Origin of the sequence: Pseudoduganella rhizocola (assembly GCF_045984285.3) — a bacterium.
Lineage (GTDB): Bacteria > Pseudomonadota > Gammaproteobacteria > Burkholderiales > Burkholderiaceae_D > Rugamonas.
Window position 1 is genome coordinate 1 of the sequence record NZ_JBJQIK030000004.1, and the last position, 114,556, is coordinate 114,556.

Consider the following 114,556-nt stretch of genomic DNA (forward strand, 5'->3'; position numbering starts at 1 on the left):
GTACTTGGACAGCAGCTCGCGCACTTCCATTTCCACCAGTTCCAGCAGTTCTGCGTCGTCGACCAGGTCGCACTTGTTCAGGAACACGATGATGTAAGGCACGCCAACCTGACGGGCCAGCAGGATGTGCTCGCGGGTCTGCGGCATTGGGCCGTCAGCTGCGGAGCACACCAGGATTGCGCCGTCCATCTGCGCAGCGCCGGTAATCATGTTCTTGATGTAGTCGGCGTGGCCTGGGCAGTCAACGTGGGCGTAGTGGCGGCCGGCGGTTTCGTACTCAACGTGGGCGGTGTTGATGGTGATGCCGCGTGCTTTTTCTTCTGGAGCAGCGTCGATCTGGTCGTAGGCTTTCGCTTCGCCGCCGAACTTCTTCGACAGAACGGTTGCGATTGCAGCGGTCAGGGTGGTCTTGCCATGGTCAACGTGACCGATGGTGCCAACGTTCACGTGCGGCTTAGTCCGCTCGAACTTTTCTTTTGCCATTTTAGACTCCTAACAATTTGATAAGTGTGCAGGGCACGTGCCCGAAGACAGATGATGCTGAAACAGGTACTGCGAATTCTGGTGCCCTTGACGTGGATTGAACACGTGGCCTCTCCCTTACCAAGGGAGTGCTCTACCACTGAGCTACAAGGGCTTGTATTTACTGCTGCGCTGCTGCGGAAGCTGGAGCGGGTGAAGGGAATCGAACCCTCGTCTTAAGCTTGGAAGGCTTCAGCTCTACCATTGAGCTACACCCGCGAGGTTCCGTTTCACTTCTTCTTTACTCAGTTTCCTGGCAACTTTGGTGGAGGGGACTGGATTCGAACCAGTGTACTCATAAGAGGGCAGATTTACAGTCTGCTGCCTTTAACCACTCGGCCACCCCTCCGCGAAGGAACCGCAGAGTATGAAGCACTTACAAAAAACTGTCAACACTCCAAGTTTAAATAAACACCCGGTGTGCGACCGTTCGCTTCGGGGCGAGATTGTAAGGGCTGCGTGCAGAAAAGTGCAAGTGTTGTTTTTAGGTTGCATCAAATATCACGGAAGTGCTCGACAATAGGCTGGACGCTGTCGCCCTTCACCGCTGGATTCCCGATGACCGAAACGAGCAGTTGGCAACACTGGCGCAGCCTGCTGCTCGCCAATTCCCTCCTGGTGGCCGCCTATGTCCTGACCGGCCAGCTCGGCCTGCAGCTGGCGCTCGCGCCCGGCTACGCAACTCCCCTCTTCCTGCCCGCCGGCATTGCGCTGGCCGCCCTGGTCAGCTTCGGCCCCCGCCTGCTGCCGGGCGTCGCGCTCGGCGCGCTGCTGCTGAACCTGCTGCCCCTGCCCAACGGCAGTGCCGCTGCATCCGGCCTGGCGCACGTGCTCGCTGCCTGCTCCGCCGCCTGCGGCGCCACCTTGCAGGCCTATGTCGCCATGCACGTCTTCCACCGCTGGATCGACCCTGCGCTCGACTCGGGCCGCGACGTGCTGCGCTTCCTCGCGCTGGCGCCCCTGCTGTCGATCACCAGCAGCACGCTGTCGCTGAGCGGCATTGCGCTGGCCGGCGTGATGCCGGCCGCCGACCTGCCGGCGAACTGGCTGGCCTGGTGGCTCGGCGATTCCATCGGCATCCTGCTGGCCGCGCCCCTGGTGTGGATCGCGGCCGGCAAGCCGCGCCGCCTGTGGCAGCGCCGGCGCTGGGTGGTCGGCCTGCCGCTGGCCCTTCTGATGGCGGTGTTCGTCGGCATCTTCCTGCAGGTCGAACAGTGGGAATCGGCCGAGCAGATGCAGACCTTCCATCTCAAGTCGCAACAGGCCAGCGACCTGCTGCAGGCCCGGCTGAGTGAACATGAGCGCTTCGTCTACGCCATGTCGCGCGCGATCAGCGGCCACGCGGCCAACGTCACGGCGCGCGACTTCGCCAATATTGCAGGCGGCTACATCAGCCAGCGTGACGAACTGCTGTCGCTGAGCTGGCTGCGCCCCGTGGCGGGCAGCGAGCGCCCTGCCTTCGAGGCCTGGGCGCGCGCCACGCTGCAGCCCAATTTCCAGTTGCGCCAGATCACGCCGGACCGCGCGCTGCTGCCGGCCGACGAACGTGCGCAGTACATGGTGGCCACCTTCGTCGAGCCGCCGGAGCGCCGCCAGCACCAGGGCCTGGACCTGCTCAGCGAGCCGGCCCGCGCCGCCATGATCGAGACGGCCATCCGTAGCGGCAAGCCGACGGCCAGCGCCCCGCTGCGCATGCTGAGCAGTGCGCCGGGCCCGGGCGTGCTGCTGGCGCAAACCGTTTCCAGCGCGCCGGGCGAGCCGGTGCTGGGCGTGCTGCTGATCGCACTGCAGAACGATACCTACCTGCTGCGCATCATCCGCCAGATCGGCTTCCCCCATATGCAGGCGCGGCTGGTGGATCTCGATGCGGCGGGCCGCCCCGCCCTGCTCGACCAGATCGGCGACGCGCCCGGCGAGCGCAGCTTCCAGCAGGACCTGCAATTCGGCGGCCGCAGCTATGAACTGACCCTGGAGCCGACCGCGGCCTACCTGGCCCAGCACCGCGGCTGGCAAAGCTGGACCGTGCTGACCTCAGGCCTGCTGCTGACCGGCCTGCTGGGCGGCCTGCTGCTGCTGATCAGCGGCGAACGCGCCAAGGTGCAGGCCCAGGTGGAGGATGCCACCGCCCAATTGCAGGAACGCGAGGCGCGCCTGCAGGCCATCCTGGACAAGGCGGCGGACGCCATCCTCACCATCGACGCGGAAGGCTACCTGATCTCCGGCAATGCGGCGGCGGGGCGGCTGTTCGGCTACGACGCGGCGCAGCTGGCCGGCCTGCCGATGATCGACCTGCTGCCGGTGGCGCATGGCGAAACGCCGTTTGAACAGCTGCGCAAGATCGCCAACGGCGAGCACCGCGAACACGAGGCAACGGGCTGGCGCAGCGACGGTTCGCCCTTCCCGCTCTCGGTCTCGGTCAGCGAGGTGGAGCTGCCGCAGGAGCACCTGTTCGTGGCCATCCTGCACGACCTGACGGAACAGCACCGCTCGCAGGAACGCATCTACCGCCTGGCCCACCACGACCCGCTCACCGGGCTGGACAACCGCCTGTCGCTCGGCCTGCGCCTGGAACAGCTGCTGGCGCAGACGCGGCGCGCCAAGGGCACGGCGGCCGTGATGTTCCTCGACCTGGACCACTTCAAGAAAATCAACGACACCCACGGCCACCAGACCGGCGACCTGCTGCTGGTGGCGGTGGCCAACCGCCTGCGCGAACTGCTGCGCGAAGTGGACACCATCGCCCGCCTCGGCGGCGACGAGTTCATCGTCGTCACCAACGGCAGCGTAAGCCCGGACGCCGCCGGCGCCATCGCGGTGCGCATCGTGGAGGCGCTGAGCGCGCCCTACCAGCTGCAGGGCAAGACCGTGCACAGCGGCGCCAGCGTGGGCGTGGCCATGTTCCCCGGCGACGGCGAAGACGGCGCCGCCCTGCTGCGCAATGCGGACACCGCGATGTATGCCGCCAAGAGCCGCGGCCGCAACAACTTCCAGTTCTTCTCGGCCGCCATGAATACCGCCACGCACGAGCGCCTGATGCTGGAGAACCGGCTGTGGCAGGCGCTGGAGAAAGAGGAATTCGAGCTTTACCTGCAGGCGCAGATCGACCTCACCACGCAGGCCGTGATCGGCGCCGAGGTGCTGCTGCGCTGGCACCATCCTGAGCTGGGCATGGTAAGCCCCGACCGCTTCATCCCGATCGCCGAGGAGTCGGGCCTGATCCTGCCGCTGGGCGACTGGGTGCTGCACCGCGCTGTCGGCCTGCTGGACCGCTGGCGCGGCATGGGCCTGGGCCACCTGCGGCTGGCGGTCAACCTGTCCGCGCGCCAGTGCCATGGCAGCTCGCTGCTGCCGCACCTGGACCGGCTGGTGGAAGACAGCGGCATCGATCCCACCTTGCTGGAACTGGAGATTACGGAATCGGCCGCGATGCAGGATCCGGAGCGCAGCCGCGTCCTGCTCAGGGAACTGCGTACGCGCGGCATCAAGGTCGCCATCGACGACTTCGGCACCGGCTATTCCTCGCTGAGCTATCTGAAGCTGTTCGAAATCGACCGCATCAAGATCGACCGCGGCTTCGTGAAGGACATCGAAAGCGACCCGAACGACGCCGTCATCGTCGCCGCCACCATCGGCCTGGCGCATTCGCTGGGCCTGGAAGTGATTGCCGAGGGCGTGGAGACGGAAGCCCAGTCGGACTTCCTGCGCACCAAGCTGTGCAAGGAAGCCCAGGGCTATCTGTTCGCCCGCCCCGTGCCCATTGCAGATTTCGAACGCCTCGCGCAGGCGATTCCGCCTGCCGAGGCGGAGCTGGCTTAACGCGGCGCGGCGCCCAGCGCCTTCAGGTGCTTCTCGGCGTTGCTGTTGCCGGGATCGAGCTGCAGCGAGCGCTGGTAGTTTTCTACGGCTTGCACCTTGTCCTGGTTTGCTTCATGGGCTTCGGCCAGGCTGTCGAAGGCGTTGCCGCTGTCCGGATACAGCACGGTGGCGAGCTTGAGGATCTCGACGGCCGCCTTGCCGTTGCCGCCGCGCAGGAGCTTGTAACCCCAGTCATTCAGCACAGGCTCGGAGATAGTGAATTTGGGCTCGCGCTTGCGCATTGCCGTGAACACTTCCTGCACGTTGGCGAAATTCGTCTTGCCGGCTTCGGCGGCCAGCATCTCCAGCGTCGGCGCCGCGCCTTGCGACATCGTCTTCACCATGGACGCCATATGTGGCGGCACGCCGTTCTGTTTCGGGGTGTTGTTCAGGAAAGCTTTGCCCTGCTCCTGCCCCAGCAGGTAGGCATTGAGGAAGTTCAGCACGTAGCGCGCCATCCAGCCATAGGCCTGGCCCGCTTCAGCACGCGAGTATTCCTCGAAGCGCTTGTCCGACAGCATGTGCAGCGAGTCCGAGGCGAAGGCATGGTGCTCCATGGGATGCAGCGTCACCGTGTACAGGTCGGAATACTTCATCTCATTGAGGAAACTGGTAACAGGTTTGCCGCGCCGCGCCAGGTCCTCCAGCGAGCGCGGGCGCTGCGCCAGGAACAGCATCGGGATCGCCACGCGCGCGGGCTGCACATATTTCGCCTGCTCGATCATCTCCGGCCAGTAGCGCACGGAACCATCCAGGTTGACCAGCGCCTTCACACGGCTGTCGCGCGCCGCCACGAAGACATTCGAGATGCCGCCCCAGCTGAAGCCCGCCACCGCCAGCTTGCCCAGGTCGGCCTGCGGCAGCGTATGCGCATAGCCGATCAGGAAGGCGATATCGGCCGCCTGCGCCTCGATGCCTTCCAGGTTATCGGTCATGCTGCGCGTGGCGGCGCCCATGCTCGGGCTGGCAATCACCACATAGCCATGGCTGGCCAGGTATTCGCACAATTCCGCGTTTTCCGCTGCCCCGGCGCTGAAGCTCGGCGCATAGATCACGACGGGGAACTTGCCGGCCACAGGCTTTGCGTCGCGTACAGCCAGCATGGGGGCCGCCAGTTCGGCGGACGCCACGGCGGCGCTGGTCTGGCCGGCCACATCCTGCAAGCGCACTTCGGCGGCCTTGCGGATCTCGGCCGCCGGCATGCCGAACTGATCGGCCGTGATATTCAGGTTGAAATAGTCGCCATAGCTCACGCGCTTGCCGCTCTTCTGCGCCGGGTACCAGACCACGGTCTGCACCGGCCGCGCAGTTTCACCCGTGACCGGCTTGCCGGTGACGACGTCGTAACGGCCCCGGTAGTTGCGCGTGTAGTCGTACTGCTCGACCACACGCACGCCCACACCGTGCGGCCCCGGCGCCGGATCGAAGGTAAAGTTGGGGGCAGCCTGGCTCAGGCCGGCGAATGACAGGATGACAGCGGCAAACAGTATACGCACGAACAAGTTCTCCCAGGCAAAAAAGTCAGTGTATAACGGAGGAGCACGGTATGGAAACCCAGGAATTGCATCGCGGACGGCTGATCGACCATATCCAGCTGGTGGTGCGCGACCTGCCTGCATCGCAGGCTTTCTACTCGGCGGTATTCGAGGTGCTGAAGGTGCCGATGGGCGGCACCGGCGACGGCTATTTCTGGGCCGATGAGCTGTTCGTGTCCGCCAAGGAGAGCGAGGCCGCGCAAGGCGTGCTGACCGGCCGCCACCACCTGGCCTTCCAGGCCCAGGACCGCGCCATGGTGGACGCCTTCTACCAGGCCGCGCTGGCGCACGGCGGCAAGGACAACGGCGCCCCGGGCGAGCGCGAATACCATCCCGGCTACTACGCCGCCTTCGTGCTGGACCCGGACGGCAACAATATCGAGGCCGTCTTCCACGGCGAGGCCAAACGCAGCGCGGCCTCGGTGAAGATTACCTTCTGAAGCGGCTCAGCTGCTGCCCAGCGCCAGTAGCACCTGGCCCTTGAGGGCGCGGATCAGCGCGGCTTCGTCCGGCGGCACGCCTTCCGGCGCCATCACGTCGCGGTCGGCGTAGAACAGGCCGAGCTGGCGGCCCTGCACCACCAGCGGCAGCACGATGAAGCTGCGCGCGTCCGGCAGGATCTTGCGGTGCCAGTCGGGCAGCAGGCCCTGGATCTTGGCGGCGCCCGCATCGGAGATCATCAGGTCGGCGTCGTTCGACATGGCCAGGTGGAACAGGTCGTCGCCATGTTCCTCGAAGCAGAAGCCGATCTGGCGCCGCACGTGCTGCTCGCCGAAGGCGATGCGGGCGCGGAACTGCCCGCTTTTCGCATCCTTGAGGCAGACCGTGGCGAAGCGGAAGCCCATGCTGTGGTACAGCGTTTCCAGCACCAGGTGTATCAGCTCGTTGACCCGGGCGCGGCCCGCGGCGCGCATCATGGTCACGTCCTGCACGCCGGACAGCAGGCGGTCGCGCGCATTGAAGGGCTTGCCGCTCGGGTAAGCGCCGCTGTTCTGGCCGATGCCGCTATCCATCGTTGCGGCCGCCAGCGCATCGGGCAGGCCCGGCGGCGCGGACGGCTCCGGCGCGGTATCGGGCGCCAGCTGCATGCTGTCCTGCAGGCTGGCCATGCTCTTGCGCACGGTGAGGAACATCGCATCCATCTGCGCATGGTCCAGGTTCAGCGCGGCGCCGTAGCGCTGGCGCAGCGCCATCAGCTCGTCGGCACGCGCGCCACCCTTGCGCAGCAGGGGCCGCGCTGCGTCGTGGCCGAAGGAGACGACCTGGCGCGTCCATTCGTCCTTGTCGCGCGGCGGCTTGAGCACGCCCGGCGGCAGCGGCGCCAGCGAGCGCACGATGACTTCGGGAATGCGCCATTCGCGCAGCACGGCGGCGGACAGGGTGTCGTAGCTGCTGCCGAGGATCAGCTGCGAGGCCTGGGCCGGCGTGTAGCCGCCGCCCGCCATCAATTCCTCGATCTCGCGGAAGCGCTCGTGCTCGCGCGAGGCCACCAGCAGCGGGCCGATATTGCGGAACAGGGCGCCGATCGAGGCTTCTTCCGCGCTGCCGAAGGGGCCGCTGCGCGCCGCTTCCCGCCCCAGCAGGCTGGCGCACAGCGACGCTTCCAGCTCCACGCGCACGCTGTGCGCGTGGGTGCTGTTGTCCAGCTGGTCGACCAGCAGCATCGCCAGCGCCGTCGTTTTCACGGTGTCGAAGCCGAGCAGGGAGATGGCGCGGGAAATGGTGGTGACGGTGGCGCCCGCCATGGTGCGGTATTGCGGCGTGTTCGCCAGGCGCAGCACTTTCTGGGTCAGGGCCACGTCGGACAGCACGTAATAGGCCAGGCTGTTGGTGCCCTGGTCGTCCGAATCCACCAGCTCCACCACGCGCGCAACGGCGCCGCCAAGGGCGAACAGGCCCTCGTCTGCCGTCAGCTTCCTGAGCAGGTTTCCCCGCACCGGCCGGGGCTCCAGATGTATTGCCATTTATCAACAACCGTTAAAATATTTATAGGCAATCCATTGTAGCCCGTGCCGGGCCGGCCTTGCGCTATATTCGGCGTTTGCGCTGCGGCGGCAGGCGCCGGCCGGGCCGGATGTTGTATTTGCGGAGCAGTTCTTCGTAGAGGGTGCTCAGGGCATTGAGCTTGGGGTTGACCGGGTCGAGCCGGCGCACATTGGCAATCAGCTCCAGCGCGCTGGCGCCGAGGTGGTCTTCCCAGCCGGTGTGCTCCAGGCACTTGAGCACGGCCACCGCCGCATTGAATACTACCTGGGGATTGTCCGGCAGGCGCTGCACGGCTTCCAGCATGATCTCGACCGCGCCGGCGAAGTCGCCCTCCTTCGCTTTCTGGGCGCCGGCGGCCACCATGCGCGCCACGTCCATGCGGCTTTCGGTGGCGAGCCGCTGCGCCATGTCGCCGTGGCCGGCGCCTTCCAGCATGGAGACGGCGCGCGTGAGGGCGTGGCTGCCGCCCGCATTGCGCATCACCTCGCGCATCACTTCTTCCGCCATCTCTTCCTTGCCCGCATTCAGGGCGGCCAGCGCCAGCGCCATCTTGAGGTCGTCCGATACGGCGGCCGAGGCGCGCACGCCGTTCATGGCGGCCTGCACGGCCTGCTCCAGGCGCGCCGTCTCGCCCGTATAGTCGTGCAGCATGGCGGAGGAAATCGCACTGCACACTTCGCGGTTGGGAGCGCTGGCCAGGGCCTTGTCCAGGTCGCGGATCACGGAGGCGGCCTGCACCGGGTCGCCCTTGCGCACCAGCGCCTGCACCAGCCGGGCATGGTCTTCCGGATCGCGGAATTCGGAGAAGCGAGCGCGGTTAACCACCTGGCGCAGCGCTTTCTCGGCGGTTTCGGTATCGCCCGCTTCGAACGCCACTTCGCCCAGCTTGCGCAGGCGGCGGATGGCATGCGGCGACAGGCCCACCGCATCGCTCAGCACGGCCTGCGCCTGTTCCATCCGGCCCTCATGTTCATGGGTACGCGCCAGCCAGTCATAGGCATCGAGGAAGCGGCGGTTCTGGCCCAGCAGTTCTTCCAGCATTTCCCGCGCCGGCTGCACTTCGCCGCGCATGAACAGGGTTTTCGCCTGGCCCAGGCGGGCCCAGTGAATGGCCTTGGTTTCCCACAGCTCGGCGTAGATCGGTTCCGCTTCCCAGGGCTCGCCCAGCAGCAGGTAGGTTTCGGCGCGCAGGCGCATGAAGTCGGGCGCAAAGCGCGGCTGCTTGAACTCCTGTTCCTTGCAGGCCTCGATGGCGGCGCGGTGGTCGCCCAGCTCGATCAGCTCGTACACCGGCAGCAGCGCGTCGCGTTTCTCCAGCGAGCGCGCGATGCGCTCCAGCATGCTCTCGGCGGTGAAGGGCTTGAGGATGTAGTCGTTCGGCTGCAGCTCGGCCACGCTGATCACCTTGCTGAACTGGCCCTCGCCCGTCACCATGAAGAACATGGCGGACGGCTGCATCAGGCGGTGGTGGCGCAGGTCTTCCAGCAGCTGCTGGCCGTCCTGCCCGCCATCCAGTTCATATTCGCACAGGATCAGGTCGTAATTGCGCGTGTTCAGGGCGCGGATGGCCTGGGTGGAATTGGCGACGTCGTCAATCTTGCTGAGCCCGAACAGGGTCAGCATATTGTGCAGGCTGGCCCGCATTCCTGCGTGGGGTTCGACTACCAGTGCGGTAAGGCTCTTGAGATCGGTCATGGCGAACGGCGGGATGCAGGTGCTCAGCTGGCTCCGTAGCTGGAGTCGCGCGCCACCACATCCTCCAGCGCCCGCACCACTTCGGGATCGAACTGGGTGCCGCTGCGGTCACGGATGTATTGCATGACCTCCGGATGCGGCCACGGATCCTTGTAGGTGCGCTCGTGCAGCAGGGAGTCGAATACATCCACCACCGAAACGATGCGGGCCGACAGCGGGATCGCCCTGCCCTTCAGGCCGTTGGGATAGCCGCGGCCGTCGAAGTGCTCGTGGTGGGCGCCCGCGATTTCGGCGCCGAAGGTCAGGTAGCTCGGGCCATCGACCATATTCGCGGCCCGTTCCAGCACCGTGCGGCCGACATTGGCATGGTTCTGCATCACGGCTTTTTCCTCCGGCGTGTGCGGTCCCGGTTTCAGCAGGATGGCGTCCGGCGTGGCGACCTTGCCCACGTCGTGCAGGATGCTGGCCAGGCCGATCATGTCCAGCAGCTGCGGGCTCAGTTCATCGCCGTACACGCCGCGTTCCTTCAGGCGCTCGGCAATCGCGCTGGACAGGCGCTGCACGCGGCGCACATGGCCGCCCACGCCGCCATCGCGGAATTCGGCCAGGTCGGCCAGCGCGACCACCGTCGCTTCCTGCGCCTTGCGCAGCTGGCCGAACATATACAGGTTGTCGAAGGCGGCGGCGATGCGCTCGCAGAACACCTCCAGCAGGTCGCGCTGGATCTGGGCCAGCGGCCAGGGCGGCGTGACGCTGATGGCCACGTCGCGCTTTTCCTGGGTGTGGATGAACAGCACATTGGCCGGGTGCTCGAACTGGCTTTTCTTTTCGGCGAAGGCCTTGGCGATGGTGGGCCACAGCGCATGGTCGGCCGGCATATGCTCGCCTTCGGCCAGCGGGGCATAGTTGCCGGTGGCCGCCACCACGGTGGTGTCGCCGGTATCCTGCTGCATCAGGCACAGCACGCCGTCCGCGCCCACGTCGAGGATGGCGGAGACCTGGTTCAGCACGCCGGACGCGAATTCGCGCAGGGAATGGATCTGGTACAGGTTGGTGGCGCCGGCCAGGATCTTGCCCAGCCCCACGCGGCTGCGCTCCAGCATGTTCAGGCTCTCGTAAGCGCGCAGCGCCGAGATGACGGTGGTGAACAGCTTCTGCGTGGTGAGCTCGGTCTTGGCCTTGTAGTCGTTGATGTCGTATTCGATGATGACGCGCTGCTCCGGCGCCTGGCCCGGCTGGCCGGTGCGCAGCACCACGCGCACGATGGCGTTGTGCAGCTCCTCGCGGATGCGGCGCGCCAGCAGCAGGCCGGCGTCGTCGGTTTCCATCACCACGTCCAGCAGCACCAGGGCGATGTCCGGGGTTTCGCTGAGGATCTTGAAGCCTTCCTTCGCGCTGTAGGCCGAGAACAGCTCCAGCTCGCGCCCCTTGAAGGACACGTTGCGCAGGGCGAGGCGGGTGACGGCGTGCACGTCCTGGTCGTCATCGACGATCAGCACGCGCCACAGGCGCTGCTCGGGAGGCGTGACGCCTGCCGATTGTTCTTCCTCTTCTTCCAGCAGCCAATCGTCCTCGCCGCCATGCGATTCCGTCATACACTCTCCTCTTGCGAAGGGGGTCACAGGTGGTTCCCAGCATAATCAGTATTTAATATGCTGACAACCATAAATTGCCATCTCGCAAATGGCCTGCAACTCTGGTACGCTTTGACAACAAGTCATTCACGAGGATAGCTCACCATGCAAGACACGCAAGTGCAGGACGGCGGCGCAGACGGTCTCGGCCGCGAGTTTCTCGCCTTCACACTGGGCAAGGAAGAATACGGCATCGATATCCTGAAAGTGCAGGAGATCCGCGGCTACGAGGCGGTGACGCGCATCGCCAACGCGCCGGAATTCATCAAGGGCGTGATCAACCTGCGCGGCATCATCATCCCGGTGGTGGACATGCGCATCAAGTTCCGCCTCGGCGAGCCGGTCTACGACCAGTTCACCGTGGTCATCATCCTGAACATCAAGGGCCGCGTGGTGGGCATGGTGGTGGACAGCGTGTCCGACGTGACCACGCTGACGCCGGACCAGATCAAGCCGGCGCCGGAAATGGGCACGGCCTTCAGCACCGAGTACATGATCGGCCTCGGCACGGTGGGCGAACGCATGCTGATCCTGATGGACATCGACAAGCTGATGTCCAGCTCGGAAATGGGCCTGATGGAGTCGATTGCCGGCTAAGAAGCGTCGGCGCGGTTGCGGCGGGCGGCGCAGCCGCCCAGGTCGATGTTCTGGTAGCGGATTTCGTACTTGCCGTTCACCAGGTTGTTGACCACCAGCTTGTCGTGCGGCTGCACGAAGGCGTAGCGCACATTCGAGCGGCGGTCCATGTCGTAGACCTTGATGAAGACCGGCGAGGCGTTGCTGCTGTTATCCAGCGTGAGCGACATGTCCTCGCCCTTGTTCCCCACCGGATAGCCATCCACATAGCCTGAGCGGGCCGGCCACGGTTCCCCGTTCGGCGCCACCAGGGCTGGCGTTTCGTTTTCGCAATCGGCGCCGCCGGCGCCGGAGCTGGGCAGGATGACCTGCGACAGGGCCAGCACCTTGATCGGCGCCGGGCGCGCCGTATCGGCTTCCGCCGCCAGCGCCTTGCCGCCGGCCCAGCCATCCTGCGCCTCGCCCGCCTCGCGCTCCACGCGCGGATAACTGCGGGTGGCGGCGCTGGCCGTCAGTTCGCCGGCCGGCGGCTTGCCGCCCCAGGCGGCGGCCAGCACCGTCGATACCTGGCGCGGTTCCGTCACCGTCATCACGCCGGCCACCCAGCCTGCGGCCAGGCAGCTGCTGGTGGTGGCCCACCAGCGCCAGTTGCGCAGCATGGGGCGGCGGCGCCGCATCGGCTCCACCGGCTCGGGCCAGGCCTGGGCCGGGGTGTCCACATGGTGGTTGCGGTGGTCGTCATGGCGGGTGCTTTCCAGCCATTCGATCTCGAATTCTTCCTGGGCGATCCACTCATCGTGCTCCTTGCGGCGCTGCGGGTCGGACAGCGTGCCGTAAGCAGTGTTGACAATGGCCATGATGCGCGCAGCCTTCTCATCACCCGGATTCTTGTCAGGGTGGTATTTCTGGCTGAGCGCCTTGTAGGCGGCACGCACGACCTCCTGCGGAGCGCCGCGCGACACCTTCAGGTTGTCATAGTGAGTGTGTATCTTTCCCATCGTTCCAATATTGTCAGCGGCGCGCCACGACGGGGTTACGCGCCAGATCAATCATGATAGCCGAAGTTTGGCGAAGATTCGCGTCCGAAATGTCAGGAAAAGTGGCTTCTTTTCTACAAACGGTGGCTGCGGTCGGCCGCCAGCACGGCCGGCGGCAGCTCCACGCCCTTTCCGACCACCAGAACCTTGAACAATTCCCCCATTTCGGCCGGCGATACCAGCTTTTGCAGGGCATTCGCTTGCGGCATGTAAGCCAGTACGTCCGAGGGATCGGTGCGCAGCAGCAGTTCACCGATGCCCGCCGCCAGCAGGAAATGGGCCTGGCTCATATAGGCCAGTACCTCGGCGCCCGCGTCCTGCGCCGCCAGCGCCATGGCCGTGAAGTCCACGTGGGCCGTGATGTCCTGCAGGCCGGGCAGGTAGAAGGGATCCGGGTGGGCGTGGTGGCGGTAATGGCACATCAGCGTCCCCTGGTCGCGGTCCGGGAAATAGTATTCGTGGGCCGGGAAGCCGTAATCGAACAGGATGGCGGCGCCCGCCCGGCTGCGCGCCAGCATGGCGCCCAGCGTGGCCATGAAGCCGCAGGCCGTGCCGTGCAGCTCGGTCAGGTAGCCTTCGTGCAGCTGGTCCGCCTCCGGAATCTGCTTTGCGATCCGGGCCTGCAGGGCCGGATCCGGCGCCCCGTCTTCCCAGGCGAAGGCGCCATCGCGGATCGTCACCAGCTGTTCGCGCCAGCCTCCGGCGCGCTTTGCCGCCAGCTGCACCGGCATGGCGTCCAGCACTTCGTTGCCCAGCACGACGCCGTCCCAGGTATCGGGGAAGCCGTCCAGCCACTGCACCTGCGGAAAATCGCGCAGCGCCTCCTGCTGCCGGGCGCGCAGTTCGCCGGACAGCTCCACGATGGCGTAGCGCTCCAGCGCGACGCCCTGGGCCGCCAGTTCGGTGAGGATATCGCGCGCCAGCTTGCCGGTGCCGGCCCCGAATTCGAGGATGCGCGGCCCGGTTTGGGGGATAATAGCGGCGGCAACCCGCGCCAGCGCAGCACCGAACAGGGAACTCAGTTCGGGCGCAGTTGTAAAATCGCCATCCCTGCCCAGTTTGGCGGCGCCGCCGCTGTAGTAGCCGAGCTGCGGCGCATACAGCGCCAGCTCCATGAAACGGGCAAAGGACATCGGACCGCGTTCGATTTCGGCGGCAATCTGCTGCTGCAGGGCGTGGGACGCGGCCAGGGCGTCGCTGGAAGGTGCTGGGAGAGACATCCCGGCATTGTAGCGGTTCGGCGCCCCGGCCAACACTAAGGCACACCATGACAAGCACGCAAGCACCCGGCGCCAGTGCGCCCCCTCTCTCCGGCCGCGCCCCCGTGGCGCTCGTGACCGGCGCCGGCCGCCGCCTGGGCCGCGCCATTGCGCTCGGCATGGCGCGCGCGGGCTGGGATATCGCCGTGCATTACCGAGCGTCGGAAGCGGAAGCGCAAGAGGTGGCGGAACAAATCCGCGCCCTCGGCCGCCGCGCCGTCACCCTGCATGCGGAACTGGCCGACGAAGCGGCCGTGCGCCGCCTGCTGCCGGCCGCCGTGCAAGCGCTGGGCGCGGTGGACTGCGTGGTGAACAACGCCTCGCTGTTCGACTACGACAGCGCCGCCGACTTCTCCATGCAGAAACTGGACGCCCATATGCACGCCAATGTGGCCGCGCCCCTGCTGCTGGCGCAAGCCCTGCACGCCGCCACGCCGGACGGCGCCCAGGCCGTGGTGGTGAACCTGCTGGACCAGAAGCTTTATAATCTCAATCCCGATTTCCTGTCCTATACCCTGTCCAAGGCGGCGCTGCATACGGCAACGACGATGCTGGCGCAGGCGCTGGCCCCGAAAGTCAGGGTAGTCGGCGTGGCGCCGGGCATCACGCTGGTGTCCGGCGAGCAGAGCGAGGCGGGCTTCGAGAAAGCCCACACGCAAACGCCGCTGGGCCGTTCCAGTACTCCGGAAGATATTGTGCAGGCCGTACTGTATGCCGCGACCGCGCGCGCCGTCACCGGCGCCACGCTGCTGGTCGATGGCGGCCAGCACCTGCTGCCGCTGCCGCGCGACGTGATGTTCGTCGCCCAATAAACGTATTCATTAAAGGTTTCTCAACATGCTGTCCGCCCTGCTCCACCCGCGCCTGCAAGACTGCCGCCGCCTCTTCCTGCGCGATTACGAAGTGCTGATCAATATCGGCGTCCATGATTTCGAGAAGAAGGGCGAGCAGCGCGTGCTGATCAATGTGGACCTGTACATCCCGCTGGCCGTTTCCACGCCGCGCGAGGACGAACTGGAAGAAGTGGTGGATTACGACTTCATGCGCGAGACCATCGCGCGCCGCATGGCGCAGGGCCACGTGCACCTGCAGGAAACCCTGTGCGACGACGTGGTGGCCGCCATGCTGGCCCACCCGAAGGTGCGCGCGGCGCGTGTATCGACGATGAAACCCGATGTGTACCCCGACTGCGAAGGCGTGGGCGTGGAAGTGTTCCGTATCAAGGATGAAGCATGAATGCAGTGATCGACAAAGTGAGCGACAAGGCCGCCGACAAGCAGGCCTTCGAAAACAACAAGCTGCACAAGCGCCTGTGCCGCCTGGTGGGCCAGGCCATCGGCGACTTCAATATGATAGAGGAAGGCGACAAGGTCATGGTTTGCCTGTCCGGCGGCAAGGACAGCTACGCCCTGCTCGACATCCTGATGACGCTGCGCGAGCGCGCGCCGATCAACTTCGACATCGTGGCCGTGAACCTGGACCAGAAGCAGCCCAACTTCCCGGCCGACGTGCTGCCCGCCTATCTCGACAAGCTGGGCGTGCCTTACCACATCGAGAACCAGGACACCTACAGCATCGTCAAGCGCCTGATCCCGGAAGGGAAAACCACCTGTTCGCTGTGCTCGCGCCTGCGCCGCGGCATCCTGTACCGCGTGGCCGATGAACTGGGCGCCACCAAGATCGCGCTGGGCCACCACCGCGACGATATCCTGGAAACCTTCTTCCTCAATATGTTCTTCGGCGGGAAGATCAAGGGCATGCCGGCCAAGCTGCAGTCGGATGACGGCAAGCATGTGGTGATCCGCCCGCTGGCCTATGTGAAGGAAGAGGACACCGAACGCTACGCCGAAGTGAAGGGCTTCCCCATCATTCCTTGCGACCTGTGCGGCTCGCAGGAGAACCTGCAGCGCAAACAGATCAAGGCCATGCTGCGCGAATGGGAGAAGAAGCACCCGGGCCGCGTGGAGAACACCTTCTCGGCCCTGTCCACCGTGGTGCCTTCACACCTGATGGACCGCGATCTGTTCGGCTTCGCCGACCTGAAAGCGGACGGCGTGGCCAGCCCGCTGGGCGATATCGCCTTCGACGAGGAGCCCTGCGCGCCGCCGGCGCAAACCGTCCAGCTGCAGCTGCACCGGGACTGAGGCCCTAAAAATTTAACAATTTGCGTTGCGATTTTGCAACTTACATATTGTTACAAACCCCGTTCTGGCTGAGCATAGTGGTTCTCGAATCTGAACATGGGGAACCACTGTGGACTTGTCGCAACAGCGCTTTGACGCAATCATCGAGCGCATCTACGCGACGCTGGACGACGCGGCCAACTGGCGCGGCGTGCTCGAAGAGATCAACGACGCCTTCGGCACGCGCGCCGTGCACCTGCTGGCCTTCGACGGCCGCAACGGCTCGCTGTCCTATAGCGAAGGCGCCGACATGGCGCCGCAGATCGATATGGAATACATCCAGAAATTCCAGTTTACCGATCCGCGCGTGCAGCTGCTGCGCGAGCAGAAGGAGAGCGAATGGGTGCATTGCCATGAATGGTTCGACGAGGACTTCGTCGCCGCCAGCCCCTTCTACCAGGAATTCCTGATTCCCCACGGCGCGCGCTACCTGTCGGCCTGCAAGCTGCTGGAAAACGAACGCGCCACCGTCCTCATGGCCTGGCTGTGCCGCCCCGAAGACGGGCCGCTGTCGGCCGAGGCGCTGGCCTTTGCCGAACGCCTGCGGCCCCATATCAGCCGCGCCTGCCGGGTGGGGTTGGACCATTTCGTTTACTCCACGCAGGCGCTGGTGGGCAGCGCCCTGGTCAACAAGCTGCACCAGCCTGTGATGCTGCTCACGACGACCGGCGAAATCATGCAGATGAACCAGGCCGCGTCCGGCCTGCTGCAGCGCACGCCGCTGGTGCAGGTGGCCGATGGGCGCCTGGTGCTGCCGGAGCGCTACCGGCAGGTTTTCGCCGACCATTGCGTTGCGCTGGAAAACCACGTGCGCTTCGGCAGCGGCGAGGGCGCCCCCGATGCCAACCTGCAGTCGCTGCGCATCGAAAGCGAGGGCGAAGCGCAGGACACGGTCTACGCCTTCTACTCCATGCTGCTGCCGGAGCGGGTGATGGGCTCCTTCGGCCTGCGCCCGCTGGTCATGCTCTTCCTCTACCACCCCGGATCGGCGCAGGTGATCGATTCCAGCCTGCTCACCGCAGCCTTCGGGCTGTCGCATGCGGAATGCCGCATCGCCACCATGCTGGCCGACGGCATGCACCTGAAAACCATCGCCGATACGCTGGGCGTGCAGTACGACACGGTGCGCAAGCAGCTGCTGTCGATCTACCAGAAAACGTCCACCAACCGCCAGCCGGAACTGGTGCGCCTGCTGCTGCACATGCCGGCTGCCACGGTGCAGCGCGCCATCGAACCATTGCAGAAGGCCCTGCCGTGAGCCAGAAGATCTTCATCAGCGTTGCCGCCTACCTGGACCCGATGCTGTTCTTCACGCTGAACGACGCGCTGACGAAGGCGGCGCAGCCGCTGCTGCTTTCCTTCGGCGTGGTGGACCAGCATGTGGAAGACCAGCGCGCATCGATCTCCTCGCTGCCCTATGCGCGCCAGGTGCGCTATGTGCACGTGCATCCGGAAGATACGCTGGGCGTGAGCTGGGCGCGCAGCACGGCCTTCAGCCTGTACGACAACGAGGCCTTCCTGCTGCAGGTGGATTCGCACACGCTGTTCGAGAAGGGCTGGGACAAGCAGCTGCGCGCGCAGCATGCGGCCCTGCGCGAGCGCTCGGCCAAGCCTATCGTCAGCACTTATCCCTACCGCTTCGATATGGTGGATGGTGTGCCGCAGTACACGCCGGGCGAAGGCAAGACGGCGCTGGTGCTGCGTCCGCATCCCGAAAAAATGCCGACGGCCGACGATGCGGTCATGCGCTTCCAGGGCCGCCACCTGTTCACCGACCAGCCAGTGATGGGCTGCCATATCTCGGCGGGCTTCCTGTTCGCGGCAGGGCAGTTCGTGGAAGAAGTGCCCTACGATCCCTACCTGTATTTCCATGGCGAGGAACAGAGCCTGGCGGTGCGGGCATTCACCCGCGGCTGGGACATCTTCCATCCGCTGGTGGTGCCGCTGTACCACCTGTACAAGACGGAAGGAACGCCCTACTCCACCCACCACTGGTATGGCGAAACGGACGCGAAGCGCGCCTTCCAGTCGTCCTACCTGACCGAGCGCGCCAGGCAGCGCCTGAACCGCCTGCTGATGGGCGACGGCCTGCCGGGCGCCTATGGCCTGGGCACGGTGCGCAGCATGGACCAGTACCGGGAACTGAGCGGGATCGATTACCGCACGCAGACGGTCATCGATCCCTTCAACGGCCAGCTCTGCTGACCGCTACCCTTATGGCACGGGAATCTGTGCCACAAAGGTCACTTCGTTGCTCGCGTCGCCCGCGTAGTCGCGCTGGCCGTCGTGATCCAGGTCGTTCCAGATCTGCACCGTGACACGCTCCACGTTTACCAGGTAATCCACCTCGTCCACGCTGTTCACGCGGAAGCGGTAGCCCGCATCGTACGCAGCGCCGTCCGCGCCGGACATGCCCGTGGTCAGTGCGGTCAAGGACACGGCGCTGGCTTCCGATGAGTTGCTGACATAAACCTCCAGCACATCCTGCGCCGGATTGCCCTGCGGGTCGCTGCCCGCGTTGGCGCCGCCATCGTAATAGTTGGTGCCGGTGCCCAGTGTGACATTGTCGCCAAAGCCGCTGGCGGTGATGGTGTCGTTGCCCGCGCCGAGGTCCGCGAACACGCCGCGGCCCACCGTGCCCAGCAGCGCCAGCCCGGAAGTGCTCAGCTGCGAGCTGACGACCACGGTGTCGTTGCCAAGGCTGCCGTTGAACCAGGCCAGGTGCATATAGGTGGACAGCAGGTTGCCGGACGGGTCTTTCGTTGCATCCGACGCATTCACCTGCTGCTCGTTGACCATGACCGACAGCGGAATCTGGCGCAGGAACTGCGACTCGCCCGGGTCGCGCTGGCCGTTGCCGTTGCTGTCCGCATAGGTGAAGATATTGACCGCTTCGATATTCTTCACATAGTCGGTCTCGCCGCCTGCCACGATCTTGAACTGGTAGCCTTCGCTGAACGCCACCTGGTCGGCGCCCGTGCCGCCTGCGTCCAGTACCGTGGCCGTGGCCGCGTTGCCGTCAGCCGTGGTGGCGACATAGATCTCCAGCGTATCTGAAGGGCGCTGGCCATCCGGCGTGGTGCCGCCATTGGCGCCGCCGTCCACCCGGTTGATACCGGCGCCGGCCACGATATTGTCCGACCAGGCGGAGCCAGTCACCGTATCGTTGCCCGCCCCCATGTCGAAGTACATGCCGCGGCCATTCGCCTGCATCAGGTCGCGCAAGGACTGCGGCAGCACGGCGGCATCGGCCACGTCATTGCCTAAGCCGCCATTGGCCCAGGCGAAGTGGCGGATGTCCGCCAGCGGCCTGCCGTCCGATGCCTTGGTCGGGTCGCCGTCCTTCAGCGTGATGCTGCCGTACTGGGTGGCCAGCACGATATCGCGCGCCCACGCGGCCTGCGGCCCCGGCTGCCCAATGCTCACCGTCACCAGCTCGATATTCTTCACATAATCGATCTCGCTGCCGTTGACGATCTTCAGGGTGTACCCGGCGCTGTAGGCCGTGGCGTCGGCGCCGGTCGAAGAGCCGTCGAGCTGGATCGCCTGCACCGCATTCGCCCCCGCCTGGTCGTTGACGAAGATTTCGAGGATGTCCTTCGCATTGCCGTACCACGGATGGGTGCCGGCATTGGCGCCGCCGTCGATACGGTTGGTGCCGGCGCCGGCATAAATCAGGTCGCTGTAGCCGGTGCCGGTGATCGTGTCGTCGCCGCCCGCGAAGGCGAACTGGGCGCCCCGGCCATAGGTGCTCATCAGCGCCTGCACGGCGGAGGAGAAGCCGGTGGCCGCATTGAAGCTGTCGTTGCCGTTGGTGCCATATGCCTCGGCGAAGAAGTGCAGCTCCTCCATGGGCACCGCGGCGCCATCCGGCAGCGCCGCCTTGCTGCTGTCGAGGTTGGAAGGCTTCGCTTCCCAGGTCCGGGTCTGGAACTGCACCGTGGTGCTGCCGCTGGCCGCCAGCGCGCCGCCAAAGCCCTGGCTGCCGTCATTGCCGTCGTTGAAGACCCAGTCAATGGTCACGCTCGACGGCGGCGTGCCGCTGCTGTTGGCGTAGCCGATGCCGTGCAGTACGCGCGTGACCATGCCCTGCACCGCGATGTCGTTGAAGTGGATGGTCAGCGTGCCGGCACTGCTGTTGGCCCAGCCCACCTGGATGCCGTTCACACGCAGTTCGCCGTTCTGGAAGCTCACCTCGCCCACGCCGACGAAGATATCGCTCGCATCGGCGCCGCCCTGCCGGCTCAGCGTGAGGCTGGCGCCTGCGTAGTTGCCGCGTGCTGCCAGCTGCGCATCGAAGATGGCCGCATTCTCGTTCAGCGCTTCCGCAAACACGCCGTTCATCACCACCGTATTGCCCAGCGTGGAAGCAGGCGAAGGATTGAAGCTGGCGTCGCGCGAGCCGTCGGCGTTCAGGCGGATCAGCACATTGCTCTGGTTGAAGTTCATGTCATTCTGGGTGCTGCCGAAAATGACAATCTTGCCGTTCACGAGCTGCAGCGAATACGCCTGGTCGCCGATGCCCAGCACCGGCAGGTAGACCGAGCCGTTATTGCCGAAGCCGGCGTCGATGCTGCCGTCCGGATTCAGGCGGCCGAGCAGGAAGGCCGCGCCTATGCCCTGCGAATTGCCGTTCACGGTGGCCAGGGTGAGGATCTTGCCATCCGCCAGCAACTCGGTAGCGGCCGTACGGTCCGAGCCGTCGCCGATGTGCAGCTTGACCAGGCCGTTGGTGCCGAAGCCGGTATCGCGCGAGCCGTCCGCATTCAGGCGCAGCCACGCGTTATCGAGGTCGCTCGCGGTGGTGGTGCCGGTGCGGAACTGGCCGGACAGCAGCAGCTTGCCGTCGGCCTGCACCTTGATGCTGGTGGCCACGTCGGAGCCCACGCCGACCGGCACCAGCACCTTGCCGCCGGCGCCGAAACCGCTATCCAGCGTGCCATCGGTGTTGACGCGCACCGCCATGAAGTCGGGATTGGCGCCCACGCCCGAGCCGGCGATGACCAGCTTGCCATCGGCCTGCAGCGCCGCCGATGCCGCGTTATCGCTAGCGCTCAGGTCCAGCACCAGCTTGCCATCGCCATCGAAGCTCGTGTCCAGGCTGCCGTTGGCATTCAGGCGCAGCACCGCCAGGTCGGCGCCGCCGCCGGCCGAACCGACCACGGTGATCTTGCCGCTGGCCGGATCGGCCAGCAGCTTGCTGACCGTATCGCGGCCGGCCGAGAAGGACACGGTCTGGTAGCCGCCGCTGCCGAAGCTGGTATCCAGCGAGCCATCGGCGTTCAGGCGCATCACGCGCACGTCCGCGCTCTCGCGCGGCTGGGTGCCAACGGCCACCAGGAGCTTGCCGTCGCTGAGCTCAAGCGGACCGGCCACCGTATCGTAGCTGGTCGGCAGCGTGACGCGGCCGCTGCTGCCGAAGGTGTTGTCCTGGCTGCCGTCCGCATTCGAACGGTTCAGCACCAGCACATAATTTGAATCGTCCGGCGATGCACGGTAATAGGAAACGGCGAGCAGCTTGCCGCTGGCCAGCACGGTGCCGCCCAGCACGCCGAAATCGATGCCAGCATTGTCCAGGGCCACACCGGGCGCCACGCCGGTGAAGCTTGGCGCCGTATTCGTGGTCAGCGCCACGCCGCGCGAGTATGTCACCTCATTGATGGCGGAATCGCTGCTGTAGTCGCGCTGGCCATCGCCGTCCTTGTCGTTCCATACCTGCACATTGACCTGTTCGATGTTCTTCACATAGTCGGTTTCCGTGGCGCCATTGACCACCTTGAAGCGGTAGCCGGCGGCATAGGCGGCGCCGTCGGCGCCGCTCATGCTGCTGGTGAGCGCCGTGACCGCCACGGCGTCGGCTTCCGCGGTGCTGGCCGTATAGACCTGCAGCATGTCGATGGCCGCGCCGCCGTTGGCCATGGTGCCGGCATTGGCGCCGCCGTCGATGTAGTTGGTGCCGGCGCCGCCAGTGAAATCGTCGCCGAAACCGCTGCCGGTAATGGTATCGTCGCCGCCGCGGCCATCCACCCACACGCCGCGGCCATAGCTGGCCATCAGCGCCTGCGTGGCCGAACTCACGTCACTGGCGGCATTGAAGGTGTCGGCATTCATCGAGCCCTCGCCCCAGGCCATGCTGAAGGACGAGGCCAGGGGCTGGCCGTCGGCCGTTTTGGTCGGATCCGTCGTGCTGACCCGTACCTCGTTGACCAGCATTGCAAGCGGAATGTCGCGCACCCAGCTCACTTCACCGTTATCGCGCACGCCGTTGCCGTTCGCATCGTTCCAGACCTGCACCGAGACCAGCTCGATGTTCCTGACGTAGTTGATTTCGCTGCCGTTGACGACCTTGACGTCGTAGCCTGCATTGAAAGCGGCGAGGTCCTCGCCCGTGGCGCTGCCCGTCAGCTTGGTCGCCGCCACGGCCGCCGCCGCAGAGGCATTCGGCGCGTAGACCACCAGCATGTCGCGGCCGGAACCGGAACCGCCGGGCGCCGGCCCCGCGTTGGCGCCGCCGTCCGCGCAGTTCACGCCGCCGCCCAGCACGAAGACATCGCTGTAGCCGGTGCCGCCGACGGTGTCGTTGCCCGCCCCCATGAGGAAGGTGGCGCCGCGCTGGAACTCCGCCATCAGCGCCAGCGTGGCGGAGCTGAAGGAAGCCTGGCTGACCGTATCGGCGCCTGCCGTGCCCTCCACCGTCGCCATGGCGCTGAGAGAGCTCAGCGGCACAGGCACGTTATTGTTGAGGAGCGTACTCAGGGCCGGATCGATCTTGCTGCGTTCAACGGCATCGATGGTGGCCGCAATCTGCACCGTGGTGCTGGCGGTGGCGGTATAGGCCGCGCCCAGGCCCTGCGCACCGGTATTGCCGTCGCTGAAGGTCCAGTCGATGACGAGGGAAGACGGCGGCGTGGCGCTGCCGTTGCTGTAGGCGATGCCGTGCATGGCGCGGTTCACCATGCCCTGGCTGGACTGGGCATTGAAGGTCAGCGTCAGCGTACCGCCAGACTGAGCGACGGTGCCGATGACGATGCCGCCCACACTCACGTTACCGTTGGCGAAGCTCACGTCGCCGCTGGCGGAGAACAGGTCTTCCGCCGCGGCGCCGCCCTGGCGCGACAGCGTCAGCGTGGCGCCGGCATAACTGCCTTTCGCATTCAGGTCGGCATCGTAGATCGCGGCATTCGTGTCCAGTACTTTCGGGCGCAAGCCGTTCGCGGTAACGGTGCCGCCGACGCTGCTGGCCTGGCCGGTGGCGAAGCTGTCGTCCAGCGTGCCGTCCGCGTTCAGGCGGGCGATCACGTTGCTGACGTTGGCCTGCAGGTCATTGAAGGTGGAGCCGAACAGCACGATCTTGCCGTTGGCCAGCCCCAGCGAGGCGGCCTGGTCGCCCATGCCGTGGCCCGGCACGGTGGCGATGCCGCCGTTGCCGAAGCTGGTGTCGAGCGTGCCGTTCGCGTTGTAGCGGGTGATGGCGAACTGGCCGCTCATCACACTGCTCAGTTGCACATTCATCGTGCCCGCCGTGACGATTTTGCCGTCCGGCTGCACCTGGATCGCAAAGATGCGGTCGTTCAGGTTGCCCACATGGGTGACGACCTTGCCGCCGGTGCCGAAGCTGCTGTCCAGCGAGCCGTCGGCGTTCAGGCGCACCAGCGACATATCCCAGTCGCTGGTGTCGGCCGAACCGCTGCGGCTATAGCCCGCCGCGATCAGCTTGCCGTCCGCCTGCAGCGTGAGCACATAGGCGGCGTCGCCGCCCGGCCCGACCGCCAATACCTGCTTGCCGCCGGTGCCGAAGCTGCTGTCCAGCGTGCCGTCCGCATTGATGCGCACCAGGCCGTAGTCGGCCGCACTGCCGCTGCCGACGGTGCCGGCAACGACAATTTTTCCGTCGGCCTGCAGCACGGCGGCATTGGCGCTATCGGGGCCGGTCCCTACCGGCACCACCAGCTTGCCGCTGCCGTTGAAGCTGGTGTCCAGCGTGCCGTCCGCGTTCAGGCGCAGCAGCGCGAAGTCGTTCGTGCTGCTGGCGCCGCCATTGCCGGTGCCAGCGACAACAATCTTGCCGTCAGCCTGCAGCAGGATCTGGCGCGGCGTGTCGTTGGCCGATGCGACGCCTACCACCACCGAGCCGCCGCTGCCGAAGGCCGTGTCGAGCGTACCGTCCGCATTCAGGCGCAGCACCTTGATGTCCGAGGGCGAGCCGGGAGTGCTGACCGAGACCAGTACCTTGCCATCGGCCTGCACCACCGGCGCAGTCACCGCAGCGTAAGCGGTCGGAATCTCGACGCGGCCCGTGCCGCCGCCGAAGCTGGTGTCCACCGAGCCGTCGGCATTGTTGCGGGTGAGGTAGATCGAATAGTTGTCGCCGTTGATGGCACTGTCGATATAGGAGACGGTCAGCAGTTTGCCGCCCGGCAGCACCACGCCGCCCACAGCGCCGAAGTCCTGTCCCGCGTCGGTGATGCTGACGCCGGGCGCCGTGCCCTTGAAAGTGGGCGCCGTATTCGCGGTCAGCGAAATGGTGCGGCCCAGCGTGACTTCGTTGACGGAGGCGTTTGTCGAGTAATCGCGCACACCATCGCCGTCCTTGTCATTCCAGATCCGGACATTGACGCTGCTGAGGTTCTTGACGTAATCGACCTCGGTGCTGCCGTTGCTGATCCTGAACTTATACCCTGCGGCGAAGGCCGCTGCATCGGCGCCGGTCATGCCGGCGTCCAGCAGCTGCACCTGTACCGCATTGGCCTGCGTCTGGTTCGCGACGAACATGTCCAGCATGTCCACCGGCTTCTGGCCGTTCGGCATGCGGCCGGCGCTGCCCGCGCCGTCGATATAGTTGGTGCCTGCGCCGCCCGCCAGCACGTCACCGTAGGCCGAGCCCACGATGGTGTCGTTGCCCGCACCGAGGTCGGCGGACACACCACGGCCGTTCTGCGCCATCAGCGCGCGCATATCGGACGAGATGTCCGTCGCCGCGTTGAAGCTCTCGTCCTTTGCCGTGCCCTCGACCCAGGCGTAGTAAGGCGAATTGCTGAGGTTATTGCTGGTGGGCTGGATTTCGTCGATGCGCATCGCCAGCGAAATATAGCGGCCGGTGCTGGTGCCGTTGACGCTGACCGACACCGCTTCGATATTCTTCAGGTAGTCCTTCTGACCGGTGGCGCCGTACGTCACCATCCAGCTGTAGGCAGGATCGTCGGAGAGCGCAACCTGGATGGCCGACAGCTCCGTGGTGCTGGCCACCGTAATCTCGAACACGTCGCGGCCCTGCAGGCCGTTGGCGCCAATATTGTCGCCGCCGTCGATCTTCGAATTGCCCGCGCCGTTCACGAAGTTATCGGAATAGCTGGTGCCGGTGATGGTGTCGTCGCCCGCGCCGCCGTTGACCCAGAGGCCGCGCGAACTGGACGCCATCTCGGCACGGATGCCGCCCGACAGCAATGCCGTGCTGCCGGAGAGGTCGATGGTATCGCCCGCACCGGTGCCGTTCACCCAGGCCAGGTGGTAGAAACCGGCGCTGTTGGTATCGGCCAGGTTTGCCTCATCCACCACCACCGCCAGTGGAATGTCGCGTACGAAGGTACTGGTGCTGCCGCTCACCAGCTCGATCGACACGCGCTCGATGCCCTTGATGTAATCCGTCTCGCCGTTGGCTGTTACCTTGTGCGTATAGCCGAGGCCGAGGGCCGCGGCGTCGGCACCCGTGGTGGCGCCGGCCAGCGCGGTGACGCTGACGGCTGCAGCGGCAGCCTGCGTGGCCACCGACACGTGCAGCACATCGCGCGCCTGGCCGCCCCATGGCGGACTGCCGCCGTTGGCGCCGCCGTCGATATAGTTGGTGCCGGCGCCCGCGTTGATGTCGTCGCCGTAGGCGGAGCCCACCACAGTGTCATCGCCGGCGCCCATGTCCATGTATATACCGCGCCCGTTCGTGGCCATCAGCGTGTGCGTGGCAGAAGAGATGCCGCTGGCCGCGTCGAAGCTGTCGCCCAGCCCGGTGCCCTGCACCCAGGCGTGGTGCATTGATTCGGACGGATTGCCCGTCGCTGCATCGATCTCGTTGACGTTGACGGCGAGCGGAATCCACTTGCCGGTGCTGGTGCCGTTGACGTTGACTGTCACCGCCTCGATGTTTTTCAGGTAGTCTTTCTGGCCGGTGCTGCCATAAACCACCATCCAGGTATAGCCCGCATCGTCGGAGGCTTCCACCCGTACCTCGTTCATCGCGGCCGTGGTGGCGACGGTGATTTCGAAGACGTCGCGCGCCTGCTGGCCTGCCGGCCCCGCATTGGCGCCGCCATCAATATAGGAGTTGCCGCTGCCGTTGCGGAAGTTGTCGCCATAGGCAGTGCCGGTGATCGTGTCGTTGCCTGCGCCGCCGTCCACCCACACGCCGTGGCTGTATGTGCCCAGCGCCGTGCGCAGCGGCGCGGACAGCAGTGCGGTGGCGCCCGACAGGTCGATGGTATCGGCATTCTGCGTGCCTTCCACCCACGCCAGGTGGAAGGACTGGGCGACGCCGGCATCCGCCAGGTTGGCTTCGCGCGCTACGACAACGAGCGGAATATCGCGCACGAAAGTGTTCGTGCTGCCGTCGGAAATTTCAATGCTGACGCGCTCGATGCCTTTGGCATACGTCACGTCGCTGCCTGCGCTCACCTTGTATTCGTAGCCGTCATTGAAGGCGGCCAGTTCGGCGCCGGTGCTGGAGGCGGAGAGCTTCGTCACCGTCACCGCGCCGGCTGCGGCCTGGCTGGCCACGGTCACATGCAGCACGTCCTGCGCCTTGCCGCCCCATGGCGGGGAGCCTGCATTGGCGCCGCCGTCAACATAGTTGCTGCCCTTGCCTGCATTGATATCGTCGCCGAAACCGCTGGCCACCACGGTATCGTTGCCGTCACCCGTGTTTACCCAGATGCCGCGCCCGTTGTTGCTCATCAGCGTCTGCGTCGCGGCCGAGACGGCGCTGGCGGCATCGAAATTATCGCCCTGCGCCGTGCCTTCGGCCCAGGCGTAGTGCATGGAATTCGCCAGGTCGCCACCGGCGCCGATTTCGTGCACGCTGACTTCGAGCGGAATCCATTTGCCCGTCGCCGTGCCTGCAACGTTGACCGCAATGGCTTCCACGTTCTTCAGGTAGTCCTTCTCGCCGGTGCCGTAAGTCACCATCCAGGTGTAGGCAGGGTCGTCGGATGCCGCTACGGTGACGGCAGCCATGGCGGCCGTGGAGGCGACCGTCACTTCGAACACATCGCGCGACAATTCGCCGGCCGGGCCGTCATTGGCGCCGCCGTCGATCTTGCTGTTGCCGGCGCCGTTGCGGAAGTTGTCCGCATAGCCGGTGCCGGTAATGGTGTCATTGCCTGCACCGCCGTCGACCCACACGCCGCGCTCGCGCGTATCCAGCGCGGTCCGCAGGGCGGACGACAGCAATGCCGTACTGCCCGACATATCGATGGAATCCGCGCCTGCGGTGCCGTTGGCCCACGCCAGGTGGTAGTAATTGCCGATGGAGGGATCGCTCAGGTTCGCCTCGTTCACCACCACCGCCAGCGGGATGTCGCGCGCGAAGGTATTGGTGCCGCCGTTGACGATCTCGATGCTGACACGCTCAATGCCCTTGATGTAGCTGACGTCCGTGCCCGACACGACCTTGTGCGTGTAATTGGCCGCGGCCGCCGCCTGGTCGGCGGCGCTGCCGGCGCCGGCTGCGAGCTGCGTGACCGTGACCGCATTGGCGGCTGCCTGGCTGGCCACGGTAACGTGCAGCACGTCCTGCGCCTTGCCGCCCCATGGGGGGCTGCCGCCGTTGGCGCCGCCGTCCACGTAGTTGGTGCCGGCGCCGGCATTGATGTCGTCGCCGTAGATGCTGCCTGCGACGGTATCGTCGCCGGCGCCCATGTCGGCCCATACGCCGCGCCCGTGCGTGGCCATCATGGCGGCGGTGCCGGACGAGATATCGGCCGAGGCGTCGAAGCTGTCGTTGAATGCGCTGCCCTGCACCCATGCCAGGTGCATCATCGTTGCCGGATCCTGCGAACCGCCGACCTCCGATACGTTCGTGACCAGCGCAATGCTGCGCTGGTAGCTGTTGTTCATGAATACGTTGACCTGCTCAACGCCTTTCAGGTAGCCCGTCTCGGCGCCGTTCACCACCTTGATGCGGTAGCCCGCCGCATATTGCGCGGCATCGGCGCCGCTGCTGCTGATTGCCGTCACGCTGAGCGCCGCATCCGCCGCGCTGCTGGTAACGAAGATGTTCAGCGTATCCATGGCCTTGTAGCCGCCCGGATCCGTGCCGAGGTTGGCGCCGCCGTCGATCAGGTTGGTGCCGGCGCCGGCACTGATCACATCACCGTATGCGGAGCCGATGACGGTATCGTCGCCGTCACCCATCACGATGGAGGCGCCGCGCGTGTAAGTGGCCATGCGGGCCAGCGTGGCGCTTGAGATATCGGCGGCGTCGAAGGTCTCGGCCGCGCTGGTGCCGTTGGCCAGCACAAAGAAGTACTGCGCGCTGAGCGGCGGCCCCCAGGCGGTCAGGGTATTGTCAGTGGTGCTGACCGGAATTTCGTTGATGACGACGGTGTTCGTAGTTGGCATGATCTTGATCCTTGGTGCGTCCGATTAGTGAGGCGGTAACGTTAGGTTCCCGGATAAGCACCAGGCGGCAGCGTAGGCGTGGCCGTTGGCGGCGGCGTCGGCGCAGGCGGCGGCGGAGGAGGCGGAACCGGCACTGGCGCAGCTGTCGGCGGCGCGGTCGGTGAGGCGGTCGGGGCAGGGGTCGGTGCAGGCGCGGGCACAGTCGTCGCTGGCGGCGAGGGCAAAGCCGGTGGCGGCGGCGGCGGCGACGGCGTCACCGAAGGCGGTGTTGGCCCGGCCGGTGGCGGTGGAGGTGGTGGTGGTGGCGGCGGTGGCGGCGACGTCGGTGGTGAAGTCGGCCCGGAAGTTGGCGGCGGCGAGGTGGGCGCGGAGGTTGGCGGCGCGGTGGGCGGCGACGTTGGCGCCGGGGTCGGCAAGGTCGGCGTTGGCAGCTGGTTCACTGCCGACTGCACGTTTTCCAGTCCGGCCGGAACCGTGGCGGCGGCGGCCGGCATGGTATTCAGCGCGCTGGTAAGGTCCACCAGGTCGCGCAGCGCCTGCGATGCGCCGCTGGAGGCGGCCACCGCGTTGAGGCGTACCGGAACGCTGGTGGTAATGACGCTGGCGCTCTGCACCGCGTTATCCAGCAGGCCTTCGATCACCTTCAGCCTTGCATCCACCCACACCGCGATCCCTGCCGGCACCGCAGCGCCGCTGGCATCGGGACTGGTGCGCAGGAACTGGCTGAGCGCCACCGCGATGGTGGCCTCGGTCAGCCTGGCCACGTCCGCTGCCAGCGGCGCAGTGCCCTGGGCTGCGGCCTTGTTGCTCAGGAAGCGGTCCTGGTTGGCCGCGGCGCCCGTCACCAGCTGCGCCACAGGCGGCAGCGTCGCGCCGGCCGGCATGCTGCCTGCGAGGCGCACGATCTCCGCGCCCACAGCGGCCGAAACGCGCGACATGGCCGCCACGCTGCCGGCCTCCCCTGCCGTGCGTTCGGCCATGGCCATCACTTCCAGCGCCTTCTGCATGGCCACCATTTTCTGCAGCAGCGTCTTCTCGGCGGCGGCCTGGGCCAGCGGATCCTTGTCCAGCACCGAGGCCGACGACAGGCCCATCACCTTTACCAGCGCTTCGCGTGCCTGCGCCAGCGTGGCGCCGGAAGCGACCATGCCGTCGATGACGGAACTGAGCGGCGTGACCGCGTTGAAAGGCTTGCTGGCCGCGTCTTCCACCACCGCGCTCATGCTGTGCGTGAAAGCCTGGCCGGTGGACAGGTCGGTGCCGCCCGTCATGCGCAGGCGCTGTCCGTTGATCTGGGCCACGGGGGCAGTGGTGCTCAGCGTGAACTGGCCGTTGGCGCCGGTGGTGGTGGCGGGTTCGCCGGTATCCTGGCTGTTGTTGTTATTGAGGTCGAGATAAACGGTGGCGCCGCTTACATAGCCGTCAACCACCACGCCGGACAGGGTTGTCGTCGTTGGCTGGGGGGCTGGTGGATTGACAACGGGAGGCGGAGCGCTGTCGCCGCCACCGCCGCCGCCGCAACCGGCGAGGGCGAGGGCAACGGCGAAGGCCAGCGTATTGCGCTGTGGCGAGCGGTCTTTGGTACTCATGGAGTGTTCTTTCGTAGCGCGGTTGACAGAAAAACCGGCGCACGGAACAAACCGACGAGCACTGCGGAAATAGAAGGACACGGCGAGGCAGTGATGCCCGCAGCCCTGTTGAACACAGCTTCCCCCTACCCCCGCGCAGTACTTGTTATGTGATCAGTGCGCGTGTTGCGGAGACTAAAGGACCACTTGAACCCCGGCAATTCACCAAATGGGGAAGCTGTTGTTTTGTTTCCTTACTGCAAGTTGACAGATGCGGTACGCAGTACCGGATAAAGCTGGAAACGCTCATCCCAGGACGCGTGGCGGCGTGCGAAGAAGTCGAGGCGGGCATGCGCGCTCTTCGCAAAGGCGGGATCGCTGTCCAGCTTCGCCTTGAAGGCCGCGGCCAGCGCCGGATCGGCGGCCAGCTGTTCGCGCGCCACTTCCTCGGCCACGTATTCCTCCATGTATTCCTTGCGCTCGAAGGCATTGTTGAACATGCCCCAGGCCAGCAGCGAGTCGGCGCTGCGCGGCTCCAGCATCGTCATCACGAGGCGCGCCTTGGGCTGGGCGATGGGCACGAAGAGCGCGCCCTTCACCAGCTCGCGCTGCTCCGGCTTCCAGCTGCCCTCCACGGCCAGCATCTGGTGGCCTTCGAAGGAATTCGGCGTCAGCCTGGCCTTGTCGGCGCGGAAGCTCTCCACATCCACCTTGCCGGGCGCCGCCTGCAGCACGCGGTAGCTCACGCCATGCTGCTTCAGTTTCGGCGCGACGATGCCGGCCCATGCCGCAGGCACGATGTAGCCGCCGGCCGGCGCCTTGACCTGGAAGTCCGGCACCACTTCATCGCGCAGCGGAACGGTCCACTTCTGCGGTTTGCTTTCATCGTAGCGCGTCCACAGTGCGCCGGAGATGTCGGACGGCGTGCGCGTGTACTCGTAGCCCGCGAACTCGATCATGGTGGTCTTGTCGGTGGTGCGGTAGCTGAGCGGGAAATCCTTGCCGGCCAGCGCGGCCGAGCGGGCATCGGCCTCCGCCGCCGCCTTCGTCCATGCGGCGCCATGCTGCGCCACCTGGTCCAGCAGCGAAACGATGGTGTTGCGGGTGATGCGCACGCGGGTCGGGTAGTCCTTCCACGAATGCGTTTCCACCAGCATGGCAAAGCGGTTGCGCAGCTGGAAATAGCCGGTGGAGAAACGCGGCGTCGACACCTCGTCGACGAAACCGGATTGCGGATCGTCGGTCTTGTCGAAGGAGATGTAGAAGTGCTTCGGGTCGGAGCCCTGCTTGCGCAGGTCGGCCATCACGTTATCGCGCAGCGCCGTGCCGGCCGCCTTCAGGGCTTCATCGCCAGCGTGCACCGGCTCCACCTGGATCGACACATCGGGCTGGAATTTCGCGCCGTCGGTCACGTGCAGGTCCACATAGGCCAGGGGATCCCACTGGTTCACCAGGGCCAGCATGGCCTGCATCTCGGGCGCATCGGCCTTCACGTAATCGCGGTTCAGGTTGTAGTTCTGCGCGGTGACGCGCCAGCCCATCTCCACCGGGCCGCGCTGGTTGGGGCGGTTCCACTGGCCGAAGCGCTCGTGGCCATCCACATTGAACACGGGCACGAAGAGCAGCACCTGCTTGTCGAGCGCGCCCTTGGCGGCCTTGCCCTCGAGCGCTTCGCGCAGCGCGAGGAAGCCCGCATCCTTGCCATCGATTTCGCCGGCATGGATGCCGCCCTGCACCAGCAGCACCGGCAGCTTGCGCTGCTTCGCCTGTTCCGCGGTCAGCGCGCCGCTACGCGACACGGCCAGCGCCAGCATGGGCCGGCCTTCCGGCGTGCGGCCGAATTCGAAGCAGCGCACGGCTTTCGGGTAGGCCTTCTGGAAGTCCGCACACAGCTTGACGACTTCGTCATAGCGTCCCGTCTTCAGGAAGCCGGAGCGTTCGGAGATGGTGGTGAGATCGGGAGCAGCGTGGGCAAGGGGAAAGGCGGCGAGCAAGGCAAGCAGCAAGGCGGAACGGATCATCGGCACGGGACTCCGGCTACGTTAGGGAAGCAGGCATTATATTCCCCACAGCCGAGCCCGTGTCCACCTTGGGGTCAGACCCCAAGGTGGACACGGGCTCGGCTGTGTGCAGCAATCAGGGGCGATCGTGGATCGCGATTTCGCTGCCGATGGGGCGTACCGGGACCAGGCCGGGAGCCGGTGCGGCGGCGCGGGCGCCCGCAGCCGGGACACAGCGCGCCGGACCGGCCAGCGCCGCGGCGAGCACGGCTTCATTCTCGCTGCCGAGCGGATGTTCGAGGTCGTCCGCCACCCGGCAGCTGGGCGCGAAGCCGTCGCCGTAGTCGCCGAAGCCCTTGTCGTTCACGCCCTGGTACTGGATGGTGAAATAGGTGTTTTCGCAGTTGCGGGTGGGGACGAAGGCATAGGGCTTGCCGCAGGTCTGGCTGCCGTACAGGCGCACCTCCACGTCCACGCCGCGCAGGCCGTTGATGATGGATTCGCTGGCCGAACAGGTGCCCGGGCCGGTCAGGATATTCACGCGCTTCAGGCCCAGGTAAGGCAAGGCCTTGCCACTGCCCGCCGTGGGCGTGAACAGCAGGGGCGCACCGGGTTTGGCCGGGTCATTGGTGAGCGTACGTTCGAATACCTTGCCTTTCGTAGGCTCAGGCCCCGCAATCATGTAGGCAACCTGGCTGGCCAGGGACAGCAGGCCGCCGCCGTTATAGCGCAGGTCGAGCACCAGTTCGGTCACGCCTTCGTCGCGGAAGCGTGTAAAGGCATCCACCAGCGGCTTTTCAGCCAGCGCATTATGGTTGCCGAAGGTGAGATAGCCGAACCTGCCGTCCGCCGTGTCGATCACCGCTACGTTCTGCACCGGGGCAATGACGGCTGGTACGGAATTCAGCGCCACCTTGACCGTTTCCTGGCCGCGCCGGAATTCGAACCGGTGCGGCTCATCCGCATTCTTCGGGTAGATCGCGGCATTCAGCTTGCCGATGCTGGCGGAATCGGTGCTGTTGATGAAGTCGACGCCGTCCGCCAGCACCAGCTGGTCGCCGCGCCGCAGGCCAGCCAGCGCCGCCGGCGCGTCGGGCTGCAGCTGGGCGATGCGCCAGGTGCGCGGCACCGTCCCGTCCGCATTGCGCACCCAGGTGATGCCATAGCCCATCTCCACGCCGCGCGACAATTCTTCCCAGGTCTGGTTCGGGTAGCTGAAATGGAAGCGGTCTTTCGGCCGACCCGATGCCGTGAGCAGCGGCGTTTTCAGGACATTGAAATAGCCGACGGCGCTGCTGTATTTCGACGCGTCGATGTCCGGCACTTCCTTGTTCCACAAATAGGTCAGGTCGGTCCACCGGCGCAGGAAGTTGAATTCGTCCTTCAGCGTGCCGGAACGCTGCGAGCCTTCCGGCTTCACGCAGCGGTTCTGGTAGTAGAGCACCGCCGACAGCTGGTCGGGGAACTCGGGTTCCACCGGGGGCGGGTCGACCGGCGGAGGGTCGACGGGAGGCGGATTGGCTGGCGGCGGATCCACCGGCGGCGGGCTGCCAACGGGCGGCCCATCTCCTCCCGGCGGCGGAGCCGGGTTATCGCCGCCACAGGCAGCCAGGGAGAGAGCCAACGCCAGAGCGGCGGACAGACGTTTCATCCGGGCATTATAACAATGGCGCCCTCAGGCGCCATTGTTGCCGCTTTTACGCGGTGGCCGCACGCGGAACGCCGCCCGGCTCGTGGTAGGCCGTCAGCAGCGCCGCCTCCTTCTGCTTCGCAGCTTTCAGGTGGCGCTCCTTCACGTGGCCGTAACCGCGGATATCCTCCGGAATGCGCGCGATGGCAACCGCCGTCAGCAGGTTTTCGGCGGCGAGTTTGGGCAGCAGCGCCTCCACCGTTTCACGGTATTCGCGAATCAGCCCGCGTTCCATGCGGCGCTCGGCGGTGTAGCCAAAGATGTCCAGCGCGGTGCCGCGCAGGCCCTTGAAGCGCGCCAGCACGCGGAAGGCGGCCATCATCCAGGGGCCGAACTCCTGCTTGATCAGGTGGCCGTCCTTGTCATGCTTCGCCAGCAGCGGCGGCGCCAGGTGGAACTTGAGCTTGTAATCGCCTTCGAACATGCCGGCGATCTTCTCGCGGAATGCCGGGTCGGTATGCAGGCGGGCTACTTCGTACTCGTCCTTGTAGGCCATCAGTTTGTACAGGTAGCGCGCCACGGCCTCGGTCAGCTTGAGCTGCGGCTGGCCAAGACGGCTTTCGGCCGCGCGCACCTTCTCCACGAACTCCTTGTACTGCTGGGCATAGCCTACGTTCTGGTAGGCCGTCAGCAGGTCGATGCGACGGGCCACGATTTCGTCCAGCGTCTGCGCGCGCTTGAATTCGATGACCTGCGCCGGCGTCACCATCTTCGTTACCGCAGCCAGGTCGTACGCTGCATAGCGGCCCCAGTTGAAGGCTGCCTTGTTGAAGTTGACCGACACATTATTCAGTTCGATGGCCTTCATCAGCGCGGCCTCGCCCAGCGGCACGTGGCCTTTCTGGAAGCAGTAGCCCAGCATGAACATATTGGTGGCAATGGAATCGCCCATCAACGCGGTGGCGATGCGGCCTGCATCGACGAAGTCCACCTGCTCCTTGCCGCATGCGCGCACGATTTCGTTCTGCGACGAAGCGCCCGGGAACTGCCAGTCCGGGTTCTTCACGAATGCCGCCGTGGTGGCGCCGGTGGAGTTGATGGCAGCCCAGGTGCGGCCCTCGCCCATGCGCGACAGCGCGTCGCGGCTGGCGGTCACGATCTGGTCGCAGCCGATCACGAGGTCGGCATTGCCGGTGCCCACGCGGGTGGAGTGCAGGTCGGACTGCTTGTCCGCCAGGCGCACGTGCGACATCACGGGGCCGCCCTTCTGCGCCAGGCCGCTCATGTCCAGCACCACCGCGCCCTTGCCTTCCACGTGCGCGGCCACGGCCAGGATCTGGCCCACCGTCACCACGCCGGTACCGCCGATGCCGGTGATCAGGATGCCGAAGGGCTGTTCGGTCGATGGCAGCTGCGGCGCAGGCAGCGCCGGCATGTCGCCGCCGGCCTGCGCAGCCTTCTTCGGCTTCTTCAGCGCGCCGCCTTCCACCGTCACGAAACTCGGGCAGAAACCGGTGGTGCAGGAGAAGTCCTTGTTGCAGGAGGACTGATTGATCTGGCGCTTGCGGCCCAGTTCCGTTTCCAGCGGCTCCACCGACAGGCAGTTCGACTGCACGGAGCAGTCGCCGCAGCCTTCGCATACGGCTTCGTTGATCACGGCGCGCTTGGCCGGATCGGGATACTCATTGCGCTTGCGGCGGCGGCGCTTCTCGGAAGCGCAGGTCTGGTCGTAGATCATGGCCGACACGCCCGGCTTGTCGCGCAGCTCGCGCTGCACGTCCATCAGCTCGGCGCGGTGGCGCACGGTCACGCCCGGCGCCCAGGCGTAATCGTCCGGATATTTCTCGGGATCGTCGGTGACGACGATGATGGGCGTAACGCCTTCCGCTGCGATCTGGCGCGAGATCATGCCGGGATCCAGCGGTCCGTCCACGTTCTGGCCGCCCGTCATGGCGACAGCGTCGTTGTACAGGATCTTGTAGGTGATGTTGACCTTCGCCGCAACGGCGGCGCGGATCGCCAGGATGCCGGAGTGGAAATAGGTACCGTCCCCCAGGTTGGTGAACACGTGCTTTTCGTTGGTGAACGGCGCCTGGCCGACCCAGGTCACACCCTCCGCACCCATATGGGTGAAGGTGGAGGTTTCGCGGTCCATCCACAGCACCATGTAATGGCAACCGATGCCCGCCAGCGCGCGCGAGCCTTCCGGCACCTTGGTCGAGGTATTGTGCGGGCAGCCGGAGCAGAAGAAGGGCGTGCGGTCGGTCTGCGGATTCGCCTTGGCCGGCACATTGCTCAACACCAGCTCCTTCGCTTCCAGGTAGGCGATACGCTCCTTCACGCGCGCCGCCACCGGATGGCCGTCGCAGTAGTGCGAAATGCGGCTGGCGATGGCGCGCGCGATCTGCGCGGGATTCAGCTCATAGGTTGCAGGCAGCAGCCAGTCGCCGTGGCCGCTGCGGTGCTTGTTGGACCATTCGCCGGTGTCGTCGAACTTGCCCACCACGCGCGGACGCTCGCTGTCCGGCAGGTTGTACAGTTCTTCCTTCAGCGCGTATTCGAGGATCTGGCGCTTTTCCTCCACCACGATGATCTCGTCCAGGCCGCGCGCGAATTCGTGCACGCCGTCCGCTTCCAGCGGCCAGGTCATGCCGATCTTGTACAGGCGGATGCCGATGTCGGCGGCGGCCTGCTCGTCGATGCCGAGGTCGGCCAGCGCCTGGCGCGTGTCGAGGTAGGATTTACCGGCGGTGATGATGCCGATCTTCGGCTTCGGGCTGTCCCAGATAATCTTGTTCAGCTTATTGGCGCGCACATAGGCCAGTGCGGCGTACCATTTGTAGCTGTTCATGCGCACTTCCTGGTCCAGCACCGTATCGGGCCAGCGGATATTCAGGCCGCCCGCGGGCAGCTCGAAGTCGTCCGGCATGGCGATCTGCACACGGTCCGGATCGAAGTCCACCACGGCGCCGGATTCGATGATGTCGGTCACGCACTTCATCGATACCCACAGGCCCGTGTAACGGCTCATGGCCCAGGCGTGCAGGCCGTAGTCGATGTATTCCTGCACCGAGGATGGATACAGCACCGGAATGCCGCAGGCGGTGAGGATGTGGTCGGACTGGTGCGCGGTGGAGGAGGATTTGGCCGCGTGGTCGTCGCCGGCCAGCACCAGCACGCCGCCATGGCGCGCGGTACCGGCATTGTTGGCGTGCTTGAACACATCGCCGCAGCGGTCCACGCCGGGGCCCTTGCCGTACCACATGGAGAACACGCCGTCGTATTTCGCATCCGGGAACAGGTTGGTCTGCTGCGTGCCCCATACGGCGGTCGCAGCCAGGTCTTCGTTCATACCGGGATGGAATTTGACATGGTGGGCGTCGAGGTACTTCTTCGCCTTCATCGCCGTCATGTCGATGCTGGTGACAGGGGAGCCGCGGTAGCCGGTGATGTAGCCGGCGGTGTTGAGGCCCGCTTTCAGGTCGCGTTCGCGCTGCATCATCGGCAGGCGGATCAGCGCCTGGGTGCCGGTCATGAAGGCGCGGCCGCGCTCCAGCGTCCATTTGTCATCCAGCGAAAATTCCTGTGCCGTGGCGGATAGCTCCGTCCCTTTCACGGGTGCGTTCATACGATTTGTCTCCAATATTCTTCAAGTGCCAAAGCCGGCGCCCCGTCTTGTCGCAGGGCTGCCGGCTTATGTGTGCTGCTTTGCCGCCGAAATCAGGCTGCTGTCTTGCTCGGGTCTTCCAGCACGCCGCGGCGGATCTGGTCCAGCTCAATCGATTCGAACAGCGCGCGGAAGTTGCCTTCGCCGAAGCCCTGGTCGCCCTTGCGCTGGATGATTTCGAAGAAGATCGGGCCTATCACGTTCTGCGTGAAGATCTGCAGCAGCAGTTCGCGTTCGGTTTCCGACTTCGCCTTGCCGTCGATCAGGATGCGCAGGCGGCGCAGTTCGTCCAGGTTCTCGCCATGGTTTGCCACGCGGCGGTTCACCAGTTCGTAATAGGTTTCGATGGTGTCCTGGAACGCCACGCCCTGGTCCTTCATGCCCTGCACCGAGTTGTAGATATTGTCGGTGCCCAGCGCGATGTGCTGGATGCCTTCGCCGTGGTATTCGTTCAGGTATTCCGCGATCTGCGACTTGTCGTCCGACGATTCGTTGATCGGAATGCGCACCTTGCCGCAAGGGGAAGTCATGGCCTTCGACTTCAGGCCGGTCAGCTTGCCTTCGATGTCGAAGTAGCGGATCTCACGGAAGTTGAACAGGCGCTCGTAGAAGTCCGCCCATTCCTTCATGCGGCCGCGGTGCACATTGTGGGTGAGGTGGTCGATGTAGGTCAGGCCGTTGCCCACCGGGTTCGCTTCCGCGCCCGGGATCGCCACGAAATCCGCATCGTAGATGCTGATGTCGCCGATGCCGCCCGGCGTCACGCCCGGCTTGCCGCGCCAGCGGTCCACCAGATACAGCAGGGAGTCGCCCACGCCCTTGATGGCGGGGATGTTCAGCTCCATCGGGCCGGTCTTGTTATCGAAGCCCCAGGCGCCCAGTTCCAGCGCGCGCTTGTAGGCATAGGCGGCATCCTTCACGCGGATCGCGATGGCGCACACGGAGGGGCCGTGCTGGCGTGCGAAACGCTGGGCGAAGGAGTCCTGCTCGGCGTTGATGATGAAGTTGATGTCGCCCTGGCGGTACAGGGTCACGTCCTTGGTGCGGTGGCGGGCGATGGCGGTAAAGCCCATCTTTTCGAACAGCGCGCCGAGTGCTTTTGGATCCGGGGCGGCGTACTCGACGAACTCGAAGCCGTCGGTACCCATCGGGTTTTCCCATGGGGTGAATTGCATGTGCGTCTCCTGGCAGAATAGCCGTCAGTATAGTCCCGCCCCCGAGGTATTAAATTGCGAACATCTCGCGCTCTCACAGTTTTTACGCAATAATATTTCGTATACACACCAATAAAGGGGGAAAAATGTCCAAAATCTCGCTGGATAAGACCGACCGCAAAATTCTTTCCATTCTGCAAAGCGACGGCCGCCTGTCCAACCAGGACGTGGCGGAGCAGGTCAGCCTGTCGCCCTCCCCCTGCCTGCGCCGCATCAAAAGGCTGGAAGAGGAAGGCGTGATCCGCCAGTATGTGGCCCTGCTCGACCCGGACAAGATCGGCCTCGGCCTGCTGGCTTATGTGAACGTGCGGCTGGAAAAGCACAGTGACGCGACGGCGCACAGCAATGCCCGCGCGCTGGGCGTGGCCGGGGGCGTGGGTTCGCCGCGCGCCGACTTCGCGGTGGCGGTGGAGCAGTGGCCGGAAGTGGTGGCCTGCTATGCGATGACCGGCGAAATGGACTACCTGCTGCGCGTGCACGTGGAAGACATGGACCACTTCTCGCGCTTCATGATGGCGACGCTGCTGCGCCACCCCGCAGTGCTGGACGTGAAATCCAGCTTCGCCCTGCAGCGCATCAAGGATACGACGGCGCTGCCGCTAATCTGATTTCTTCCTCCGTCCCGGCATGCGCTCCCACAATTTGGCGGCGCGCCGCACATTGGCTTTCAGCGCGTAGTCCAAGGTGGCCAGCTGCTCCTGCATGGCTTCCTGCAGCACGCTGGCAGGGTCGGCCGGGCCGAGTTTGAGGTAGGCGTCCGCTTCGCCGTAGTCGCGGTGGATTTCCATGCCGGCTTTTTTTGCGATGTGCATCATGGTCTGGTTGGACGACAGGCAGTGCATGTAGAGCGTATCGATGTCCTTGTTGCGGCAGACGATGTTGGCGCGTTCGAACAGCCTGGAGCCGATGCCCAGGCCGCGCGCCGACTTCAGCACCGAGACGCCGAATTCGGCTACCCAGTCCTTTTCCGTACTGCTGTCCGCCGGCTTGGGCGCGAATGCCAGGTGGCCCACGGCAGCCAGGCGGAAGGTGCGGTTATACACTCCGAACACGATGTCGCGCTCGAAATCGATACCCATGACGTATTTCGTTACCTGCTCGTCGCTGAGGTAAGAACCGAAGCGCAGCACACGGTCCTGCTTTTCCAGCGCGAGGAAATGTTTCAGCATGCGGCGGCGGTCGCGCTCGCGCAGCTCCTTCACCGGCACCGTGGGACGGTTGGGCGATTCGCCCAGCCAGCGGAAGAAGTTGAGCTTCATGCCGCACCGTCCCCGTCGTCACCATCGTCCGCATCGTCCGCGCCGTCCGGACCGATGCCGGAGGCGGCAATGGCGGCCTTGACGGCGCGCACGCGCGCGGCGCGCACCATTTCCGGAATGCGCTCCGGCCTGTCGGCGGTGCGCTGCGCGATCTCGCCCGCGTTCACGGCGCGTGCAGCGGCAAGCGCGTTCTCAAGATAGGGCCGCTGGGGATAAGGCGCTTCGCGGAAGCTGACGTCAGCGCTTTCCCTTCCCCGTGCATCGCATTCGGAGGCCATCAGCATCTGGCTGAACCGCGCAGGCTTGCGGAAGGCATCGCAGCGCTCGAACAGCGTGACGACCGTGCGGGCGCGCAGCTCCAGTGCACGCGATACGTTGCCGTGGTCGCGCGCCGTCATCACCGCCAGGTCGCGGCATTCGGTCGGCACCTTGAGGCGCTTGCATACTTCGTTCACCAGATCGACGCCGAGGCCTTCGTGACCATGGTGGGCGGGCCATTTGTGCTCCGGCGTAATGCCCTTGCCAAGGTCATGCATCAGCGCCGCGAAGCGCACCGGCAGTTCGAAATCCTGCGAGGCCGCGTAGTCGATGACCTGCTGCATGTGGATGCCGGTATCGACTTCCGGATGCCACTTCTCCGGCTGCGGCACGCCCCACAGGCGGTCCAGTTCGGGAATGATGCGCGCCAGCGCGCCGCAGCGGCGCAGCACTTCCAGCATGCGGGACGGCTTCTGTTCCATCAGGCCGCGCGCCAGCTCCTGCCACACACGCTCGGGCACCAGCGCATCCACCTCGCCCTGCTCCACCATGTGCTGCATCAGCAGATTGGTTTCCGGTGCAACGCGAAACTCGGGGAAGCGCGCGGCAAAGCGCGCCACGCGCAGGATGCGCACGGGATCTTCGGCAAAGGCGTCCGAGACGTGGCGGAAGATGCGGTTGGCAATATCCTGCCTGCCGTTGAAAGGATCGGTGATGGCGCCGTCCTCGTCGCGCGCCATCGCATTGATGGTGAGGTCGCGCCGCACCAGGTCATCTTCCAGCGTCACATCCGGCGAAGTGTGGAAGACGAAGCCTTTGTAGCCGGGCGCCGTCTTGCGCTCGGTGCGGGCCAGCGCATACTCCTCCTGCGTTTTTGGGTGCAGGAAGACCGGGAAGTCCTTGCCTACAGGGCGGAAGCCCTGCTTCACCATCTCCTCGGGTGTGGCGCCGACCACCACATGGTCGTGGTCCTTCACCGGCAGCCCAAGGAGCTCGTCGCGCACTGCCCCGCCGACGACATAGGTTTTCATGGCTTCATTCCTCGGCCAGCGCTTCCTCGATCCAGCGTGCGACGGCGGGATGGCTGCGGATACGCTCGCAATAGGCGTTCAGCACAGGCGGCAGCACCACGCCATAGGTCTTGAAGCGCGTGACGACAGGCGCATAGAAGGCATCGGCGATCGAGAAATCGCCGAACAGGTATTCATTGCGGCCGAAGCGGCTCAGGCATTCTTCCCAGATCTCGCTGATGCGGCCGATATCGGCCTGGGTTTCCGCCGCCCGGCCCTGGCCGGGGAAGCTGCCCTTGATATTCATCGGCATCGTGCTGCGCAGGCTGGCGAAGCTGGAATGCATCTCGGCGCAGATGGAACGCGCCATCGCGCGCGCCGCCACGTCGCGCGGCCACAGGTGTTCGTCCGGGAACTGCTCGGCGAGGTATTCGCAGATGGCCAGGCTGTCCCAGATGGTGGTTTCACCGGCCAGCAGCACCGGCACGCGGCCGCTGGCCGAGTAGCGCGAAATATTGTTGGAGGTGTCCGGCTTGTCCAGCGCCACGCGCACTTCCTGGAAGGGAATCTGGAACGCGTTCAGCACCACCCAGGGCCGCATCGACCAGGAAGACAGGTTCTTGTTGCCGATAACGAGCGTGAGGCCGGGTGCGCGGGCAGCGGCCAGGGTCTGGCTCAGGGTGGGATCAAGTTGTGTGGTGTGCATGGACATGGTCTAGCGGCTGCTGAAGGAGGTTTGCTGCTGTTCCTGTTCGGTATAGCCTTTCGGCGTCACGGTGCCGAGGCGCGCCTTGAGCGACTGCGGTTTGCCTTCGAACAGGGCAGCGTAATAGGTCGCGTTGGTCATCACGTTTTTCACGTAAGAGCGCGTTTCATAGTAAGGCATGGTTTCGATGAAGACCGTGGCGTCCATCGGCTTGGTCAGCGTCGAGCGCCAGGAACGCAGGCGTCCCGGCCCTGCATTGTAGGCAGCCGTGGCCAATACCTGCGAGCCGTCCATGCTGCCGAGCACCATGTTCATGTAGTTCGCGCCGAGCAGGATATTGGTGCGCACGTCGGTCAGCATGTCCTGCACGAAGTCCGTCAGGCCGATTTTCTTGGCGACCCAGCGGCCGGTGGAAGGCATCACCTGCATCAGGCCCGATGCGCCCGCACTGGACTGCGCGTTCATGATGAAGCGCGACTCCTGGCGGATCAGGCCATAGACCCAGGCGCGGTCCAGGCCAAGGGTGCTGGTGGTGGGCTGCATGATGTCGTCATGCGGCGCCGGATAGCGGTGGCTGTAATCGGCCTGCACGCGGGTGCGTTCCGAGGTGTAGACCATGCGGTCGAGGATATGCTTTTCACGCGCATATTCGGCGGCTGCGATCAGTTCGCGCTCGCTCAGGCGGCGCACTTCCCAATTCCATTCGCGCGTCCCTTCGAAGCGCAGGCGCAGGTCGAAGAATTTGAGCGCACGCTGGATGCCGGGATTGGCGGCAATGGCAGCCATTTCGGCCGGCGTGGGCGGTGCGCCCGGCGCAGGGATCGATACCGTGCGGCCCAGCTCCTCGGCCGCCAGCAGGCCATAGTAGTCGGAGCGGTCCGCGATGCTGCGGTACAGCGCCAGCACCTCCGGCGTGTTGCTGCGTGCTTCCGCGGCCAGCGCGCGTGCATTCCAGTAAATCCAGGTGGGGTCGGCGCGCAGGCTGGCCGGCATGGCGGCAATGGTCTGGCGCAGCAGGCGCCAGTCGCCCTCGCGCATCGCGTAGCGCGCCTTCCACTGGAACTGGTCGATCGACAGCGGTGCGCCGTTCGATTTGCGCCAGTAGTCCATGGTGTCGCCATCGATCACATAGGACGCCTGGAGCGCGATATTGGCCCAGCCGATGGCCTGTTCCTGCGGCGTGAGCTTCGGCATGGCCTTTTTCAGCGCCAGCACGGACAGCTTCACGCTGGTCTTGGCGGCGCGGCCCACGGCGACCAGGAAGGTTTCGTGATCGGCCTTTGTGCTGCCTGCGCCTTTGGTCAGGGCGATGGCGGGCAGGTCGATGGCCTGGGCGATTTTCTTGTCCGAGCCGTTCAGCAGCATGATGGTGCGGCGCGCGGGGCCGGTCGCATTGCGCTCGCCCGCCAGGCGCACCTGCGCCCACAGGTCTTCGGCGCTGAACTGGCTGGTCTGCGCGAGCGACGCGATCAGCGCGCCGCACGCCTCGCCGTAATTCGGCGGATCCACCAGCAGCGCGCGCGCCTCGGCAGCCACGTTCTGGCCCTTGCTCAGGCGCGACAGCAGCGCATAGCACTTCACCTGCAGGTCGTCATCCAGCACGAACAGGGGGCGCTGCTGGTCGAACATGGCCCAGTCGCGCTTGCGGCCCAGCTCCAGCAGCCAGTCGTTGCGCATGCGGTCGGCGATGGCGCTGCCTTCGTATTTTTTCAGGAAGTCGAGCACTTCCATCGCGCCGGCATCGCGCAGGTGCGATTTCAGCCGATAATAATCAACATACGATGGAATGGCATAGCTGGTGAGGCGGGCTGCGTAGAACTCGGCTTTGGAAGCATCGTCGCGGCGCACCGAGTCGCGCAGGAGCAGGAAGGCGTCATCTTCCTTTTTGCTGTCGCTGTCCTGTGCGATGGCCGGTGCGGCGGCGAGGCAGGCCGTTGCGAACAGTGCGCCGGCTATCCATTTCGACTTGGAAATCAATGTACGACTCTCTCTGTAATTCAGCATTATGACCAGCGATTCAAGAATACCACGCAACAACAGTGCGCTACCAGCCTCCAACGCACAGACAGGCGCAGATGCGAAGGCCGTTTTGCGCAAGGAACTGCTGGCCGCGCGGCGCGCCATTCCGCCCGAAACGCGGGCGCAATGGGATGCGGATATCTGCCGCCACATCGTGGAATGGTGGCGGCAGAGCCGTGTGCAGGCGCTGGGCGTGTACTGGCCGCTGCGCGACGAACCGGACCTGAGCGCCGCCTATGCAGAGCTGGCGCGGCTCGGCGCGCGGCTGCTGCTGCCGGTGGTGGTGCAGCGCGATGCGCCGCTGGAGTTCGCGGACTGGGAGATCGGCGAAGCGATGGTGAAGGACGCGATGGGCATCGCCGTGCCCGCGCAGCTGCGCATGGATGCGCCGCCGGCTGCGCTGCTGGTGCCTTGCCTCGGCTACAACCGCGACGGCTTCCGGCTGGGGTATGGGGGGGGATTTTATGACCGGACGCTGGCAAAAGCGCCGCGTCCGGCCACGGTGGGGATTGCCTATTCCTGCCTGATGGCGGATTTCGGCAGCGATGCGCACGACATCGCGCTTGACCGCATCATTACTGAGGCGCTTTAACCAGCCGTTCCCACAGCGCCGTGGTTGGCGCCGCCTGGTTCATGCTGTAGAAGTGCAGGCCCGGCGCACCGCCCGCCAGCAGGCGTTCGCACAGCTGCGTGACCACATCGAGGCCGAAAGCCTTGATCGATGCGGTATCGTCGCCGAAGCTGGCCAGTTTGAGGCGCACCCAACGCGGGATCTCCGCGCCGCACATATCCGAGAAACGCATCAGCTGCGTGTAGTTCGTGATCGGCATGATGCCGGCCACGATCGGCACGTTCACGCCCGCCTTCTGCGCCGCGTCAACGAACTGGAAATATGCATCGGCGTTGTAGAAGTACTGGGTAATGGCGGCGTTGGCGCCGGCGTTCACCTTGCGCACGAAGGCCTGCAGGTCATCCTGCGGCGATTTCGCCTGAGGGTGCACTTCGGGATAGGCCGCCACTTCGATATGGAACCAGTCGCCCGTTTCGGCGCGCACGAATTCCACCAGCTCGTTCGCGTAGCGGAACTCGCCGCCGGCGCCATAGCCGCTTGGCAGGTCGCCGCGCAGCGCCACCAGACGCTTGATGCCGTGCGATTTGTACTGCTGCAGGATGGCCCGGATGGATTCGCGCGTGCCGCCCACGCAAGACAGGTGCGGCGCGGCGTCTTCACCGGCGGCCAGGATTTCCAGCACGGTGTCCAGCGTGCCTTGCTGGGTGGTGCCGCCCGCGCCAAAGGTCACGGAAAAATATTTGGGATGCAGTTCGGAGAGCTTGCCGCGCGTGGCGCGCAGCTTCTCGGCGCCTTCCGCCGTCTTGGGCGGAAAGAACTCGATACTGAAATTATGACTTGCCATCGGCGTCTTTCAACAGAAGAGTGGAAAGGGCCCAGGAGATCACGCTGTACAGCAGCGCCCCGCCGATCGCCGCCCAGAAGCTGTCCACATGGAAGCCGTCCACCACTTTCGCCACCATCCAGAACATGAAGCCGTTGATGACGAAGATGAAGAGGCCCAGCGACAGCACGGTCACAGGCAGCGTAAGCAGCAGGAGCAGCGGGCGGATCAAGGTATTCACCAGGCCCAGGATGAGCGCCGCAATCAGGGCCGTGCCAACGCTTGTGACGTCGACGGAATGCATCAGGTAAGGCACTGCGAACAGCGCCGCGGCGTTGATAAACCAGGTCAGGACCAAACGCATAGTAGAACCTCAGACGAAGCATGGGCTCCCGCCTGCGCGGGAGCGACGGCGTCGTCCCCGCGCAGGCGGGGACCCAGGGGTTAATAGCGGTAGTGCTCGGGCTTGTACGGGCCTTCGACCTTCACGTTGATGTAAGCGGCCTGCTCTTCGGTCAGCGTGGTCAGTTGCGCATTCAGCTTCTTCAGCTGCAGGCGCGCCACTTTCTCGTCCAGGTGCTTCGGCAGCGTGTACACGCCCACCGGGTAAGCCTTGGTGTTCGAGAACAGCTCGATCTGCGCGATGGTCTGGTTCGCGAACGAGGACGACATCACGTACGAAGGGTGGCCGGTGCCGCAGCCCAGGTTCACCAGGCGGCCTTCGGCCAGCAGGATGATGCGCTTACCGTCCGGGAAGATCACATGGTCCACCTGCGGCTTGATGTTCTCCCACTTGTACTTCTTCAGCGCAGCGACGTCGATCTCGTTGTCGAAGTGGCCGATGTTGCAGACGATGGCCTGGTCCTTCATCTTCAGCATGTGCTGTTCGGTGAGGATGTGGTAGTTGCCGGTGCAGGTCACGAAGATGTCGCCGTGTTCGGCGGCGTAATCCATGGTGACAACGCGGTAGCCTTCCATCGCGGCCTGCAGGGCGCAGATCGGATCGATCTCCGTTACCCACACTTGTGCCGACAGGGCGCGCATGGCTTGCGCCGAGCCCTTGCCCACGTCGCCGTAGCCGGCGATGACGGCGATTTTACCGGCGATCATGACGTCGGTCGCGCGCTTGATACCGTCCACCAGCGATTCGCGGCAGCCGTACAGGTTGTCGAACTTGGACTTGGTGACGGAGTCGTTCACGTTAATCGCCGGGAAGGCCAGCTTGCCTTCCTTGTGCATCTGGTACAGGCGATGCACGCCGGTGGTGGTTTCCTCGGTCACGCCCAGGATGTGCGGCAGGCGCTTGGAGTACCAGTTCGCGTCCTTGGCCAGGTGGGCCTTGATGGAGTTGAACAGGCAGATTTCTTCTTCCGAACCCGGCTTGTCCAGCACCGAGATATCCTTCTCGGCGCGCGCGCCCAGGTGCAGCAGCAGGGTTGCGTCGCCGCCGTCGTCCAGGATCATGTTCGAGTACACGCCTTCGCCCGGCCATTCGAAGATGCGGTGGGTGTAGTCCCAGTAGTCGTCCAGGGTTTCGCCCTTGATGGCGAACACCGGGGTGCCGTTGGCGGCGATGGCGGCGGCGGCGTGGTCCTGGGTCGAGTAGATATTGCACGAAGCCCAGCGCACCTGCGCGCCCAGCGCTTCCAGGGTCTGGATCAGCACTGCGGTCTGGATGGTCATGTGCAGGGAACCGGTGATGCGGGCGCCTTTCAGCGGCTGCTTGGCGGCGAATTCCTCGCGGATCGCCATCAGGCCCGGCATTTCGGTTTCAGCGATCTTGATTTCTTTATTGCCCCAGTCAGCCAGGCTGATATCGGCAACGATGTAGTCTTGTTTGAGTCCGGCGTTCATCACGCCCTCCTTTCAGTAAGTTGAAAAAAGTTCGTGAGCGCGGTTGCAGAAGATTCCGAGCCTGGCAAATCAGTTGATTTGTCGCAACGCTCCTCGGAGAGCGGCCATTTTACACCCATCTGTCTGCCGAATCCAACAAGGAGCAGCACACAATTGAAACGCACCCGCCATGAAGTTATCATTTTTTTATCACTCCGCGCGACAGGCTGACCGATGAAAAAACTTCCCCTCTTTCTCGCGTTCCTGCTCATGGTCTGCGCTTGGGGCGCTCGCGCCGAGGTCAAAATCCTCAGCTATACCGCCGTCATCGCCCAGGTGTTCGAGAACACGGATACCGGACAGCCTGCGCCCGGCCTGTTCGTCATCGGCACCACCATCACCAGCCGCTGGATTCTGGAAAGCGGAGCGCCGGACACGCCGATCAGGGTGCATGCCACCGACACGATGATCGGGGGCCAGCATTTATGGTCGCAGGGCGGCATTGGCGGCCTTTCCGGCAACTCTCTCTACCTCACCAGCGGCCCTTTCATGAATCCGGACAGCAGCGCGGAGTGGGACTATGCCGGATGGAGCATCGTGGAGTTTGCCACCGTCTTCCGAGGGCCTTCGATGAACGGCTTGCCTCCGCACCGCATACCGACACTCGCACAGCTACTGGCGACCCCTCCGGATATGCGCACGTTCGGCCTCACTGTGCAGCGGCCGGAGGGGCCCGATGATGTGTGGTACACGGCAGTCGCCCATCTCAGCGCATTCACGCTTGAAACGGTGCCGCCGGTGCCCGAGCCGGATGCCTGGCTCCTGATGCTGGGCGGGGCAGTGGCGTTCGGCCTGCTGCGCGTGGTCAGGAAGTCTGGTTTACGTTCTGCCGGATCCAGCTGAGCATGTCGGCCCAGATGCGCTGCTGCTCGGCGGGCGCGGGCAGGTTCTGGGCGTGCGACAGTTCCAGCGTGATGACCGGCGTGTTGCGGTACAGGCCGAGGTAGTTGCCCAGCGAGCCGGGATAGACGCCGACGCGGTTGAAGCGCAGGCGGCCGAAGCGCTGCGGCACCGGGGCCGGGCCGTCGAAATCGAGCACGCCGTAGGGCGCATGCACGGAAATGATGATGTCCGGCTTGAAGCGCTCGATCTCTTCGCTCAGCCAGCGGCTTTCCGGCTCCGACAGCGGCGCCTTGCCGGGGAAGCGGCGCGGGTCGCTGCCGGTGCGCTTGGCCCAGTACACGGGCGCTTCGCGCTCCCAGCCGGGCGTGGGGAAATTGCGGTTCAGGTCCACGCCGCTCGCGTTGGTGCGGGTGGGCTTGGGCGCCAGCAGGCCGTCCGGATTGACGGCGGGCGCCACCCGCCAGTGGAAGCTGCGGGCGATGGGCCGCGTCATCCAGTTCATCCAGCGGAACACGATGGCGGACGAGGTCAGTTCGTCGCCGTGGATGCCGCCCAGCAGCAGCACGCGCAGCGGCTCCTGCGTGCCCGGCGCCGGGGGAATCTCGCGCACCAGGATGGGCATGCCCTTGCGCGACTGGGCGCCGGTCGGTTTCAGCCCGCTGGACACGCATTCGGCGCGCGAGACGCCAGGCAAGCGGGCGCCCAGGCGGCCGCACAGCTCGTCAGCGGTGGCGGCCGAAGCAATATCCGCGATGGCGAAGGAGAACAGGGCCGCGCCAACTATCCGGCCAAAACGATTTGCAGCGATAGCAACACCTCTGGAAAGAAAAACGCCCGGAGGATCCGGGCGCTTATCACTTTAGCACTTACAGGCCGGCTGAGGCGCGCAGCGCGGCAACCTTGTCGGTACGCTCCCAGCTGAACTCCGGCTCTTCGCGGCCGAAGTGGCCGTAGGCGGCGGTCTTCTGGTAGATAGGACGCAGCAGGTCCAGCATCTGCACGATGCCTTTCGGACGCAGGTCGAAGTGCTCATGCACCAGCTGGGCGATTTTCTCGTCCGCGATCACGCCCGTACCTTCGGTGTACACGGTGATGTTGATCGGACGCGCCACGCCGATGGCGTAGGACACCTGCACCTGGCACTGGCGCGCCAGGCCGGCGGCCACGATGTTCTTCGCCACGTAGCGGGCCGCGTAGGCTGCGGAACGGTCCACTTTCGACGGATCCTTGCCGGAGAAGGCGCCGCCGCCGTGCGGGGCTGCGCCGCCGTAGGTATCGACAATGATCTTGCGGCCGGTCAGGCCGCAGTCGCCCTGCGGACCGCCGATGACGAAACGGCCGGTCGGGTTGACCAGGAATTTGGTGTCCTTCAGCCATTCCTTCGGCAGCACCGGACGGATGATCTCTTCGATCACGGCCTCTTCGATCTGCTTGTGCTGCATTTCCGGCGCGTGCTGGGTGGACAGCACCACGGTGTCCACGGCCACAGGGCGGCCGTCCACGTAGCGCAGTGTGACCTGCGATTTCGCGTCCGGACGCAGCCATGGCAGGCGGCCGTCCTTGCGCAGCTGCGACTGGCGTTCCACCAGGCGGTGCGAGTAGTAAATCGCGGCCGGCATCAGTTCCGGGGTTTCGTCGCAGGCATAGCCGAACATCAGGCCCTGGTCGCCCGCGCCCTGGTCGAGGTCGATGCCGGCGCCTTCGTCCACGCCCTGGGCGATGTCCGGCGACTGCTTGTCGTAGGCCACCAGCACGGCGCAGCCCTTGTAGTCGATGCCGTAGTCGGTGTTGTCGTAGCCGATGCGCTTGATGGTTTCGCGCGCGACCTGGATGTAGTCGACGTTGGCGTGGGTGGTGATTTCGCCCGCCAGCACCACCAGGCCGGTGTTGCACAGCGTTTCAGCGGCCACGCGCGCCTTCGGGTCCTGGGCCAGGATGGCGTCCAGGATGGCATCGGAAATCTGGTCGGCGACTTTGTCGGGATGGCCTTCCGAGACGGATTCGGAAGTGAAGAGGTAATCGTTAGACATCGCAAGCTCCTGTGTGTCTGGTTGATAATACGGTCGCAACCACCACAAGGGTCCTGCGACGCTTTAGCGATATTTATATTCCGCCTCGCAAGTTGTCTGTTAACTCGGCGGTTACTGCTTGTCGTGGTATTTTACGCTTCTTCAAAAATTTTTGGGTAGAGCAACGCTAAAAATCGTTGCCGGTGACTCCTCAATGCTTCTAGCCATTTTCCGTTTCTTTTCAGTTTTTCCATTGCCAGTTTTGCATGCCCTCGGTTCGGCGCTGGGCTGGCTGGTATACCTGCTATCCCCTTCCGTGCGCCGCCGCATGCGGGAAAACATGACGCGCGCCGGCGTGGCGCAGCACTTGCCGCAGGCCGTTTCCGAGGCGGGCAAGGCCATTTCGGAGCTGCCCTTCATCTGGTGCGCCGACCCGGCCCGCGTGTCGCGCTGCGCCACCATCGACAACTGGGAACTGGTGCAGAACGCGCTGGATAACAAGCAGGGCATCGTGTTCCTGACGCCACACCTGGGCTGTTTCGAGATCGTGGCCCAGGAGATCGCGCTGCGCCAGGAACTGATGGTGATGTACCGCCCGCCCAAGAAAGAGGCAATGAAGCCCCTGATCGAAGGCGCCCGGGCACGCAAGAACCTGCTGCTGGCCCCGGCCAATATGGGCGGCGTGCGCCAGCTGGCCAAGTTCCTCAAGAGCGGCAAGCCGATCGGCCTGCTGCCGGACCAGGTGCCGCAGGAAGGCGAAGGCGTGTGGGCCGAATTCTTCGGCAAGCAGGCCTACACCATGACCCTGCCGGCCAAGCTGGCGCAGCTGGGCGACGCGCTGGTGATCGTGACCTATGCCGAACGGCTGCCGATGGGACGAGGCTATGTGATCCGTTTCGTGCCCTTTACCGGTTCGCTGGAAGGCGACAGCGCCCAGCAGGCGCGCGCCATCAATGCGGCGATGGAGCAGCTGATTGCCCGCAATCCGGCGCAGTACTACTGGAGCTATAACCGCTACAAGGTACCGGCCGGCGTGGCAGCCCCTGCGGAGGCGGCATGAAGATCCTGCTGGGCTTTATGTGGCTGCTGCACTGGCTGCCGCTGCCGGTGCTGGGCCGCTTCGGCGACCTGGTGGGCAGCCTGCTGTTCGTGATCATGGGGCCGCGCCGCGAAATCGCGCTGACCAACCTGCGCCTGTGCATGCCGGAGCTGTCGGAAGACGAGCGCCGGGCGCTGGCGCGCAAGCACTTCCAGGCCTATTCGCGCAGCGTGTTCGAGCGCGCCATCCTGTGGTGGGCGTCGGAGGCGCGGCTGAAGCGGCTGATCGTCATCGAAACCAGCGCAGGCATGCCGCCGGGGCAGATTCCGGTGGCCGCCATGACGGAAAAGCCGACCATCCTGCTGTGCCCGCATTTTGTCTGCCTGGACGTGGGCGGCGCCTCGATCGCGATGCAGGCCAGCGCCTCCTCCATGTATGTGCAGCAGAAGAACGCTGCCTTCGACAAGGTGCTGCGCGACGGCCGCGCGCGCTTCAAGCCGGTGAAGCTGTTCACTCGCCAGGACGGCATCAAGCCCATTCTGCGCGCACTGCGCGACCACCTGCCCTACTTCATGCTGCCGGACATGGATTTCGGCGAGAAGGACGCGGAATTCGTGCCCTTCTTCGGCATCCAGGCCGCCACGCTGACGGCTACGGCGCGCATTGCGGCCACCACCGGCGCCCAGGTCATGCCGGTGATCGCCACCTTCCTGCCCGATTACCGTGGCTGGCGCGTCAAGTTTTATCCAGTGTGGGACAATTACCCCGGTCCGGACATGGTTGCCGCCACCCGCCGCATGAACGAGTTCATCGAGGAGCGCGTGCGCGAAGCGCCGGCCGAATACTTCTGGACGCACAAGCGCTTCAAGACCCGTCCCGAGGGCGAACCTTCCTTCTATTCGAACAAGCGATGAAACTCAAATTCACCAAGATGCACGGCGCGGGCAACGACTTCGTAGTGATCGACGCCATCAACCAGCAGCTGGACTTCACCCCGGTGCAGTGGAAGGCGCTGGCCGACCGCCGTTTCGGCGTGGGCGCGGACCAGATGCTGGTGGTGGAGAGATCCTCGCTGCCAGGCTGCGATTTCCGCTACCGCATCTTCAACCAGGACGGCGGCGAAGTGGAACAGTGCGGCAATGGCGCGCGCGCCTTCGTCAAATTCGTGTCGGAGAAAGGGCTGACCGACCGCCGCAGCATTTCGGTGGAGACCATGTCCGGCGTGATCTCGCCGCGCCTGGAAGACGACGGCAGCGTGACGGTGGACATGGGCGCGCCGGTGCTCGAGCCCGGGAAAGTGCCGTTCGACACCGAAGGCCTGGAAGGCGTAGCCGAAGGCCGCGACACGCTGTGGCCGCTGGTGCTGGAGCTGGGCGGGCAGAAGGAAACCGTGCTGGTATCGGCGGTCTCGATGGGCAATCCGCATGCGGTGCAGGTGGTGGCCGACGTGGACACGGCGCCGGTGGAGCTGACCGGGCCGCTGATCGAGCACCACCCGCACTTCCCCAAGCGCGTGAACGCGGGCTTCATGCAGCTGGTGAACCGCCACCACATCCGCCTGCGCGTGTTCGAGCGCGGCGTGGGTGAAACGCTGGCCTGCGGCACGGGCGCCTGCGCCGCCGCAGTGGCCGGCATCCGGCGCGGCCTGCTGGACTCCCCGGTGCGGGTGGACGCGCGCGGCGGCCAGCTCTCGATCGCCTGGGCCGGCGAAGGCCAGCCCGTCTACCTCACCGGCCCCGCCGTCACCGTCTTCGAAGGCGAAATCACCCTCTGATCAGCCCGCCACTGACACCATGGGGCCAGGCCCCCTGTGTCAGTGACATGCGGTGCCTGACCCCATGGTGTCAGTCTGCGCTAGGCGGCGAGGGCTTCGGTGCCGCGGGCGGTGCTGAGGAGCCAGGTCTTGAAGCGGTAGAGGCGCTGGCGGTAGTTGCCTTCGGGGCCGGCCAGGCTGCAGTCGACCTGCTCGAACAGCCGCGCGATGCGGTCCAGCGCCTGGCGCTGCTGGGCGTTGCGCACCAGCACCAGCCGCCGCTTGCTGCGCCCGTATGCGGCGCGGATGTCCACCACCAGGCAATGCCCCTGGTCGGCCGATTTCACATCCAGCAGCAGCGCTTCGGCACGCGTGAGGTTGAAGGTGCAGGCCAGCTCGATGCGGGCTGCCAGCAGCGGCTGGCTGCTGAACAGCTCGCGCGTCAGCAGGGGCAGCAGTTGCTCGGCCCAGCCGGCTTCCGGCGGCGGCGGGGCGATGCGGTCCAATGCCGCCTGCGCTTCCGCGCTGCCTTGCGCTGCCGCTTTCTGCAGCCAGTAGGCGGCGCGTACGTCGTTCAGTTCATCGCCCCGGCGCGTGCGCCAGGCCTGCATGCCGCATTCGAGCTGGGCCCCGCTGTGGCCCATGTCCGCCGCACGCTCCAGGCAGGCTTGCGCCTCGCTGACGCTGCGCTGCGAGAATTCCGGTTTGACATAGATGCGCGACAGGGCATACCAGGCGTCCGCCAGCCCTTGCTCGCCCGCCTGCGTGAGCCAGCGGATGGCGCGCTTGAAATTGACCGTGCCGCTGCCCGAAGGCAGGCGCTCGCCTTCGCAGTTCATGCGCGCCAGCGCCAGCCCCAGCACCAGCTGGGAATTGCGGTCGCCGGCAAAGGCGGCCAGCTCGCGCATGCGCTGCTGCTCGCCTTCCTCGTCGAATTCGGCGTCGCCCAGCGCTTCGGCGCAACGCGACAGCAGGCTCACTTGCGCGGGCGTGCCCTGCCAGGCCATGGCGTCAGCCGGCGCTTCGGCCAGCACGCAGCGCGCCAGCGGCAGCGCGCATTGCAGGAATTCGCTGCGCTCCTGTTCCTGCCAGATCTGTTCCAGCAGCACGTATTGCGCTTCCTCCGCACCGGCGTCGGCCGGCCAGCCGCGGCGCGGTTCGGACAGGGGGCAGGAGGCGGGCGGCGGCGCCGTCCGCGACGGCACGGGACGCAGCTGGGCCAGCAGCCAGCGCGCGTCGTGCTGGCCATGCTGGGCCGCGTCGTCCAGCAGCGGCGCCAGGCGCTCGCGCAGCGCAGGCTGCTCCAGCGGAGGATCGAGCAGGATCAGCTGGGCCAGGGTGATGGCGGCCTGGTGGATGCCGGCCTCGGCGGCGCGCACGTACCAGTCCAGCACGCCCGCGCGGCTGTGTTGCGCGTATTCGAAAGCAATGTGCTGGCCGATCAGGCGCCAGGCGGCGTCCTGCCCCTGGCCCGCAGCGCGGCTTAGCCAATGCAAGGCGGTCGGCATGCTGCGCGGCAGGCTTGCCCCGCCGAACAGGTACAACTGCCCAAGTTTCAGTTGGCACGCGGGGTCTCCTGATCGCGCGCCACGGATCACTGCCAGCTCCTCACGATTCGCCATCGATCGGCTCCAAGAAAGTGCTTTTATTGCCACCGCTGTCGTTGCAGCGGCGGCTGTTGTGGTCTGACCATGTTGCCATAAAGGCGGGTGCAATGTTGGCAGCCCGCTATTGTCACCGCCGCCAGGACTTGATTTGGCGCAAATCCCGAACACCCGCTTTTCCCCTACGCTAAGACGGAAACCTTACATGGAGATGAATCGTGAAGAGGATTTGTGAAGCTCAAAACCTACGTAGTTTTACCGTTTCGGAAATACAACAGGAAATCGGCCTTCTGGCGCTTTTGACCAATACTTGCACTCATAATCAACCAATCCTGCGCACTGGACGGTGGCAGCAATTAAGGTTTGTTCATCCGAGTGTTCGAGACGCACTCTGCTTTGTGGATCTTTGTCCGATAATATTTCTTATAAAGGAAGAAAAATGAAGAAATCCTTAGTGGCTTTGGCCTTGATGGGTGCATTCGGCGGCGCTTATGCGCAATCCTCGGTGGTTATTTACGGCACCCTGGATACCGGCATTCAAAAAACCACCAATACCGCCAATTCCGCGACACAAATCAGCAAGCGCGATAACAACAAGCTCGGCTTCCGCGGCGTGGAAGACCTGGGCAACGGCCTGAAAGCCCTGTTCCACCTCGAAATCCGTTATGAGCCGGACACCGGCGTCATCGAAAACACCAGCCGTCCGCTGTTCCAGGGCCAGAGCCGCGTGGGCCTGCAGGGCTCCTTCGGTACCATCCGCGCAGGCCGCGGCCTCACGGCCTTCCAGGAATCGACCATCGCCTTCGAGCCATGGTCCGGCCAGCCTAACGTAGCCGGCTATATGACCAACCTGCAGGTGGCGGGCTACACCAGCGATCCGCTGGGCCCGGCCGGCAACTCGGCCAACCGCTTCTCCAACGCCGTGTGGTGGAATTCGCCGGTCTGGAACGGCTTCCAGCTGAACGTGAACGTGGGCAGCAAGGAAGCGAACGGCAACCCGGTCATCATTGGCCGCGGCACCGCGGCCGCGCCGCAGTATCCGGCCAACTCCATGGCTTCCGCCAATCCATACTCGGTCAGCGCCACCTATACCCAGGGCCCGATCTCGGCGATGATTGCCACCGAGCGCAATGCCGTGGAGACCAGCCTGTGGGCCTTCGCCGCTTCCTACAAGCCGACCACCAACCTGAAGCTGATGGGCACCATCGTCAAGCAGGACCAGGGCCATACCGTCGCCTTCAACAACGACACCGATTCCTGGGTGCTGGGCCTGAACTACACCAGCGGTCCAGGCAAGTTCCTGGCCGGCTACGGCCAGAAGTCGCCGGACGGCCAGCTGAAGACCAAGCAGATCTCGGTGGGCTACGAGTACAGCCTGTCGGCACGCACCTACCTGTACCTGGACCTGGCCAACAAGAAGACCCCGCTGACCGCGACCGCGACCTCGGACGTGAACCAGAAGCACTACTCGCTGGGTATCCACCACAACTTCTGAGTTGCGCACCACCTTGCGAAAAAGACGCCTTCGGGCGTCTTTTTTATTGCCTGTCGGGTAAAATGCGCAATGCCTCACTTACGATTTCACAAACAATGAGCACTGACCTGGACTCCCTGACTGTCGCGCAATACCTGGCAGACCATCCGCACTTCTTCGAAGAACACGCCAGCCTGCTGGGGGACGTTAAGCTGTCCAGCCCGCTTACCGGCCGTGCCGTGTCGCTGCAGGAGCGGCAGATGGAAGTGATGCGCGAGAAGTACAAGCTGCTGGAACTGCGGCTCGCCGAGCTGAGCCGCAACGCGCTGGAAAACGCCACCATCGCCAACCGCTTCCACAGCTGGAACCAGACCCTGCTGCGCGAGCGCGATCCCGCCGGCATGGCCGCCGCCGTGGCCGACGGCCTGAAGAAAAGCTTCAATGTGCCGGCCGCCACGCTGCGCCTGTTCAACGTGGCCCCGCAATACGCCGGCGAGTGGTTCGCCGCCGGCACGTCGGAAGACGCGCGCCTGTTCGCCAGCAGCCTGCTGGAGCCGTATTGCGGCCTCAACAATGATTTCGAGGCCGTGCGCTGGCTGGACGATGCGGACACCATCAAGTCCACCGTGATCCTGGCGCTGCGCACGCCGGGCACGCGCGAGCCGGCCTTCGGCCTGCTGATCATGGGTTCGCCCGATCCGGAACGCTTCACGGCCCTGATGGCGACCGATTTCCTGGTCCACATCGCCGAAACCGCCAGCGTTGCGCTGGCCCCGCTGACGGCCTGAGGCCTGCATGACGGCCGCGCGCAGCAAGCTGGACTGGGCTGACGCGTGGCTCGAACACCTGCGCTCGCAGCGCAAGCTGTCCCCCCATACCACGGCCGCCTACGGCCGCGACCTGCGCGAGCTCGCCACGCTGAGCGAGGGCAAGGACTGGACCGCGCTGAGCCATTTCGATATCCGCCGCTATACGGCGAAACTGCACGGCACGGGGCAGGAGGCGCGCTCGATCGCCCGCAAGCTGTCCAGCTGGCGCGGCTTCTACGAATGGCTGAGCACGCAAACCGCGCTGGCCGCCAATCCCGTGGAAGGCGTGAAGGCGCCCAAGCGCCCGAAAACCCTGCCGAAGGCGCTGGCGGTAGACGACGCCGTGCAGCTGGTGTCGACGCCCGCGCGCAAGGCGGCGGCCGGCAGCGAGCCCGCCGAGCTGTGCAACCTGGCCATGTTCGAGCTGCTGTATTCCTCCGGCCTGCGGGTCTCCGAACTGTGCGGGCTGGACCTGCAGTTCTGCAAGGCGGAAGGCGGGCAGCCGGCCTCGCTCGGCTGGCTGGAACGCGACAATGCCGAAGTGGTCGTCACCGGCAAGGGCAGCAAGATGCGCCGGGTGCCGGTGGGCCAGGCCGCGCTGGCGGCGCTGGATGCCTGGCTGGCCGTGCGTCCCGCTCCGGCGGACGGCAGCAGCGCCCTCTTCCTCAGCGAACGCGGCACCCGGGTGTCGCCGCGCGTGGTGCAGATGCGCCTGAAGCAGCACAGCCTGGCCACCGGCGCCCCGGTGCACGTCCATCCCCATATGCTGCGGCATTCCTTCGCCTCCCACGTGCTGCAGTCGTCCGGCGATTTGCGGGCGGTGCAGGAAATGCTGGGCCACAGCAGCATTACCTCCACCCAGGTCTATACGGCGCTGGACTTCCAGCATCTGGCGCAGGTGTATGACAAGGCGCATCCACGCGCTAAAATCAAATAGGAAGCTGATTCATATCAATGCCGCCCGTTGGACAGCCGAATTGAAATTCCGGCATAATCGACCGATTCTGAACCTTGCAAGAAGTCATGGCACTGATTCCCACCACTATTCTTACCGGCTTCCTCGGCGCCGGTAAAACGACCCTGCTGAATCGTATCCTTCAGGAAAATCACGGCATGCGCATCGCCGTGATCGAAAACGAATTCGGCCAGGAAAATATCGATAACGAAATCCTCGTGCAGGAAAGCCGCGAGCAGATCGTTGAAATGAATAACGGCTGCATCTGCTGCACCGTGCGCGGCGACCTGATCATCGGTCTGAGCGACCTGGCGAAACGCCGCGCCGCCGGCGAAATCAGCTTCGACCGCGTGGTGATCGAAACCACGGGCCTGGCCAATCCGGGTCCGGTGGCCCAGACTTTCTTCGTGGATGACGAGGTCGGCAGCAACTACATGCTGGACGCCATCGTGACTGTGGTAGATGCGCGTCACGCCATGCAGCAGCTGGACGACAATGAGGAAGCCCAGCGCCAGGTCGGCTTTGCCGACAAGATCCTGCTGTCGAAGTCCGATCTTGTGGACGAGGCCGCTATCGATACCCTGGTCGCCCGCCTCAAGCGCATGAACCCGCGCGCGCCCATCAGCCGTTCCGACTTCGGCAAGGCGCCGATTACGGAAGTGCTTGATCTGAAAGGCTTTAACCTGAACGAAAAGCTGGAAATCGACCCCGATTTCCTGGCCGCGGAGGAACACGAACACCATCACCACCACGATCATGAGCACGGCGAACACTGCGACCATCCCAGTCATGCGCACGATCATCACCATTCCCATCATACTGACGAGATCGCCGCTTTTGCCTTCCGCAGCGAGCGCCCCTTCGATTCAGCCAAGCTGGACGAATTCCTGGGCGGGCTGATCAACGTGTACGGCCCTCGCATGTTGCGCTACAAAGGCGTATTGTGGATGCAAGGCGCGGAACGCAAGGTTGTGTTCCAGGGCGTGCACCAGATTATGGGCAGCGACCTGGGCGCCAAATGGGGCGAAAACGACGTTCGTGGCAGCAAAATGGTGTTTATTGGCAAAAATTTACCAAAAGACGTGTTTATTCGCGGTTTGGAACAATGTTTGGTATAAACTAACCCGGTTTTGTGTGGGGACCGGCTGAGCCGGGCCAGATGTCGCCGAACATCTGCTATTTGAAAACTCTGTCGTATCGAAGGTAAGCGAAGTCATGACCAAAACTAATAAATCGACCCCCGCCGCTGAAGCTCCGCTGCTCACGGAAGAACAGATTCTGAAAATGAGCGAGAAGGACTATATGAACGCAGCGCAGCTGGCTTTCTTCAAGGCCAAACTGCAGCAGCTGGAAAGAGACCTCCTCAAGAACGCTGGCGAAACCACCGAACACCTGCGTGAGACCGTACTGGTGCCGGACCCGGCCGACCGCGCCACCATCGAGGAAGAGCATGCGCTGGAACTGCGCACCCGCGACCGCGAGCGCAAGCTGCTGAAAAAAGTGCAGCAGTCCATCGTGGCCATCGACAATGGCGAATACGGCTGGTGCGAAGAAACCGGCGAGCCGATCGGCATTCCGCGCCTGATCGCCCGTCCAACCGCCACGCTGTCGCTGGAAGCCCAGCAGCGCCGCGAACTGAAGCAGAAGCTGTACGGCGACTGAGCGTCGCCGCTGCCGCACGAAAAAGCATGCCGCGCGCATGCTTTTTTTTCGCCATCGGCTACACTTGGGCGTGGGCATTTTTTCCAAATTCAAGAAGAAGGGCGAGAGCGGCGTCGATGACGACGAGGCCGCGGCCCGCCGTGCCGCCAATAGCCAGCAGGAACGCGAGCGGCTGTCGCAGGCCGAGCTGCTGCGCGAGATCGCGCGCGCCACCGCCATGAAGATCGACGCCATCGAGGCGGCGATGGCGGCCGATATCTTCGATGAGCCGGAACCGGTGTTCCGCCGCCCGCCCCGTCCGCCCGGCCCCGCTGCGGCCGACGACGACCACTATCCCACCGAACTGCTGGAAGACCAGGACACGCCGGCCCAGGCCGCGGCCGCGGAAAGCGCGCCGCTGGTGGAAGAAGTCGCCATCCTGTACGCCAGCGGCGAGTCCCAGGCCGCGGCCCAGCTGCTGCGCGACGGCCTCGGCGCGCAGGACCGGATGCTGTGGTGGATGCTGTTCGACCTGTACCAGGTGCTCGGCCGGCAGGAGGATTTCGACAGCCTGTCCATCGACTACGCCGGCACCTTCGAAACCTCGCCGCCGCCGTGGAATCCGCCACGCAAAGCGAGCGCCCACTCAGGCCCGACGGCGCACGCCGCCTTGAGCGGCCCTCTGAACGAAGAAGCGGCCGACCAGATCGGCCGGCTGCGCGAGGCCGCTGCCAGTGCGCAGTTGCTGCAGCTGGACCTGAGCGGCGTCACCCGGGCCGAACCGGTCGGCTGCGCACTGCTGCTGCAGGCGCTGCGCGAGATCGAACGGCCCGGCCTGCAGCTGGCGCTGCGCGGCGCCGCGTCGCTGTCGGCCCGCCTGCGCACGGGCCGCGAAGAAGGCGAAGCGCCCTGGCTGCTGCTGCTCGAACTGCTGCGCCTGCAGAACCATGAACGCGAGTTCGAGGAGGCGAGCATGGACTATTGCGTGACCTTCGAAGTCTCGCCGCCGCCATTCGTGCCCCCGGTCCAGCTGCCGGACGCCCCCGCACCCGCCGCAGGCGGCGCAGGCGACCGTTTTGTGTTGCCGGAAGTCATTAAATCCGACGACGACGCTTTACTTGCCGACATCGCGCACTACGCTATAAGCAGTCCGGCCCCCGTATTCGACTGCTCGCGGCTGGCGCGCATCGAGTTCACGGCGGCCACCCAGCTATTGGCCCGCCTTCAGCCGTCCGGCGGCCGCATCGAATTCCGCGCCCTGAACCACCTGGTGGCGGCGCTGCTGCGGCTGGTGGGCCTGGGCAGCATCGCCGGGCTGCACGCCCATCGTTACTGAGGCAGCAAACTTGCAATCCGGACTTTAAACCCCATGTCGGGGGCTTGACGCCGGTCGCGTCACATCATTGAGGTCACTATGGAACAATTTCACGGCACCACTATTCTGAGCGTGCGGCGCGGCAACCAGGTTGCGCTGGGCGGCGATGGCCAGGTCACTCTCGGCAACATCGTCATGAAGGGCACGGCACGCAAGGTGCGCAAGGTTTATAACGGCAAGGTGCTGGTGGGCTTTGCGGGCGGCACGGCAGACGCCTTTACCCTGCTGGAGCGCTTCGAAGCGAAGCTGGAAAAACACCAGGGCCACCTGCTGCGCGCCTCGGTCGAGATGGCCAAGGACTGGCGCACCGACCGCGTGCTGCGCCGCCTGGAGGCGATGCTGCTGGTGGCCGATGCGAGCTCCACGCTGGTCATCACGGGCAACGGCGATGTGCTGGAGCCGGAAGACGGCATCGGCGCCATCGGTTCCGGCGGCAGCTACGCCCAGTCGGCCGCCAAGGCGCTGGCCGAGAACACCGAGCTCTCGCCGGCCGAGATCGTGAAGAAATCACTGACGATCGCCGGAGAACTGTGCATTTACACGAACCTGAACCACATTATCGAAACGCTGGATTGAAGACCATGAACATGACACCCCAGGAAATCGTCGGCGAGCTCGATAAGCACGTCGTAGGCCAGGGCAAGGCCAAGCGCGCGGTCGCCATCGCGCTGCGCAACCGCTGGCGCCGCCAGCAGGTGGAAGAACCGCTGCGCCACGAAATCACGCCGAAAAACATCCTGATGATCGGCCCTACCGGCGTGGGCAAGACCGAGATCGCGCGCCGCCTGGCCAAGCTGGCCGATGCGCCCTTCATCAAGGTGGAAGCGACCAAGTTTACCGAAGTGGGCTATGTGGGCCGCGACGTGGACACCATCATCCGCGACCTGATCGACATCGGCGTGAAGCAGACCCGCCAGGCCGAGATGGCCAAGGTGCGCGCGCGCGCCGAGGATGCGGCGGAAGACCGCGTGCTCGACATCCTGCTGCCGCCGCCGCGCGACTTCGGCTTCAGCAACACCCAGGCTTCGGACGTGCCGTCCAACGACGCCACGCGCCAGACCTTCCGCAAGCGCCTGCGCCAGGGCGAGCTGGACGACAAGGAAATCGAGATCGAGCTGGCCGAGCAGGGCCCGACCATGGAAATCATGGCGCCGCCCGGCATGGAAGAAATGACGGAGCAGATCAAGTCCATGTTCGCCGGCGTGGGCGGCTCGCGCAAAAAGGCGCGCAAGATCAAGATCAAGGAAGCGATGAAGCTGCTGCTGGATGAAGAAGCGGCCAAGCTCGTCAACGAAGACGAGATGAAGCAGAAAGCCATCCAGAACGTGGAGCAGAACGGCATTGTGTTCCTGGACGAAGTGGACAAGATCGCCTCGCGTTCCGAAGGCAGCGGCGCCGACGTGTCGCGCGCCGGCGTGCAGCGCGACCTGCTGCCGCTGGTGGAAGGCACGACCGTGAACACGAAGTACGGCATGATCAAGACCGACCACATCCTGTTCATCGCCTCCGGCGCCTTCCACCTGGCCAAGCCCTCGGACCTGATACCCGAGCTGCAGGGCCGCTTCCCGATCCGTGTGGAGCTGGAATCGCTGTCGATTGCCGACTTCGAGCGCATCCTGACGAGTACCGACGCCTGCCTCACGCGCCAGTACGAAGCGCTGCTGGCGACGGAAGGCGTGACGCTCGACTTCGCGCCGGACGGCATTACGCGCCTGGCCGAGATCGCGCACCAGGTCAACGAGCGCACCGAAAACATCGGCGCGCGCCGCCTGTACACGGTGATGGAAAAGCTGCTGGAAGAAATCTCCTTCACGGCAACGGAGACCGGTGAGAAAACGCTGGTGATCGACGCCGCCTACGTCAACCAGCGCCTGGATGCACTGGCTGTCAACGAAGACCTGTCGCGCTACGTCTTGTAATGGCCAACAAATCGCTGAAGACCCGGCAAAAGATCGTGGTCACCGCGCCTCCGCTCAAGCCCCGCAATCCCTTTGCGGCGCTGGCCAAGGCGCGTTCAGCGGGTCCGCACGAGCGCAGCAAAAGCGCCGAACGCCAGGCCGCCAAGCGCGCCCTCATTAAAAAGCTGTCGGGCTCAGACCCCGATTAAGAAATATTGCTTAGAAATTGGGGACAGACCCGGATTTTGGAAATCCGGGTCTGTCCCTGATTTTTTTGCGCGATTCCGCTTCCCTCCCCCGGGCTAGCAGCTGCTGCAAACCCCCTATAAATTGGGGACGGACCCGGATTTTAGTAAATAGGGTCTGTCCCCAATTTCCAGGCAATTTTGCCTAGCGGGAAGTGGTGGGCTGCTGGGCGGGGGCGAGCTGGCCCGGGGGGCCGACCGGGGTGCCTGGCGGCGGCGTGACGAGGGGGGTGGCGGATGGCGCCGGCTGCGCCGGAGCTGGCGGCGGAGTCAGCGTGGGCTGGTTCACCGGCGCCAGCGGCGCCGTCGTCGTGGACGACACGCCTTCGGCTGCAGGCAAATCAATGCGCTTCTGCACGCCGCCTTCCAGCAGGATCACATGGCGCGCCTGCACATCATGCACCGTTACGCCGGGCGCGACTTCTTCGCCCATCGGATAGGCCTTCGCCGGCTCGCCATTGGCAACGATGATCGCCACGCTGCGCTGTCCCGCGCGCGATGCCACCACGCCCACCAGCTGGAAGTTGCTGACCGCCGCCACGGCGGTCTGGCCGCCGAACAGGCCGCGCGCCAGGTCGATCGGCGCCTCGGGCGCCTGCTGCACCGGCACGGCGGCAATCTGCCGCTGCGGCGGCGTGAAGAGCTGGATTCCCCAGTACGCCAGCGAGGCCGTGAGGGCCAGTACCGCGGCTACGGTGCTCAGGAAGGGCAGTCGGTTCAATGTGTTCTCCAGTGTTCAGCGCACCAGCTGGTTGATCTCGATGATCGGCATCAGCACGGCCAGCACGATCAGCAGCACCACCACGCCCATGGCGAGGATCAGCGCGGGTTCGAGCAGGCCCGCGATCGTCAGCGTGCGGCGTTCCAGGTCTTGTTCCTGCGCGTTGGCGGCGCGTTCCAGCATGGCCGGCAGTTCGCCCGTGATTTCGCCCGCGCGGATCATGTGGATCAGCATCGGCGGGAAGTGTTTTTGCACCGACAGCGCACGCGCCAGGCTTACGCCTTCGCGCACCGCGTTGCTGGCGTCTTCCACCAGCTGGCGCATGGCGACATTCGACAGCGTGTCGCGGCTGGTTTCCAGCGCGCGCAGGATAGGCACGCCGGAGCCGGTGGTAATCGCCAGCGTGCTGGCGAAGCGCGAGGTGTTCAGGCTGCGCTCGAATTTGCCGTACAGCGGCGCAGTTAGCAGCCAGGTGTGCCAGCGTGTTTTCAGCGCGATGTTCTGCAATGCGCGCCGCCACGCGAACCAGGCGCCGATCAGCAGCACCAGCACAATCAGCCCGTAGCTGCGCACGAAGTCGGATACCGCGAGCATGATGACGGTAAGGATCGGCAGCTTCTGCTTGGTGTTCGCGAACACCGATACGATCTGCGGCACCACATAGGTGAGCAGGAAGATGACGATGGAGAATGCCACCACAGTGACGATGGCCGGATAGGTGAAGGCCAGCTTCACTTTCTGCACCAGCGCGTTGCGGCGCTCGATGTAGTCGGCAAGGCGCGACAGCACACGCGAGAGCTGGCCGATCTGTTCGCCCGAGGCAACCAGCGCGCGGTAGATTTCGGCGAAGTCGCGCGGATGCCGCGACAGCACGTCGGACAGCGAAGCGCCGCCAATCACTTCGGAACGGATGGATGCGATCAGGTCGCGCACGTACTGGCGCTCGGCCTGTTCCAGCAGTGCGGAAAAGGCCTGTTCCAGCGGCAGCCCTGCTTCCAGCAGGCTGGCCAGCTGGCGCGTGAACAGCGCCAGTTCGCTGGTCGAGAGCTTTTCGCCGAAGCCGCGGCTCTTTGCCACGCCTTTGGCATCAACCTGCGCGGCGATCGCGTCAACCTTGATCGGTACCAGTCCTTGCGCACGCAGCTCGGAGCGTGCGGAGCGCGCGCTGTCCGAGTTGACGACGCCTTTCTTCGTTGCGCCTGCCGCATCCACGGCTTCATAACGGAACGCCGGCATCGCTTAGTCCTTCGACACGCGCAGCAGTTCGGCCAGCGTGGTGGTGCCGTCCGCGAGCCAGCGTTCGCCGTCCTCGCGCATGGTCTTCATGCCGTCGGCAATGGCCACGTTGCGGATTTCCGCTTCGGATGCGCGGTCGTGGATCTGGGCGCGGATCTGTTCCGTCGTTTCCAGCAGCTCGTAGATACCCACGCGGCCCTGGTAGCCGGTGCTGCCGCACTGGTCGCAGCCGACCGCTTTCCACTGCCCTGCTTCGAAGGTTTTGCAGACGGGGCACAGCTTGCGCACGAGGCGCTGCGCCAGCACGCCGAGCAGCGATGACGAGAGCAGGAAGGGCTCGATGCCCATATCCAGCAAACGCGTGACGGCCGATGCGGCATCGTTGGTGTGCAGCGTGGCCAGCACCAGGTGGCCGGTGAGCGATGCCTGAACGGCGATCTGCGCGGTTTCCAGGTCGCGGATCTCGCCGATCATGATCACGTCCGGATCCTGGCGCAGGATCGCGCGCAGGGCCTTGGCGAAGCTCATGTCGATACGCGGGTTCACCTGTGTTTGCCCGACGCCTGCGAGGTCGTATTCGATCGGGTCTTCCACCGTGAGGATATTGGTGGTGGTGGAGTTCAGCAGCGACAGCGCGGCATACAGCGTGGTCGTTTTGCCGGAGCCGGTGGGGCCAGTTACGAGCACGATGCCGTGCGGCTGCGCAATCAGGCCGTTGAACTGGGCCAGCATGGACTCGCCCATGCCAAGGTGCTGCAGGTCGAGGCGGCCCGCTTCCTTGTCCAGCAGACGGAGCACGGCGCGTTCGCCGTGGCCGGTCGGCAGCGTGGAGACGCGCACGTCCACCGGCTTGCCGCCGATGCGCAGCGTGATGCGGCCGTCCTGCGGCAGGCGCTTTTCGGCGATGTCCAGCTGCGCCATGATCTTGATACGCGAGATCAGCGAGCCGTGAATCGCCTTGCGCGGCTTGACGATATCGCGCAGGGCGCCGTCGATACGGAAGCGCACCACGGATACCTGTTCGAAAGGCTCCACGTGGATATCCGATGCGCCATCGCGCAGCGCCTGCGTGAGCAGCGCGTTGATCATGCGGATCACCGGTGCGTCGTCCGAAGATTCCAGCAGGTCTTCGATGGCAGGAACATCCTGCAGCAGCTTGGTGAGGTCGAGGTCTGCGTCGAATTCGTCGGCAACCTGCGACACGTCGCCGCCGGCGCCCGCGTAGGCGTCGGCAATCGCAGCTTCGAGGTCTGCGCGCGGCAGGGACTTGAGCTGGATGCGGCCGAAGCGGCGCGACACTTCGGCAATCGCCGACGGTGTGGTGGCGCTGGAAACATAGACTTCCACCGCGCCCGAGGTATCGGCGGGCTTTGCCAGCACGAGGAAGTCGCGCGCGAAGGCGTAAGGCAGCATATTGCTCATTATTGTTTCGGCTTCTCGCCAGGAACGGGTTCGGCGGCGCCCGGCGCACGCGTCGATACCGGCGCAGGCGGCACAGGCTTGGCAAGGCCGGCGTCCGGCGCAGGCACGCCGTTCGTCAGCGAAGGCAGTTGCGGCTGGCCCAGTTGCTGCAGCAGCACGGAATCGCTTGGCGTGAAGGCGGCGCCGGCTGCGCGCATGTAGTCGTAGCGGTCGGTGGCAAGGCTCATGCTCTGTTCCTTGCTGCGGATGACCACAGGGCGCAGGAATACCATCAGGTTGGTTTTCTTGCGCGTGCGGGTGCTGTACTTGAACAGGTTGCCCAGCACGGGAATGTCGCCCAGGCCGCGCACCTTCTCGACGTTGTCGCCCGCGCGGTCTTCAATCAGGCCGCCCAGCACGATGATCTGGCCGTCGTCCGCGATGACGTTGTTTTCGATCACGCGCGTGTTGAGGGTAATGCCGGCGGTGGCCCCGATTGACGACGGATCCACGCTGGACGATTCATTGTAGATGGCGAGCTTGATGGTCCCGCCTTCGGAAATCTGCGGCCGCACTTTCAGCGTCAGGCCCACGTCCTTGCGGTCGATGGTCTGGAACGGGTTGGTGTTGGTGCCGGAGGTGGTGGTGAACTGGCCGGTCAGGATAGGCACGTTCTGGCCGACACGGATCGTGGCCACTTCGTTGTCCAGTGTGATCATGTTCGGCGTGGACAGGATATTGCCGTTGCCGCCGGATTCCAGCGTGTGCGCCACTGCGCCCAGCCCGAACTTGCCGTCCGCCAGCTGCTTGAACACGCCGATGGTCAGGCCGTTGCCCGGAGCGTTATTGCCGTTGTAGACATTGACCAGGTTATTGCCCGCAGTGGAGAAAGACTGCAGGCCGCCGATGCGGTAGGTGCTCTTGTCGTTGCCCGAGGCGCCAACCCACTGCACGCCGAATTCGGATGCCTTGTCCGCGCTGACTTCCACGATCAGCGCTTCGATGTAGACCTGGGCACGGCGCACGTCCAGCTGGTCGATCACGGAGCGCAGGTTGCGGTAGACCGCTTCCGGTGCGGTGATGATCAGCGTATTGGTCGATGCATCGGCCTGGATAAAGCCGCCCGCGCCGCCCGCAGCTTGTCCGCTCGTGCGGTTGCCGCTCAGCGCGGGATTGGTGGGGCCGCCGGACTGGCTGTTGCTGCCTGCCTGGCCGATGGTATTGTTGGCGCCCGTCTGCATGGTCGCCTGGTTGTTGCCCAGCGTGTTGTTCAGCGCGTTCTGGCCTGTGATTGGCGCATCGCCCGAGATCACGGCGCGCAGCGTTTCGGCCAGCTTGGTGGCGTCGGCGTTCTTCAGGTAGACCACGTGCACATTGCCCAGCTCCGTCGTCGGCTGGTCGAGCTTTGCGATCAGGGACTTGGCGAGGTTGGCGCGCGCAGCGGATGGGGCGCGGATCACCAGCGAATTGGTACGTGGATCGGCCAGCACCGTCACGCGGCCGCCGCCGTCGCCGCCTGCGCCGGGTTCCATCAGCTTGTTGATCATGCTGGCCAGGTCGCTGGCGATGGCGTTACGCACCGGGACCACGTCCAGGTCCGCGGACGATGGCGCATCCAGCGCCGCCACGATCTTCGCCAGGCGTTTCAGGTTGTCCGCATAGTCGGTAATGACCAGCGTGTTATTGCCCGGATTGGCGTTGATGGTGTTGTTCGGCGTGATGAGGGGACGCAGCACCGTCACCAGGTTGGCCGCTGATTCATGATTCAGCTGGAAGACCTGCGTGGCAACCTGGTCGCCCGCCGGCGTGGCCTGGCGGCCGATCACCGTGGGGCTGGCCTGCAGCTTGGCTTCCGCTTCCGGCACCACCTTGGCATAGCCGTCGCCGCTGACGATAGCGTAGCCCTGCAGGCGCAGCGCGGAGGTCAGCAGGCTGAATGCCTGCGACTTGCTGATGGCCTTCTCGGACACCAGCGTGATTGTGCCTTTCACGCGCGGGTCGATGAGGAAGGTGATGTTGGTGTAGTGGCCGACGGCCTTGATGACCGATTCGATGTCGGCGCCAACAAAGTTCAGCGCAGCTTCGTCAGCCTGTGCCCATGCCGGCCCGATGGACTGGCCCAGCAGGCAGCACAGCAGTGCTGCCGCGCTTGCACGGCGCAGCGATGGAGTTTTGGATTTGCTTGCGAACTGTTTTTTCATTGTCTGAACTCTAGTGCGATGACATTTTTACCGCTGACGGAACGGCGCTGGCCCAGCAGGTTAAGCAGGTTGCCCAGCGTCGCTTCATATCCATCTGCTGCTTCCGCCTGGCCGGAGAACTGGAAGCGCCCCCGGTCAAGATTGCCGGAACCGCGCAGCAGCAGCGGTCCCTTGACGGTGTCCAGCGCGAGGCTGGCTTTCTTTCCACGCCAGTCCATGGCCAGCTGGTAGCTGCCGAGCGGACGAATCGGCACCAGGCGCGAGGACATGTCCTGCATCTTCAGCGTAGTGCGGCCGTCCATCGCGATGTTGCGGTCCACCAGCGCCAGCTGCAGTGAGGTCCACGACAGCTGCATCAGACCACTGAAGGCCAGCGTGTTCAAAGGCGCCCCCAGTCCTGCGAGCCCGTCGGCCGGCAGTTTCAGGCCGCCGGGGCTGAGCTGCCATTCCTTCCAGCTGCCGGTAACGTGCAGGGGCTGCGTGAGCGCGTCCGGATTATCCAGTTCCATGTTCACACTGCCCAGCAGGACCATCGGCGAAATCTTCCAGCTGAAGCGGCCCGGCAGCAGGGGCGTAATTGCACTGTTGCCGCTCGCCGCCCCGCCAACAAAGGCCGAACCGCTCCACAGCGTACCCTGCGGATCACCCAGCGTCAAACGGCCGGCGGTCTGCTTTTCCACCAGCGCGGCAACCCAGCTGGCGGGGAAGAAAATCGCCAGCGTGAGGGCTACCGTGGCCGCTATCGCCAGCAACCATAGCACGGCGCGCTTCACTGGCGCTCCTGGCGCAGCGTCATGCTGGCGTCCACCTGGCCTGCTGTGTTCTGCGCGGTGAAGGCCGCGTCCTGCACAGCGATGCGGTTTTCGCGGCGGATAGTGTCCAGCCACGTCACCAGGCCGGCGAACGAGGCGCCCTTGAATTCGAGCTTTGCATACTCGCCCGTCATCACCACATTGGACGGATTCAGGCCGCGCGACGACAGGCTGGCGTTCAGCGTTTCGCGCGTCATCGGCACTGGCGCCTGCAGCGGCGGCTGTGCGGCCAGTTGCGCCGCCTCACCCGCCAGCGCCTGCAGCTCGGCGGCCTGCTGGCGCAGTTGCGGCAGCTCTTTACGCAGTTTTTCACGTCCCGTCAGCGCGGGGTCGATCAGCAGGCCGTAGACCAGGCCCACCGCCAGCACAATGCCGCCGACGGTGAGGAACTTGCGTTCCTGCTCCGAGCGTTCGGCCCAGAAGGCGCGCGCCTGGGCGCGGTATTGGTCAACAATGCTCACGATTTACCTCCTGCGCGCACTTGCCACACGCCCGGGGCGCTTTCGGTCAGCGAGAGCTGGCGGTTGGCCAGCACTGCCTGCACCTGCGTGCGCGCGTTGGCGTCGGTGGTTTCCGGTTTCAGTTTCACGGTCAGCGTGCGATCGCGGTATTCGAGTGTGGCGATGATGTCGCGGCGCGGCAGGGTTGCCAGCGCTTCGCCCAGTGCGGCACTAAGGGCCGTAAATTCGTCGGCCGAGCTGGCGCCGCGCGCGGTCTTCGCTGCAGCGATGTTCTTGCGCATCTGGCCCGCGGGATCGAGGATCACGGTTTCGTTCGGATAGGCGCCGCGGAAAATCTGCACCATGGAGTTGCGTACTGCCTCGGCTTCATTCTTCATGCGGAACCAGTCCACATTCAGGCCAATGATGTTGACGGCGAGCGCCAGCACCGCAAGCCGGATCGGCCAGCGCCAGCGCTGCCATTTGCGCGCGCTGGCGCCGCTGCCAGCGCCCAGTGCTGCCGCAAGGTCCAGCTGCACGGCGCGCGATGCGGAGATGCGGTGGGCCCAGTGATCCTCTTCCAGCGTGATGCCGGATACCGATGCCAGCAACGCCTCATACTGCTTGCGCTGCGCGGACGGCACATACAGCGTTACCGGCGCTTCGCCGGCCAGCGCGCGCACCGTATGCAGCGCCGCTTCCGGTTCTGCCGGCAGGGTCAGGCCCATGCCTTCATACTGCGCGGCGCGCAGCGTCAGCTCCAGGCCTGCGTCGTCCGCTGCCAGCGCGGCGGATGCGCCGCCGGGCGCCAGCGGCAGGCACAGTTGCGATGGAATGGCGGAGACGGCGTTTGCGCCTTGCGCCACCAGCGCCTGCACCAGCACTTCAAGCCAGGCGCGCTGCACCACGGCCACCACACGCTCATCGCTGTTCGGCTGCGCGGGCGCCAGCGCCAGCACGCATTCGGACGGATCGCCCAGCAGATGTTCTTCCACGAGGCCCGGCAGCGCGGCCTTGAGGCGGGAGCCGGACAGCGGCGGCGCCTTCACGCGCAACAGCGTCACATCGGCCGCCGCCAGCAGCAGCACCACGCGGCGCGCGGAGGCGATCAGGTCGCCGAGGTTGCCCAATGCGCCTGCGCCCTGCTGCATGACGTTGCCGCCATCGCCCACCAGCGCGAAATGGCAGCTTTGCGGCACACCGTTGTCGCTGGCAGCTGCGGCAGCGCGGGCCGGGTAGCTAATGTACAGAGTTGTCAAAAGGTCTCGCTTTCGTTCTTTCAGATTTCCCGAATCCATTCAACGGTCGTCGCCAGAATGGGTTTGGTGGTGCGCTTGATCAGGGCCCAGGTCTCCAGCGATGCACGGTCCAGCTTCACGCGGCTCTGCACGAGGAAGTAGCCGCTTTTATAGTCCACCTCAACCGCCGTCGGCCTGCCGTTCAGCACCGCGCTGAAGGCGCTCTGGTTGAATGCCGAGCGGCGGCGCGACAGCACGATGGACTGCGCTTCCGACACCGGCATCCCCGGCACCAGCGCCGACAGCAACTCCGCAGGGGCCGTGTTCACGTTTACCTTCGTCGGCTCCGGCAGCACGATCACGAAATCGCGCAGCCGCTCAACCGACTGCGGCGTAAAGCCCGCGATGCCCAGCAGGTCTTCGATACGCATCATGGCAACCGGTTCGGCGTCCTTGCTGCCGCTGCCCTCCGCCGTTTTCGGCGGCAAGGTGGTGCGCGACACTTCGTTCGCCACGGCGATAGCCAGCCCGCCGTCCAGCTGCAGCGCCGCCAGCAGCCGCTCGAAAACTTCCACTTCCTTCGGCTGGACCTGTCCCTGCGGTGCAAGACTCATGAGATTGTAGCGCGACTGGGCATCGTAAACCTGCCCGGAGATGGTGGCGTCATAGGATTCGTTCTGCAGGCGTTCGCGCTCCACATACTGGTCCAGCCGGGTCTCCGCCAGCGGAGTGGCCCAGACGCCGTTCTCGGCGGTGATATCCGTATTGTCGCGGCCATCCTGCCACAGGATCAGCTTGGCCCAGTCGAGGGCGCCGCGCAGGATCCAGCGTGTTTGCAGGTGCAGGCGCTGGTTTTCCATGGAACGCACCTGCACCTGCTGCTGCCAGAACAGGCTGGCCACGATGGTCACGGCCAGTGTGGTGAGCAGGAGCGCCGTCACCACGGCCACGCCACGCTGCTTTGCCAGGCGCGCACTCATACGGCCCCCAGCAGAAAAACTTTGATCAGCGGATTTTGCTGGCCATGGCGCTGCAGCGACATTTCCAGTCCGGTCGGCGGCGTGGGGTTGGCGGTGGACGCGCCGCCTGCGGGATTGGGCGCCTGCCAGGTACCGCCCTGCCACAGGCGCACGCCCATGCGTTCGATATTCGTTTGCATCGGCACGCCGGCCACCGGATCGGAATCGCCGGTGGCTGCCTGCCACAGCCCGTCCAGCTGTGCGAGGTCGCGCGTGACGGGCGATTCGCGGCGCGACAGCACGCCGTCGCGAATGCGGTATGTCACCACCTGCAGCTGCGATGCCGCATTCTCCGGATACACGGTGCGCACAAAGATCAGGCGCGTGGCATCGGCCACCAGGTTCTGGCGGTTATGCAGCAAGGGCGTACCCGCCAGCTGTTCAAGGTCGCTCTGCATCTGCGCGAAGGCCAGCTGCATGCCGCGCGTCTGCTCCATTTCGTTCGTCAGCTGCACGCGCGAGCGCACGATGCCGTCCAGCCCGCGCCAGCCCAGCACCGCCACAATGGCCAGCACGGTAATCGCCACCAGCAGCTCCACCAGCGTAAAGCCGCGCTTACATGCGAGCCGCTTCATTCGCGCAGCACCAGTTGCACCAGCTTGATGATGCGGCGCTCGGGCCGTGCCGCTTCATACACACTCACTTCCACACGCCGCAGGCGCGGGTTCGGGGACAGGATCACTTCTTCCTCGCACAGCAGCTCCATATCGCCCTGCGGGCAGGCAAACGAGGTTTTGCCGATCGCCGGGAACACCTTGCCGAGCCGGATCTGCACCAGCCGGTTCTCCGCCGACCATGTGGCCATCATCGCGCTGCGCAGGCCGTCGCTGTTCTGCGTGAGGCTGCCGACAGCGCGCAGCGACGCACCAAGCGCCGTGCCCACAATGACCAGCGCCACCAGCACTTCCAGCAAGGTAAAGCCGCGTTGCGCCCGCATCATTCCACCGTAAAGTGACCGATGCCGTCCGCGCGGATGGCGGCGCTCACGTCGCCGCTGGCGAGCGTCAGCACAAAGGGTTTGTCGACGGGTTCGCGGCCGAAGACGATGCGCATCGTGCCGGGAATGTTGGTGGGTGGGTCGAGCAGCAAGGTGATGGGGCTGCGTTTGAATTCGCGCTGGCGCAGCATATCGTCTTCCGGCAGCGCCTCCCACTGACGGCCGTTCCGCACCAGGAAACGGTAGCTTTCGGCGTTGGCTTCGAAGGCGATGGGCCGGTTGCGCACAATGGCTTCATCGCGCGCCAGCTGCAGCAGCAGGGCCACGCGCTGAGCCTCCTGCTGCATGGCCTGGCGCTGGCTCGGCGCCGTGTTCATGGTGACGAGACCCAGCGTGAGGCCGATGATGACCAGCACCACCAAAAGTTCGATCAGGGTAAAACCCCGCTGGCGGCGCTGCATGGTTTTTTTACTTAATTATCCCAGGAGCCGATGTCGGCGTCGTCGCCCGCACCGCCCGGCTGGCCGTCCGCGCCCAGCGAGAACACATCGATCTCGCCCTTCACGCCCGGCGACAGCATCTGGTATGGCGCGCCCCATGGGTCGCGCGGCATTTTTTCCAGGTAGCCGCCCTCTTTCCAGCCGTTGGCGGCAGGACCGGTGGTGGGCTTGGTGAGCAGCGCCTGCAGGCCCTGTTCAGTGGTTGGGTAGCGCTGGTTATCCAGCTTGTAGAGCTTGAGCGCCTGCATGATGGTGGCGATATCCACCTTGGCGGCGGCCACTTTCGACTCGCCGGTGCGGCTCAGCAGCTTGGGCACCACCAGCGCGGCCAGCACGCCCATGATGACCACAACGACCATGATTTCGATCAGGGTGAAACCACGGGAACGTTTCGTACGATGTATTACTTTTTGCATGAGATGGAAACCAGTTAAGGTGAGTTAGTGCGAAAAGCAGCAGGCAGTATAGCCTACGCCGCGCATACGGGACAGGTATCGTGGCGGCCGATGCGGATGCTGCTCCACTCCATGCGCAGGCCGTCCAGCAGCAGCAGGCGCCCGGCCAGCGATTCGCCGATGCCCATGATGAGTTTCAGCGCTTCCGCTGCCTGCATGGCGCCCACCACGCCTACCAGCGGCGCGAACACGCCCATGGTGGAGCAGGCCACGTCCTCGAAGGCCTGGTCTTGCGGGAACAGGCAGGAATAACAGGGATTTTCAGCCGAACGCGGGTCGAACACGCTCACCTGCCCGTCAAAGCGGATGACGGCGCCCGACACCAGCGGCACGCGGTGCTGCACGCAGGCGCGGTTCACTGCATGGCGGGTCTTGAAGTTGTCCGTGCAGTCGAGCACCACGTCCGCCGACTGCACCAGCTCCGCGAGGCGCGCATCGTCCGCGCGCTCCACCAGCGCCAGCACCTCCACTGCGGGGTTGATCTGCGCCATGGCTTCGCGCGCCGATTCCGCCTTTTTGCGGCCCACGCGCTCCGTGGTGTGCGCGATCTGGCGCTGCAGGTTGGTGAGGTCCACCTCGTCGTCATCCACCAGGGTGATATGGCCGACGCCGGCCGATGCCAGGTAGAGCGCCGCCGGCGAACCGAGGCCGCCCGCGCCGATCACCAGAACGCGCGCATCGAGCAGCTTTTGCTGGCCCTCGATGCCGATTTCGTCGAGCAGGATGTGGCGCGAGTAGCGCAGCAGCTGCGAATCGTCCATGCCTTACTTCCGGGCCGGCGCCTTCTTGTCTTCCGGTTTGATGTCCGACTTGACTTCAGGCTTCACCAGCATTTCTTCGGCGCGTTTTTCGGCCGGGGTGTCCGCCTTCGCCAGCTTGACCGGCAAGCCCTTGAAGTGGTTCAGCGCCTGCGCCAGCTGGAAATCGTCCTTGCTGCCGAACTCAATCGGCTTCTGGCGCTTGGCCAGCGCCAGGATGCGCTGTTCTTCTTCCAGTTCATCCACTTTCACGGCGCGCTTTTCTTCCGCATCGCCGCTCAGGTGTTTTTCCAGGTCCGCTTCACGCAGGCGCATGCTGTTCAGGCCATCGCCTTCCGCGGTTTCGTCCACGGCGATATCCGGCACGATGCCCTTGGCCTGGATGGCGCGGCCATGCGGCGTGTAGTAACGGGCGGTAGTAAGCTTGACGGCCGTATCGGCGGTGAGCTGGCGCAGGGTTTGCACCGAGCCCTTGCCGAAGGTCTGGCTGCCCATGACGACGGCGCGCTTGTAGTCCTGCAGTGCGCCCGCCACGATTTCGGATGCCGAGGCGGAACCGGCATTCACCAGCACCACCAGCGGCACATTCTTCACGGCAGGCGGCAGCTTGGCCAGCGGATCGGCCGGCCCACGCACGGAATAGTATTCGGGGCGCGCGTAGAAAGTCTGCTTGGAGTCGGCCAGCTGGCCGTTGGTGGACACCACCACGGAATCCTTGGGCAGGAAGGCTGCGGACACGCCAATGGCGCCCGGCACCACGCCGCCCGGATCGTTGCGCAGGTCCAGCACCACGCCCTTGATGTCCGGGGTCTGCGCATACAGCGCGCCCAGCTTCTTCGCCATGTCTTCGACGGTCGGCTCCTGGAACTGCGAGATGCGCAGCCACACATAGCCCGGCTCCACCATCTTCGCCTTCACGCTCTGCACGCGGATTTCTTCGCGAATGATGGGCACAATGACCGGCTTGTCCTCGCCCTTGCGCGACAGCGTGAGCACCACCTTGCTGCGCGGTTCGCCGCGCATCTTCTTGATCGATTCGTCCAGCGTGAGGCCCTTGAGCGGCACGTTGTCCAGGCGGGTAATCAGGTCGCCGGCCTTGATGCCCGCCTTGAAGGCCGGGGAATCTTCGATGGGCGACACCACTTTCACGTAGCCATCTTCCATCGCCACTTCAATGCCGATGCCGACGAACTTGCCCTGCACCGACTCGCGCATTTCGCGGAAGGCTTTTTTATCGAGGTAGACGGAATGCGGGTCGAGCGAGGCCACCATGCCGGAGATGGCGTCCTGCAGCAGCTTCTTGTCGTCCACGTTCTCCACGTAATCCGACTTGATCAGGCCGAAAACATCCGACAGCTGGCGCAACTCTTCGAGCGGCAGCGGCGCTTCGGCCTTCTGCGCAATGGCGGAAAACTGCATCGAGGCGGCAACGCCGGCCACCATGCCCAGGCCGATCAGGCCGAAATTCTTGACTTTGTTGCCCATGTTTTTCCCGCTCAGAACTTCACCCACCCGGCCGGATCGAAAGCCCGGCCCTGATGACGTAGCTCAAAGTATAAACCCGATTCTTCGTTACCACCGGTATTTCCGGCTGCGGCAATGACGTCGCCGCCCTTCACCACGTCGCCCGCCTGCTTCAGCAGCGACTGGTTATTGCCATAAATGCTCATGTACTGGCTGCCGTGGTCGACGATGATCAGGTTGCCGAAGCCGCGCAGCCATTCGGCGAACACCACCCGGCCCTGGGCCACGGCGCGCACTTCCGCGCCTTCCGCCGCCTGGATAAAGACGCCCTTCCAGGCCGCGCCGCCGCGCTTGCTGCCAAATTTGGCCGCCACCGTGCCGGAGACCGGCGTGCGCATGCGGCCTTTCAGGCTGGCGAAAGCGCCGTCCGGCGCGGCGGGCGCCAGCGCCACCTCGGATGGCCGGGCAGCGCCTTCATCGCGCGGCTCGGCTTGCTCTTTAGCGACTTTTGGTTCTTCCGGCAGCGGCGTTTGCTGCTTCGGCGGCTTGCTCTTGTTCTCGCGGGCGATGCGTTCACGCTCCGCCCTGATGCGGGCACGCTCCTCCGCGTCCGCCTTCGCTTTCGCGGCGCGTGCGGCGGCCAGTTCTTCCTTGCGCTTCTTCTCGGCGGCGGCGGCGCGCGCCTGTTCTTCGATGAGCTTGTTCAGGCGGTTCACCAGCGCGCCCATGCGCTGCTCGTCCCGTTCCAGGCGGCCCGCCTCCTTGCGCTGGGTATCCAGCTTGCGCGAGAGGTTAGCCAGCAGCGCGGCGCGGCGCTGCTTCTCCTTCTCCAGCGTGGCTTTCTGCTCGCGCTGTTCCTGCGCGATTTCTTCCAGTTCGTCTTTTGCGTTCTGGGCCTCGGCCTGGTTCTTTTCCACCAGCGCCAGGTTCTCGCGCAGCGATGCCAGCAAGCGCGCCTGCGCCTGCGACACATAAGCCATGAGCTGCAGCTCGCGGTTGATGCGGTTCGGATTATCGCCGGACAGCAGCAGCTTGATGCGGTCTTCATTCCCCGCCTGGTACTGCTCGCGCAGCAGCCTGGCCAGCTGCTGCTTTTGCTGCGCCACGATGCCGGACAGGCGCTCATGCTCCGCCGCCAGCTCCTGCAGCTTGCTGTTGGTGAGCAGTTGCTCCTCGTGCAGATCGCGCAGCGCGCGGTTGGCCGTGGAAATGGCGCCTTCCGACTCCGCCAGCTCGTCGGCGGCATCCTCCTTCGCGCTCTCGGTTTTGCCGATATCGCTTTTCAGGTTGCTCAGCTTCTGCTGCAGCGCCTTGCGCTCGGCCTCGGCCGCCGCCTTTTCCTTGCTGCGCGTGGTGGGCTTGGGTGCGGCCAGCACATTGCCGGCGGCCAGCGCCAGCGCCAGGACTGTTGCCAGCCAGGCGCCCGCGCGGCGGGTCGGTTTCACTGCCATCAGGTACTTACTTGGCCTTGCCTTGATTCGCCACGGCGGCTTGCGCTGCGGCAATAGCGTCGGCGTCACCCAGGTAGTAGTGGCGGATCGGCTTCAGGTCGGCATCCAGCTCATACACCAGAGGCTGGCCGTTAGGGATGTTCAGGCCGACGATTTCCTCGTCGCTGATGCCGTCCAGCATCTTGATCAGGGCGCGCAGGCTGTTGCCGTGGGCCGAGATCAGGATTTTCTTGCCGGCGCGGATGGCCGGGGCGATTTCCTCGTCCCAAGCCGGCATCACGCGGGCCACGGTGTCCTTCAGGCATTCGGTCAGCGGAATCTGTTCCTTGCTCAGGCCGGCATAGCGCGGATCGTTGAAGGAGGTGCGGTCATCGTTCGCTTCCAGCGCCGGCGGCGGCGTGTCATAGCTGCGGCGCCATACCAGCACCTGCGCGTCGCCGTACTTGGCGGCGGTTTCGCCCTTGTCCAGGCCCTGCAGGGCGCCGTAGTGGCGCTCGTTCAGGCGCCAGTCATGCTTGATCGGCAGGTACATCAGGTCCATTTCATCCAGCGTCAGCCACAGGGTGCGGATCGCGCGCTTCAGCACCGAGGTGTAGCACAAGTCAAATTCGTAGCCTTCCTGTTTCAGCACCTGGCCGGCGCTTTTCGCTTCCTTGATGCCTTTTTCGGTCAGGTCCACATCGGTCCAGCCGGTGAAACGGTTCTCGAGATTCCAGGTGGACTCGCCATGACGCATGAATACAATTTTGTACATAGAGCAATCTTCTTAGAGTGGAATGGGACGGAAACAGGCCGCTTGAGCCATGGAACGCCTTCTATTTTATAATGCGCGGATTCAGTTCAACCAATGGAATCCTGTGAAATTCGTTCTCGACAATATTTTCCTTATCGCCATCGTGGTGTTGTCCGGCGGCGCCCTGCTGTTTCCCGCCCTCACCCAGCGCGGTAAAAAAGCCTCCCCGCAAGAGGTGACGCTGTTGATAAACCGCGCCAAGGCCCTCATTGTGGATGTACGCGCCGCAAACGAATTTGCCGCCGGCCACCTGGCGGATGCCAAAAACATCCCGCTGGCGGACCTGCCCCAGCGCACCGGCGAGCTGGAAAAATTCAAGAACAAGACGGCAGTGGTGGTTTGCCAAAAGGGGACGCGCGCCTTCAGCGCCGCGAAAATTCTGGAAAAGGCTGGATTCAAGGAGGTGCTCGTCCTCGACGGCGGCATCGACGCATGGCGGGCGCAGAGCCTGCCGATCACCAAATAATACTTGGAGGAAACGCCATGACAGCCAACGTCACCATGTACACCACCGCCGTGTGCCCTTATTGCATCCGTGCCGAGCGCCTGCTGGACAGCAAGGGCGTGAAAGCCATCGACAAGATTCGCGTGGACCTGGACCCAGGCCAGCGCCAGCTGATGATGCAGAAAACCGGCCGCCGCACCGTGCCGCAGATCTACATTGGGGATACCCATGTGGGCGGCTTCGACGACCTGTATGCGCTGGACCAGGCTGGCGGCCTCGATCCCCTGCTGAAAGGCTGAGCTGGGCTGTTTTGCAACGTGCGACAGCCAAAATGGCTTGCCAGCATAATAGTTTTGCTACAATTGCCCTCGCGTTTGATTTGGGTCAACCCAAGTCTGGCCAAAAGCACCATTAATACTGGAGCGGCTACAGCCGCTCTTTTACATATTCTGAAAGTGTTCCATGTCCGAAGAAAACCAGCAACCAGTATTCCAAATCCAACGCGTCTACCTGAAAGATCTGTCGCTGGAACAGCCGAACTCCCCAGCCATCTTCCTGGAGCAGGATGCTCCTTCGATCGAAGTGTCGCTGGACGTCGGCGCCGAGCCACTGGCTGAAGGCATCTACGAATCGACCGTGACCATCACCGTGACCGCCAAAGTCAAAGACAAGGTGGCGTTCCTGGTGGAAGGCAAGCAAGCCGGTATCTTCGAAGCGCGCAACATCCCTGAAGACCAGCTGGATCCGGTACTGGGCATCGGTTGCCCGAATATCGTGTACCCTTACCTGCGCGCCAACATCGCCGACGTGATCTCCCGTGCCGGTTTCCCGCCAGTGCACCTGGCCGAGATCAACTTCGAAGTGTTCTACCAGCAGCGCCTGCAAGCCATCGCCCAGCAGCAAGCTGCAGCCGGCGGCTCGACCCCAGCTGAAGGCAGCACCACCGTTCAGTAAGCTGAACGTGCTCAGGCGGCGTTACTGCCGCCCCCCGCTAACAAAGGCCATTCGTGGCCTTTGTTTATTTTGGTCAAAGGTTTTTGCAATGACTGTTGCTCGACTGATACTTAGCTTGCTCTTGTTGTCAGTTTCGGCTGTAGCGGCTGCGCTCGACTTCAAGACTGTGGGCGCCGCGCCTGCCGTGCTGTACGACGCGCCTTCGCTCAAGGGCAACAAACTCTACATCGTTCCGCGGGGCACGCCGCTGGAAGTGGTGCTGACCTATGGCGAGTGGGTGAAGGTGCGCGACATCAGCGGCGATATGGCGTGGACGCAGGCCAAGGGCCTGTCGCCCAAGCGCGCCGTGCTGGTGAAAACCGCCAACGCGAAAGTCCGCACCGATGCGGACGAAGCCTCTACTACCCTCTTCACCGCCGACAAGGGCGTGATCCTTGAACTCCTGGAACCGGCAGTCAACGACTGGACCAAAGTCCGTCACCGCGATGGCGTGACCGGCTTCATCCGCAATTCCGACATCTGGGGCATTTGACCTTCCGAGGCTTGCCCCTCATCAATACTTCCCGTTGAGCGTTGTGTGAAGATGGCTTTCCTGTCTAAAGGGAAGTCCAATGCCAACCCAGCTCTCTGTACCAATCATGTGCGGTGGCAGAAAAACTTATGGCCATTGCACGCCGGAAGAAGATCGTGCTTATCAGAAAGTGGTGGTCCCTCCACGACGTGTGATTCCGATCGTGTTTATTCCCGGAATCATGGGATCCAACCTCCGGATGAGCTCTGCTCGGCAGCTTCAACTCAAAAAAAAGAATAACGTTGCTTGGCGACCTGACAATGCGACGGAGCTGGGGAAGTTTTCACTCACGTCAGCCGCAGACCGCCAACTTCAACTAGATCCTCACCAAACCGTTGTAGATACCTTTGATGATGGCCGGAGCCCTACCGGCGACAAAGAGGAGTCATCACTGGAACGCCATGCCGTCGGTCAGATTAACGTTTTTATTGGATATGACCGCCTTTCCCCTCTATTGACGAACGATCCACCCACTGAAAATCCACGATACCTCGTTGCGGACAAAGTGCGTCAGCGTGGGTGGAGTGAAGTTTTCCTGTCCAGCTACCGCAACATTCTCGAAAACTGTGAAAAGTATCTAAATTCGTCGGTCGACAATGACCGCTGGCGTTCCATCATTGACCGCGATCCTGCCGAATGGGCTGCGGTACCCGCCTATGGGATGGCGCCACTTACAAAAGCCGAATACCTGGCGGTAATGACGGACTGCTTCTTCCCCATTCATGCCATGGGCTACAACTGGCTGCAAGACAACGAGCTCTCAGCCGTTCACCTGTGCAAAAGAGTCGTCGCTCTCATTCAAAAATATCAAAAGGCAGAGTTCCGATGCCAGAAGGTCATACTCGTCACTCATTCCATGGGTGGTCTCGTCGCCCGCGCCATGATTCATCCTGATATTGGTGGCCTCGGGGAAAAGGTGCTGGGAATCGTGCATGGAGTGATGCCGGCCCTGGGCTCCCCTGCGGCTTACAAGAGGATGCGCAGCGGCTTCGAGCAGGACACTCCACAATCCTTCGCAGCTTCTTTCCCCCTCGGACATACAGGTAGCCGAGTGACCGCAGTTTTGGGCAACTCAGCAGGGGGACTCCAACTTTTGCCATGCAAAGCCTACGGCAATGGCTGGTTAGAGGTTCGTCATAACAAATCCCTCTTCGCTAGTCTTCCTCAGCGAGGCGATCCATATGAGGAAATCTATAAGACAAGCAACCGCTGGTATGGCCTGCTGCGCGAAGAATGGCTCAATCCTGCGCGCGCTCCTCACGCGGGCCTAGCCTATACGAAAAACCTGCTAGACATCGCCAAACTCTTCCACGACCAGCTCTCCGAAACTTACCATCCCAATACCTATGCCCATTATGGCGTTGATAGCGACCGTCCTTCGTGGGAAAAAATCTCCTGGCATTTGAGTACGAATTTCTCAGGCGTAGATTGGAACGATCTTTCAATCGAATCGGATAACGAGCAAGGCACTCTAACGCTTGCTTCGCTCCCAAAGCATCAGACAGAAAGGAAGCTTTCTGGTACCGCAGTATTAGGCCCTTCGACTGGGAAAGGAGACCAGACTGTACCGAGCAGATCTTCAGATCACCAACTTCTAAATGCAAAATTGCGCGGTGTTTTTCGGCAAAGCGGCTACGAACATCAATCAAGCTACAGCAACGAACGTGTGCTCAACGCCACGCTGTACAGCATCGTCAAAATCGCGCAGCAGATGACTTGGCCCAAATAAACCTTTGAGATGTCGACGACATGAAACGAAATCTCCTCGCAGCCCTTGTGCTGATGGCATTTTCCATAATCGATGTGAGGCAAGTCATGGCGAGTCCCAAGAATCGAATCGAAGCGCTCTTCAACGATGTTCGTACTGTTTGCGTGGGGAGATTTCTGATCGACGTTCCCCGCACCGCTTCGACGTTATTCGACCTTCTTTGGATTCCCGTCGAAGTGGATCGCTATCCCGGGCAGGCGCATGAGTTAGACAAGTTTCTCGCGGAAAGCGCTGAGAACCTGAAGTCGGAACGCTATCTCGCAATGGGGGCGCTTCGTGGGACTGAGAACGATCTCGGCCGCGTTATCGATGGCGCGGTAAAAGGGCAAAAGACCTTCATAGGACTGAGTCGGATGAGCGGCCGCTACTACGCTATCGACTCTTTTGTACCGGTGGGAAATGATGTATTTGTCCTGCACGGAAATAATCTTGCCAACCCATCTGACTACCAAGCAGATCTGTTGCAGCTGAACGAAACGGCGGCACGTATCACCCCGCGCAGTACGGAAATTCCCAGCCAATCAGGTTTTTGCATAGACGGGGCTCTGGTTCAGGATGCAAAGGTACAAGAGGTAGAGCGTGTACACATGGGCATCCAGATAGCGGAATTCCCTGACGTGATGGTTTCGCTTTCCATGGTCATGAAAAGTGTTGAAGTCAAATCGGATGAACTTGAGCCCCGATTCCGAGAGGCGGAACAAGCCGCCATTAAATCCGACGGTGGAGCTTGGCACAGTCGCATCAAATTCCTCAGGCGAGGAAAGAAAACACTGAAGCCTTGGACCGGCGACGAAATTCTGATGCATGTGCCACCTGATGAACGAGATGGGCATGCGCATCAATTCATGTTCGTTGCGCTGGGTGAACCCAAGAACATTTACGTTCCGACTTTGGACGTGTCTTTGAACAGCGGTGTGAAAGACAATCGACGCGGCGCAATAGCGCCCAGCATCACTGACGAGGAAGCGCTTTACCTATGGGATCGACTGCTCAATTCTTTGCGAGTTCGGCCCGTCAATGGCTCAGCACCGTAGCCGGGATGAAGTTGACCTGCCCAGCCTCCGCCGCAGGTTATACTTCGCCCCATGCAAGAAACTACCAAACCTTCTTCCCCCCAGCCGCGCAAGATTGCTGTGCTGGGTGCTGGCGCCTGGGGTACGGCTGTCGCCATAAGCGTCGGTCATCGCCACGATGTGCTGATGTGGGGCCGCAATGCCGACGGCATGCAGCAGATGGCCGCCGAGCGCGAGAACAAGCACTATCTCGCCGGCTTCCCCTTCCCCGCCGGCCTGAATGTCACCGCTGATTTCGACAAGGCCGTCGCCCACGTGGGCGAAGATGGGCTGCTGATTGCCGCCAGCCCGGTCGCCGGCCTGCGCCCGCTGCTGGCGTCGCTGAAGGGCCGCAAGATTCCAAACCTGGTCTGGCTGTGCAAGGGCTTTGAATACGAAACCGGCCTGCTGCCGCACCAGATCTTCAAGGAAGTGCTGGGCGACGAGATTCCGAGTGGCGCCTTGTCCGGCCCCTCGTTCGCACAAGAAGTGGCACGCGGCCAGCCTTGCGCGCTGACGATTGCCTCTACTTCGCAGCAGCTGCGCGACTGCGTCGTGCGCACCGTGCACGGCGGCACCATGCGCGTGTATTCGAGTGAAGACCTGATCGGGGTTGAAGTCGGCGGCGCCGTGAAGAACGTGCTGGCGATCGCCACCGGGATTGCCGACGGCCTCGGCCTCGGTATGAACGCGCGCGCCGCACTCATCACGCGCGGCCTGGCGGAAATTACCCGCCTCGGCGCCGCGCTGGGCGGCAACATCGAGACCTTCATGGGCCTCACCGGCATGGGCGACCTGATCCTGACCTGCACCGGCGACCTGTCGCGCAACCGCCGCGTTGGCCTGGGCCTCGCCAAGGGCAAGCCGCTGGAAGAAATCGTGAACGAACTGGGCCACGTGGCCGAAGGAGTGCCTTGCGCCAAGGCGGTGCGCGAGCTGTCCATCAAACTCGGCGTGGAAATGCCGATCACTCACGCAGTGGCTGCCGTGCTGTTTGACGGCAAGAAGCCGCAGGATCTCGTGGCCCAGATGCTGGCCCGCGATCCCCGCGGAGAAGCAATCAGTCCCGCAGCAAAATAGTCAGCAGCGCCACCGAATCCTGAACGGCGCGCAGCGAGTGCGATGCGCCGCCTTCCAGGTACAGCATTTCACCGCCGCGCAGCGTGACCGTGCGGCCGTGCGCGGTCCATTCGATTTCACCTTGCAGGCACTGGAAGGTGATTTCGCCCTTCACCCAATGCTCCGGCATTGCCTTCCCTGCCGGCATGACTAGGCGAATCAGTTCCAGCTGTTCCGTCTTGGCGAGCGCGATCGAGGAAAACTGCGATAAATCGGCCGCGCCATCCTGGATCTGAACCACCTGGCCCGACGATGCGTGCTGTAGCGCCATGCTCTGCTCCTTGCGTAATGATCTGTTACGGCTATGTTAGCAGCGCATGGCTCGGCGTGACGCGCGATGGGCTCAGAGGATGGAGCTGACCGCGCCGCCTTCCACACGCACCGCCGCACCGTTGGTGGCGCCGCCGAGCGGGCTGGCCAACAGGGCTACCATGGCCGCGATTTCGTCCGGATCGATCACGCGCGCGATCAGCGAGGTTGGACGGTAGCGGGCGAAGTAGCTCGCCTGGATTTCGTCGTCGCTCATGCCAGGCCGCGGCGCGGTCTTGCGCAGGTATTCAACGATGCCTTCCGAATGCGTGGCGGCAGGCAGCACACTGTTGACCGTGACGCCGGTGCCCCGGGTCAGTTCCGCCATGCCGCGTGCCACGGCGATCTGCGCGGTTTTGCTCACGCCGTAGTGCACCATGTCCGCTGGCGTGGAAGCGCCCGTTTCGCTGGAGATGAACAGCACGCGGCCCCATTTTTTCTCCAGCATGCGCGGGAAGTAGTGACGCGAGAGCCGAACGCCGGACATTACGTTCACATCCAGCATGCGGAACCATTCTTCGTCGCTGATCTCCGCAAACGGCCGCGATTCATAGAAGCCGAGGTTGTTGACCAGGATATCGGCATCCGGCTGCGCCGCGATGAGGGCCGCAGCGCCATCGGCGGTGCTGACGTCTGCAATCAAGGTGCGCACGCTGGCTGCGGGTGCAGTGGCGAGGATGTCGGCACGCGCTGCATCGAGCTTCTCCTGGTTGCGGCCGGAGATGGTGACGGCCACGCCTTCACGAGCCAAGGTGCGGGCGATGGCGAGGCCGATGCCTGCGGTAGCGCCGGTGACGATAGCGGTCTTGTCTTTGAGCTTGAGATCCATGATTTTTCTCCTTAAGCTGCGAGCAGCAGGTCGCGCATTGCGGCGCCAACACCAGCTGCGGATTGTGGGTTCTGGCCGGTGACGAGATTGCCATCGACGACAACTTTTGCGGTCCAGTCAGGCGCCGGCTGGTGATGGGCGCCGCGTTCGACCAGCGTGCTCGCCAGCAGGAAGGGCACTACCTTCTCAAGGCCTACCGCGCGCTCTTCCTCATCGGTGAAGGCGCTCAACTGCTTGCCCGCCACCAGATACTGGCCGGTGCTGAGCTTTACATTCACCAGCGCTGCCGGGCCGTGGCAGACCGCACCGACCAGGCCGCCCGCCTCATAGATCTCGCGGGTTACACGCTGCACGGCCGGGCTGTCCGGGAAGTCCCACACGGCGCCGTGGCCACCGGCGAAGAAGATGGCCGAGTAGCGCGAGGCGTCGGCATCCTGCAGGCGCAGCGTGTTGCGGATGGCGTTGCGGAAGCCGTCGTCCTGCCAGTAGCGGGCGTTGACCGGGTCGTTCAGGTCCAGGCCGTCCACGGGCGGCTCGCCGCCCTGGATCGATGCGAACTCGACCTTGATACCGGCCTCATGCAGCTCGGCCAGCGGATGGGTGACTTCGCCCAGGTAAAAGCCGGTGGCTTCGCCGGTGCTGCCTTTCACGCCATGGCTGGTGAGAACGAAGAGCACAGGTTTCAGGGATTTTGCTTGGTTCATACATTCCTCCGTGTTTTGATGGCTCCACTTTATTCCCGCCATCGAACGAGATAAACTAGGCTTCAAGCAATTCATTTGTTCTCTGGAGAGCAAAATAAGCCGTCAATTCGACTACTTGGCCGATGTGGAGGCGTTCATCACCGTGGTGGAGCGGGGATCGTTCACGGCTGCGGCAGTAGCACTCGGCACCACGCCTTCCGTGCTGAGCCGCGCCATCGGCCGGCTGGAGACCCGGCTGGGCCGCCAGCTCCTGCGCCGCACCACGCGCAGCCTCGGCCCTACGGATGCAGGCCGCCTCTACCTGGAACAGGCGCGCACCGCCTTCACGCTGCTGGGCGAGGCCGAGCGCGACGTTCAGGGGCAGGAGGGGCTGCTGGCGGGCCGGGTGCGCATCAGCGTGCCCACCACCTACGGCCACTACCGCGTGGTGCCGCTGCTGAGCCGCTTCCACGAGCTGCATCCCCAGGTGCAGGTGGAGCTGAACATCACCAACCGGAATGTGGACCTGGTGGCGGAAGGTTTCGACCTCGCCATCCGCCTCGGCAACCTGCCGGACAGCGGCCTGGTGGCGCGCAAGCTGGAGGATGCTGCGTTGTGCCTCGTGGCCTCGCCAGACTACCTGCGCCGCCATCCCGCCCCGGCCAGCCTCGCAGACTTGCGCCGGCATAGCTGCCTGCCCTTCCTCATGCCGAGTACCGGCCGCCATATTCCCTGGCTGTTCCAGGATGGCGGCCAGCAGGTGGACTGGATGCCGGACTTCACGCTGCAGGTGTCGGACGATGTGCTGGGCGTGGTGTCCCTGGCCGAACATGGCGCCGGCATCTGCCAGACCTACGACTTCATCGCGCGCGAGCGCCTGCAGCGCGGCACGCTGGTGGAGCTGATGCCGCAGCTGCGCGGGCGCTCCCGACCGTTCTCCGTGGTGTACGCGCCGCACCGCCGCCAGCCCGCCGCCGCGCGGGCGCTGGTGGAGCTGCTGGTAGAGGGAACGCAGGACAAGGGCTGACAATTTCGATACGAATCCTGCAGCTCAAGACAAGATCGCTACAGTTTTGCGACTGATTTGAACCAGAAGTTCCCATACACTGATGGAAACTAAATTGTCGAGCGAACAATGAAGATCCGTCTGACCTGGCAGTACCTGCTTGCCTTCTTCGCGCTGAACGGCGTGATCAGCGAGCTGCACGAGCAAGCGCACATCAACGTGGGACGCCTGGTGACGGGCTGCTATGGCCCGCGTGATTTCAACAACTGGAACAGCTGCGCCGAGGGCGCCGCTTCGCTGCCGTGGGCTGCGCCCATTGCCGGCCCCTTGTTCAGCTACATGGTGGTGTGGCTGGGCGTGTGGCTTCTGTATCGGGCATCGTCCATGGCGCAAAGGTCGCTGGCGTTTTCGCTGGTCTTTGCGCCCCTGCCCTTCGCGCGCATCTTCACCGCAGCCATGGGCGGCGGCGACGAGAAGATTCTGCTCACGCGTATCTTCGACGGCATGCCCGAAAGCTTGGCGCGCTGGTATGCACTGGCCCTTACGCTGCTATTTTGCGCGCCGCCTATCGTTATCGCCTGCCGTGTGCTGGCGAGCCGCTTGCGCGTGCTGTATGTGGCAGGCTTCTGCGTTGTGCCGCTGGTGGTGATCTGGTTCTACAAACTGAAGTTCCTGAACGGCCTGTTGCAGCAAGGCCTGTTTGCGGAACCCGTTATCCTCGGCACGCCGCTGTTTGTGCACATCGTGTTCGGCATCATGCTTGCTACGCTGTTTGTGATGCGCGACTGGCTGAAACGCATCAACGGCCGCAAGCCGATGATTCGCGGTCTCACTGAAGACCTGGCACACGCAGCCTAGCTGCGCAGCTGCGCCGGGACTCAACGCCTGGCACGCTGCGCTCAAGCTACGGGCGGCAGCTTGTGCAGCACCTTATCCAGCGTGATCGGATAATCGCGCACCCGCACGCCGGTGGCGTTGTGGATGGCATTCGCAATCGCCGCCGCAACGCCGCAGATGCCAAGCTCGCCCACGCCCTTGGCCTTCATCGGCGACGAGATGGGGTCGGTCTCGTCGAGGAAGATGACTTCCTGATGCGGAATGTCGGCATGCACCGGCACCTCATAGCCAGCCAGGTCATGGTTCACGAAGAAGCCATAGCGCTTGTCCACCGCCAGCTCCTCCATCAGCGCTGCGCCGGCGCCCATGGTCATCGCGCCAATCACCTGGCTGCGCGCCGACTTGGGGTTAAGGATGCGGCCTGCGGCGCACACCGCCAGCATGCGGCGAATGCGCGTTTCGCCGGTGGCAGCATCCACCGCCACCTCCACGAAGTGCCCGCCGAAGGTCGATTGCTGGAACTTCTTATCCAGGTCGCCGAACTCGATGCTGTCTTCCGCCACCAGCTCCGCATATTGGGCTGCTGACGCCAGCGGAATCGACTTGCCGCCGGAGCGCACCATGCCGTCCGCGAACTCCGCATCCCCGCCCAGGCCCAGCTTCTGCGCCACAATGCGGCGCAGCTCCACGCAGGCTGCATATACGCCCGAGGTGGAACTGTTGGCGCCCCACTGGCCGCCGGAACCGGCCGACACGGGAAATGCCGAATCGCCCAGCTTCACCACCACCTTATTCAGCGGCACGCCCATCATCTCCGCAGCGGTCTGCGCGATGATGGTGTAAGTGCCGGTGCCGATATCGGTCATGTCCGTTTCCACGGTCACGATGCCGTTGCTGCCCAACCGCACGCGCGCGCCGGACTTCATCAACAGGTTGTTGCGGAAGGCCGCGGCCACGCCATAGCCCACCAGCCAGCGCCCATCGCGCGTTTTGCCGGGTTCCGGATTGCGCTTGTTCCAGCCGAACTTCTCGGCGCCCGTGCGCAGGCAATCGATCAGGCGGCGCTGCGAGAACGGACGGCCCGGCTTTTCGGGATCTTCCTTCGTATCGTTCAGGATGCGGAAAGTGACCGGATCCATCTTCAGCTTTTCCGCCATCTCATCGATGGCAATCTCCAGCGCCATCAGGCCCGGCGCCTCGCCCGGCGCGCGCATGGCATTGCCCTCCGGGAGATCCAGCGTGGCCAGGCGCATGGCCGTCATGCGGTTGGGACCTGCGTACAGCAGGCGCGTTTGCTGCACCGCTGTTTCCGGCTTCCCGTCCGGGAGGTCGCCCGACCAGGACTCGTGACCGATCGCCGTGATCTTGCCGTCGCGCGTGGCGCCGATGCGGATGCGCTGGATCGTGGCCGGGCGGTGCGTAGTGTTGTTGATCATGAGTGGGCGCTGCAGTGCCACCTTCACCGGACGCTTGGCCGCACGCGCACCCAGCGCCGCCATCAGCGCATCGGCACGCACGAACAGCTTGCCGCCAAAGCCGCCGCCGATATAGGGCGACACCAGGCGCACCTTCTCCTTCGGAATTCCCAGCGTTTTCGCCACATCCTTCACGCCCCAGTTAATCATCTGGTTTGCGGTCCAGATGGTGAGCTTGCCGTTTTCCCAGGCGGCGAGGGAAGCATGTGGCTCCATCATTGCGTGGCTCTGGTCGGGCGTCGTGTAGGTTTGGTCCAGCCGCACCGGCGCGGCATCGAAGGCCTTGGCGAAATCGCCGGTCTTCGTATCCGGCTCCGTGTCGTTTTCCGCCTTCGGCTTTTTCGCCGAACTCTTCGCAGCAGCCAGGTCGTATGCGCCCTTGGCCTTCGCGTACTTCACCTTGATGAGATTCGCCGCCGCGCGCGCCTGTTCGAAGGTTTCGGCCACCACCACGGCCACGGCCTGGTGATAGTGCTGCACCTCCGGCCCCGCAAGCAGCTTCGCCGTATTCATATCGCCCTTACCGAGCTTGCCCGCGTTCTCCGCGGTGACAACGGCCAGCACACCCGGTGCGCGCTTCGCAGCGCTGGTGTCCATGGACGTGATGCGGCCCTTGGCGATGGCCGAGCCGAGCACGTAGCCATAGGCTGCATTCGGTGCGGCCTCATGCTGCTCATAGGCGTAAGGCGCCGTTCCCGTTGTCTTCAACGGACCATCGATGCGGTCCGTCGGACGGCCGACCACCTTCAGCTGGTCGATAGGATTGGTTGTAGCCGGGGTAGCGAATTTCATCTCATGCCCCCTTCTTCGCTTCGGCCATCACGGAAGCGAGCGTGCGCTGAACCAGCGGAATCTTGAATTCGTTATCGTGCGTAGGCTTCGCGCCGGCCAACAACTGATCGGCGACCGCTTTCGCGCCTTGCGCCATTTTTTGCTCCGCCGCCTCCACACGCCAGGGTTTGTGCGCCACACCGCCCAGCGCAACACGCCCCGTGCCATTTGGCTGCACAATCGCCGCCACGGACACCAGCGCAAACGCGTACGATGCGCGGTCGCGCACCTTGCGGTAGAAGTGCTGGCCGCCGACAGGCCTCGGCAGCTTCACGCTCACAATCAGCTCACCCGGTTCCAGCACATGTTCGATATGCGGCGTGCTGCCCGGCAGGCGATGGAAGTCCGCAATGGGAATTACGCGCCCGGCGCCATCCGGCTTTACGGTCTCCACTTCTGCATCCAGCACGCGCATGGCCACCGCCATATCGCTCGGATGTGTAGCAATGCAAGCCTCGCTGGCCCCAACAACCGCATGCTGCCGCGTGAAGCCGCCGATAGCCGAACACCCACTGCCCGGCTTGCGCTTATTACACGGCATGTTCGTATCGTAGAAGTAGGCACAGCGCGTGCGCTGCAGCAGGTTTCCGGCCGTGGTGGCACGGTTGCGCAGCTGCGTGGAAGCGCCGGCCAGCAAAGCCCGCGCAAGCACCGCGTAATCGCGGCGAATGCGCATATCGGCAGCGAGATCCGTATTGCGCATCAGCGCACCCACACGCAGGCCACCATCAGGCAGTGGCTCGATCTGGTCGAGCTTCAACCCGTTGACGTCGATGAGATGCGCAGGCGTTTCAATCTCCAGCTTCATCAGGTCCAGCAAATTGGTGCCACCGGCAATAAAACGAGCATTCGGTGTGCGGTAAGCCGCTTGCGCCGCCTCCGCAGGCGTACTCACGCGCTGATAGGTAAAGGCCTTCATACCTTACCTCCAGCAACCTCAGTGATTGCATCGATGATGTTCGAGTAAGCGCCACATCGACAGATGTTCCCGCTCATGCGCTCACGGATTTCGTCTACCGACAGCAGCGGCTTCTCAGTCAGGTTTGCCGTCACATGGCTGGGCTTACCCTGTTGAATCTCGTCCAGCACCGCCACGGCCGAACAGATCTGGCCGGGGGTACAGTAGCCGCACTGGTAGCCGTCATGCTTCACGAAAGCCTGCTGCATGGGGTGCAGCTTATCGGGCGTACCCAGACCTTCGATAGTCGTCACGTTCGCGCCATCATTCATGACCGCCAACGTCAAGCACGAGTTGATGCGACGTCCATCGACTATCACGGTGCAGGCGCCGCACTGTCCATGGTCGCATCCTTTCTTAGTCCCAGTAAGATGCAAATGGTCACGTAGTACATCAAGCAGTGTCGTTCGCGTATCAAGGTCGATGTCATATCGCTTCTGGTTCACAACGAGCGAGGTTTTAGCATTGGTTGGCGTGTGCAACTCGCTCTGCAGTCCACTATTAGCGACTGCAGTACTCGGCAACGCAGCAACTCCCGCTGAGAGTGCGCTAACAATCAACACCTCTCGCCGCGACATGTTGATCTGGTTTAAGTCGTCCATGCTCCACCTTTCGCTTTCTGTTAGCGCTAATTTTAGGTGAGCTAGTTTGATAACCTCGTTCGTTTGCCGATGGGCAATCGCACTACTTACACTAAGTATCGTCCATAAGTAGCTTTTAAATCGAAAATAACAAGTCTGTTCCGATTTCCGGTTGGAAAACTGCTCGCCGCCGCTGGACGCGTCATCGACCGTGGTCCGCGCTGAGCTTGACTCAGCCCCCATGCCCGCACGTAGTTTGGGGCGCGGGCTCCGCCCCATCCGGCTGCCGAGTGCTGGGGGCACCCTCTGGAGGCTGGGGCCTCCAGCGCCAGACGGCTCCCCCAGCAGTCCACTGACCAGCCAAGGGGCTGGCGCATTGGCCTGGGCGGCGGGCTGAACGCCCTGGCCCCACATTGCTACGCAATACGGCCCGCGGCTCTCATCATGCGCTTAGGTTTCGTCGTTCGTACGAGACATATAATTGACGGTAGACATGCCCCCCGATTGTCCGTAGAGAGAGCTACCTCACGCTAGACCGCCGCGTCTGCTAGCAAGTTCCAAGGCATGGGCGATTCACGAGTTAAGCAGCTAACGAACACACCGACTCAAACTCAGTCATTAGTTTTTTGGAAGTAATAGTTATCGGAGCGTCTCCGACATCCTTCACTCGCACCTGTCCACTCATGAGTAGCGGCAACAACCAGTCCCGAAGGGCGGATAGCTCAATATTTTCCTTTTGCGCAGCTTCAATACGTTCGAAGATTGGAGTTACGAATTTACAAAATTTCGATATTAATTCTGGGTTAGGACTAATAAGCCGAGTCCACCCAATGTCATTGGTGACGATAGAGTTGAATGTCGAGCCAGAAGCCTTGACTTTCAAGTGATGCACCAACGTTTTCGCATGCAAAAAGACATATGGGAAGTTTTTAAAGTCTTTGGGCTGCAGCGCATAGCAAGACTGATTCATCGCCATCGTTCGACCAGCAATCGTTACCTTACCGACAGAGCCACGGGCCGTAATAAAAATGGTCCCGCGTGCGAAAGGTCGACTGCTGCAATTTTTCAATCCGGTTTGTGTTAGAGCGTCTTCGGTTTTCAATTGAAAAGCATCACCTGATGCATCGGTTGGCGTGAAAAAAGGAATATCTCCGTTCCAGAATTCAGGGTTTTCCTTACGCGGCGTGCCACCACCTAGAATATCTGCAATCGCAGATATGTTGTCGTCACCCCATCCGCTTGGTATCTCTTGCCCTAAAGAATCATTCCAGTTCATTGCACCACCGCTAGTTTTGTAGGGGCGATTTTGAGCATCGGGAAAGTCGAACTGAACGAACCAATAGTCGTAGACAGTTTTGGCCAGGGATTCGAGTTCGACATTAATTCGACGGTTAAGGTCTATTTTTTTGTCGAGTGCGAGAAGAACAGCCGCGATTCTTTTTTGCTCAGACAACTCTGGTAATGGGATTTCAAACTTTAAACAGTCGGGAACTCGGATATGACTAACTGTCGATCCGTTACCATCATGTTTTTTGAATTGATATTGCAAATCGGGTGACAAAAATGAATACAATAGATAATTTTGATCCAATTTTTTGGGGTTGGTTCTATATTGAACGATTCTTTGGCCAAGAAATACATTGTCGTTAAAATTAACTTTTCCGACCTCTCCCATTGGCGCTTCGCGCGTTAAAAGCACATCACCTTTCTTAACGGTTGCACGCTTTGTCCACTTTTCAAAGGTTTCCTCAGATACAAAATCACATGAAGACAAATCGATGCGCCCGTTCTTGATGTTGGTTGTGCGAATCATCTTGTACGGTGTTTCATGCTCAACACACGGTGCAGTTTTGTTCACGCAATCCACAATCAATTGGCAAAGTTCAGAAATGGGAACGCGGGGCCAGTTAGTCATATGACAGCCCTTTCAACTGCTTGTTAATTTCTACTTCCAGCTCACGTGACTTGGCAAACATATCGACTAAGCGCGTACCATACCCGGAAATTTTCTCTGCGAACTGAGCCGGCGTGATATCAGAATATTCGATTTTCACGTCGAAATATTGCCCTGCAGAGAATGAGAAATTTTTCTCTGTGAGCTCATCGTAATCAACGACTACTGAGAAATCCTTGACCGCCTTTCGCTGATTGAAGGTATTTACGATGTGCTGCTCATCCAACGACGACAGCAGAGTCTTCTGATTTTTCCCTTCCTTAACTTTTTCTCCCAGCGACGAAGCATCAATCAGAACGACCGAATCGTGTGCGCTTTTGTCGATGAACAGAATCGAGACATTGGTGCCCGTGGTAGCAAAGATATTGCTTGGCATAGAAACGACGCCGGCTATCCACCTTTCTTGTACCAGTTTTTGTCGGATTTGCAGTTCTATGCCTTTTGCAGCCGCAATAAAGCCCGTTGGAACGACGATGGCAGCCTTGCCGCCTTCCTTAAGCGAATGAATAATATGCTGGATGAACAAGAGGTAGATTTCCATCTTGTCCTTGTCCTTGGGCTTGATTTTCGGAATGCCAGCGAAGAAGCGTTGCCTATTGGCGTCAATGTCTAAGTCGTCCCGGAAGTCCGAGAAATCCATCTTAAATGGTGGATTGGAGACAATGTAGTCGAAATGGCGTAGTTGGCTTGGAGAATTTTGCTCCCGATGTACTGGATGCAAGATAGTATTGCCTTGTACGATATTAGGGATGCTATGAACGAGCTTGTTAAGTACCAAATTCAAGCGCAGCAAGCTAGAGGATTTCTGCGAAATATCCTGTGACCAGATACTACAATTTTCCTCGCCGATGACATGCGCTAGCGCCATGAGCAAAGTACCGGAGCCACTAGCCGGGTCGTAGCACATAACATCACGTACGTCCCCACGTTTTTCTTGTGGCACCAAAATAGCAGCCATAATTGTGGCGACCGCATGCGGAGTGTAATACTCAGCATATTTGCCCCCATTGTCTTTGTTATAGTCCTTGATGAGGTACTCGAACAGAGTGGCGTAAAAATCATATTTCTCGCCGAACAGGTGTTCAAAACTAAAGTCGACAAGCTTGTTTACTAGAGCACGGCAGAAAGCATCGCGCTTGTCACGGCTACCTGTGACGTATTCACTTAGTCTGTCGAACAGGGGTACCTTTTCACCATCTTCGGTACGAACCGCGAAAATTTCGTGGTTCGCAGCAGCAATTGCGATGAGTGTGTCATCGAAGACACTCGCAAAGCTTGCTTCATTAAGGCGGTTGAATAGGCTGGGGATGAGTTGCTCAGGCGTAAGGCGCGGTACATCAGGACCAAGTTTTCGCTCCAAAAGTTGCCTATTTGAAGACGGTAATGCCCGCCAAGCGGTTATCCAGTCACTGGCCTTTCCCAGTTCCGGCTCCAATCGTTTCATTTCGTACGCAAACTTGTCGCACAAAAGCTTGTAGAGAAAGGTCTGGACAATAATTTTATATTCATTGCCGTCATTGCCGAGACCGTTGCTGATGCAAACTGCCTTGAGACCATCTATTAAATCGCGGGAACGTTGTTGATAGCTTTGTTGGTTCATCTATTCACATAAGGCCGCACGCACGGGTGGGCACTTAATCTCTCGTTTTACGAATTCAGTTTACTTTGAGCTTGGCCTAAATATTCTTTGACCAGCAGCTGATTAATAATGTCAAACGTATCTACGTCCGAAATTGGTAGGGATTCTTGGAACTTGCCAATAATGATGGGCATAGTCTGTTTCTCAAAAAATGCTGGGTTACCCAATAGCTGCCTACTTCCAAGTACAGCTTTGTCAACGACTTGTTTGATAGCTGATAAGGCTTCGTGCAACTTGACTGGGTTACTTTCAACGCGACGGCTTTCAAGCAACCGCTTGTGGATTCGCAGATATTTCGAATCACCACCATACTTGGTCTGCAGGTTTGTATTTTCCTGATTTAGTGCCTTGGCTTTGCGCTCGATATCACTCAAAACGGAAATGTTGGCCCGCATATCTGCTTGCGATACCTCACTCAGTTTCTTTTTCTTGAAACGACGCTCCAGCTCTTCTTTCAAAGCAATCCACTGGGGGTCTTGCGAGTCTTGTGTACTCGCAAGCGTTTCGCGGGTCCGACGCAAGACACCTTTCAATTCATCAGCGAGCTTCAACTCAGATTCGCCAAGCTTTTCGAAGCGAAATATTACGTCTTCCAATGCTTGATTAAGCAAAGTGCTTGTGTCCGGCGCATTCTCGATTTGCGCTTTAAGGTTCAGCTGCGCCAGCGCGTGTTGGGCCTCGTTGTGAAGCACGCGGAGCTTGTCGAAGTCCAGTAGCGCCATCAACTCTTGCTGGCCATTCAAGCGAATGAGGTTGTAAAGCTCTCGTGCGTTGGCCAGAGCCTTAGCGACCCGCAGGAGCTTATCTCGGTCTTCAACTTGCCCGACCTGTTGAGAGAACAGTTCAGCGTCGTCCAGGGAATAAAGGAAAAGGGCCTGTTTGATGGCCTCGATGTCGGTCCTGATTTCATCAGCGGATTTGAAGAGACGACTGTAATGTTGCATTTCGTCTCCAAGTTCTGCTGTGAGCTCGTCGTAATAGTTCTTGTTCGCTTTATCAAATTCAGACTGGATGTCGGCAAAGTCCACCACATATCCGTAGCGGAAGCTCTTGTACCGACGATTGACCCGGGTCAGCGCCTGCAAAAGGTTATGGTCTTTGATAATGCGACCCACGTAGAGTTTCTTTAGGCGTGGCGCATCAAATCCAGTGAGCAGCATGTTGTAAACGAAGAGGAGGTCAATTCCGCCATTCTTGAATGCTTTGACCTGGTCTTCGCGGAATTGCTTGTCGCCTTCATTATGCAGAATGAGGGCTGCGGTAAGTTTGCATTCGGATAGTTTCACGAATTGTTCGTACAGTTCACGCGCCTGTTCGCTGCTGTCACAAATGACCATTCCGCCAATGTTTGCACCGTCTTTCCCGTAAGCGATGCGAGAGTGGCGGAAGTCTTGAAGTATGTAGTCCAGCATTGCCTGGACAAAGCGCGGATGAGCGTACAAAGCCTCGCGTGCGATACCACCTTGTAGCACCTGCACGCTTTGCAACGTCTGCTGCAATTGCATGCGGTATTGGGTGGCAATATCCTCGCGGATAAGACGAAGAGTATAACCGTCAGAAATGGACGCGTTGTAATAGTAGGTGTGGATGTAATTGCCAAACAGAGCCTTGGAGGGTGCCTGCTCTCCGATGAGAGGCGTTCCGGTCAGGCCTATGTGGATAGCATTACGGTCAGACTGCGAAAGGTTGGCTAAAAAACTACCCGTCGGCTTGTAGCTTCGGTGAACTTCGTCGAGGAAATACACCCGCTGCATACTGACGTTATAGTCTTGTGCCGCTGTCACTGTCGGGTCGTCTTTGAATTTCTGTATATTAACTACGGTGATTTCTGGCTCACCACGGTCATTGTCTATCGCTACTGTTTTTTTTATGTCGCGCGCAAATTCGTCGCGGCTTTCAATTACATTCACGCTCAAGCCGCGCAGGCGAAACTCATCACGGGCCTGCTTGAGCAAGTCAAGCCTGTCTACAATAAAATAGAAGCGGGCTACTTGGCGACGTTGCTGGAACCAATTAGTGAGAAAACGCACATTGTAATAGGCCAACGCTGTCTTCCCACTCCCTTGCGTGTGCCAGACGATACCTTTGCGTGCACCGCCGTCTAAATGCCGTGCAATGGCTTGAGTTGCGAAAATCTGCGGGTAGCGCATGATATGTTTTTCCACGCCGGTATCCTTATCCAGATATGCGAAGGCATATTGCAGGATAAAGGCGAACCGCTCACGGCTGAACAGCGAAGTCAAGATGCGATTTGTTGGAGTATCGGGTAATTTGTTGCGAGAGAATTCCGGCGCGTGCTTGAGGCTCGTGTAGTTGGTGTCAGTGAGAATGAGGTTTTCGGTGTCATCACTCAGTTCGTGGACTGTGGTAGACAGCTCTGCTGCGTATCCTTCGCGGAAATGGTTGAAGTGGGCCTGCCCGTAAGTAGCTGCAGCGTAGAACGCCCCTTGAACGGGTTCTGGTTCGGCATCGTCATACTCCTGATTGTTGGAGAAGACCATGAGCTGCACGAGATTGAAGAAGTGGCGGAATTTTGAATTGGCATGACGACGATTCATGCGCTCGCGCTCGGCCAGCACACCGTTCGTGTTCATCGGCTTCTTGACTTCGACGAAAGCTAGCGGTAAGCCGTTGACCAGCAAGGTAATGTCTGGCCGAAATTCGTCTCCACCGTTTACAAAGGGCAGTTCGGTAACGACATGGAAACTGTTTTGGTTTACATCGTCGAACTCAATTAGACGCAGGCCTGAACGGGTAGTCAGGCGCTTGTGGAACGCTTTGCCAAGGTCGTCATTCAGCAAGTCCAACTGAATATCTTCAAGCGTGCGACGTATGTCTGCATGAGACACGCCGGGGTTCAACCGAGAGATAGATGCAGCAAAGATATCGCCGAAGATGTTGTTGCGCGTGTCCCATACTGAATTTTTCAGGGACAGGTACTCATAGCGCAGTCGGGTCAGGTGCAAAAGTGCAGGAATCTTGACCCTTGTGTCTTCATTGAATTTGCTCATTTAAGTATTCGCAATCCCGCGATTTTTCTTTTGGTAGATAATTGATTCTTAGGACTCTTCCGCCGAACCGAGCAGCATGCTATTGCGTAATATTCTCTCTGATTATCCGGTCTTGTCCAGGGAAATTGAACTGTTGAACCGCGTGGCTGACGAGGATTGCACACGACGGGACAGGACTAGCCAATATGACAAGTCGTGCCGTTTTTTTGTTACGCACCTTGCTGCAAGGGTCCAACGAGCACATCGCGGGCGCCGGCAATCTCGCAACATCAACTCCAGACGCAACTGCAGCAAAGCGCGTGCGTTCAACACAAGTGCAAATGCCTACCCGATGCCTACATGGCATTAAGAAATGAACAAGGGGTTATAGGAAGAACCCATAACCCCTTGATTTTATTGGTGCCGGCTGCCGGTTTCGAACTGGCCACCTGATGATTACAAATCAACTGCTCTACCAAATGAGCTAAGCCGGCGTAACTTTTACGGTCGTGATTATACGTTATTTGATGCGTGTGAGGGTCGGCCGTCCGCCCTTTGGAGCGCCGCCGTCGCCGCCGTCATCCGGGCCGTTGTCGTCTTCACTGCGTGGGGCTGGGGCCGGGGCGAGCGAGGGGCCGGTGGGGACGGAGGACAGTGCCGGTGCTGCGGGTTCTTCAGCCTTTGGCGCCGGGGCCGGCGCTGCGCCAACCAGCGGCTCGAAGGCCATGCCCTGGCCGTTTTCGTTGGCGTATATGGCCATTACGTTGTTGACCGGGATGTAGATCTCGCGCGACACGCCGCCGAAGCGGGCGTGGAAATGGATCGCGTCGTTGTCCATCTTCAGGCCGGAGGTGGCGCCGTAGCTGATGTTCAGCACGATCTCGCCCTTCTTCACGTATTCCATCGGCACGGTGGTCGAGGAGTCGACCTTGACGGCCAGATAGGGCGTGTAGCCGCTGTCGGTGCACCATTCGTAGATGGCGCGCAGCATGTAGGGCTTGGTGGAGATTTCGGACATTTCGGTCGGGTTCTTTCGGTGCTGCTTTTGGCTTTGCGGCGGTACTTCTGGGTTCCCGCCTGCGCGGGAACGACGCTGAGCGGCGCGGCGTAATCTGGTTAGCGATGCTGCTGTAACCAGATTACGCGGGTGCGCGGATTAGCGGCGCATCACTTTCTCGGATGGGGTCAGCGCTTCGATGTAGGCCGGACGCGAGAAGATGCGCTCGGCGTATTTCATCAGCGGGGCGGCCGTCTTCGACAGCTCAATGCCGTAGTGGTCCAGGCGCCACAGCAGCGGGGCCACGGCCACGTCCAGCATCGAGAATTCGTCGCCGAGCATGTACTTGTTCTTCAGGAACAGCGGGGCCAGCGTGGTCAGGCGGTCACGGATTTCGGCGCGGGCCTTGTCGTGGCTCTTGTCGTTCGCCTTGTTGCGCTCGCTTTCCAGCGTGTGCACGTGCACGAACAGCTCTTTCTCGAAGTTGAACAGCATCAGGCGGGCGCGGGCGCGCATCAGCGGGTCGGCCGGCATCAGCTGCGGGTGCGGGAAGCGCTCGTCGATGTATTCGTTGATGATGTTCGATTCATACAGGATGAGTTCGCGCTCGACCAGAATCGGCACCTGGCCGTAAGGATTCATGGTGGAGATGTCTTCCGGCTTGTTGAACAGGTCCACGTCGCGCACTTCAAAGTCCATGCCTTTTTCGAACAGGACCAGGCGGCAGCGCTGGGAGAATGGGCAGGTGGTGCCCGAGTATAGAACCATCATTTTTTGTAGTTCCTTAAGAAACAAAGGGGACGAGACCGCGAACGGTTCGCCCCAAGAAACAGCACCGGACGAGTCCGGCGCGCGAAATTATTTGACTTCTTTCCAGTACGAGGCGTTCAGGCGCCACGCGAGCAGGGCGAAGAGGGTCAGGAACAGCACCACCCACACGCCCAGCTTTTTACGGAATTGGGCCGCCGGTTCCGCCATCCACTCCATGTAGCCAACCAGGTCGGCCACCGCGGTGTCGTACTCCAGCTTGCTCATCTTGCCTGGCGTTACCTGCTCGAAGCCCACGAACTTGTGCACCATCTTGCTTGCATCGTGGGGATCTTTTTCTTCCACCATCTTGGCGACTTGCACGCCCTGCAGGTCCCACAGCACGTGCGGCATGGCCACGTTCGGCACCACCAGGTTGTTGAAGCCGGTTGGGCGGGTGTCGTCCTTGTAGAAGGTGCGCAGGTAAGTATACAGGTAGTCGCCGCCGGTGCCCGCCGGGCTGGCCTTGGCGCGCGCGATCACGGACAGATCGGGCGGCACCACGCCGAACCAGGCTTTGGCGTCTTTCGCCGGCATGGCGGTGGTCATCATTTCGCCCACTTTTTCGCCGGTGAACAGCAGGTTGGCCTTGATCTGTTCTTCGCTCAGGCCCAGGTCGCGCAGGCGGTTGTAGCGCATGCTCGACGCGTTGTGGCAGTTCAGGCAGTAGTTGACGAACAGCTTGGCGCCGTTCTGCAGCGCCGCCATGTTGGTGGAACGGTCCGGTGCGCGGTCCAGCGCGTGGCCGCCTTCGCTTGCGAATGCCAAGCCCGGCACCACGAGTGCCAGGATAGCGAGCGTTTTCTTATAGAAATTCATTCTTGGTCCTTTGCCTCGTAGCGATCAGTGCGGATGGAAAGTGACGCGGTCCGGCACTTTCTTGAACGTGCCCATGGTGCTCCACCATGGCATCAGCAGGAAGAAGGCGAAGTAGTACAGCGTGGCAACCTGCGACACGATGGTACCGATCACGCTTGGCGGCTGGGTGCCGAGGTAGCCCAGGGTCAGGAAGGCAATCGCCAGCAGGCCGTACACATACTTGTGCCAGTCTGGACGGTAGCGGATCGACTTCACCGGCGAGTGGTCCAGCCATGGCAGGAAGGCCAGGATGACCACGGAGCCGCCGAAGAACACCACGCCCCAGAATTTGGCGTCCAGCACGCTTGGCAGCATGCCGACGATGGCAACCAGTGCGATCACGGCGATGGTGGCCTTCACCTTGAAGGACAGGCGCGACTTCAGCCACAGGAAGGCAACGTAAGCAGCCACGGCCACCATCAGCACCCACATGAAGTCCGCGGTCGTTGCGCGCAGCACCGAGTAGAACGGGGTGAAGTACCAGGTTGGGGCGATGTGCAGCGGGGTCTTCAGGGAGTCACCCGGCAGGAAGTTGTTGTATTCCAGGAAGTAGCCGCCCATCTCCGGCGCGAAGAACACCACGCAGCTGAAGATCAGCAGGAACACGGACACGCCGAACAGGTCGTGCACGGTGTAGTAAGGGTGCGACGGGATGGAATCGACCGGGTGGCCGTCCGGGCCCAGGTTTTCCTTCACTTCGATGCCGTCCGGGTTGCTCGAACCCACTTCGTGCAGCGCGATCAGGTGGGCAGCCACCAGGCCCAGCAGCACCAGCGGAATCGCGATCACGTGGAAGGCGAAGAAGCGGTTCAGGGTTGCGTCGGACACCACGTAGTCGCCGCGGATCCACAGCGACAGGTCAGGGCCGATCAGCGGAATTGCGCCGAACAGGTTCACGATCACCTGTGCGCCCCAGTAGGACATCTGGCCCCATGGCAGCAGGTAGCCGAAGAAGGCTTCGGCCATCAGGCACAGGAAGATGGCGAAACCGAACAGCCAGATCAGCTCGCGTGGCTTACGGTAGGAACCATACAGCAGGCCGCGGGTCATGTGCAGGTACACAATGATGAAGAAGGCCGAGGCGCCGGTGGAGTGCATGTAGCGCACCAGCCAGCCCCATGGCACTTCGCGCATGATGTATTCCACGGAACCGAAGGCCAGGTTGGCGTCCGGCTTGTAGTGCATGGTCAGGAAGATGCCGGTAACGATCTGCAGCACCAGCACCAGCATGGCCAGCGAGCCGAAGATGTACCAGAAGTTGAAGTTCTTCGGAGCGTAGTACTTGCCCCATTGGTCGTTCCACAGCTTCGAGAGCGGGAAGCGGTCGTCGATCCAGCCTACTGCTTTCTGCGCAGCCGGTGCGTCCGCCGGGAACTTGGTCTCCTTGAAAGCGCCCATTCTTATGCCTCGCCTTTCTCGTCTTTACCGATCACGATCTTCGTGTCGCTCAGATACATGTGACGCGGCACTTGCAGGTTGTCCGGAGCCGGTTTGTTCTTGTACACGCGGCCGGCCATGTCGAAGGTCGAGCCATGGCATGGGCACAGGAAGCCGCCTTCCCAGTCGTCCGGCAGCGAAGGCTGCGGTCCTGGGGTGAACTTGGTGGATGGGGAGCAGCCGAGGTGGGTGCAGATGCCCACGGCCACCAGGATTTCCGGCTTGATCGAGCGGTTCTCGTTCATGCAGTATTCCGGCGTGAACTCCGCAGGGTTACGCTGGGAGTCGGCGTCAGCAACTTTGTCGTGCGTTTTTTTCAGGGAAGCGACCATCTCCGGGGTGCGCTTCAGAATCCACACTGGCTTGCCGCGCCATTCCACGGTACGCATCTCGCCTGGCTGCAGCGTAGAGATATCCACTTCAACCGGTGCACCTGCGGCTTTGGCGCGTTCCGAAGGTTGGAACGTGCTCACCAGTACACCCGCGGTGCCCAGGCCAACTGCGCCGCCAACAGCGCAAGTGGAGCCGAGCAGCCAGCGACGGCTGGAATTGACCTGCTTTTCGTTACTCATACAAACCCCAATCAGTCAAAATGCGAAACTTTTGTTATGCGTCAATAGAGCTTCTAGCAACCTTAAATTATAAGGCAATCGAATAACGAATTAAAGCAAAACGTTGCAATTGGCGAAAGCATCCCCATGGGAAGTCGCGAACGAGTATCATCTGATGCAACAATTTTAAGGAGGACATCATGGCAATGTTGCAAGAGTTTAAACAGTTTGCAATGAAGGGCAATGTGATCGACCTCGCAGTGGGTGTGATCATTGGCGCCGCCTTCAGCAAGATTGTGGATTCGCTGGTGCAGGACATCATCATGCCGCCGATCGGCAAGCTGATTGGCGGGCTGGACTTCACCAATTACTACCTGCCGCTGAACGGGCAGGATCCCACGCTGGCCCTGGCGGAGGCGAAGAAGCTGGGCGCGGTGCTGGCCTACGGTAACTTCCTCACCATCCTGCTGAACTTCATCATCCTGGCCTTCGTCATCTTCCAGATGGTAAGGCTGGTGAACAAGGCGCGCCGTGCGGACGAGCCTGCTGTAGCGGCCGAACCTGCGCCGCCGGCCGAAGATATTATGCTGTTGCGCGAAATTCGCGATTCTTTGCGAAAATAGGGGCTTGGGTCCCCGCCTGCGCGGGGACGACGGCTTTGCGCCCGCCATGCGGCGCCTCTTGAATCCCACGCCATGCGACGACTCTGGTTATTGTTTGCGCAAACGGTGACCATAGCCCTGGCACTGTATCTTGTGTATTACGCGGTGAAGCCCGACTTCGGGCGCACGCGTCCGGCCACCGTGCAGCAGCTCGGCACGCCTGCACAGCCGGCGGCCACAATCGAGGCGGCGCCGGTGTCATCCGCCAACTCCTTCCGCGCGGCGGCGGGGCGGGCCATGCCGGCCGTGGTGAATATCCTCACCTCGAAGGCGGTGCAGCGCAAGCATCCGCTGATGCGTGATCCCTATTTCAAGCGCTTCTTCGGCGATCCCCAGGAAGAAGAGGACGACGACCAGAACAGCTTGGGCTCGGGCGTGATCGTGTCGCCGGACGGCTACATCCTCACCAACAACCACGTGGTGGAGGCGGCGGACGATATCGAAGTGGTGCTGGCGGACGCGCGCAAGGCGAAGGCCAAGGTGGTGGGCACCGATCCCGAGACCGACCTCGCCGTGATCAAGATCGACCTGGACAAGCTGCCGGTGATTACGCTGGGGCATGTGGACCAGGCCAAGGTGGGCGATGTGGTGCTGGCCATCGGCAATCCCTTCGGCGTGGGGCAGACCGTCACCATGGGCATTATTTCGGCGCTGGGGCGCAACAACCTGCACATCAACCACTTCGAGAATTTTATCCAGACCGATGCGGCGATTAACTTCGGCAATTCGGGCGGAGCGCTGGTGGATACGAATGGCAACCTGCTGGGCATCAACTCGGCGATCTATTCGCAGACGGGCGGCTCGGTGGGCATCGGCTTTGCGATTCCGGTATCGACGGCCAAGTCGGTGATGGAATCCATCCTCAAGGACGGGCATGTGGTGCGCGGCTGGATCGGCGTGGAATCGCAGGAGATCACGCCCGAGCTGGCGCAGAGCTTCGGGCTGCAGCGCGACAGCGGCGCCATTATCGCGGGCGTGGTGCGCAACGGGCCGGCGGACAAGGCGGGCATGAAGCCGGGCGATATCCTGCTGTCGGTGGACGGCAAGTCGGTGAAGGACACCAACGACATGATCAACCTGATCGCCCAGCTGCAGCCGGGCGGCAAATCCACCATGCGCGTGCTGCGCAAGTCGCGCGAGACCGACCTTGTCATCAATGTGGGCAAGCGCCCTCCTCCCAGAAAGTAAGCTATGCATTTGCGTGACCTGAACGGCTATCTCCAGGAGCTGGCCGAGAGCAACAATCGTCCCTGGTTCATCATGAACAAGCCGCGCTACGACATCCTGCGCGAAGAATTCCTGCAGCTGGTGACGGACGTGATTGCGGAAGTGGGCAAGTTCGACCCGGCGGTGAAGTTCTGCAATCCGAAGAAGGCGATGTTCCGCATCAACCGCGACGTGCGCTTTGCGCATGACAAGAGCCCGTACAAGACCCACTTCTCGGCCGCGCTGGCGCCGAACGACCAGCGCCGTCCCACGCAGGCGGGCGGGCCGACCTACTACTTCCAGCTGAACGGCAAGGGCGAGCTGCACATCGGTGCAGGCGAATACATTCCGCCGCCACACCGGCTGAAGGCGCTGCGCAATCACATCGTGGAAGACGCGGCCGGCTTCAAAAAGGTATTGAACAACAAGGCGCTGAAAGCGCGCTATGGGACGATCCGCGAAGAAGACGGCAAGCTGCAGCGTCCGCCGAAGGGTTTCGACCCCGAGCACGAGCACATCGAGTTCATCAAGCTGAAGAGCTTCTTCGTCTGGACCGACATCAAGCTCAACCTCAACAAACCCGACGAACTGCTGCCCCTGATCGTCGCCGGCCTGAAAGACACGCTGCCACTGGTCAAGTGGATGCGTGAAGCCAAAGTCGAAGAATCCGCCGAGTAACTATTTGCGACACCTTGGGGTCAGGCCCCGGCTGTCAGCATGACACCATGGTGCCTGACCCCATGGTGTCATGTTGCGGGCTGAGCCATTGCTCGACGAATTCGACGCAGACGCGGACTTTGGCGGAGGCGGAGAGGCGGCTGGGGTAGACGGCCCAGACGTCAGCCGGCTGCATATAGGCGGGGAGGATGCGCTGCAGGCTGCCGTTCGCCAGCGCTGCATTCACGTCCCAGATCGAGCGCAGGATGATGCCGTGCCCGTCCAGCGCCCATTGGTGGACGATTTCGCCGTTGCTGGCCGATAGAGGCCCCGTCACCTTCACCGTTTCGCTGCCCTTTGGCCCCTCCAGCACCCAGCGGCCGAAGTCTTCGTTGCGCTCGCGGATGGCGATGCAGCGGTGCTGCGCGAGTTCGGCCAGCGTTTTCGGCTCGCCATAACGCTCCAGGTAGGACGGCGCGGCGCATAGCACGCGCTGGTTGGGCGCAATGCGGCGCGAGATCAGGTGGGGCTCGTGCACCCGGCCTACGCGGATGTCGAGGTGGATATCCTCGGCGATCAGGTCCACTTTCCTGTCGATCAGTTCGAGCTGGATCTCCAGCGCCGGGTATTGCCGCGCCAGCGCCGATAGCGCCGGGCCAAGCCGGTTGCGGCCGAAGCCGGAGCTGGTGCACAGGCGCAGCAGGCCGCTCGGGGCCATCTTTTCGCTCGATACGGCTTCCGCCATCTGCTCCACGTCTTCCAGGATGCGCTGCGCCCAGGTGTGCACCACCTGCCCCTGCTCCGTCAGCGTCACGGTGCGTGTGGTCCGATGCAGCAGACGCACCTGCATCGTGGCCTCCAGCACGGCAATGCGCTTGCTGACATAGGCGTTGGATACGCCCTGCTCGCGCGCAGTAGCAGCGAAGCTGCGCAGGCGGACAACGGCGCAGAATAGCGTCAGGTCTTCCAGTAAAGGTTGATTATTCACGATTCGTGGATGATGGCTTTACGAATTAGCTGATTATATCCGCCGCGTGATTGGTTATGCTTGTCGCAAAGGAGAAACGCTTATGAAAACCCAACGTATTGCAGTCATCGCCGGCGACGGCATCGGTAAGGAAGTGATGCCGGAGGGCCTGCGCGCCTTGGACGCGGCCGCCAAACGCTTCAACCTGCCCCTGGAATTCACCACTTTCGACTGGGCCAACTGCGATTACTACCTCCAGCACGGCAAGATGATGCCGGACGACTGGTTCGCGCAGCTGCAGGGCTTCGATGCCATCTATTTCGGCGCCGTCGGCATGCCGGACCTGGTGCCCGACCATATTTCGCTGTGGGGCTCCCTGATCCAGTTCCGCCGCCAGTTCGACCAGTATGTGAACCTGCGCCCCGTACGCCTGATGCCGGGCGTGCCCTGCCCGCTGGCCAACAAGAAGCCGGGCGATATCGATTTCTATGTGGTGCGCGAGAATACGGAAGGTGAGTACTCGTCCGTCGGCGGCCGCCTGTTCGAAGGTACGGAACGTGAAACGGTGCTGCAGGAGGCGGTGTTCACGCGCCACGGCGTGGACCGCATCCTCAAATACGCCTTCGAGCTGGCGCAGTCGCGGCCCAAAAAGCACCTCACCTCGGCCACCAAGTCGAACGGCATTTCGATCTCCATGCCTTACTGGGATGAGCGCGTGGAGAAGATGGCGCCCTCCTATGCGGATGTGAAGTGGGATAAGTATCACATCGATATCCTCTGCGCGCGCTTCGTGCTGAGCCCCGAGCGTTTCGATGTGGTGGTGGCCTCCAATCTCTTCGGCGACATTCTCAGCGACCTCGGACCTGCCTGCACGGGCACCATCGGCATCGCACCGTCCGGCAACCTCAATCCGGAGCGGAAGTTCCCTTCGTTGTTCGAGCCGGTGCACGGTTCGGCGCCGGACATCTATGGGAAGAACATCGCCAACCCGATCGCCATGGTGTGGTCGGGCGCCATGATGCTGGAGTTCCTGGGCCAAGGCGACGCGCAGTTCGCAGCAGCGAACAAGGCCATCATGACCGCCATCGAAACCGTGCTGCTGAGCGGCCCGCTCACGCCGGACATGGGCGGCACGGCCAACACTACGCAGCTGGGGGAGGCTATCGCAGCCCTTATCTGACGCGGTTCCGATGCAATGAGCTCCTCTGTGTGAGGGCTTCGATCCGGCGATTCTGCAGTTCATGTCGCCAAAAACGCATTTCGTCGCAATGCGGTAGTGCTGGACATAGCGCTTCTCTATAGTTCACTCATCGAAGAACGAAACGCAGTACCAACCTCACACAAGGAGCACATCATGAACATCGCTAAAAACATGGAAACCATCTTCCTCTCGACCCTGATCATCTTGGGCGCAACCAGCTTCGCAACGGCCGCCGTGCCTAAGCTGGCGCACCGTGCTACCGCACCGGTCGCCACCGTTGCAGTGAAGGCCGATGCGGCAATGCCAGTTGTCACCATCACCGCAAAACGCCTGACCGCCGCTGAAAAAGCCGCACTGTAATCGCAGCGACCGACCTTCCCAACGGAGACCACGATGAACAAGTTTGTCAACGCAACGATGATGGCAGTGGCGCTGTATGCAGCAGCTACCCCGGTGTTTGCTGACGAAATCATCAGCGAGTCCCGCGCCGTCGATGGGCGCACGGTGAAGGTGTATCTCGATGGTGTCATCGACCTCAAACTCAAGCAGGGCCCGGCCTCGCTGGTGGTGTATGGCGACAAACGCTACGTGCAGAAGATTACGGTGACGCAGAAGGGTGAGACCCTGCGTATCGGCACCGACCTGCATGGCATCCACCTCAGCCACCCGAACCTGCGTGCCGAACTGACGCTGCCGAACCTCGCGGAACTGGTGTCCGCAGGTGTCGGTAGCGCAGATATCAGCGGCTTCAAAGGCGACAAGGTGAAACTTGTGCTGGAAGGAGCCGGCTCCGTGAACATGGCTTCGCAGTTCCGCTCAGTGGACGCGAACCTGAATGGCGCAGGCAGCATGAACGTGAACGCCATGGCCGCGGACGCAGTGGACCTGAACCTGCGCGGGGCCGGCCAGATCGTGGTGAGCGGCCAAAGCAAGACGCTGCGCGCTCGCCTCGGCGGCGTGGGCAGCCTGGATGCGCAGCAGCTGCGCTCCGACAGCGTGGATGTGGATATGACCGGCCTTGGCGGCGCTACCGTCTATGCGAAGTCCGATGCGAAGCTGCGCCTGACCGGCCTCGGTTCCGCAACGGTGTACGGCAATCCTGCAACGCGCAGCACGAGCTCGCGCGGCCTGGGACGCGTCGCCTTCAACTGAGCCGCTTTCACGGTGCACGATGCCCGCCTTGCGCGGGCATTTCTTTTTGCGGACGCTGGTCGTGGCCCAGCACTACGCGCAGGTCCGTCATCGTCTTCACTTCCTGCAGCGCGGCGCCGCCGATGCGCTGCGCCAGCTCGCGCGCCGCTGCTTCGCGCTGGGGCGCAAACTCCACGCGCGTGCGCGCAACGACGAAAGGCCGCGAGTTCGTTACGCGCAGCGACTTCCATGCGCCACCGCGCAGCTTGCGCGCCCAATCGGCTGCCATGCCGCGCACGCCGTTGCCGTTGCTGATCTCAAGGTGAAGCGCCAGTGTCGGTCCGGGCGCCGCGCCAGGCACGGGCGCGGGCATCGGGACGGGCGCGAGCGTGAGCACCGGGGGCAGCGCGAGCGCGAGGGCAGGTGCTGGCGCAGGCATCGGGACGGGCACGAGCGTGAGCGCGGGGGGCGGCGCGAGCGCGAGGGCAGGTGCTGGCGTTGGCGCGGACGCAGCTGCGCTACTGGCCGTTCTTGCCACCAGCGCGTAGTCCGCCTTGATGTCGTGTTGGCGCAGGCTGTCGGCCTGGCGCTGCATGACCGCCGCCTGCTCCGGTTCACCCGCCGACTGCAGCGCTGCGCCCAGGCGCTCCCAGTTGTCGGCGTTGGCGGGATCCAGCACGGCAGCTTTCTGCAGCAGGTAAAGCGCTTCTTCCTTGTCGCCATGGCGCGCCAGCGCATTGCCGAGATTACCCAGCACCAGCGCCCGGTCCCGCGGCGGCAGGGTTTCGTCTGCCAGCTTGCGCCAGATGGCAATCGCCTGCGCCGCTTCGCCGCGCTCAGCGAGCAGCACGGCCATGCCGTTGCGCGCATCGGCGTGGCGCGGGTCGCGCTGCAGGGCCAGCAGGTAGGCACGCTGCGCATCCTGCGGTTTGGCCTCGGCATGGTAGCCCCGGCCCAGCGCGTAGTAGGCGTCCGCGCTGGCGACAGCTGGCGGCGCGGCTTTCTGTTTCAGCATGCTGCAGGAAACCAGTGCCGTGCAGGCCAGCGCAATCAAGGTGAGTGACGGGCGCATATCATTCTCCTCATTTATTGGCCGCCCGACAGGGAGGGCAGCAGAACGCGTGACATCTGTATCGCGGCGGGACCCAGCAGCACCAGCATCAGCGTGGGAAAGATGCAGAAGATCAGGGGGAAAAGCAGCTTGAGCGCGATGCGCGCGGCAGCTTCCTCCGCCATCAGGCTGCGCTTCAGGCGCAGGTTGTCGGAATGGACGCGCAGCGAATCGCCCATGCTGGTGCCGAAGCGCTCGGACTGGATCAGCATGGCAACGAGCGTGTCCACATCCTCCACCCCGCTGCGCAACGCAAGGTTGCGCAGGGCTTTCTCCTTGCTGAAACCTGCGCGCAGTTCCATCAGCACCAGTTGCAGTTCCTGAGCCAGCACAAGGCTTTTCACATGGATCTCGCCCGCCACCTTGCCCAGTGCGCGCTCCATGCTCAGTCCCGCTTCCACGCAGATGGTGAGCAGGTCCAGCGCATCCGGCAGGTTCTCGAAGATTTCACGCTGGCGGCGTTCCGCCATGCGGCTCAGCAGACCGTTCGGCAAGTAGTAGCCTATGCCCGCCGCGCAGCAGAGCAGCAGCATGTACACCTTCTGCACATTGGACGAGCTGCTGCCGGCCAGCAGCACCGCCATCGCCAGCGGCAGCAGGATGGTGAGTATGGTCTTGGCCGCGAAGTAGATCGCCGGCGCCGAGGGGTGCCGCCAGCCCGCGTTGATGAAACGGGTGCGCAGCGGCGAGCGCTCCCAGCCCTCCTCCGGCAGCGACAGCTTGCTGAAGGGACGGGCCACGCGGGCCACGCGCTCGATCCAGCGCCCGTCGCCCTCGCCGGCGCCTGTGTCCCCGGCGCGGAAGCCCTGCAGCCGATCACGCAAAGGCACGGATGATGTGGCCAGCATTGCCACCAGCACCACGCCCGCCACGGTAAGGAAGATTACGGCCAGGAATATCATGTGGGCGATGCTCATACCCTGATCCTTATCGTTGCGCGCATCCACAGCACGCCCACCACCACGGCGCAGGCGCTGTACCACAGGAGGCGCTGGCCCGAGGGGTCGGTCCACAGGATGCTGATGTATTTGTGGTTCGTGACCGACATCACCGCAATCACGCATACCGGCAGCAGCGTGAGTATCCATGCAGAGAAGCGCCCTTCCGCCGACAGCACCCGCACCTGTGCCACCAGTTTCAGGCGGGCACGCGTCATGCGGCTGATATTGCCGAGCAGCTCGGCGAGATTGCCGCCGGATTCGCGCTGGATCAACACCGCAATCACGAGATAGCGCAGGTCCGTCAGGGGAATCCGTAGAGCCAGATTGTGCAGGGCCTCGTTCATCGGCGCCCCGTAGTTGATCTCTTCGTAGCAGGCACGGAACTCGCTGCCGCTCGGCTCGGGCAGCTCGTGGCCGGCCATCTGCAGCACGTTGGCGAACGAGTGGCCCGCACGCAGCGCCCGTGCAAGGAAGTCGGAGGTATCGGGCAGCTGTTCCAGGATATGCTTGAGGCGCGCGGCACGGGCATGGAACAGGAACATCAGCGGCGCCCCGAGCGCAAACGCCATCGCCAGCAGCAAGGGCAGCACCGGAAGGCCCAGCATGGCCAGCAGCAGGCAGGCCGTCAGCGAGAAACCGGACCAGGCGCCCAGGAAGCCGCCCACCTGCCAGTTGCGGCCGGACTGCAGCAGCAGTCGGTCGAGCATGGCCAGCTGCGGCACCTGGCGCAGCAAGCGCTCCAGCAGCGGCGATGCCGCATAGCGGCGCTGCTTCAGGATGCTGATGCGCTCCGCGCCTTCGCCCTTCCCCGCCATCAGCTGCAGCCGGCGCGCAATGCGGCGCGCGCTGCCGCCGTGGCGCGCCTGCCACCACAACCATGCCGCTTCGACGGCAAAGATCACCGCCGCGAAAAGCAGCACATAAAAGGCACTCAGCAGCGATTCCATGCCGGCGTCCTATTCGAAGAAGCGATTGGGGTCGAACACGCTGTCCGGCACGGGAGCGCCATACAGGCGCAGGCGGTCCGCGAACCGGGGGCGCACGCCGGTGGCGGAGAAAGCGCCCAGCACGCGGCCGTTCGCATCCACACCGGTCTGTTCGAAGCGGAAGATCTCGTGCATGGCAATCACATCGCCCTCCATGCCCGTCACTTCCTGCAGGCTCACCAGCTTGCGCGCGCCGTCTGTCAGGCGCGATACCTGCATCACCACCGTGACGGCGGCGCAGATCTGCTGGCGCACCGCGCGCGAGGTGAGGTTCACACCCGCCATGCCAACCATGTTTTCCAGGCGTGCCAGCGCATCGCGCGGCGAATTGGCGTGAATCGTGGCCAGCGAACCTTCATGGCCCGTGTTCATGGCCTGCAGCATGTCGATCGCCTCCGCGCCGCGCACCTCGCCCAGGATGATGCGGTCGGGCCGCATGCGCAGCGCGTTGCGCACCAGTGCACGCTGCGTGACTTCGCCCTTCCCTTCCAGGTTGGGCGGCCGCGTTTCAAGGCGCACCACGTGCGGCTGGCGCAGCTGCAGTTCGGCCGCGTCCTCGATCGTCACGATACGCTCGGTGCCGGGAATGGCGCCGGACAGCACGTTGAGCAGCGTGGTTTTGCCGCTGCCGGTGCCGCCCGAGATCAGGATATTCAACTTGGCGTGGCCGAGCGCTTCCAGCACCTGCACCATGGGCGGCGTGAGGCTCTTGAACTCCAGCAGCCGTTCCACCGTGAGCGGGTTGGAAGAAAAGCGGCGGATCGACAGGATGGGCCCATCCACCGCCAGCGGCGGAATGATGGCGTTAACGCGCGATCCGTCCGGCAGGCGCGCATCCACCATGGGGCTCGATTCATCGACACGCCGGCCCACGCGCGAAACGATCTTTTCGATGATCTTCATCAGGTGCGCGTTGTCGTGGAAGGTCACGCCGGTCAGTTCCAGGCGGCCGGTGCGTTCCACATAGACCTTGTCGTGCGTGTTGACCAGGATGTCTGACACGCCGGGATCGGCCAGCAAGGGCTCCAGCGGGCCAAAGCCCAGCATCTCGTGCTGGATGTCCAGCACCAGGTGATGGCGCTCGCTCTGGTTCAGCACAATGCGCTCGTCTTCGATAATGCGCTGCACCAGCAGGGCCAGTTCGTGCTTGAACTGCTCCGGCGTCAGGCGTTTCAGGCGCTCCAGGTCGATGCGGTCCAGGATCAGCTGGTGCATCGTCTTCTTCAGGTCCTGGTAGGCGAAAGCGCTGGAGTGTTCCAGCTGCACGCCGATTCCGGCACGCGGATCTTCCGCCAGGGCGAGGCGTTCACGCAGGCTCATTGCAGTCCCCCTTCGCTGTTGCGGCCGAACAGACGGCCAAGCAAGCCTTTACTCTCGGGCACGCGGCAATCGGTCAGCATTTCCACCAGTTCGGAGAGGCTGCGTGCAATGGCGCTGTGGCGCGCCGTCTCCAGCACGGGAACGCCCTGGTTCACGGAATCCGTTGCGGCGATGTAGTCGTTCGGTATCGTATGCAGCACGGGCGCGCCCAGCGCCTGTTCCAGGTCGCCCAGGCGCAGCTTGCCGCCTTTCTCGTAACGGTTGACGATGAGGCGCGTGCGCTCGCTCGGGTAGCCGAGGGAGCGGAAGATGTCCAGCAGGCGGCGGCCGTCGCGGATATCCGGCAGCGCCAGCTGCAGCACGGGATAGATGGCGTCCGCCGTATCCAGCGCGCGCAGCGAGATGGCGTCGATCTGGCGCCCCACGTCCAGCAGGATGTAGTCAAAGTGCTGGCGCGCCACGCGCAGTATGGTTTCGATATGCTCCGGCTTCATCTCCACCGTATGGTTCGGATCGTCCGCCGCGGGCAGGATGCCGTAGTTGGGCGCCACGTGCACCAGGCAGGATTCCAGGAAGGCGCCGTCCATGCGCTCGATCTGGCTGCACACATCGGACAGGGTCATGGCCGGCTTCTGGTCCGATACGTACAGGGCGGCATCGCCGAACTGGCCGTGCAGGTCGATCAGCAGGGTCTTCTTCTCGCCCAGCGCGGCCAGCGCATGGCCAAGGTTGGTGGACAGGAAGGTGGCCCCGCTGCCGCCCTTGCAGGCGATGAAGGCCAGCACCTTGCCGTCGCGCGTGCGCGTGATGCCGGCCTCGATCTCGATGCGGTCCATCGCCTCATGGAAGGCGCGGTGCACCAGCGGCAGCGGCAGCACTTCACGCATGCCGGCGCGCATGGCGCGGATCAGCAGCTCCTGCTGGGGTTCACGCGTGAGCAGGATAAAGCTGGCGTCCGGATAATGCCTGGCCAGGCGGTCCACCAGCTCGGCCTCGCGGGGCTCCACGTCGCTGGCGTCGAAGATAACGAGTTCCGGCGCTTCGTGCAGCACGCGGTCCACGGCATCGCGCAGGCCCTGGCGCGATCCGGTCAGCTGCAGCGCGGGCAGGCGCGCGGAACCCTGGGCCGCGATCTCGGCGTGCAGC

General features: G+C 63.2%; 97 protein-coding genes, 4 tRNA genes and 1 riboswitch (1 of these 102 cut by a window edge). Of the genes, 38 read left to right on the forward strand and 63 right to left on the reverse strand.

Annotated features, from left to right (window positions below):
- The 4 genes from ACJRPG_RS10350 to ACJRPG_RS10365 all read right to left on the reverse strand — a co-directional run.
- On the reverse strand, window positions 1-483 hold a 483-nt coding region (locus ACJRPG_RS10350), incomplete at its 3' end, for a GTP-binding protein (RefSeq protein WP_408000000.1).
- Between the two features lie 79 nt (window positions 484-562).
- Window positions 563-637, reverse strand: a tRNA-Thr gene (locus ACJRPG_RS10355).
- A 30-nt stretch (window positions 638-667) separates the two neighbouring features.
- Window positions 668-741 (reverse strand) — tRNA-Gly (locus tag ACJRPG_RS10360).
- A 44-nt stretch (window positions 742-785) separates the two neighbouring features.
- A tRNA-Tyr gene (locus ACJRPG_RS10365) sits at window positions 786-871 on the reverse strand.
- Window positions 872-1,080: 209 nt separating this feature from the next.
- Here ACJRPG_RS10365 and ACJRPG_RS10370 point away from each other — a divergent pair.
- Entirely contained in the window at window positions 1,081-4,338 is a 3,258-nt protein-coding gene (locus ACJRPG_RS10370; protein WP_408000001.1) for an EAL domain-containing protein, read from the forward strand.
- On the opposite strand, the gene ACJRPG_RS10375 is transcribed toward ACJRPG_RS10370, so the two are convergent.
- Entirely contained in the window at window positions 4,335-5,873 is a 1,539-nt protein-coding gene (locus ACJRPG_RS10375) for a dienelactone hydrolase family protein (RefSeq protein ID WP_408000002.1), read from the reverse strand. The two genes, ACJRPG_RS10370 and ACJRPG_RS10375, sit on opposite strands and share 4 nt — an antisense overlap.
- Window positions 5,874-5,923: 50 nt before the next feature.
- On the opposite strand from ACJRPG_RS10375, the gene ACJRPG_RS10380 reads away from it, so the two are divergent.
- Complete coding sequence (locus ACJRPG_RS10380; RefSeq protein ID WP_408000003.1) at window positions 5,924-6,352, forward strand: VOC family protein; 429 nt, start codon at window positions 5,924-5,926, stop codon at window positions 6,350-6,352.
- Between the two features lie 6 nt (window positions 6,353-6,358).
- On the opposite strand, the gene ACJRPG_RS10385 is transcribed toward ACJRPG_RS10380, so the two are convergent.
- The 3 genes from ACJRPG_RS10385 to ACJRPG_RS10395 all read right to left on the reverse strand — a co-directional run bounded on the left by ACJRPG_RS10385 (window position 6,359) and on the right by ACJRPG_RS10395 (window position 11,188).
- Window positions 6,359-7,876, reverse strand: coding sequence for an HDOD domain-containing protein (locus tag ACJRPG_RS10385; protein ID WP_408000004.1), 1,518 nt, complete (start codon window positions 7,874-7,876; stop codon window positions 6,359-6,361).
- A 64-nt stretch (window positions 7,877-7,940) separates the two neighbouring features.
- Window positions 7,941-9,593: a response regulator gene (locus ACJRPG_RS10390; protein ID WP_408000005.1), complete on the reverse strand. Its 1,653-nt coding sequence runs from the start codon at window positions 9,591-9,593 to the stop codon at window positions 7,941-7,943.
- Between the two features lie 23 nt (window positions 9,594-9,616).
- Window positions 9,617-11,188 (reverse strand): DUF3369 domain-containing protein, encoded by a 1,572-nt coding sequence (locus ACJRPG_RS10395; RefSeq protein ID WP_408000006.1) that lies wholly within the window; start codon window positions 11,186-11,188, stop codon window positions 9,617-9,619.
- A 144-nt stretch (window positions 11,189-11,332) separates the two neighbouring features.
- Between ACJRPG_RS10395 and ACJRPG_RS10400 the strand changes: the two genes are divergently transcribed.
- Window positions 11,333-11,824, forward strand: coding sequence for a chemotaxis protein CheW (locus ACJRPG_RS10400; RefSeq protein WP_408000007.1), 492 nt, complete (start codon window positions 11,333-11,335; stop codon window positions 11,822-11,824).
- Here ACJRPG_RS10400 and ACJRPG_RS10405 read toward each other — a convergent pair.
- Both ACJRPG_RS10405 and ACJRPG_RS10410 read right to left on the reverse strand, forming a co-directional pair.
- Complete coding sequence (locus ACJRPG_RS10405; RefSeq protein ID WP_408000008.1) at window positions 11,821-12,801, reverse strand: J domain-containing protein; 981 nt, start codon at window positions 12,799-12,801, stop codon at window positions 11,821-11,823. The genes ACJRPG_RS10400 and ACJRPG_RS10405 overlap by 4 nt on opposite strands.
- A 113-nt stretch (window positions 12,802-12,914) precedes the next feature.
- Window positions 12,915-14,060, reverse strand: coding sequence for a class I SAM-dependent methyltransferase (locus tag ACJRPG_RS10410; protein ID WP_408000009.1), 1,146 nt, complete (start codon window positions 14,058-14,060; stop codon window positions 12,915-12,917).
- A 47-nt stretch (window positions 14,061-14,107) separates the two neighbouring features.
- Between ACJRPG_RS10410 and ACJRPG_RS10415 the strand changes: the two genes are divergently transcribed.
- From ACJRPG_RS10415 to ACJRPG_RS10435, 5 genes are all read left to right on the forward strand, one after another.
- Window positions 14,108-14,911 carry an SDR family oxidoreductase gene (locus ACJRPG_RS10415; RefSeq protein ID WP_408000010.1) on the forward strand — a complete coding sequence of 268 codons (804 nt, stop codon included), beginning with the start codon at window positions 14,108-14,110 and terminating at the stop codon, window positions 14,909-14,911.
- A 25-nt stretch (window positions 14,912-14,936) separates the two neighbouring features.
- Window positions 14,937-15,335, forward strand: coding sequence for a dihydroneopterin aldolase (locus ACJRPG_RS10420; RefSeq protein WP_408000011.1), 399 nt, complete (start codon window positions 14,937-14,939; stop codon window positions 15,333-15,335).
- Entirely contained in the window at window positions 15,332-16,243 is a 912-nt protein-coding gene (gene ttcA / locus ACJRPG_RS10425; protein ID WP_408000012.1) for a tRNA 2-thiocytidine(32) synthetase TtcA, read from the forward strand. The genes ACJRPG_RS10420 and ttcA overlap by 4 nt, the downstream gene beginning before the upstream one ends.
- Window positions 16,244-16,352: 109 nt before the next feature.
- Window positions 16,353-17,540 (forward strand): helix-turn-helix transcriptional regulator, encoded by a 1,188-nt coding sequence (locus ACJRPG_RS10430; RefSeq protein ID WP_408000013.1) that lies wholly within the window; start codon window positions 16,353-16,355, stop codon window positions 17,538-17,540.
- Window positions 17,537-18,487 (forward strand): GlcNAc-transferase family protein, encoded by a 951-nt coding sequence (locus tag ACJRPG_RS10435; RefSeq protein ID WP_408000014.1) that lies wholly within the window; start codon window positions 17,537-17,539, stop codon window positions 18,485-18,487. The genes ACJRPG_RS10430 and ACJRPG_RS10435 overlap by 4 nt, the downstream gene beginning before the upstream one ends.
- Window positions 18,488-18,496: 9 nt before the next feature.
- Here the strand turns inward: ACJRPG_RS10435 and ACJRPG_RS10440 are convergent, their stop codons facing one another.
- The 6 genes from ACJRPG_RS10440 to hppD all read right to left on the reverse strand — a co-directional run bounded on the left by ACJRPG_RS10440 (window position 18,497) and on the right by hppD (window position 38,928).
- Window positions 18,497-28,888, reverse strand: coding sequence for a beta strand repeat-containing protein (locus ACJRPG_RS10440; RefSeq protein WP_408000015.1), 10,392 nt, complete (start codon window positions 28,886-28,888; stop codon window positions 18,497-18,499).
- A gap of 41 nt (window positions 28,889-28,929) precedes the next feature.
- A complete protein-coding gene (locus ACJRPG_RS10445; RefSeq protein ID WP_408000016.1) occupies window positions 28,930-30,477 on the reverse strand; it encodes a hypothetical protein in 1,548 nt (515 codons plus the stop codon).
- Window positions 30,478-30,710: 233 nt separating this feature from the next.
- The gene (locus ACJRPG_RS10450) at window positions 30,711-32,477 is read right to left on the reverse strand and encodes a M14 family metallopeptidase (protein WP_408000017.1); all 1,767 of its coding nucleotides are present in this window, start codon (window positions 32,475-32,477) and stop codon (window positions 30,711-30,713) included.
- A gap of 115 nt (window positions 32,478-32,592) precedes the next feature.
- Complete coding sequence (locus tag ACJRPG_RS10455) at window positions 32,593-34,107, reverse strand: S41 family peptidase (RefSeq protein WP_408000018.1); 1,515 nt, start codon at window positions 34,105-34,107, stop codon at window positions 32,593-32,595.
- Window positions 34,108-34,153: 46 nt separating this feature from the next.
- Window positions 34,154-37,714, reverse strand: a complete 3,561-nt coding sequence (locus ACJRPG_RS10460) for an indolepyruvate ferredoxin oxidoreductase family protein (protein WP_408000019.1) — start codon at window positions 37,712-37,714, stop codon at window positions 34,154-34,156.
- Between the two features lie 92 nt (window positions 37,715-37,806).
- A complete protein-coding gene (hppD, locus tag ACJRPG_RS10465) occupies window positions 37,807-38,928 on the reverse strand; it encodes a 4-hydroxyphenylpyruvate dioxygenase (RefSeq protein ID WP_408000020.1) in 1,122 nt (373 codons plus the stop codon).
- A 125-nt stretch (window positions 38,929-39,053) separates the two neighbouring features.
- Here hppD and ACJRPG_RS10470 point away from each other — a divergent pair, with 125 nt between their 5' ends.
- Window positions 39,054-39,575: an Lrp/AsnC family transcriptional regulator gene (locus ACJRPG_RS10470; RefSeq protein ID WP_408000021.1), complete on the forward strand. Its 522-nt coding sequence runs from the start codon at window positions 39,054-39,056 to the stop codon at window positions 39,573-39,575.
- Here ACJRPG_RS10470 and ACJRPG_RS10475 read toward each other — a convergent pair.
- Genes ACJRPG_RS10475 through ACJRPG_RS10490 form a run of 4 tightly spaced genes read right to left on the reverse strand, consistent with a single transcriptional unit; the run spans window position 39,567 to window position 44,177 of the window.
- On the reverse strand, window positions 39,567-40,226 hold the full coding sequence (locus ACJRPG_RS10475) for a GNAT family N-acetyltransferase (protein WP_408000022.1): 660 nt from the start codon (window positions 40,224-40,226) through the stop codon (window positions 39,567-39,569). The two genes, ACJRPG_RS10470 and ACJRPG_RS10475, sit on opposite strands and share 9 nt — an antisense overlap.
- The gene (locus tag ACJRPG_RS10480; RefSeq protein WP_408000023.1) at window positions 40,223-41,515 is read right to left on the reverse strand and encodes a multifunctional CCA addition/repair protein; all 1,293 of its coding nucleotides are present in this window, start codon (window positions 41,513-41,515) and stop codon (window positions 40,223-40,225) included. Before ACJRPG_RS10480 ends, ACJRPG_RS10475 begins: the two co-directional genes overlap by 4 nt.
- Window positions 41,516-41,519: 4 nt before the next feature.
- Entirely contained in the window at window positions 41,520-42,200 is a 681-nt protein-coding gene (locus tag ACJRPG_RS10485; protein ID WP_408000024.1) for a glutathione S-transferase family protein, read from the reverse strand.
- 9 nt (window positions 42,201-42,209) lie between these two features.
- On the reverse strand, window positions 42,210-44,177 hold the full coding sequence (locus ACJRPG_RS10490) for a lytic transglycosylase domain-containing protein (RefSeq protein WP_408000025.1): 1,968 nt from the start codon (window positions 44,175-44,177) through the stop codon (window positions 42,210-42,212).
- 112 nt (window positions 44,178-44,289) lie between these two features.
- Here ACJRPG_RS10490 and ACJRPG_RS10495 point away from each other — a divergent pair, with 112 nt between their 5' ends.
- A complete protein-coding gene (locus tag ACJRPG_RS10495) occupies window positions 44,290-44,811 on the forward strand; it encodes a 5-formyltetrahydrofolate cyclo-ligase (protein ID WP_408000026.1) in 522 nt (173 codons plus the stop codon).
- Here ACJRPG_RS10495 and metF read toward each other — a convergent pair.
- The 3 genes from metF to ahcY all read right to left on the reverse strand — a co-directional run bounded on the left by metF (window position 44,795) and on the right by ahcY (window position 47,467).
- Window positions 44,795-45,634 (reverse strand): methylenetetrahydrofolate reductase [NAD(P)H], encoded by an 840-nt coding sequence (gene metF, locus ACJRPG_RS10500; protein ID WP_408000027.1) that lies wholly within the window; start codon window positions 45,632-45,634, stop codon window positions 44,795-44,797. The genes ACJRPG_RS10495 and metF overlap by 17 nt on opposite strands.
- A complete protein-coding gene (locus ACJRPG_RS10505; RefSeq protein WP_408000028.1) occupies window positions 45,621-45,977 on the reverse strand; it encodes a phage holin family protein in 357 nt (118 codons plus the stop codon). Before ACJRPG_RS10505 ends, metF begins: the two co-directional genes overlap by 14 nt.
- Window positions 45,978-46,057: 80 nt before the next feature.
- Window positions 46,058-47,467: an adenosylhomocysteinase gene (ahcY, locus tag ACJRPG_RS10510; protein ID WP_408000029.1), complete on the reverse strand. Its 1,410-nt coding sequence runs from the start codon at window positions 47,465-47,467 to the stop codon at window positions 46,058-46,060.
- 28 nt (window positions 47,468-47,495) lie between these two features.
- Window positions 47,496-47,568: riboswitch (S-adenosyl-L-homocysteine riboswitch) on the reverse strand.
- A 112-nt stretch (window positions 47,569-47,680) separates the two neighbouring features.
- On the opposite strand from ahcY, the gene ACJRPG_RS10515 reads away from it, so the two are divergent.
- Complete coding sequence (locus ACJRPG_RS10515) at window positions 47,681-48,349, forward strand: hypothetical protein (RefSeq protein WP_408000030.1); 669 nt, start codon at window positions 47,681-47,683, stop codon at window positions 48,347-48,349.
- Here ACJRPG_RS10515 and ACJRPG_RS10520 read toward each other — a convergent pair.
- Together ACJRPG_RS10520 and metK are read right to left on the reverse strand one after the other, a co-directional pair.
- Window positions 48,312-49,043, reverse strand: a complete 732-nt coding sequence (locus tag ACJRPG_RS10520) for a M14 family zinc carboxypeptidase (RefSeq protein WP_408000031.1) — start codon at window positions 49,041-49,043, stop codon at window positions 48,312-48,314. The two genes, ACJRPG_RS10515 and ACJRPG_RS10520, sit on opposite strands and share 38 nt — an antisense overlap.
- A gap of 172 nt (window positions 49,044-49,215) precedes the next feature.
- A complete protein-coding gene (metK, locus tag ACJRPG_RS10525) occupies window positions 49,216-50,379 on the reverse strand; it encodes a methionine adenosyltransferase (RefSeq protein WP_408000032.1) in 1,164 nt (387 codons plus the stop codon).
- Window positions 50,380-50,572: 193 nt separating this feature from the next.
- Between metK and ACJRPG_RS10530 the strand changes: the two genes are divergently transcribed.
- The 3 genes from ACJRPG_RS10530 to dapF are packed head-to-tail and all read left to right on the forward strand — an operon-like array spanning window position 50,573 to window position 53,171.
- A complete protein-coding gene (locus tag ACJRPG_RS10530; RefSeq protein WP_408000033.1) occupies window positions 50,573-51,418 on the forward strand; it encodes a lysophospholipid acyltransferase family protein in 846 nt (281 codons plus the stop codon).
- Window positions 51,415-52,311, forward strand: coding sequence for an LpxL/LpxP family acyltransferase (locus tag ACJRPG_RS10535; RefSeq protein WP_408000034.1), 897 nt, complete (start codon window positions 51,415-51,417; stop codon window positions 52,309-52,311). Before ACJRPG_RS10530 ends, ACJRPG_RS10535 begins: the two co-directional genes overlap by 4 nt.
- On the forward strand, window positions 52,308-53,171 hold the full coding sequence (dapF, locus tag ACJRPG_RS10540; RefSeq protein WP_408000035.1) for a diaminopimelate epimerase: 864 nt from the start codon (window positions 52,308-52,310) through the stop codon (window positions 53,169-53,171). Before ACJRPG_RS10535 ends, dapF begins: the two co-directional genes overlap by 4 nt.
- Window positions 53,172-53,251: 80 nt before the next feature.
- Here dapF and ACJRPG_RS10545 read toward each other — a convergent pair whose 3' ends face one another.
- On the reverse strand, window positions 53,252-54,772 hold the full coding sequence (locus tag ACJRPG_RS10545; protein ID WP_408000036.1) for a tetratricopeptide repeat protein: 1,521 nt from the start codon (window positions 54,770-54,772) through the stop codon (window positions 53,252-53,254).
- 421 nt (window positions 54,773-55,193) lie between these two features.
- On the opposite strand from ACJRPG_RS10545, the gene ACJRPG_RS10550 reads away from it, so the two are divergent.
- The 9 genes from ACJRPG_RS10550 (at window position 55,194) to ACJRPG_RS10590 (ending at window position 63,115) form a co-directional block, all read left to right on the forward strand.
- Complete coding sequence (locus ACJRPG_RS10550; protein WP_408000037.1) at window positions 55,194-56,249, forward strand: porin; 1,056 nt, start codon at window positions 55,194-55,196, stop codon at window positions 56,247-56,249.
- A gap of 95 nt (window positions 56,250-56,344) precedes the next feature.
- On the forward strand, window positions 56,345-57,016 hold the full coding sequence (locus tag ACJRPG_RS10555) for a DUF484 family protein (RefSeq protein ID WP_408000038.1): 672 nt from the start codon (window positions 56,345-56,347) through the stop codon (window positions 57,014-57,016).
- Between the two features lie 7 nt (window positions 57,017-57,023).
- Window positions 57,024-57,974, forward strand: a complete 951-nt coding sequence (gene xerC, locus ACJRPG_RS10560; protein WP_408000039.1) for a tyrosine recombinase XerC — start codon at window positions 57,024-57,026, stop codon at window positions 57,972-57,974.
- A gap of 86 nt (window positions 57,975-58,060) precedes the next feature.
- Window positions 58,061-59,110, forward strand: a complete 1,050-nt coding sequence (locus tag ACJRPG_RS10565; RefSeq protein ID WP_408000040.1) for a CobW family GTP-binding protein — start codon at window positions 58,061-58,063, stop codon at window positions 59,108-59,110.
- A gap of 97 nt (window positions 59,111-59,207) precedes the next feature.
- Window positions 59,208-59,654: an RNA polymerase-binding protein DksA gene (dksA, locus tag ACJRPG_RS10570; RefSeq protein ID WP_408000041.1), complete on the forward strand. Its 447-nt coding sequence runs from the start codon at window positions 59,208-59,210 to the stop codon at window positions 59,652-59,654.
- A gap of 70 nt (window positions 59,655-59,724) precedes the next feature.
- Window positions 59,725-60,969 carry an STAS domain-containing protein gene (locus tag ACJRPG_RS10575; protein ID WP_408000042.1) on the forward strand — a complete coding sequence of 415 codons (1,245 nt, stop codon included), beginning with the start codon at window positions 59,725-59,727 and terminating at the stop codon, window positions 60,967-60,969.
- A gap of 78 nt (window positions 60,970-61,047) precedes the next feature.
- Window positions 61,048-61,584, forward strand: a complete 537-nt coding sequence (gene hslV / locus ACJRPG_RS10580) for an ATP-dependent protease subunit HslV (RefSeq protein WP_408000043.1) — start codon at window positions 61,048-61,050, stop codon at window positions 61,582-61,584.
- A 5-nt stretch (window positions 61,585-61,589) separates the two neighbouring features.
- Entirely contained in the window at window positions 61,590-62,927 is a 1,338-nt protein-coding gene (hslU, locus tag ACJRPG_RS10585; protein ID WP_408000044.1) for an ATP-dependent protease ATPase subunit HslU, read from the forward strand.
- Window positions 62,927-63,115 carry a hypothetical protein gene (locus ACJRPG_RS10590; protein WP_408000045.1) on the forward strand — a complete coding sequence of 63 codons (189 nt, stop codon included), beginning with the start codon at window positions 62,927-62,929 and terminating at the stop codon, window positions 63,113-63,115. The genes hslU and ACJRPG_RS10590 overlap by 1 nt, the downstream gene beginning before the upstream one ends.
- Before the next feature lie 181 nt (window positions 63,116-63,296).
- On the opposite strand, the gene ACJRPG_RS10595 is transcribed toward ACJRPG_RS10590, so the two are convergent.
- From ACJRPG_RS10595 to gpmA, 16 genes are read right to left on the reverse strand one after another with little or no spacing between them, the layout of a single operon-like run.
- Complete coding sequence (locus ACJRPG_RS10595) at window positions 63,297-63,872, reverse strand: type II secretion system protein N (RefSeq protein WP_408000046.1); 576 nt, start codon at window positions 63,870-63,872, stop codon at window positions 63,297-63,299.
- 15 nt (window positions 63,873-63,887) lie between these two features.
- Window positions 63,888-65,108 (reverse strand): type II secretion system inner membrane protein GspF, encoded by a 1,221-nt coding sequence (gspF, locus tag ACJRPG_RS10600; protein WP_408000047.1) that lies wholly within the window; start codon window positions 65,106-65,108, stop codon window positions 63,888-63,890.
- 3 nt (window positions 65,109-65,111) lie between these two features.
- Window positions 65,112-66,530: a type II secretion system ATPase GspE gene (gene gspE / locus ACJRPG_RS10605; protein WP_408000048.1), complete on the reverse strand. Its 1,419-nt coding sequence runs from the start codon at window positions 66,528-66,530 to the stop codon at window positions 65,112-65,114.
- Window positions 66,530-68,710 carry a type II secretion system secretin GspD gene (gene gspD / locus ACJRPG_RS10610; protein ID WP_408000049.1) on the reverse strand — a complete coding sequence of 727 codons (2,181 nt, stop codon included), beginning with the start codon at window positions 68,708-68,710 and terminating at the stop codon, window positions 66,530-66,532. The genes gspE and gspD overlap by 1 nt, the downstream gene beginning before the upstream one ends.
- Window positions 68,707-69,483, reverse strand: coding sequence for a type II secretion system protein N (gspN, locus tag ACJRPG_RS10615; protein ID WP_408000050.1), 777 nt, complete (start codon window positions 69,481-69,483; stop codon window positions 68,707-68,709). The genes gspD and gspN overlap by 4 nt, the downstream gene beginning before the upstream one ends.
- Window positions 69,480-69,983, reverse strand: coding sequence for a type II secretion system protein M (locus ACJRPG_RS10620; protein ID WP_408000051.1), 504 nt, complete (start codon window positions 69,981-69,983; stop codon window positions 69,480-69,482). Before ACJRPG_RS10620 ends, gspN begins: the two co-directional genes overlap by 4 nt.
- Window positions 69,980-71,221 carry a type II secretion system protein GspL gene (gspL, locus tag ACJRPG_RS10625; RefSeq protein WP_408000052.1) on the reverse strand — a complete coding sequence of 414 codons (1,242 nt, stop codon included), beginning with the start codon at window positions 71,219-71,221 and terminating at the stop codon, window positions 69,980-69,982. The genes ACJRPG_RS10620 and gspL overlap by 4 nt, the downstream gene beginning before the upstream one ends.
- 20 nt (window positions 71,222-71,241) lie before the next feature.
- Window positions 71,242-72,180: a type II secretion system minor pseudopilin GspK gene (gene gspK / locus ACJRPG_RS10630; protein ID WP_408000053.1), complete on the reverse strand. Its 939-nt coding sequence runs from the start codon at window positions 72,178-72,180 to the stop codon at window positions 71,242-71,244.
- A complete protein-coding gene (locus tag ACJRPG_RS10635; RefSeq protein WP_408000054.1) occupies window positions 72,177-72,794 on the reverse strand; it encodes a type II secretion system protein GspJ in 618 nt (205 codons plus the stop codon). Before ACJRPG_RS10635 ends, gspK begins: the two co-directional genes overlap by 4 nt.
- Entirely contained in the window at window positions 72,791-73,159 is a 369-nt protein-coding gene (gspI, locus tag ACJRPG_RS10640) for a type II secretion system minor pseudopilin GspI (protein WP_408000055.1), read from the reverse strand. The genes ACJRPG_RS10635 and gspI overlap by 4 nt, the downstream gene beginning before the upstream one ends.
- Entirely contained in the window at window positions 73,156-73,617 is a 462-nt protein-coding gene (gspH, locus tag ACJRPG_RS10645) for a type II secretion system minor pseudopilin GspH (protein WP_408000056.1), read from the reverse strand. Before gspH ends, gspI begins: the two co-directional genes overlap by 4 nt.
- 11 nt (window positions 73,618-73,628) lie before the next feature.
- Complete coding sequence (gspG, locus tag ACJRPG_RS10650; protein ID WP_408000057.1) at window positions 73,629-74,072, reverse strand: type II secretion system major pseudopilin GspG; 444 nt, start codon at window positions 74,070-74,072, stop codon at window positions 73,629-73,631.
- Between the two features lie 53 nt (window positions 74,073-74,125).
- Complete coding sequence (locus ACJRPG_RS10655) at window positions 74,126-74,872, reverse strand: HesA/MoeB/ThiF family protein (RefSeq protein ID WP_408000058.1); 747 nt, start codon at window positions 74,870-74,872, stop codon at window positions 74,126-74,128.
- A 3-nt stretch (window positions 74,873-74,875) separates the two neighbouring features.
- Window positions 74,876-76,354 carry a S41 family peptidase gene (locus tag ACJRPG_RS10660; RefSeq protein ID WP_408000059.1) on the reverse strand — a complete coding sequence of 493 codons (1,479 nt, stop codon included), beginning with the start codon at window positions 76,352-76,354 and terminating at the stop codon, window positions 74,876-74,878.
- Window positions 76,355-76,365: 11 nt separating this feature from the next.
- The gene (locus ACJRPG_RS10665) at window positions 76,366-77,784 is read right to left on the reverse strand and encodes a murein hydrolase activator EnvC family protein (RefSeq protein WP_408000060.1); all 1,419 of its coding nucleotides are present in this window, start codon (window positions 77,782-77,784) and stop codon (window positions 76,366-76,368) included.
- A 7-nt stretch (window positions 77,785-77,791) separates the two neighbouring features.
- Window positions 77,792-78,538 carry a 2,3-diphosphoglycerate-dependent phosphoglycerate mutase gene (gene gpmA / locus ACJRPG_RS10670; RefSeq protein WP_408000061.1) on the reverse strand — a complete coding sequence of 249 codons (747 nt, stop codon included), beginning with the start codon at window positions 78,536-78,538 and terminating at the stop codon, window positions 77,792-77,794.
- A gap of 103 nt (window positions 78,539-78,641) precedes the next feature.
- Between gpmA and ACJRPG_RS10675 the strand changes: the two genes are divergently transcribed.
- From ACJRPG_RS10675 to ACJRPG_RS10705, 7 genes are all read left to right on the forward strand, one after another.
- Window positions 78,642-79,043 (forward strand): rhodanese-like domain-containing protein, encoded by a 402-nt coding sequence (locus tag ACJRPG_RS10675; RefSeq protein ID WP_408000496.1) that lies wholly within the window; start codon window positions 78,642-78,644, stop codon window positions 79,041-79,043.
- A gap of 17 nt (window positions 79,044-79,060) precedes the next feature.
- Complete coding sequence (gene grxC, locus ACJRPG_RS10680) at window positions 79,061-79,321, forward strand: glutaredoxin 3 (protein WP_408000062.1); 261 nt, start codon at window positions 79,061-79,063, stop codon at window positions 79,319-79,321.
- 163 nt (window positions 79,322-79,484) lie between these two features.
- Complete coding sequence (gene secB / locus ACJRPG_RS10685; protein ID WP_408000063.1) at window positions 79,485-79,976, forward strand: protein-export chaperone SecB; 492 nt, start codon at window positions 79,485-79,487, stop codon at window positions 79,974-79,976.
- A gap of 115 nt (window positions 79,977-80,091) precedes the next feature.
- Window positions 80,092-80,508, forward strand: a complete 417-nt coding sequence (locus ACJRPG_RS10690; protein ID WP_408000064.1) for an SH3 domain-containing protein — start codon at window positions 80,092-80,094, stop codon at window positions 80,506-80,508.
- 79 nt (window positions 80,509-80,587) lie between these two features.
- The gene (locus ACJRPG_RS10695) at window positions 80,588-82,276 is read left to right on the forward strand and encodes a Tle4 family T6SS lipase effector (protein ID WP_408000065.1); all 1,689 of its coding nucleotides are present in this window, start codon (window positions 80,588-80,590) and stop codon (window positions 82,274-82,276) included.
- A gap of 20 nt (window positions 82,277-82,296) precedes the next feature.
- Window positions 82,297-83,349, forward strand: coding sequence for a T6SS immunity protein Tli4 family protein (locus tag ACJRPG_RS10700; protein ID WP_408000066.1), 1,053 nt, complete (start codon window positions 82,297-82,299; stop codon window positions 83,347-83,349).
- 51 nt (window positions 83,350-83,400) lie between these two features.
- Entirely contained in the window at window positions 83,401-84,447 is a 1,047-nt protein-coding gene (locus ACJRPG_RS10705) for an NAD(P)H-dependent glycerol-3-phosphate dehydrogenase (protein ID WP_408000067.1), read from the forward strand.
- Here the strand turns inward: ACJRPG_RS10705 and ACJRPG_RS10710 are convergent.
- The 3 genes from ACJRPG_RS10710 to ACJRPG_RS10720 all read right to left on the reverse strand — a co-directional run bounded on the left by ACJRPG_RS10710 (window position 84,428) and on the right by ACJRPG_RS10720 (window position 86,328).
- Entirely contained in the window at window positions 84,428-84,757 is a 330-nt protein-coding gene (locus tag ACJRPG_RS10710) for a cupin domain-containing protein (RefSeq protein ID WP_408000068.1), read from the reverse strand. The genes ACJRPG_RS10705 and ACJRPG_RS10710 overlap by 20 nt on opposite strands.
- Window positions 84,758-84,829: 72 nt before the next feature.
- Window positions 84,830-85,624 (reverse strand): SDR family NAD(P)-dependent oxidoreductase, encoded by a 795-nt coding sequence (locus ACJRPG_RS10715; RefSeq protein WP_408000069.1) that lies wholly within the window; start codon window positions 85,622-85,624, stop codon window positions 84,830-84,832.
- Between the two features lie 11 nt (window positions 85,625-85,635).
- A complete protein-coding gene (locus ACJRPG_RS10720) occupies window positions 85,636-86,328 on the reverse strand; it encodes a type 1 glutamine amidotransferase domain-containing protein (RefSeq protein ID WP_408000070.1) in 693 nt (230 codons plus the stop codon).
- Window positions 86,329-86,422: 94 nt separating this feature from the next.
- On the opposite strand from ACJRPG_RS10720, the gene ACJRPG_RS10725 reads away from it, so the two are divergent.
- The gene (locus ACJRPG_RS10725) at window positions 86,423-87,334 is read left to right on the forward strand and encodes a LysR family transcriptional regulator (protein ID WP_408000497.1); all 912 of its coding nucleotides are present in this window, start codon (window positions 86,423-86,425) and stop codon (window positions 87,332-87,334) included.
- Window positions 87,335-87,442: 108 nt separating this feature from the next.
- Window positions 87,443-88,171 (forward strand): hypothetical protein, encoded by a 729-nt coding sequence (locus ACJRPG_RS10730; protein WP_408000071.1) that lies wholly within the window; start codon window positions 87,443-87,445, stop codon window positions 88,169-88,171.
- A 41-nt stretch (window positions 88,172-88,212) separates the two neighbouring features.
- Here ACJRPG_RS10730 and paoC read toward each other — a convergent pair whose 3' ends face one another.
- From paoC to petA, 12 genes are all read right to left on the reverse strand, one after another.
- The gene (gene paoC, locus ACJRPG_RS10735; protein ID WP_408000072.1) at window positions 88,213-90,417 is read right to left on the reverse strand and encodes an aldehyde oxidoreductase molybdenum-binding subunit PaoC; all 2,205 of its coding nucleotides are present in this window, start codon (window positions 90,415-90,417) and stop codon (window positions 88,213-88,215) included.
- Window position 90,418: 1 nt separating this feature from the next.
- Window positions 90,419-91,375 (reverse strand): FAD binding domain-containing protein, encoded by a 957-nt coding sequence (locus ACJRPG_RS10740; RefSeq protein ID WP_408000073.1) that lies wholly within the window; start codon window positions 91,373-91,375, stop codon window positions 90,419-90,421.
- Complete coding sequence (paoA, locus tag ACJRPG_RS10745) at window positions 91,372-92,016, reverse strand: aldehyde dehydrogenase iron-sulfur subunit PaoA (RefSeq protein ID WP_408000074.1); 645 nt, start codon at window positions 92,014-92,016, stop codon at window positions 91,372-91,374. The genes ACJRPG_RS10740 and paoA overlap by 4 nt, the downstream gene beginning before the upstream one ends.
- A gap of 559 nt (window positions 92,017-92,575) precedes the next feature.
- The gene (locus ACJRPG_RS10750; protein ID WP_408000075.1) at window positions 92,576-93,910 is read right to left on the reverse strand and encodes a restriction endonuclease subunit S; all 1,335 of its coding nucleotides are present in this window, start codon (window positions 93,908-93,910) and stop codon (window positions 92,576-92,578) included.
- Window positions 93,903-95,549 (reverse strand): HsdM family class I SAM-dependent methyltransferase, encoded by a 1,647-nt coding sequence (locus tag ACJRPG_RS10755; RefSeq protein ID WP_408000076.1) that lies wholly within the window; start codon window positions 95,547-95,549, stop codon window positions 93,903-93,905. The genes ACJRPG_RS10750 and ACJRPG_RS10755 overlap by 8 nt, the downstream gene beginning before the upstream one ends.
- A gap of 47 nt (window positions 95,550-95,596) precedes the next feature.
- Window positions 95,597-98,599 (reverse strand): type I restriction endonuclease subunit R, encoded by a 3,003-nt coding sequence (locus ACJRPG_RS10760; RefSeq protein WP_408000077.1) that lies wholly within the window; start codon window positions 98,597-98,599, stop codon window positions 95,597-95,599.
- 397 nt (window positions 98,600-98,996) lie between these two features.
- Window positions 98,997-99,072: transfer RNA gene (locus ACJRPG_RS10765), tRNA-Thr, on the reverse strand.
- Between the two features lie 26 nt (window positions 99,073-99,098).
- On the reverse strand, window positions 99,099-99,596 hold the full coding sequence (locus ACJRPG_RS10770) for a ClpXP protease specificity-enhancing factor (RefSeq protein WP_408000078.1): 498 nt from the start codon (window positions 99,594-99,596) through the stop codon (window positions 99,099-99,101).
- A gap of 138 nt (window positions 99,597-99,734) precedes the next feature.
- Window positions 99,735-100,346 carry a glutathione S-transferase N-terminal domain-containing protein gene (locus ACJRPG_RS10775; protein ID WP_130316072.1) on the reverse strand — a complete coding sequence of 204 codons (612 nt, stop codon included), beginning with the start codon at window positions 100,344-100,346 and terminating at the stop codon, window positions 99,735-99,737.
- A gap of 87 nt (window positions 100,347-100,433) precedes the next feature.
- Window positions 100,434-101,201, reverse strand: coding sequence for a cytochrome c1 (locus ACJRPG_RS10780; RefSeq protein ID WP_408000079.1), 768 nt, complete (start codon window positions 101,199-101,201; stop codon window positions 100,434-100,436).
- 24 nt (window positions 101,202-101,225) lie between these two features.
- On the reverse strand, window positions 101,226-102,638 hold the full coding sequence (locus tag ACJRPG_RS10785; protein WP_408000080.1) for a cytochrome b: 1,413 nt from the start codon (window positions 102,636-102,638) through the stop codon (window positions 101,226-101,228).
- A gap of 2 nt (window positions 102,639-102,640) precedes the next feature.
- A complete protein-coding gene (gene petA, locus ACJRPG_RS10790) occupies window positions 102,641-103,249 on the reverse strand; it encodes a ubiquinol-cytochrome c reductase iron-sulfur subunit (RefSeq protein ID WP_408000081.1) in 609 nt (202 codons plus the stop codon).
- Between the two features lie 179 nt (window positions 103,250-103,428).
- On the opposite strand from petA, the gene mscL reads away from it, so the two are divergent.
- The 3 genes from mscL to ACJRPG_RS10805 all read left to right on the forward strand — a co-directional run bounded on the left by mscL (window position 103,429) and on the right by ACJRPG_RS10805 (window position 105,774).
- Entirely contained in the window at window positions 103,429-103,851 is a 423-nt protein-coding gene (mscL, locus tag ACJRPG_RS10795) for a large conductance mechanosensitive channel protein MscL (protein ID WP_408000082.1), read from the forward strand.
- Between the two features lie 72 nt (window positions 103,852-103,923).
- Complete coding sequence (locus ACJRPG_RS10800) at window positions 103,924-105,078, forward strand: Do family serine endopeptidase (protein ID WP_408000083.1); 1,155 nt, start codon at window positions 103,924-103,926, stop codon at window positions 105,076-105,078.
- Between the two features lie 3 nt (window positions 105,079-105,081).
- The gene (locus ACJRPG_RS10805) at window positions 105,082-105,774 is read left to right on the forward strand and encodes a DUF2461 domain-containing protein (RefSeq protein ID WP_408000084.1); all 693 of its coding nucleotides are present in this window, start codon (window positions 105,082-105,084) and stop codon (window positions 105,772-105,774) included.
- Between the two features lie 34 nt (window positions 105,775-105,808).
- Here the strand turns inward: ACJRPG_RS10805 and ACJRPG_RS10810 are convergent, their stop codons facing one another.
- Complete coding sequence (locus ACJRPG_RS10810) at window positions 105,809-106,741, reverse strand: LysR family transcriptional regulator (RefSeq protein WP_408000085.1); 933 nt, start codon at window positions 106,739-106,741, stop codon at window positions 105,809-105,811.
- Window positions 106,742-106,823: 82 nt separating this feature from the next.
- Between ACJRPG_RS10810 and ACJRPG_RS10815 the strand changes: the two genes are divergently transcribed.
- The 3 genes from ACJRPG_RS10815 to ACJRPG_RS10825 all read left to right on the forward strand — a co-directional run bounded on the left by ACJRPG_RS10815 (window position 106,824) and on the right by ACJRPG_RS10825 (window position 109,073).
- Complete coding sequence (locus tag ACJRPG_RS10815) at window positions 106,824-107,900, forward strand: tartrate dehydrogenase (protein ID WP_408000086.1); 1,077 nt, start codon at window positions 106,824-106,826, stop codon at window positions 107,898-107,900.
- Window positions 107,901-108,074: 174 nt separating this feature from the next.
- On the forward strand, window positions 108,075-108,281 hold the full coding sequence (locus ACJRPG_RS10820) for a hypothetical protein (RefSeq protein ID WP_408000087.1): 207 nt from the start codon (window positions 108,075-108,077) through the stop codon (window positions 108,279-108,281).
- Between the two features lie 33 nt (window positions 108,282-108,314).
- Window positions 108,315-109,073, forward strand: a complete 759-nt coding sequence (locus ACJRPG_RS10825) for a GIN domain-containing protein (RefSeq protein WP_408000088.1) — start codon at window positions 108,315-108,317, stop codon at window positions 109,071-109,073.
- Window positions 109,074-109,080: 7 nt separating this feature from the next.
- Here the strand turns inward: ACJRPG_RS10825 and ACJRPG_RS10830 are convergent, their stop codons facing one another.
- The 5 genes in view from ACJRPG_RS10830 to ACJRPG_RS10850 are tightly spaced (at most 14 nt apart) and all read right to left on the reverse strand, a layout consistent with a single transcriptional unit that may run on beyond the window.
- The gene (locus ACJRPG_RS10830; RefSeq protein WP_408000089.1) at window positions 109,081-110,124 is read right to left on the reverse strand and encodes a LytR C-terminal domain-containing protein; all 1,044 of its coding nucleotides are present in this window, start codon (window positions 110,122-110,124) and stop codon (window positions 109,081-109,083) included.
- Window positions 110,125-110,138: 14 nt separating this feature from the next.
- Complete coding sequence (locus tag ACJRPG_RS10835; protein WP_408000090.1) at window positions 110,139-111,080, reverse strand: type II secretion system F family protein; 942 nt, start codon at window positions 111,078-111,080, stop codon at window positions 110,139-110,141.
- Entirely contained in the window at window positions 111,077-112,051 is a 975-nt protein-coding gene (locus tag ACJRPG_RS10840; RefSeq protein ID WP_408000091.1) for a type II secretion system F family protein, read from the reverse strand. Before ACJRPG_RS10840 ends, ACJRPG_RS10835 begins: the two co-directional genes overlap by 4 nt.
- A 9-nt stretch (window positions 112,052-112,060) precedes the next feature.
- A complete protein-coding gene (locus ACJRPG_RS10845) occupies window positions 112,061-113,410 on the reverse strand; it encodes a TadA family conjugal transfer-associated ATPase (protein ID WP_408000092.1) in 1,350 nt (449 codons plus the stop codon).
- On the reverse strand, window positions 113,407-114,556 hold the 3' portion of the coding sequence (locus ACJRPG_RS10850; RefSeq protein WP_408000093.1) for a CpaE/TadZ family protein. 32 nt of this gene lie beyond the right edge of the window; the window shows 1,150 of its 1,182 coding nt (coding positions 33-1,182); the start codon falls outside the window, past its right edge — the gene reads right to left on this strand; its stop codon occupies window positions 113,407-113,409. The genes ACJRPG_RS10845 and ACJRPG_RS10850 overlap by 4 nt, the downstream gene beginning before the upstream one ends.

Bases quoted from the DNA above. Each gene is read 5' to 3' on its own strand.
- ACJRPG_RS10370 (WP_408000001.1), top strand. From the start codon at position 1,081: ATGACCGAAACGAGCAGTTGGCAACACTGGCGCAGCCTGCTGCTCGCC.
- ACJRPG_RS10380 (WP_408000003.1), top strand. From the start codon at position 5,924: ATGGAAACCCAGGAATTGCATCGCGGACGGCTGATCGACCATATCCAG.
- ACJRPG_RS10385 (WP_408000004.1), bottom strand. From the start codon at position 7,876: ATGGCAATACATCTGGAGCCCCGGCCGGTGCGGGGAAACCTGCTCAGG.
- ACJRPG_RS10390 (WP_408000005.1), bottom strand. From the start codon at position 9,593: ATGACCGATCTCAAGAGCCTTACCGCACTGGTAGTCGAACCCCACGCA.
- ACJRPG_RS10395 (WP_408000006.1), bottom strand. From the start codon at position 11,188: ATGACGGAATCGCATGGCGGCGAGGACGATTGGCTGCTGGAAGAAGAG.
- ACJRPG_RS10400 (WP_408000007.1), top strand. From the start codon at position 11,333: ATGCAAGACACGCAAGTGCAGGACGGCGGCGCAGACGGTCTCGGCCGC.
- ACJRPG_RS10405 (WP_408000008.1), bottom strand. From the start codon at position 12,801: ATGGGAAAGATACACACTCACTATGACAACCTGAAGGTGTCGCGCGGC.
- ACJRPG_RS10410 (WP_408000009.1), bottom strand. From the start codon at position 14,060: ATGTCTCTCCCAGCACCTTCCAGCGACGCCCTGGCCGCGTCCCACGCC.
- ACJRPG_RS10415 (WP_408000010.1), top strand. From the start codon at position 14,108: ATGACAAGCACGCAAGCACCCGGCGCCAGTGCGCCCCCTCTCTCCGGC.
- ACJRPG_RS10420 (WP_408000011.1), top strand. From the start codon at position 14,937: ATGCTGTCCGCCCTGCTCCACCCGCGCCTGCAAGACTGCCGCCGCCTC.
- ttcA (WP_408000012.1), top strand. From the start codon at position 15,332: ATGAATGCAGTGATCGACAAAGTGAGCGACAAGGCCGCCGACAAGCAG.
- ACJRPG_RS10440 (WP_408000015.1), bottom strand. From the start codon at position 28,888: ATGCCAACTACGAACACCGTCGTCATCAACGAAATTCCGGTCAGCACC.
- ACJRPG_RS10445 (WP_408000016.1), bottom strand. From the start codon at position 30,477: ATGAGTACCAAAGACCGCTCGCCACAGCGCAATACGCTGGCCTTCGCC.
- ACJRPG_RS10450 (WP_408000017.1), bottom strand. From the start codon at position 32,477: ATGATCCGTTCCGCCTTGCTGCTTGCCTTGCTCGCCGCCTTTCCCCTT.
- ACJRPG_RS10455 (WP_408000018.1), bottom strand. From the start codon at position 34,107: ATGAAACGTCTGTCCGCCGCTCTGGCGTTGGCTCTCTCCCTGGCTGCC.
- ACJRPG_RS10460 (WP_408000019.1), bottom strand. From the start codon at position 37,714: ATGAACGCACCCGTGAAAGGGACGGAGCTATCCGCCACGGCACAGGAA.
- hppD (WP_408000020.1), bottom strand. From the start codon at position 38,928: ATGCAATTCACCCCATGGGAAAACCCGATGGGTACCGACGGCTTCGAG.
- ACJRPG_RS10470 (WP_408000021.1), top strand. From the start codon at position 39,054: ATGTCCAAAATCTCGCTGGATAAGACCGACCGCAAAATTCTTTCCATT.
- ACJRPG_RS10475 (WP_408000022.1), bottom strand. From the start codon at position 40,226: ATGAAGCTCAACTTCTTCCGCTGGCTGGGCGAATCGCCCAACCGTCCC.
- ACJRPG_RS10480 (WP_408000023.1), bottom strand. From the start codon at position 41,515: ATGAAAACCTATGTCGTCGGCGGGGCAGTGCGCGACGAGCTCCTTGGG.
- ACJRPG_RS10485 (WP_408000024.1), bottom strand. From the start codon at position 42,200: ATGCACACCACACAACTTGATCCCACCCTGAGCCAGACCCTGGCCGCT.
- metF (WP_408000027.1), bottom strand. From the start codon at position 45,634: ATGGCAAGTCATAATTTCAGTATCGAGTTCTTTCCGCCCAAGACGGCG.
- ACJRPG_RS10505 (WP_408000028.1), bottom strand. From the start codon at position 45,977: ATGCGTTTGGTCCTGACCTGGTTTATCAACGCCGCGGCGCTGTTCGCA.
- ahcY (WP_408000029.1), bottom strand. From the start codon at position 47,467: ATGAACGCCGGACTCAAACAAGACTACATCGTTGCCGATATCAGCCTG.
- ACJRPG_RS10515 (WP_408000030.1), top strand. From the start codon at position 47,681: ATGAAAAAACTTCCCCTCTTTCTCGCGTTCCTGCTCATGGTCTGCGCT.
- metK (WP_408000032.1), bottom strand. From the start codon at position 50,379: ATGTCTAACGATTACCTCTTCACTTCCGAATCCGTCTCGGAAGGCCAT.
- ACJRPG_RS10530 (WP_408000033.1), top strand. From the start codon at position 50,573: ATGCTTCTAGCCATTTTCCGTTTCTTTTCAGTTTTTCCATTGCCAGTT.
- ACJRPG_RS10535 (WP_408000034.1), top strand. From the start codon at position 51,415: ATGAAGATCCTGCTGGGCTTTATGTGGCTGCTGCACTGGCTGCCGCTG.
- dapF (WP_408000035.1), top strand. From the start codon at position 52,308: ATGAAACTCAAATTCACCAAGATGCACGGCGCGGGCAACGACTTCGTA.
- ACJRPG_RS10545 (WP_408000036.1), bottom strand. From the start codon at position 54,772: ATGGCGAATCGTGAGGAGCTGGCAGTGATCCGTGGCGCGCGATCAGGA.
- ACJRPG_RS10550 (WP_408000037.1), top strand. From the start codon at position 55,194: ATGAAGAAATCCTTAGTGGCTTTGGCCTTGATGGGTGCATTCGGCGGC.
- ACJRPG_RS10555 (WP_408000038.1), top strand. From the start codon at position 56,345: ATGAGCACTGACCTGGACTCCCTGACTGTCGCGCAATACCTGGCAGAC.
- xerC (WP_408000039.1), top strand. From the start codon at position 57,024: ATGACGGCCGCGCGCAGCAAGCTGGACTGGGCTGACGCGTGGCTCGAA.
- ACJRPG_RS10565 (WP_408000040.1), top strand. From the start codon at position 58,061: ATGGCACTGATTCCCACCACTATTCTTACCGGCTTCCTCGGCGCCGGT.
- dksA (WP_408000041.1), top strand. From the start codon at position 59,208: ATGACCAAAACTAATAAATCGACCCCCGCCGCTGAAGCTCCGCTGCTC.
- hslV (WP_408000043.1), top strand. From the start codon at position 61,048: ATGGAACAATTTCACGGCACCACTATTCTGAGCGTGCGGCGCGGCAAC.
- hslU (WP_408000044.1), top strand. From the start codon at position 61,590: ATGAACATGACACCCCAGGAAATCGTCGGCGAGCTCGATAAGCACGTC.
- ACJRPG_RS10590 (WP_408000045.1), top strand. From the start codon at position 62,927: ATGGCCAACAAATCGCTGAAGACCCGGCAAAAGATCGTGGTCACCGCG.
- gspF (WP_408000047.1), bottom strand. From the start codon at position 65,108: ATGCCGGCGTTCCGTTATGAAGCCGTGGATGCGGCAGGCGCAACGAAG.
- gspE (WP_408000048.1), bottom strand. From the start codon at position 66,530: ATGAGCAATATGCTGCCTTACGCCTTCGCGCGCGACTTCCTCGTGCTG.
- gspD (WP_408000049.1), bottom strand. From the start codon at position 68,710: ATGAAAAAACAGTTCGCAAGCAAATCCAAAACTCCATCGCTGCGCCGT.
- gspK (WP_408000053.1), bottom strand. From the start codon at position 72,180: ATGAGTGCGCGCCTGGCAAAGCAGCGTGGCGTGGCCGTGGTGACGGCG.
- ACJRPG_RS10635 (WP_408000054.1), bottom strand. From the start codon at position 72,794: ATGAAGCGGCTCGCATGTAAGCGCGGCTTTACGCTGGTGGAGCTGCTG.
- gspI (WP_408000055.1), bottom strand. From the start codon at position 73,159: ATGATGCGGGCGCAACGCGGCTTTACCTTGCTGGAAGTGCTGGTGGCG.
- gspH (WP_408000056.1), bottom strand. From the start codon at position 73,617: ATGCAGCGCCGCCAGCGGGGTTTTACCCTGATCGAACTTTTGGTGGTG.
- gspG (WP_408000057.1), bottom strand. From the start codon at position 74,072: ATGCAAAAAGTAATACATCGTACGAAACGTTCCCGTGGTTTCACCCTG.
- ACJRPG_RS10655 (WP_408000058.1), bottom strand. From the start codon at position 74,872: ATGGACGATTCGCAGCTGCTGCGCTACTCGCGCCACATCCTGCTCGAC.
- ACJRPG_RS10660 (WP_408000059.1), bottom strand. From the start codon at position 76,354: ATGGGCAACAAAGTCAAGAATTTCGGCCTGATCGGCCTGGGCATGGTG.
- ACJRPG_RS10665 (WP_408000060.1), bottom strand. From the start codon at position 77,784: ATGGCAGTGAAACCGACCCGCCGCGCGGGCGCCTGGCTGGCAACAGTC.
- gpmA (WP_408000061.1), bottom strand. From the start codon at position 78,538: ATGTACAAAATTGTATTCATGCGTCATGGCGAGTCCACCTGGAATCTC.
- grxC (WP_408000062.1), top strand. From the start codon at position 79,061: ATGACAGCCAACGTCACCATGTACACCACCGCCGTGTGCCCTTATTGC.
- secB (WP_408000063.1), top strand. From the start codon at position 79,485: ATGTCCGAAGAAAACCAGCAACCAGTATTCCAAATCCAACGCGTCTAC.
- ACJRPG_RS10695 (WP_408000065.1), top strand. From the start codon at position 80,588: ATGCCAACCCAGCTCTCTGTACCAATCATGTGCGGTGGCAGAAAAACT.
- ACJRPG_RS10700 (WP_408000066.1), top strand. From the start codon at position 82,297: ATGAAACGAAATCTCCTCGCAGCCCTTGTGCTGATGGCATTTTCCATA.
- ACJRPG_RS10705 (WP_408000067.1), top strand. From the start codon at position 83,401: ATGCAAGAAACTACCAAACCTTCTTCCCCCCAGCCGCGCAAGATTGCT.
- ACJRPG_RS10710 (WP_408000068.1), bottom strand. From the start codon at position 84,757: ATGGCGCTACAGCACGCATCGTCGGGCCAGGTGGTTCAGATCCAGGAT.
- ACJRPG_RS10715 (WP_408000069.1), bottom strand. From the start codon at position 85,624: ATGGATCTCAAGCTCAAAGACAAGACCGCTATCGTCACCGGCGCTACC.
- ACJRPG_RS10720 (WP_408000070.1), bottom strand. From the start codon at position 86,328: ATGAACCAAGCAAAATCCCTGAAACCTGTGCTCTTCGTTCTCACCAGC.
- ACJRPG_RS10730 (WP_408000071.1), top strand. From the start codon at position 87,443: ATGAAGATCCGTCTGACCTGGCAGTACCTGCTTGCCTTCTTCGCGCTG.
- paoC (WP_408000072.1), bottom strand. From the start codon at position 90,417: ATGAAATTCGCTACCCCGGCTACAACCAATCCTATCGACCAGCTGAAG.
- ACJRPG_RS10740 (WP_408000073.1), bottom strand. From the start codon at position 91,375: ATGAAGGCCTTTACCTATCAGCGCGTGAGTACGCCTGCGGAGGCGGCG.
- paoA (WP_408000074.1), bottom strand. From the start codon at position 92,016: ATGGACGACTTAAACCAGATCAACATGTCGCGGCGAGAGGTGTTGATT.
- ACJRPG_RS10750 (WP_408000075.1), bottom strand. From the start codon at position 93,910: ATGACTAACTGGCCCCGCGTTCCCATTTCTGAACTTTGCCAATTGATT.
- ACJRPG_RS10755 (WP_408000076.1), bottom strand. From the start codon at position 95,549: ATGAACCAACAAAGCTATCAACAACGTTCCCGCGATTTAATAGATGGT.
- ACJRPG_RS10760 (WP_408000077.1), bottom strand. From the start codon at position 98,599: ATGAGCAAATTCAATGAAGACACAAGGGTCAAGATTCCTGCACTTTTG.
- ACJRPG_RS10770 (WP_408000078.1), bottom strand. From the start codon at position 99,596: ATGTCCGAAATCTCCACCAAGCCCTACATGCTGCGCGCCATCTACGAA.
- ACJRPG_RS10775 (WP_130316072.1), bottom strand. From the start codon at position 100,346: ATGATGGTTCTATACTCGGGCACCACCTGCCCATTCTCCCAGCGCTGC.
- ACJRPG_RS10780 (WP_408000079.1), bottom strand. From the start codon at position 101,201: ATGAATTTCTATAAGAAAACGCTCGCTATCCTGGCACTCGTGGTGCCG.
- ACJRPG_RS10785 (WP_408000080.1), bottom strand. From the start codon at position 102,638: ATGGGCGCTTTCAAGGAGACCAAGTTCCCGGCGGACGCACCGGCTGCG.
- petA (WP_408000081.1), bottom strand. From the start codon at position 103,249: ATGAGTAACGAAAAGCAGGTCAATTCCAGCCGTCGCTGGCTGCTCGGC.
- mscL (WP_408000082.1), top strand. From the start codon at position 103,429: ATGGCAATGTTGCAAGAGTTTAAACAGTTTGCAATGAAGGGCAATGTG.
- ACJRPG_RS10800 (WP_408000083.1), top strand. From the start codon at position 103,924: ATGCGACGACTCTGGTTATTGTTTGCGCAAACGGTGACCATAGCCCTG.
- ACJRPG_RS10805 (WP_408000084.1), top strand. From the start codon at position 105,082: ATGCATTTGCGTGACCTGAACGGCTATCTCCAGGAGCTGGCCGAGAGC.
- ACJRPG_RS10815 (WP_408000086.1), top strand. From the start codon at position 106,824: ATGAAAACCCAACGTATTGCAGTCATCGCCGGCGACGGCATCGGTAAG.
- ACJRPG_RS10820 (WP_408000087.1), top strand. From the start codon at position 108,075: ATGAACATCGCTAAAAACATGGAAACCATCTTCCTCTCGACCCTGATC.
- ACJRPG_RS10825 (WP_408000088.1), top strand. From the start codon at position 108,315: ATGAACAAGTTTGTCAACGCAACGATGATGGCAGTGGCGCTGTATGCA.
- ACJRPG_RS10830 (WP_408000089.1), bottom strand. From the start codon at position 110,124: ATGCGCCCGTCACTCACCTTGATTGCGCTGGCCTGCACGGCACTGGTT.
- ACJRPG_RS10835 (WP_408000090.1), bottom strand. From the start codon at position 111,080: ATGAGCATCGCCCACATGATATTCCTGGCCGTAATCTTCCTTACCGTG.
- ACJRPG_RS10840 (WP_408000091.1), bottom strand. From the start codon at position 112,051: ATGGAATCGCTGCTGAGTGCCTTTTATGTGCTGCTTTTCGCGGCGGTG.
- ACJRPG_RS10845 (WP_408000092.1), bottom strand. From the start codon at position 113,410: ATGAGCCTGCGTGAACGCCTCGCCCTGGCGGAAGATCCGCGTGCCGGA.